The organism is Pseudomonas sp. CF161, assembly GCF_000416215.1.
Classification (GTDB): Bacteria; Pseudomonadota; Gammaproteobacteria; order Pseudomonadales; family Pseudomonadaceae; genus Aquipseudomonas.
Genome location: NZ_ATLP01000125.1, coordinates 113,112 through 228,454 on the forward strand (window position 1 = coordinate 113,112; position 115,343 = coordinate 228,454).

Genomic DNA, 115,343 nt, shown 5'->3' on the forward strand with positions numbered 1-115,343 from the left:
TGGCGGCGGAGCGCATGACCAGCGAGGAGATCGACGAACTGCGCCGGGTGCTCGACACCCACGAGCGCGATGCGGCGTTCCAGGCCGGCGTCGGCTACTACCAGCAGGAAGGGGATTTCGACTTCCACTACCGGATCATCCAGGGCGCCGGCAACCGCACCCTCACGCAAATGCTCTGTGGCGAGCTGTATCAACTGGTGCGGATGTACCGCATCCAGTTTTCCGCCACGCCCAATCGGCCGCGCCAGGCGTTCGCCGAGCACCACCGGATTCTCGATGCCATCGCCGACCGCGACGGTGAATTGGCCGAGTTACTGATGCGCCGACACATCGGCGCCTCCAAACGCAACATTGCGCGTCACTTTCCAGAGTCCGCGCCCTAGAGAGGTGAGTCATGAGCTCCACTAACAAAAGCACTCCAGGCCAGCGTTTCCGTGAGGCGGTCGCCAGCGAGCACCCCTTGCAAGTGGTCGGCACCATCAACGCCAACCACGCCCTGCTGGCCCAGCGCGCCGGCTTCAAGGCCATCTACCTGTCGGGTGGCGGGGTGGCTGCCGGCTCCCTGGGCGTGCCGGACCTGGGCATCACCGGCCTGGATGATGTGCTGACCGACGTGCGCCGCATCACCGACGTCTGCGACCTGCCATTGCTGGTGGACGTGGACACCGGCTTCGGTTCCTCGGCGTTCAACGTGGCGCGCACCGTCAAGTCGATGATCAAGTTCGGCGCGGCGGCGATCCATATCGAAGACCAGGTTGGCGCCAAGCGCTGCGGCCATCGCCCCAACAAGGAAATTGTCTCGCAGCAGGAAATGGTCGACCGCATCAAGGCCGCCGTCGATGCACGCACCGATGACAGCTTCGTGATCATGGCGCGCACCGACGCCCTGGCGGTCGAAGGCCTCGAATCGGCCCTGGACCGCGCCGCCGCCTGCATCGAAGCCGGCGCCGACATGGTGTTTCCGGAAGCCATCACCGAACTCGAGATGTACCGGATCTTTGCCGACCGGGTGAAGGCGCCGATCCTGGCCAATATCACCGAATTCGGCGCGACCCCGCTCTACACCACCGAGCAGCTCGGCTCCGTGGGCGTGTCCCTGGTGCTGTACCCGCTGTCGGCGTTTCGCGCGATGAACAAGGCGGCGGAAAACGTCTTCACCGCGATCCGTCGCGACGGCACCCAGCAGAACGTGATCGACACCATGCAAACCCGTATGGAGCTGTACGACCGCATCGACTACCACGTCTTCGAGCAAAAACTCGATGCGCTGTTTGCACAGAAGAAAGGTTGATCAGCCAACCCCGAACACACCGTTGATGAAGTTGCCAAGTCCCTAACAAATTCAAGATTGGAGAGAGCAATGGCCGAAGCAAAAGTATTGAGTGGCGCGGGCCTGCGTGGCCAGGTTGCCGGGCAGACCGCACTGTCCACCGTGGGCCAGGCGGGTGCCGGCCTGACCTATCGCGGCTATGACGTGCGTGAACTGGCGGCGGATGCCCAGTTCGAAGAAGTGGCCTACCTGCTGTTGTACGGCGAACTGCCCACCCAGGCCCAACTGGCGGCGTACCAGGCCAAACTGGGCAAGCTGCGCGACCTGCCCCAGGCGCTGAAGGAAGTGCTGGAGCGGATCCCGGCCGACGCCCACCCGATGGACGTGATGCGCACCGGTTGCTCGTTCCTGGGCAATATCGAGCCCGAGAAGGACTTCAGCGCGCAGCACGATGTCACCGACCGCCTGCTGGCCGCATTCCCGGCGATCATGTGCTACTGGTACCGCTTCAGCCACGATGCAAAGCGCATCGATTGCGTGAGCGACGAGCCCTCCATCGGCGGCCACTTCCTGCACCTGCTGCATGGCAAGACGCCTAGCGAGTTGCACGTCAAGGTCATGAACGTGTCGCTGATCCTCTACGCCGAGCACGAATTCAACGCTTCGACCTTTACCGCGCGGGTCTGTGCCTCGACCCTGTCCGACCTGTATTCCTGCGTCACCGCGGCCATCGGCTCGCTGCGCGGCCCGCTGCATGGCGGCGCCAACGAAGCGGCGATGGAGATGATCGAACGCTTCAGCTCGCCGCAGGCCGCAGTCGAGGGCACCCTCGGCATGCTCGAGCGCAAGGACAAGATCATGGGCTTCGGTCACGCGATCTATAAGGACAACGATCCGCGCAACGAGGTGATCAAGGGCTGGTCGAAAAAACTCGCCGATGAAGTGGGCGACACGGTGCTGTTCCCGGTCTCCGAAGCCATCGACAAGACCATGTGGGAGCAGAAGAAGCTGTTTCCCAACGCCGACTTCTACCATGCCTCGGCGTACCACTTCATGGGCATCCCGACCAAGTTGTTCACGCCGATCTTTGTCTGCTCGCGCCTGACCGGCTGGGCCGCCCACGTGTTCGAGCAACGTGCCAACAACCGCATCATCCGTCCAAGCGCCGAATACATCGGCGTTGAACAGCGCAAGTTCGTGCCAATCGAGCGTCGCTGACCGGCAGCGTGTCGGCGCTGCTGTTGAATGAGCCGGGAGTCCCGTGGGGACAGGCTTCCATTCCACGCAGCGGCGCACGCTTCCTTTGAAACTACCGTGACCGAGTCCTGACGATGAACACTGAATTTCGCAAAACGCTGCCCGGCAGCCGCCTGGATTATTTCGACACCCGCGCGGCAGTCGACCAGATCGCCCCCGGCGCCTACGACAGCCTGCCGTACACCTCGCGGGTGCTGGCGGAAAACCTGGTCCGCCGCTGCGATCCGGCGACCTTGAACGCCTCGCTGCGCCAACTGATCGAACGCAAGAGCGACCTCGACTTCCCCTGGTACCCCGCACGGGTGGTGTGCCACGACATTCTGGGGCAGACCGCGCTGGTGGACCTGGCCGGCCTGCGTGACGCGATCGCCGACCAGGGCGGTGACCCGGCGCTGGTCAACCCGGTGGTGCCGACCCAGTTGATCGTCGACCACTCCCTGGCGGTCGAGCGCGGCGGCTTCGATCCCGAGGCGTTCGAGAAGAACCGCGCCATCGAAGACCGGCGCAACGAAGACCGTTTCCACTTCATCAACTGGACCAAAAAGGCGTTCAAGAACGTCGACGTGATCCCGCCGGGCAACGGCATCATGCACCAGATCAACCTGGAGAAAATGTCCCCGGTGATCCAGGTGCGCGATGGCGTGGCCTTCCCTGATACCTGCGTCGGTACCGACAGCCATACCCCGCACGTGGACGCCCTGGGGGTGATCGCGATTGGCGTTGGCGGCCTGGAAGCCGAGAGCGTGATGCTGGGTCGAGCGTCGTGGATGCGCCTGCCGGAAATCATCGGCGTCGAGCTGACCGGCAAGCTGCAACCAGGCATCACCGCCACCGACATGGTGCTGGCGCTGACCGAGTTCCTGCGCCAGCAGAAGGTGGTGGGCGCCTGGCTCGAATTCTTTGGTGAAGGCGCGTCGGCCCTGACCCTGGGCGACCGCGCGACCATCTCCAACATGGCCCCGGAATACGGCGCCACGGCGGCGATGTTCTACATCGACCAGCAAACCATCGACTACCTGAAACTCACCGGCCGCGAAGAGCAGCAGGTGCAGTTGGTGGAAAGCTACGCCAAGCACACCGGCCTCTGGGCCGAGAGCCTGAAGACCGCGCGCTACGAGCGTGGCCTGCAGTTCGACCTGTCTTCGGTGGTGCGCAACATGGCCGGGCCCAGCAACCCCCATGCGCGAGTGGCCACCAGCGACCTGGCGGCCAGGGGCATTGCCGGCCAGTGGGATGACGTGCCGGGGCAGATGCCCGATGGCGCAGTGATCATCGCTGCCATCACCAGTTGCACCAACACCAGCAACCCGCGCAACGTGATCGCCGCCGGCCTGATCGCGCGCAATGCCAACAAGCTGGGCCTGACCCGCAAGCCCTGGGTCAAGTCGTCCCTGGCGCCGGGCTCGAAAACCGTGGCCCTGTACCTGGACGAAGCCGGCCTGACCCAGGAACTGGAGCAGCTGGGGTTCGGCGTGGTGGCTTTTGCCTGCACCACCTGCAACGGCATGTCCGGGGCTCTGGACCCGGTGATCCAGCAAGAGATCATCGACCGCGACCTGTACGCCACGGCGGTGCTCTCGGGCAACCGCAACTTCGACGGGCGTATCCACCCGTACGCCAAGCAGGCATTCCTCGCCTCGCCGCCGCTGGTGGTGGCCTATGCGATTGCCGGCACCATCCGCTTCGATATCGAGAAGGACGTGCTGGGCCTGGACACCCAGGGCAACGAAGTGCGGCTCAAGGACATCTGGCCCAGCGATGAAGAGATCGACGCAGTGGTCAAGGCCTCGGTCAAGCCGGAGCAGTTCCGCCAGGTGTACATCCCGATGTTTGCCATTCACGAAGACACCGGGCCCAAGGTCGAGCCGCTGTACGCCTGGCGCGAGATGAGCACCTACATCCGCCGCCCGCCGTACTGGGAAGGGGCCCTGGCCGGCGCGCGCAGCCTGAGCGGCATGCGCCCGCTGGCGGTGCTGCCGGACAACATCACCACCGACCACCTGTCGCCTTCCAACGCCATCATGCTCGACAGCGCCGCGGGCGAGTACCTGGCGAAAATGGGCCTGCCGGAGGAGGACTTCAACTCCTACGCCACCCACCGTGGCGACCACCTGACCGCCCAGCGCGCGACCTTTGCCAACCCCAAGCTGTTCAATGAAATGGTCCAGGAAAACGGCAAGGTCAAGCAGGGCTCCCTGGCGCGGATCGAGCCTGAAGGCCAGGTCACGCGGATGTGGGAAGCCATCGAAACCTACATGCAGCGCAAGCAGCCGCTGATCATCATCGCCGGCGCCGACTACGGTCAGGGTTCGTCCCGCGACTGGGCGGCCAAGGGCGTGCGCCTGGCGGGGGTCGAGGCGATTGCCGCCGAAGGTTTCGAGCGCATCCACCGCACCAACCTGGTGGGCATGGGCGTGTTGCCGCTGGAGTTCCTGCCGGGCACCAACCGCAAGACCCTGGGCATCGACGGCACCGAGACCTTCGACGTGATCGGCGAGCGCACGCCGCGCGCGACCCTGACCCTGGTGATCAACCGACATGACGGCGAGCGACTGGAAGTTCCGGTCACCTGCCGCCTCGACACCGCAGAAGAAGTATCGATCTATGAGGCGGGCGGCGTGTTGCAGCGCTTTGCCCAGGACTTCCTCGAATCGGCTACGGCCTAAGTGGCGCGCCGGGGGCCGACTGCAAGGTCGTGCTCCCGGCCTTATCAGGACCAGATTTCCATGGCTTTCGTACCGCAAATCAAGATTCCCGCCACCTACATGCGCGGCGGCACCAGCAAAGGTGTGTTCTTCAACCTGCAGGACCTGCCCGAAGCGGCGCAACTGCCCGGCGCGGCCCGCGATGCGTTGCTGCTGCGGGTGATCGGCAGCCCCGACCCGTACGACAAGCAGATCGACGGCATGGGCGCGGCGACCTCCAGCACCAGCAAGACGGTGATCCTGTCGAAAAGCATCAAGGCCGATCACGACGTCGATTACCTGTTCGGCCAGGTCGCCATCGACAAGCCCTTCGTCGACTGGAGCGGCAACTGCGGCAACCTGTCGGCAGCGGTGGGTTCCTTCGCCATCAGCAGCGGGCTGGTGGACGCAGCCCGGGTGCCGCAAAACGGCGTGGCCGTGGTGCGTATCTGGCAGGCCAACATCGGCAAGACCATCATCGCCCACGTGCCGATCACCGACGGTGCGGTGCAGGAAACCGGTGATTTTGAACTCGACGGCGTGACCTTTCCCGCCGCCGAAGTGCAATTGGAGTTCATGGACCCGGCGGCCGAGGAAGAGGGCGCCGGCGGTTCGATGTTCCCCACCGGCAACCTGGTTGACGACCTCGAAGTGCCGGGTGTCGGCACGTTCAAGGCGACCATGATCAACGCCGGGATCCCGACCATCTTTATCAATGCCCAGGACCTGGGTTACCAGGGCACCGAACTGCAGGGCCAGATCAACGGCGATCCCAAGGCGCTGGCGATGTTCGAGACCATCCGCGCCCACGGTGCCCTGCGCATGGGCCTGATCCAGCACCTGGATCAAGCCGCCACGCGCCAGCACACACCTAAGGTGGCCTTTGTCGCACCGCCAGCCGACTACACCGCGTCCAGCGGCAAGGCGGTCAAGGTCGGTGATGTCGACCTGCTGGTGCGGGCGTTGTCCATGGGCAAGCTGCACCACGCAATGATGGGCACCGCGGCAGTGGCCATCGGCACGGCGGCAGCGATCCCCGGCACCCTGGTCAATCTTGCGGCCGGTGGCGGTGCGCGTAGCGCGGTGCGTTTCGGTCACCCCTCGGGCACCCTGCGGGTCGGCGCCGAAGCCAGCCAGGCCAATGGCGAGTGGACGGTGGTCAAGGCCATCATGAGCCGCAGCGCCCGGGTGCTGATGGAAGGCTGGGTGCGTGTGCCGGGCGACAGTTTCTAAGTGCAAAAAAGTTTGCCTGGAGGGAGCTTGCCGTGGCGAGGGAGCTTGCTCCCGCTCGACCGCGCAGCGGTCGCAAAACCTGAGCGCGGGATGTACCTGCTGTAACGCATGGGCCGCCTTTTGGGCGGCTACGCCACCTAGCGCGAGCAAGCTCCCTCGCCACGATTGCTGGTAGTGATGTTGTTATCGAGTAGCTGAGCAGGCGCAGACCTGCGATGCCGTTATTGACCTGACCTGTGCCTGAGGAATCGACCCTACCTTCGACCCTGTAACTGGAGTGAATCGCTCATGAGCGCCAACGTTGACCTCAACAACCGTCCCGACTACGACCAGGTCCTGCAGGACATTGCCGACTACGTCCTGACCTACCGCGTCGACTCGCCCGAAGCCCTCGACACCGCCCGCAATTGCCTGATGGACACCCTGGGCTGCGGCCTGCTGGCCCTGCGTTTTCCGGAGTGCACCAAGCACCTGGGGCCGATCGTCGAAGGCACCGTGGTGCCCTTCGGCGCACGGGTGCCAGGCACCAGTTATCGCCTGGACCCGGTCAAGGCGGCCTGGGACATCGGCTGCATCGTGCGCTGGCTCGACTACAACGACACCTGGCTGGCGGCGGAGTGGGGGCATCCGTCGGACAACCTCGGCGGCATCCTCGCCGTGGCCGATCACCTGTCGCAAAAGCGCGTGGCCAATGGCGAGGCACCGCTGACCGTGCGGGCGGTGCTGGAGGCGATGATCATGGCCCATGAAATCCAGGGCGTGATGGCTTTGGAAAACTCCTTCAACCGGGTCGGCCTGGACCATGTGCTGCTGGTCAAAGTGGCCTCCACTGCGGTCAGTGCCAAGTTGATGGGCGCCAATCGCGAGCAGGTGCTGGCGGCCTTGTCCCACGCCTTCGTCGACGGCCAGGCACTGCGCACTTACCGTCATGCGCCGAATGCCGGCTCGCGCAAATCCTGGGCGGCGGGGGATGCTTCCAGCCGTGGCGTGCGCCTGGCGGACATCGCCCTGCGTGGCGAGATGGGGATTCCCGGGGTGCTGAGCGCGCCGCAGTGGGGCTTCTATGACGTGCTGTTCAGCCATACCAACAAGGACCTGGCGCTCAAGCCCGAGGACCAGCGCCGGTTCAGCCTGTCGCAGAAGTACGCCAGCTATGTGATGGAAAACGTGCTGTTCAAGATCAGCTTCCCGGCCGAGTTCCATGCGCAAACCGCCTGTGAAGCGGCGGTGACCCTGCACCCGCTGGTGCGCAATCGTCTGCATGAAATCGAGCGCATTGTGATCACCACCCACGAATCGGCCATCCGCATCATTTCCAAGGTCGGGCCGCTGGCCAATGCCGCCGATCGCGACCACTGCATCCAGTACATGACCGCCGTACCCCTGGCGTTTGGCAACCTGGTGGCCGAGCAGTACGAAGATGAATTCCACGCCGCGCACCCGATCATCGATCAACTGCGCGAGAAAATGCAGGTGGTCGAAGAGCCGCGCTACACCCGCGAATACCTGGAGGCCGACAAGCGCTCGATTGCCAATGCCTTGCAGGTGTTTTTCAGGGACGGCTCCAGCACCGAACAGGTGGTGGTGGAATACCCGATCGGCCATCGTCGGCGCCGCGCCGAAGGCATCCCGCTGCTGGAAGACAAGTTCAAGGCCAACCTCGCCACCCGCTTCACCGCCCAGCGCTCGGCGCAGATCTTCGCCCTGTGCAAGGACCAGGCACAGCTCGAAGCCACACCGGTGCAGCGCTTCGTCGACCTGTTCGTGATCTGACCCGCCCCTGTAGCCGCTGCCCAGCCTGGCGGCAGCGGCTACACAGGCGCTTTGGCCTTAAACAACCACTTCTCTACCGGCAATTTGGTGATGGCAAACCCGGTCAATAACACCGCCGAATACATCAGCAATTCCCGCGACAGGCTTTGCCCTTCGTACCAGGCGCCGATCATCACCGCGAACACCGGGAAGATGATAAACACGAACGACAGAATGATCGGGCTCAGGCGCTTGAGCAGCAGGAAATACACGATAAACCCGCCCACCGACGCCACCAGCCCCAGGTACAGCAGCGCGCCCCAGGAGCGCGGGCTGATCGCGCTGAAACTCGGGCTCTCGACACACAGCCCGGCCACAAACAGCATCAGCCCGGCAATGCCGATCGGCAGGGTGTTGTAGGTGATAACGCTGATGGCGCTGCCTTGCTGCTTGGTGATGACGTAGCACAAGGCGTGCAGCACCGCTGCGGCCAGAATCGCCACCACGCCAAACAGCTCGGCGTGGTCCAGGTGCAGGCCCTGACTGCGGATGATCATGTACAGGCTGGCAAAGCCGATGGCGATCCCGACCACTTGCGAGGTGTAGATTTTCTCCCGCAGGAAGATCGCGGAAAAAATCAGGATAAACACCGGCATGCAGCTGAACAGCAAGGCCGTGAGCCCGGAAGAAACGTGCATCTCGCCGTAGTTCAGCAGGTAGTAGGGCAGGCTGAAGTAGCACAGGGTGACGAACACAAAGAACCAGCGCTTGGAACGGGGAAACAGGATCGGCTCGCGGCGCACCAGGGCAAAGCCGAGAAACAGCGGAAAGGCGATCAGAAACCGCAGGCCGGCGGCGGTCAGGGGCGGCACGCTTTCCACGGCGATCTTGATACCGAGCCAGGTGGTGCCCCAGCTCAGGCAGACGATCAGAAACAGCACGCTGGTGATCAGACCGGCCAGCCAGGGCTTCGAGACACGCGGGGTGCTGTGTATAGCCGTTGAGGTAGTCAACCTGGGATTCCTTTCGTGAAGCGGAATTGACCTCTATATTGCGCGGGTCTGTTCCGGTAATTGAACCTGTAAAGCACGCTATTAGGGAAAATGATGGCTGTCAAAGTAAGTATTGACATGGTGTCAATGATCCGATCCGCACTCGAATCCGAGGTCGGCCCCAAGTACCAGCGCCTGGCAGGTGCTATCGATAACGGCATCACTCAGGGGACCATTGCCCCGGGCAGCAAATTGCCGCCCCATCGCCTGCTGGCGGACAGCCTGGGGGTGACCATTGGCACTATCAGCCGCGCCTATGGCGAGCTGGAGCGCCTGGGGCGGGTGGTGGCGCGGGTCGGCGATGGCACCTACGTGCGCCAGCAGGGCATGGAGCGCCAGCGTGATGCGGGCTTTCGCAACGTCAGCGATGAACCGCCGGCCAGCTTCGACATGAGCCGCAACACCCATATTCCCGGGCCGGAAATTGCCCTCATGGCGCAAGGGCTGCACGCCTTGGCCCAGGACCTCGCGACCTTGCATGACCTCAGCCGCTACAGCGCCGAGGCCGGCCTGGCGCGACATCGTGCGGCGGGCGCGCGCTGGCTGTCGCAGGAGGATTTCACTGCGCAGGCCGAGCAGGTCATTTGCGTCAATGGCGCCCAGCACGGGCTGCACATCACCTTGATGGCACTGCTCAAGCCCGGGGACACCCTGGTCACCGAGCAATTGACCTACCCGGGCCTGATCAGCACCGCGCGCATGCTCGGGATCAAACTGATCGGCCTGGAAATGGACGCGCAGGGCCTGCTCCCGCAAGCCCTGGATGAGGCCTGCCGCAACCATCGGGTGGTGGCCCTGTATTGCACCCCGAGCTTGCAGAACCCGACCACCGCGGTGCAATCGCCCGCCCGGCGCCAGGCCATCGCCGAACTGGGGCGCCAGCACAATCTGCTGCTGATCGAAGATGAAGCCCATGCGGTGCTGATGGACCAGCGCCCGGCGCCCCTGAGCCATTTCGCCCCTGAGCGCACGGTATTGATCGGCAGCCTGAGCAAAGCGCTGGCGGCCGGGCTGCGGGTGGGGTTCGTGCATGCGCCGCTGGCGCTGGTGGACCGTTTGGCTGCGGCGGTGCGCGCGACTTGCTGGATGGCCACGCCGCTGACCCTTGAACTGGCCTGTGCCTGGATCGAAAGCCCGGTGGCCGAGGCCCTGCGGCAACAGCAGATCGCGGAAATCCGCCGGCGCAAGGCTTTGGTCGAAGGCCTGTTGGCGGGGCTGGAATGGCGCAGCCCGCCCGGTAGCCCGCATTTCTGGATCAAGGTTCCCGAGCCATGGCGCGCCTCGGAAATCGAGGCTGAGCTCAAGCGCAACCATTACCTGATCGCCACCGCCGAAGCCTTTGCCGTGGGGCAGGCAGCCGTGCCGCAATACATTCGCGCCAGTGTCTGCAACACCTCGGACGATGATCGGTTGTTGGTGGCGGGGTTTGGCGCCTTGGCCCGGGCCCTGGGGCAGGGCGACACGTCGAGCGCCTGGTAATTCGCCGTGGCTAAGGCGCAAGCGCCGTCGCCACGGGGGGGGGGCTTACTTGAAGCGGCGTTCCACGCCTTTTTCGACGAGGATTTTTGCCGAAATCTCCTCCACCGAAAAGTGCGTGGAGTTGATGTGGGGGATGTTTTCGCGACGGAACAGGTTTTCCACCTCGCGCACCTCGAACTCGCACTGGGCGTAGCTCGAATAGCGGCTGTTGGGTTTGCGCTCGTTGCGGATCGCGGTCAGGCGGTCGGGGTCGATGGTCAGGCCGAACAGCTTGTGCTGGTGCGCGCGCAGGGCGTTTGGCAGTTGCAGGCGCTCCATGTCGTCCTCGGTCAGCGGGTAGTTGGCCGCGCGAATACCGAATTGCATGGCCATGTACAGGCAGGTTGGGGTTTTGCCGCAACGCGACACGCCCACCAGGATCAGGTCGGCCTTGTCGTAGTAGTGGGTGCGGGCGCCGTCATCGTTGTCGAGGGCGAAGTTCACCGCCTCGATGCGCTCCATGTAATTGGAGTTGTGGCCAATGGAATGGGACTTGCCGACCGAATACGACGAGTGCTCGCTCAACTCCTGCTCCAGCGGGGCGAGGAAGGTCGAGAAAATGTCGATCATGAAACCATTGGAGGTGGCGAGGATCTCACGAATGTCCTGATTGACGATGGTGTCGAAGATGATCGGGCGAAATCCGTCCTTTTCGGCGGCGATGTTGATTTGTTGTACCATGGCCCGCGCTTTTTCCACGCTGTCGATGTACGGTCGCGTGAATTTGCTGAAGGTGATGTTTTCGAACTGCGCCAACAGGCTTTGGCCGAGGGTTTCGGCCGTAATGCCGGTGCCGTCGGAAATAAAGAAAGCAGATCGTTTCATTTGCACCTTGGGCCTTAAGCTAGTGACGAATCTTGGATATGATAGGCGCGATTTGCCGGCCTGGAATGGCCCGCATTCTCACTTATTTTCCAGGTCCAGGCCATATAGCGGGCAATAGCTCCTTCGAGCAGCCGGCTTCTGAGCTTTTCCAACACAGTTAGTGGAGAGATCACCTTGGTAGAGTACGTAGTTTCCCTCGATAAGCTCGGCGTCCATGATGTAGAGCATGTGGGGGGCAAGAACGCATCCCTGGGCGAGATGATCAGCAACCTCGCGGGCGCCGGTGTATCGGTCCCTGGCGGCTTCGCCACGACGGCTCAGGCCTACCGTGATTTTCTTGAACTCAGCGGTCTCAACGACCAGATCCATGCGGCACTCGATGCCCTGGACGTCGATGATGTCAACGCCCTGGCCAAGACCGGCGCGCAGATCCGTCAATGGATCATGGAAGCCGAATTCCCCGAGAAACTTAACGCCGAGATCCGCACCGCCTTCGCCGCGCTGTCGGCCGGCAACCCCGATATTGCCGTAGCCGTACGCTCCTCTGCGACGGCCGAAGACTTGCCGGACGCCTCCTTCGCCGGCCAGCAGGAAACCTTCCTCAACATCCGTGGCGTCGAGAACGTGATTCGCGCCGCCAAGGAAGTATTTGCCTCGTTGTTCAACGACCGCGCCATTTCCTACCGCGTGCACCAGGGCTTTGACCACAAACTGGTCGCCCTGTCTGCCGGCGTGCAGCGCATGGTGCGTTCGGAAACCGGCACTGCCGGTGTGATGTTCACCCTCGACACCGAATCGGGCTTCCGTGACGTGGTGTTTATCACCGGCGCCTACGGCCTGGGCGAAACCGTGGTCCAGGGTGCGGTCAACCCCGACGAATTTTACGTCCACAAAAACACCCTTGAAGCCGGTCGCCCGGCCATCCTGCGCCGCAACCTGGGCAGCAAGGCCATCAAGATGATCTACGGCGACGAAGCCAAGGCCGGCCGTTCGGTGAAAACCGTCGATGTCGACAAGGCCGAACGCGCCCGTTTCTGCCTCAGCGATGCAGAAGTCAGCGAGCTGGCCAAGCAGGCGATGATCATCGAGAAGCACTACAAGTGCCCGATGGACATCGAATGGGCCAAAGATGGCGACGACGGCAAGCTGTACATCGTTCAGGCCCGTCCTGAAACCGTGAAAAGCCGTACCCAGGCCAACGTCATGGAGCGTTACCTGCTCAAGGAAACCGGCACCGTGCTGGTGGAAGGCCGTGCTATCGGCCAGCGCATCGGCGCCGGCAAGGTGCGGATCATCAAAGACGTTTCCGAGATGGACAAAGTCCAGCCCGGCGACGTCCTGGTGTCCGACATGACCGACCCGGACTGGGAGCCGGTGATGAAGCGCGCCAGCGCCATCGTCACCAACCGTGGCGGCCGTACCTGCCACGCGGCGATCATCGCTCGCGAGCTGGGGATCCCGGCGGTCGTGGGTTGCGGCAACGCCACCCAACTGCTGAAGGAAGGCCAGGGCGTCACCGTTTCCTGCGCCGAAGGCGACACCGGCTACATCTTTGAAGGCGAACTGGGCTTCGACGTCAAGAAGAACTCGGTCGACGCCATGCCTGACCTGCCATTCAAAATCATGATGAACGTCGGCAACCCGGATCGCGCCTTCGACTTCGCCCAGTTGCCCAACGCCGGTGTCGGCCTGGCCCGCCTGGAATTCATCATCAACCGCATGATCGGCGTGCACCCCAAGGCGCTGCTGAACTACGCCGGCCTGCCGCAGGAAATCAAGGACAGCGTCGACAAACGTATTGCTGGCTATGACGATCCGGTCGGCTTCTACGTCGAGAAACTGGTAGAAGGCATCAGCACCCTGGCCGCTGCGTTCACGCCGAAAAAGGTCATCGTGCGCCTGTCGGACTTCAAGTCCAACGAATACGCCAACCTGATCGGCGGCAAGCTGTACGAGCCGGAAGAAGAAAACCCGATGCTGGGCTTCCGTGGTGCTTCGCGCTACATCAGCGAATCCTTCCGTGACTGCTTCGAACTCGAGTGCCGTGCCCTCAAGCGCGTGCGCAACGAGATGGGCCTGACCAACGTCGAGATCATGGTGCCGTTTGTCCGCACCCTGGGCGAAGCCAGCCAAGTGATCGACCTGCTGGCTGAAAATGGCCTGAAGCGGGGCGAGAACGGCCTGCGCATCATCATGATGTGCGAGCTGCCGTCCAACGCGATCCTGGCGGAAGAGTTCCTTGAGTTCTTCGACGGTTTCTCCATCGGCTCCAACGACCTGACCCAGCTGACCCTGGGCCTGGACCGTGACTCCGGGATCATCGCGCACCTGTTCGATGAGCGTAATCCAGCGGTTAAAAAGCTTCTGGCCAACGCCATTGCCGCCTGCAACAAGGCTGGCAAGTACATCGGCATCTGCGGCCAGGGCCCTTCGGACCACCCAGACCTGGCCAAATGGCTGATGGAGCAGGGCATCGAGAGCGTCTCGCTGAACCCCGACTCCGTACTGGAAACCTGGTTCTTCCTGGCTGAAGGTCAGGCTGCGGTCTGATCGGTGAATGAAGGCCCGGCCGGCCACGTGTCGGCCGGGCCTTTGAGATTCAAGTAGGGCGGGCTCCATCTGGATGCCGCCCTTTTTTGTGCAAGAGCATTATGCAAAGCAGCAGCAACCTATTTCCCGTCGCCTTGATCAGTGCTGAACGTCGAGGCGACCTGAGTGAAGACGTGTACCGCCTGAAGCCGGGCAACAGCCCGGACAGTACGGTGGAGATCGCCGTTACCCGTTTGGGCCTGGCGGATGAGCCCGAGGCCCGTGGTGTTCCGGTGATCTTGCTTCACGGCAGTTTTTCCAATCGGCGCTTCTGGTTTTCCCCCAAGGGTCTGGGGCTGGGCGCATACCTGGCCCGTGCCGGTTTTGATGTGTGGATCCCTGAGATGCGTGGCCATGGCCTGTCGCAGCGCAACGCCGGCTATCGCAAGAATCGTGTCGCCGACTATGCGCGTTACGACCTGCCGGCCATTGGCGCCTTCGTGCGCGAGCAGAGTGGGCAGGTCCCGCACTGGATCGGCCATTCCCTGGGGGGGATCACCCTGGCCGCGGCCTTGGGCGGACAGTACCTGGGCGAGCCGGCGGTGGCCTCGGCGGCCTTTTTCGGCAGCCAGGTCAGCCGCACGTACTGGCCATTGAAGATTCCACCGGTGGAGTGGGGCGGTCGTTTTGTTCTCAAGCGCTTTGCCCAACTCTCGGGTTCGCGGCTCAAGCGTGGTCCGGAAGACGAACCCATCGGCCTGGCGTTGGAAAGCATGCGCTGGTACGGCCTGTTCGGACGTTTCGGCGATAAGGACAAGGATTGGTGGGCCGGCCTGGCCGAGGTCCAGATGCCGGTGCTGGCCGTCAGCGCCGCGGGCGATCATCAGGACCCGACCTGGGCCTGTCGCAAGCTTTATGAGCAGTTGGGCTCCGAGCACAAACAATTTGTCTGCCTGGGGCGCGAGCAGGGTTTCAGCGGTAATTTCGGGCATGTCGAAATGCTCGTGAGCAAAGCGGCGCAGGCTGAAGTCTGGCCGTTGGTTGCCCGCTGGTTGACCGATCAGCAGGCGCCGCTGCTGACGCCGGCACCTGATCTGGCCGCCGTAGTTTGATGGCGGGGCGCTGACAAGAGCATTTCGCTCGGCCCGGGTTGCGGCTAAGATATGACGCATTGAGCTTTTTTGGTCATATTCAGTTACGAAGTGGGAATTGTGTTCGTGTTGCTTGTTCGGGCGCCGGCCGCTGATGGCCGAGTCTGATGTCGCATGATTCCCACCGCAGCATTAAACCTGCGCGGTCTGGGCTCGTTTCATCAATACAGTGCCCGGGTTTGCGGCATCTTCAATCGTGGTCTTTCTGTTACAGGAGTTTCTCGATGAATCATTACCTCACTCCCGACCTGTGCGACGCCTATCCGGACCTGGTGCAGGTGGTTGAACCGATGTTCAGCAATTTTGGTGGCCGAGATTCCTTCGGCGGCGAAATCGTGACCATCAAATGCTTCGAAGACAACTCGCTGGTCAAAGAGCAGGTCGATCTCAAGGGCGATGGCAAAGTACTGGTGGTCGACGGCGGCGGTTCGCTGCGCCGGGCCCTGCTGGGCGACATGCTGGCCGAGAAAGCGGCGAAAAACGGTTGGGAAGGCCTGGTGATCTACGGCTGCATTCGCGATGTCGACGTCATTGCGCAAACCGACCTCGGCGTCCAGGCCCTGGCCAGCCATCCGATGAAGACCGACAAGCGCGGCATCGGCGATCTCAACGTGGCCGTGACCTTTGCCGGCGTGACATTCCGTCCGGGTGAATATGTCTATGCCGACAACAATGGCGTGATCGTTTCGCCCAGCCCGCTGAAAATGCCTGAATAAACAGTCGACCTAGCAAGGGATGAGGATGTTCGAGGAAGAAAACGCGCAGTGGGGCCTGGTACATGCCCTGATTCTGGATGGTAAAGGCGGTGCGCGTTCGATTGCCCGGACTGAGCTCGACGAGTTGCAACTGCAGCCCCATGAAAGCCTTTGGCTGCATTGGGATCGCAGTCATCCACAGACTCAGACCTGGCTGCGCCGCTCCAGCGGCCTGAGCGAGTTCAGCTGTGACCTGCTGCTCGAGGAGAACACCCGGCCGCGCCTGCTGGCATTGCCGGACTCCGAACTGCTGCTGTTTTTGCGCGGTATCAACCTCAATCCCGGGGCCGAGCCGGAAGACATGGTCTCGGTGCGTATCTTTGCCTCGGCCCAGCGGGTGATTTCCCTGCGTTTGCGTCCGCTGCGCGCCACTGACGAGTTGCTGGTGCAACTGGCCGATGGCAAGGGCCCGAAAACCGCCTCGGAACTCATCCTTTATATGGCGCAATACCTGACCCACAAGGTTCAGGATCTGGTCAGCGATCTCTCCGAAGTGGTCGATGGCGAAGAAGAAAAACTGGACGCCGACGAACGGTATACGCCGGAACATGGCAGCATTTTGCAGATACGTCGGCGAGCGGCCGGGCTCAAGCGTTTTCTCGCGCCGCAGCGGGATATTTTTGGCCAGCTCAGCCGCATCAAACTGCCCTGGTTTGCCAACGATGACGGCGACTACTGGAACGAATTGAACAACAGTCTGACCCGTTACCTGGAAGAGCTGGAATTGACCCGGGAGCGCGTGGGGCTTGTGCTGGAGGCCGAAGACCGGCGCTTGAGCGTGCGAATGAATCGCACCATGTACCGCTTCGGGATCATCACCGGGATTTTCCTGCCGATGAGTTTTCTCACCGGTTTGCTGGGCATCAACGTCGGCGGCATTCCGCTTTCCGCCAGCCCCTACGGCTTCCTTGTGGCGTGCCTGCTGCTGGCCAGCGTGGCGCTGGGGCAGTGGTGGTTATTCCGACGTTTGCGCTGGGTCTGACGGATGAACCATGTGACCCGAAGAAATTTGATCGCGTCTTTCACAGACATCACGAGAGGTGCGTATGCACGATCCGTTTGAACAGTCTTTGCGTGACATGCTGAAAGCAACGCCGTCCAGCCGTGACGACGACGCTTGCCTGGGCCGCGTACTGAAAACCGCCAACCGCCAGGTCGGTGCCGGTGATCTGTTCAGCCTGCTGGGCCGTTGGCTGCCAGCGTTGATGATCGCCTTGAATAACGGATCGGCCCACGTCGCGCCGGTGTCCCGTCGTAAACCTACTGCTCGCACTGCTGATAAGGCTGATTGAATATGGAACTTGATCTCTGGACTCAGAGCCTCGTCACCGCGATGACTGCGTTGTGGACCAAGGTAGCGAATTTCATTCCTAACCTGTTCGGCGCCCTGGTGGTGCTGTTGCTGGGTTTTGTCGTGGCCAAGTTGCTGGACACGCTGCTCTCCAAATTACTGGCCAAGCTGGGCCTGGATCGCCTGATGGGCGGCACCGGCTTGACCAAGCTGCTGTCCCGCGCCGGGTTGCAGGTGCCGATCTCGACCTTGATCGGCAAGATCGTGTATTGGTTCGTGTTGTTGATATTCCTGGTTTCTGCTGCCGAATCCCTTGGCCTTGAGCGAGTTTCAGCTACGCTCGACATGCTGGCGCTGTATTTGCCCAAGGTCTTTGGTGCTGCGCTGGTACTGCTGGTGGGGGTTTTGCTGGCGCAACTGGCCAACGGCCTGGTGCGCGGCGCTGCAGAAGGCGTGGGTCTGGATTACGCCAGTGGCCTGGGGCGGATTGCTCAGGGCCTGGTGATTATCATCAGTATTTCGGTCGCGATCAGCCAGTTGGAGGTCAAAACCGACCTGCTCAACCATGTGATCGTGATTGTGTTGATTACCGTTGGTCTGGCAGTTGCCTTGGCCATGGGGTTGGGAAGCCGGGAAATTGCCGGTCAGATTCTTGCGGGAATCTATGTGCGTGAGCTGTATCAGGTTGGGCAACAAGTACGCGTGGGCGAGGTCGAAGGTCAGATCGAAGAGATCGGCACGGTTAAAACGACACTGCTGACCGAGGAGGGTGAGCTAGTCTCTCTTTCCAATCGGATCCTGTTGGAGCAGCACGTAAGTAGCCGCTAACCCGGCAAACCCTGCTAATGTATGCCGCCGCAAAATGCCCTGTCCGGGATGCGGCGGACATTGACCTGACTGTCGGCCCGACTCGTTTTGAATAAAGCCCAATCGTTATCCATGCGCTACGATCCCCGCGAGCTCTCCGATGAGGAGTTGGTTGCGCGTTCGCATGCGGAGCTGTTTCACGTAACGCGCGCCTATGAAGAGTTGATGCGGCGCTACCAGCGAACCTTATTTAATGTCTGTGCACGTTATTTAGGGAACGATCGCGACGCGGACGATGTCTGTCAGGAGGTGATGCTGAAGGTGCTGTATGGCCTGAAGAACTTCGAGGGCAAATCAAAGTTCAAGACATGGCTTTATAGCATTACGTACAACGAGTGCATCACACAGTATCGAAAGGAGCGGAGAAAGCGTCGTTTGATGGACGCTTTGAGTCTTGACCCCCTCGAGGAAGCGTCTGAAGAGAAGGCGCCGAAACCTGAGGAAAAGGCCGGACTTGACCGCTGGTTGGTGCATGTGAATCCGATTGACCGAGAAATTCTGGTGCTACGATTTGTCGCAGAACTGGAGTTTCAGGAGATCGCGGATATCATGCATATGGGTTTGAGTGCTACAAAAATGCGGTACAAACGTGCTCTTGATAAATTGCGTGAGAAATTTGCAGGCATTGCTGAAACTTAGTTCGGCGCAAATATCTCTTACGTCTAGGTGAGTTCTGATAGACTTACCGCCGAGTTGTCCCCCGGTATGTGGGACTGCTTTACAATCACCAGATGGGGATTTAACGGATGAAACTGAAAAACACCTTGGGCATTGCCATTGGTTCTATTGTTGCCGTGACTTCGTTCGGCGTTCTGGCGCAAGGCCAAGGCGCGGTCGAGGGTGAACTGTTTTACAAAAAACAGTACAACGACAGCGTTAATCACGTTGAAGACGGCTTCAACCCAGGCGCATCGATCGGTTACTTCCTGACCGACGACCTGTCGTTGAACGCTACCTACGACAAGACCAACCACACCCGTTCTAACGACGGCACTGGTAACCAGAAAATCAAGGGCGACAACTTCGGCCTGAACGCTCAGTACCACTTTGGTACCGTGGGTGACGCTCTGCGTCCATACGTTTCCGGCGGTGTTGCTCACAAGAGCATGACCAACGTTGAGGCCGATGGCCACAACGGTCGCGACCAGTCGACTTTCCTGACTGCAGGCGCTGGTGTTAAGTACTACTTCACCGACAACCTGTTTGCACGTGCCGGCGTTGAAGCCGACTACAAACTGGACAACGGCAAGTGGGACTACGCTCCTACCGTTGGTCTGGGCGTGAACTTCGGTGGCAGCGGCGGCAAAGTTGCTCCAGCACCTGCTCCAGCACCAGCTCCAGTAGCTGAGCCAGAGCCAGAAGCTCCGGTTGCTGAAGTTGTTCGTGTTGAGCTGGACGTGAAATTTGACTTCGACAAGGCTGTGGTTAAAACCAACAGCTACGGCGACATCAAAAACCTCGCTGACTTCATGAAGCAGTACCCACAAACCACCACCGTTGTTGAAGGTCACACTGACTCCGTCGGTCCTGACGCTTACAACCAGAAACTGTCTGAGCGTCGTGCAAACGCCGTTAAGCAAGTTCTGACCAACCAGTACGGTGTTGAGTCGAACCGCGTTCAATCCGTTGGTTACGGTGAGTCCCGCCCAGTTGCTGACAACGCAACTGAAGCTGGCCGCGCTGTTAACCGTCGCGTAGAAGCGTCGGTAGAAGCACAAGCTAAGTAATTAGCTCTGTAGCTCAGAAAAACCCGGCCTAGGCCGGGTTTTTCTTTGCCTGGGATTTAAGCCCCGGTCCCTTGGACCACCAGCCCTTCGCCAGGCGCTACGCAAGCTGGACAAGTAGGTTTTCGGGCGCGTCCTCGATGTTTGCAGCGGCTGCAACCTTGCCGATCACCAGAATTGCCGGGCTCTGCAGCTGGAAATGCAGTGCCGCGTCGTGCATTGCCTCCAGGGTGCAGCGGCATTCCCGCTGTTCTGGCAGCGAGGCGTTTTCAATCATTGCCACCGGGGTCTTTGCAGCAAGCCCCCCTTTGAGCAGTTGCTCACGAATGTCCGCGAGTTTCGCCACCCCCATGTAGATCACCAGCGTTGTGCCACTTTGCGCCAGGGCTTGCCAATTCAGGCTGCTGTCATCCTGGGTATGGGCCGTCACCAGGGTGACGCCACGGGCGACCCCGCGCAGGGTCAGAGGGATATCGCAGCGCGTCGCTCCGGCAAGGCCGGCGGTGATGCCATTGACCAATTCCACTGCCACGCCGCGAGCCCTCAGCCACTGCGCCTCTTCGCCGCCGCGTCCGAAAATGCACGGGTCGCCACCCTTGAGGCGCACCACGCATTTGCCCTGGCGGCTGTAGCGCAGCATCAGGCGGTGAATGAAGTCCTGGGGGGTGGAGCGACAGCCACCGCGTTTGCCGACATGGACCACCCGGGCTCGGGGGCAGTGCTCCAGTAGCGCGTGGTTGACCAGGTCGTCGATCAGCACCACCTCGGCTTCGCCCAGGGCGCGGACGGCCTTGAGGGTCAACAGTTCGGGGTCGCCGGGGCCGGCGCCTACCAGCCAGACTTTTGCGCTCATGTTTTTTTCCTCACAAGGTGATGGCCATTGGCTGCGCCGAGGTGGCCAGCAGACGTTTGATTTCCGGGATGCAAGACCCGCATTGGGTGCCGCAACCCAGTTGCTGTTTCAGGCCGTCGAGGTCCAGGCCACGTTCAATACCGGCACAAACCGCGTTGAGGCTGACGTTCTTGCAGTTGCACAAGGTCTTGTTGCTGGGCGAGGACAGGCCGGCGGCCCCAGGTGGGGTGCTCATGGGCGCCAACAGCCAGCGGCGCAGTTGTTCATCGGCGCGGCCTTCCAACCACAGGTTGTGCAACCAGTGCTGGGCCAGCGTTTCGCCGGCCAGGCGGATGGCGATGATTCGCCCTTGTTCGATTCGAACCCGTTTGCCGATGGCGCGTCGCGGATCGTCGTAGGCCAGGACCGGGCCGTGGCTGAGGCCCAGCAGATGATCGATGTCCTTGAGCAGTAACGGGTCCGGTGCCTGGGCGTGCGCCCCGCGAATCAACAGGGCAGGCCGTTCACGGCCGGTGAGGCTCAGGCTCAGGTAGGCAAAGCTGTCGCACAGTGGCCGCAGCGCCTCGAAATGTTGCTGCACATTGCCCTCGATCAGGGCGAACAGATGCCATGGCAGGTGCACCGGCTCCAGGCGCACACCGCTGTGCTTGAGTTCCGGCTGCTTGGACAATGGGTCAAACGCCGGTTGGGTGACGGCATTGATGCCGCCCTTGAGGAAGCGATCGCCCCAGTGCATGGGCAAAAAAGCCTGGCCTGGGCGTACGCCTTCGTCGCTGTCCACGGCGACGATCACGCTGCCGCGGCGGCTTTTGAGGCTGACCAGGTCGCCATTTTGCAGACGATGTCGCCGCAGCTCGTCCGGGTGCAGGCTCAGTACCGCTTCGCTGACATGGCCGAAAAGCTGCGCGGCGGTGCCGGTGCGGCTCATGCCGTGCCACTGGTCGCGCAGGCGACCGGTAATCAGGGTCAGCGGGAACCGCGCATCACGTTGTTCCTTTGCCGCCTGGTAGGGGTCGCAGACAAACTGGGCGTGGCCATTGGCAGTCGGGAACACGCCATCGCCATAAAGGCGCGCGGTGCCGTGTTCGACACCCGATGGAAACGGCCATTGCTGCGGCCCGAGGCGGTCGAGCAGGGCATGGCTGATTCCGCATAGATCCAAGTCGCGGCCGCGGGTCAGTTGTTTGTATTCGTCGAATACCTGGGCCGGCTCGGTGAAGGTGAACAAGCTTGGCTTTCCGGGGCGCAGTTGCTGTTCCAGGCGCTGGGCGAAGTCCACGGTGATGGCCCAATCCGGGCGTGCTTCGCCCGGCGCCGTGATCGCCCGGCGGACGTGGGAAATGCGGCGTTCGGAGTTGGTCACCGTGCCGTCTTTTTCACCCCAGCTGGCGGCGGGCAGCAGCAGGTCGGCGAACGGCACGGTTTCGGTGGTGCGAAACGCTTCCTGCAACACCACGAATGGGCAGGCCTCGAGGGCTGCACGAACTGATTGCTGGTCGGGCAGTGATTGCGCCGGGTTGGTACAGGCGATCCACAGTGCCTTGATGCGGCCGCTTTTCACCTGTTCGAACAGCTCGATGGCGGTAAGCCCGGTGCGCTCGGGCAACTGCTCGACCCCCCAGTATTGGGCGACTTGCGCGCGATGCTCGGGGTTGTCCGCTTCGCGGTGCCCGGGTAGCAGGTTGGACAGGCTGCCGGTTTCGCGACCGCCCATGGCGTTCGGCTGACCGGTCAGCGAGAAGGGTCCGGCACCGGGCCGGCCGATCTGTCCGGTGGCCAGGTGCAGATTGATCAGTGCACTGTTTTTCGCGCTGCCCGAGGTGGACTGGTTCAGCCCCATGCACCACAGGGAAAGGAAGCTCGGCGCAGTCCCGATCCACTGTGCGCACGCCTGTAGCTGCTCGATACTGATCCCGCAGAGCTGGGCCACCATGTGCGGGGTGTAGTCGCGCACCAGGGTTTTCAACGGCGCCAGGCCTTCGGTGTGGGCCTCGATAAAGGCGCGGTCCACCCAGCCTTCCCACAGCAGCAGGTGCAAGATGCCATGGAACAATGCGACATCGGTGCCCGGCAGGATGGCCAGGTGCAGGTCGGCGAGGTCGCAGGTATCGGTACGACGCGGGTCGATGACGATGACTTTCATCTCTGGTCGCAGGCGCTTGGCGTCTTCCAGGCGGCGAAAAAGTACTGGGTGGGCGTAGGCCATGTTGCTGCCGACTATCATCACGCAGTCGCTCTGTTCCAGGTCTTCGTAGCTGCAGGGTGGGGCGTCGGCGCCCAGGCTGCGTTTGTAGCCGACCACTGCCGACGACATGCACAGCCTTGAGTTGCTGTCGATATTGTTGGTGCCGACCAGCGCTCGGGCCAGCTTGTTGAAGACGTAGTAGTCCTCGGTCAGCAATTGCCCGGACAGGTAGAACGCCACGCTGTCCGGGCCGTGTTCGGCGATGGTGGCGGCAAACACGTTGGCCGCATGCTGCAACGCGCTGTCCCAGTCGGTGCGGCTGCGGGGCAGGCGTTTGCCCAGGCGCAATTGCGGGTACAGCGCACGTGCCGCGAGGTCGCCGGTCAGGTGCAGGCTGGCGCCCTTGCTGCACAGTTTGCCGAAGTTGGCCGGGTGCGTCGGGTCGCCGCTGACGCCCAGGATCTGCTGGCCGTCATGCTCGATCAGCACGCCGCAGCCGACCCCGCAGTAACAACAGGTCGAAGCGGTCGTCTGGCGGCTCATCAGCCTGCATCCCGCAGCGCCAGCAGGACCCGGCCATTTTCCACCCGGGCAGCATGCTGGTGTGCACAGCCTGTATCGGGGGCCTGGGCTTGGCCGGATTCGAGGTCGATCTGCCAGTTATGCAACGGGCAGGCGACTTTCTTGCCGTAGATCAGCCCCTGGGACAATGGGCCGCCCTTGTGCGGGCAGCGGTCATCGAGGGCAAAGACCTGGTCGTCACTGGTGCGAAAAACGGCGATGGCGCCCTTGGGCCCGTCGACGATGCGCGAGCCGAGGGCGTTGATGTCTTCCAGGGCGCAGATATCCTGCCAGTTCATGCCGGCACCTCCAGGTTGTTCAGGGGGATCAGGTCGAATTCTTTCTTCAGCAACGGCTGCTGCAGGCGCTCTTTCCACGGGTCCTGCTCGAACGACAGGGAGAATTGCAGGCGTTCGTTGAGGGCCTTGCGCCGCTGCGGGTCTTCCACCACCGCGCGTTTGATGTGGTCCATGCCGACCCGTTGCAGGTAGTGCACGGTGCGCTCCAGGTAGAAGGCTTCTTCGCGGTACAGCTGCAGGAAGGCACCGTTGTACTCGCGGACTTCCTCGGCGGTCTTGAGCTTGATCAAGAACTGCGCGACCTCGGTCTTGATCCCGCCGTTGCCGCCGATGTACAGCTCCCAGCCGGAGTCGACGCCGATAATCCCCACGTCCTTGATCCCGGCCTCCGAGCAGTTGCGCGGGCAGCCTGAGACGGCGAGCTTGACCTTGTGCGGGGACCACATATTGAACAGGTCGTGTTCCAGCTCGATCCCCAGTTGGGTCGAGTTTTGCGTGCCGAAGCGGCAAAACTCGCTGCCGACGCAGGTTTTCACGGTGCGGATGGACTTGCCATAGGCGTGGCCCGAGGGCATGTCGAGGTCTTTCCACACGCCAGGGAGGTCCTGCTTCTTGATCCCCAGGAGGTCGATGCGCTGGCCGCCGGTGACTTTCACCATGGGCACCTGGTACTTGTCCGCGACATCGGCAATGCGCCGCAGCTCAGACGGGTTGGTCACGCCCCCCCACATTCGAGGCACCACCGAATAGGTGCCGTCTTTCTGGATATTGGCGTGGGCCCGTTCGTTGATCAGGCGCGACTGTGGATCGTCCCTGGCCTCACCCGGCCAGGTGGAAATCAGGTAGTAGTTCAGCGCCGGGCGGCAGGTGGCGCAGCCATTGGGCGTACGCCAGTTGAGGTAGCCCATGGTCTCGGCGATGGTCAGCAGGTGCTGTTCGCGGATGGCCTGGCGGATCTGCCCGTGGTTGAGGTCGCTGCAGCCGCAGATGGCTTTTTCGCTTTTCGGCTTGACGTCCGCTGCGCCGCCGACGGTGTTGATCAGGATCTGCTCCACCAGGCCGGCGCAGGAACCGCAGGAGCTGGCGGCCTTGGTGTGTTTCTTGACCTCGTCGACGCTGAACAGCCCGTGCTCCTGGATCGCCTTGACGATGGTGCCCTTGCACACGCCGTTGCAGCCGCAGACTTCGGCGTTGTCGGCCATGCCCATGGCTTTGTCCTGACCTTGATGGCCGACATCGCCCAGCGCGTTTTCGCCGAACATCAGGTGGTCGCGGATCTCGCCAATCCCATGGTTCTCGCGGATTTGCCGGAAGTACCAGCCGCCGTCCGCGGTGTCTCCATACAGGCAGGCGCCGACCAGCACGTCATCCTTGATCACCAGCTTTTTGTACACGCCGCCGATGGGGTCGGAGAGCGTGATGGTCTCGGTCCCTTCTGCGCCCATGAAGTCGCCGGCGGAAAACAGGTCGATGCCAGTGACTTTCAATTTGGTGGAGGTCACCGAGCCCTGGTAGCGCGCGAAGCCCAGTTGTGCCAGATGGTTGGCGCAGACCTTGGCCTGTTCGAACAGCGGCGCCACCAGGCCGTAGGCGATGCCGCGATGGCTGGCGCATTCGCCGATGGCGTAGATACGCGGGTCGTAGGTCTGCAGGGTGTCGTTGACCAGGATCCCGCGATGGCACGGGATCCCGGCTTGTTCCGCCAGCTCGGTGTTGGGGCGGATACCGGCGGCCATCACCACCAGGTCGGCGGGGATGATGTCGCCGTTCTTGAACTGCACCGAACCCACCCGGCCATTGCCGGCATCATGCAGGGCCTGGGTTTGCTCGCTCAGGCGAAAGTGCAGGCCGCGGGCTTCGAGGGCGGTTTGCAGCAGTTGGCCACTGGTCTGGTCCAGTTGCCGCTCCAGCAACCATTCGCCGATGTGCACCACGGTGACGTGCATGCCACGCAGCATCAGGCCGTTGGCCGCTTCCAGGCCGAGCAGGCCGCCGCCGATCACCACCGCGTGTTTGTGGGTCTTGGCGGTGTCGATCATCGTTTGCGTATCGGCGATGTCGCGGTAACCGATGACCCCCTGCAGGCTGTTGCCGGGGATGGGTAGGATAAACGGCGTCGAGCCGGTCGCGATCAGCAGGCGATCGTACTCGGCCTCGGTGCCATCCTCGGCTATCACGCGGCGCCTGGCCCGGTCGATCTGCACCACCTTGCGGTTGAGCAGCAACTTGATCTGGTTATCCAGGTACCAGTCCAGGTCGTTGAGCACGATCTCGTCGAACGTCTGCTCGCCGGCCAGGACCGGCGAGAGCAGGATGCGGTTGTAGTTGGTGTGGGGCTCGGCGCCGAAGACCGTGATGTCGTACAGCTCGTTGCTCAGCTTGAGCAGTTCTTCCAGGGTACGGACCCCGGCCATGCCGTTGCCGATCATCACCAGTTTGAGTTTTTTCATCAGGTTCTCCGGGAGCTCAGGCGGTGGGTGGGGCCTGGCTCGACAAAAATCGCACAACAAAAAAGGCGTCCCGCTAGTTGCCTAGCGAGGACGCCTTTGTCCGGTCCCGTTCTCTCGGGAAGCCTGCCCTTCGTCGTTGAAGGTGGGGCTGTATGTCTGTTGCGTAGAACTAATGCAGTGCTTGTGCCAAGTCGCCACAGGCTTGGTTTTACCGGGGTTGGTCCGCGCGCTGGCGCCGATTCCTGCACCGAATCAAGGCGCGGCGCCCTCTTTCAGCGCGGCCGCGGCTGCGGGAGGATTTGGGGTTTCAGTGCAGCAGTAGAAAAAGCAGCACCAGGTTGAGCAGCAGGGCGGCCAGGGCCACGCTGCGCCAGACTTTCAGCGGCTCGCGTTCGAGCAGAGGGCGCGGGCGTGCGCTCAGGCTGCCGCGCTCACCCTGTTCCAGGGCCAGTAGCCATTCCTCGGCGGTCTCGAAGCGTTGGCCGGGGTCGGCATTTACCCCGCGCTCCAGGTTGTGCGCCAACCAGTCCGGCAGGTCCGGGCGATAGCGGCAGGCGCTGGTCGGGAGGCCGAAGCGCGGGCGCTGGAAGGCTTCGATCTCGCCATGGGGGTAGTGCCCGGTCAGCAGCACGTACAAGGTCACGCCCACGGCATACAGGTCCTGCTGCGCGTTCGGCGCAGCACCGCTGAAGGCCTCCGGGGCGATGTAGCTGGGGGTGCCCGGCAGCAGGTTGGCCGGGTCCTCGCACAGGCCGGGGCAGTAGGCCAGGCCGAAGTCCAGCAGGCGCAACTCGCCGTCATCGCTGAGCAACAGGTTCTCGGGCTTGATGTCGCGATGCAGGATCTGTCGCCGGTGCAGCAAGCCCACCGCCCGCAGCAGGCGCTGGGCCAGGGTCTGCCATTGCGCCAGGGGCAGCGGGCCGTTTTTGGCGAGCAGTTCGGCCAGGGTGCTACCCGGGTATTCGCGCATGACGTAGTACAGGTGCTGGCGTGAGGTGCTGGCGTGGACCTCGGGAAAATAGCGCCCGGCTACCCGACGCAGCAGCCATTCCTCGGCCAACAGGGCTTGTCCGGCCTGGTGATCGTTGTCCAGTTGGGGCGGCAGGGTTTTCAACAGCCAGGGCTGCAACTGGGCATCGCGTACCCGATAGCGCAATGACTGCTGGCTTTGCCCGAGCACGGCTTCGACCTGCCAGCCCTCGAACGCCTGGCCGGGCTTGAGTGGCGGCGGTAGAGGCCATTGCTGCAGGTGCATCAGGGCATCGCCGATCGAGTGTTCACCCAGGGTGTCGACCCGTATCAGCAGTGCGCTGGCATTGTCCTGGCTGCCCGCCAGATGCGCGGCAGCGACCAGGGTCTGCACGGCGCTGTCGAGGTCGGGCTGATCATGCAGAATCGTGGCAATGGCCGTGTCGCCGAGGGTCGCCCACACCCCGTCGCTGAGCATGAGCAGACATTCACCCTGGCGCAGCTCATCGTCGAGGAAGTCCACCACCAGGTGCTGATCCAGGCCCAGCGCGCGCTTGAGCACATGCTGCATACCGGGTTGCTCCCAGACGTGGTCCTCGCTGATGCGCTGCAGATGCCCGGCGTGCCAGCGATAAACCCGGCAGTCGCCAACGTGGGCCAGGGTGAATCGCCGACCCCGCAGCACCAGCGCGCTGACGGTGGTCAGCAACGGCTGGCCACCCCCGTTGGCTTGCAGCCAGCGATTCTGCGCCAGCAACAGACGCTCCAGCGCCTGGGCCACGGGCCAGGTTTGCGGGGTGGCGTAGTAGTCCAGTGCCAGCGCCTGCAAGGTCGAACGCGCCGCCAGGCCTCCATCGGCGCATTGGCTGACGCCGTCGGCGATGGCGAACAGCAGCCCTTTGCTGGCCGCCAGCGCCGGGGCCGGGGTCACCAGGCGCAGGGCATCCTGGTTTTCAGGCCGAGGACCGATGGCGCTGGCCTGGGCGTGGCTCAGTTGCAGGCTCATGGGCTGCTCAGACCCGCGCCGCGGTGACGGCGGCGGAGCCCCAGGTGGTGCGCCAGCGACGTTTCACCCCATGCAGGCCGAACCAGGCCAGGATGCCCAGGCCGGCAAACAGCCACAGTGCCAGTTGATAGCTGCCGGTGCTTTGCTTGATCGCGCCCATGCCCGCCGCCAGGGCAAAGCCGCCGATGCCGCCGGCCATGCCGATCAGCCCGGTCATTACGCCGATCTCGCGACGAAAGCGTTGTGGCACCAGTTGGAACACCGCACCGTTGCCGGCACCCAGGCCGAGCATGGTGCAGACAAACAGCGCCAGCGCCGCGTAGGAACTGGGCAGGTTGAAGCCGACTGCGGCAATGCACAGCACCGCTACGCCGTACATGCCGAGCAAGGTCCGGATGCCGCCGAAGCGATCCGCCAGGGCACCGCCCAGGGGGCGCATCAGGCTGCCGCCGAAGACACAGGCTGCGGTGTAATAGCCGGCGGTGACCGGACTCAGGCCGTACTGGTCGTTGAAGTAGCCGGGCAGGGCGCTGGCCAGGCCGATAAAGCCGCCAAAGGTCACGCTGTAGAAAAACATGAACCACCAGCTGTCACGGTCGCCCAGGGCTTTGAAATAGTCCGCCATGGACTTGGCCTTGGGCCGCTCCGGGGCGTTCTTGGCCAGCCAGGCGAAAATCACCAGGGTCAGGATCAGCGGGATCAAGGCGAAGCCGAACACATTGCTCCAGCCAAAAGCCGCCGCCAGCACTGGCGCGAGCAGGGCCGCAAACACCGTCCCCGAGTTGCCGGCACCGGCAATGCCCATGGCCTTGCCCTGGTGTTGCGGCGGATACCACTGCGAAGCCAGGGGTAGCGCCACGGCGAACGAAGCCCCGGCCATGCCCAGAAAAACCCCCAGCAGCAGGGCCTGTTCATAACTGTGGATACCCAGTTTCCAGGCGCCGAACAGGGCACAGATCACGATCACCTGGCCGATCAGCCCGGCGGTTTTTGGCGACAGGCGATCAGCCAGCAGGCCCATGGCAAAGCGCAGCAGGGCTCCGGCCAGGATCGGTGTGGCGACCATCAGGCCGCGCTGCTGGGTGGTCAAGTGCAGGTCGGCGGCTATCTGCACTGCCAGGGGGCCGAGCAGGTACCAGACCATGAAGCTCAGGTCGAAATAGAGAAAGGCCGCGAACAGGGTCGGGGCATGGCCGGATTTCCAGAAGCTTGAATTCATCGCGCACCTCAGCTGAAAAGAGTCTCGAAAGGAGTCATGAGCCTTCAGGTGGTGCACCGTCACGGCCGCACCACCGGCCCCGGGCTGTGGGGCCAAAACGAAAAAACGCCGCAACCCTGTCTGCCTGAGCGAAGGGTGTGCGACGTCTTTGTCGTAGGTGGGGCAACCGCCGTTGGTTACCTGTGGAGTTTCCATAGCAAGAGCTGAGCCAACCCGGCTGAGGCGTGGGGCGGGGCTCAGCCGAGCAGTTCGCTCATGGCGATAATCTGCTCGGCGACCTGGATCAGTTTCTGCTGACGGCTCATGGCTTGGCGGCGCATCAGGGTGTAGGCCTCTTCCTCCTGGCAGTGCTTCATTTTCATCAGCAAGCCCTTGGCTAATTCGATGCGCTTGCGCTCGGCCAACTGCTGGTCCCGCGCATGCAGCTGGGCACGCAGCGCCTGGTCGCTTTCAAAGCGCGCCATGGCCACATCGAGGATCGGTTGCAGGCGTTGGGTCTGGATGCCCTCGACTATGTAGGCGCTGACACCGGACTTGATCGCCTGGCGCATCACCCCCGGGTCGTGCTCGTCGGTGAACATCACGATCGGCCGCGGCTGATCGCGGCTGACCAGTACCACTTGTTCCAGTACATCGCGGCTGGGTGACTCGGTATCGATCAGGATCACGTCCGGACGCACCGTTTCGACCCTGGCCGGCAGGTCGATGGTCAAGCCGGATTCGTCGATCACTTCGAAGCCGGCTTCGATCAGTGCCGCCTTGAGCCGGCCGACTTTTTTGGCGGTGTCGTTGATCAACAGGATTCGCAACATGCTCCAAGGCTCCTGTCAGCGGCTGGCAAGAAGGGGTGAGCTGTCGCTCATGGCGTGCAATTTGAAGCTGCGTGCATAGCCGCCCGGGTCCGTGCCGTCCCAGATTTTGCCGTCGATCAGTTGGCTGCTGCGCATGTCCTGGCCCCAGGACGCCACGCCCACCGCCGTGGCCGCCTCGCGGTACAACCCAAGCTGCTGCACCTGGCGGGCGACGCCGAGGTAGTCCGGGTCTTCGCGCAGCAGGCCCCAGCGGCGGAACTGGGTCATGAACCACATGCCATCGGACAGGTACGGCAGGTTGACCGCACCGGCATTGTGAAAGCGCAGGGCATGGGGGTCTTGCCACTGGTTGCCGAGGCCGTCGGCATAGTCCCCCAGCAGCCGCGGCTGGATGCAGTCGAGCGGGGCGTCGAGGTAGGCGCTGGCGCTGAGCAACTGCGCGGTACTTTCACGGTTTTCACGGCTTTGTTCGATAAAGCGGCTGGCTTCGAGGATCGCCATCACCAGTGCCCGGGCGGTGTTGGGGTATTGCTCGACGAAGGCGCGGGTGCAGCCCAGGACTTTTTCCGGGTGGTCGGGCCAGATGGCCTGGGTGGTGGCCAGGGTAAAACCTTGGTCCTGGCGCACCGCGCTGGCGCTCCAGGGCTCGCCGACGCAAAAGCCGTCGATGCGCCCTGCGTGCAGGTGCGCCACCATTTGCGGCGGCGGTACCACCACGCTGTCGACATCCTGCAACGGGTGGATGCCCTGGCTGGCGAGCCAGTAGTACAGCCACATGGCGTGGGTGCCGGTGGGAAAGGTCTGGGCAAAGGTCAGCTTTGCACGACGTTGGTGCACGTGCTGGTAAAGCGCTTCAGGACTGGTCACCTGCAGCCCTTGCAGCTCTCGCGACAGGTTGATGCTCTGGCCGTTCTGGTTCAGCCCCATCAACACGGCCATGTCGCTGGCATTCACGCCGCCGATGCCCAGGTGCACGGCATAAATCAGGCCGTACAGGCTGTGGGCGGCATCCAGTTCGCCGCTGACCAGTTTGTCCCGCAGGCTGGCCCAGGAAGCCTGGCGCTTGAGGTTCAGGGTCAAGCCATAGGGCTGGGCGAAGCCCTGGGTTGCAGCCACCACCACCGAGGCGCAGTCGGTCAGTGCCATGAATCCCAGGTCAATGGCGCTCTTTTCCGGGGCGTCGCTGCCGTTGACCCAGGCCAGCGGGCCGATTGCGAGTTCATTCATGAGCCTGACCACCTTGCAATGAAAAAGCGCCGTACCCGAGCGCCTGGCAGAGCCGGGACGGGTGACGACGCCTTTGTCCGTATCGATAGAGGGCACCCCTGCCGCCGTTGGCAGAAGTACTGATGTACACCTTGGTGCAAGGCATATGCCATTCACCGATGATTTCACTGTGCGCCTCGCGTGCAGGCCTCGGGCCCGGCTATAATCGCCGCCTTATTCGCCGCCACCGAGTCAAGCCCGCCCATGTATACCCTGGCCCGCCAGCTGTTGTTCAAACTCTCCCCGGAAACCTCCCATGATCTGTCCCTGGACCTGATCGGCGCGGGTGGGCGTTTGGGCCTCAATGGGCTGTTGTGCAAGGCGCCGGCGCAGATGCCGGTGCGGGTCATGGGCCTGGACTTTCCGAACCCGGTCGGCCTGGCTGCCGGTCTGGACAAGAACGGCGCGGCCATCGATGGTTTTGCCCAACTGGGGTTCGGTTTTGTCGAGATCGGCACCATCACCCCCCGGCCGCAGCCCGGCAACCCCAAGCCACGGATCTTCCGCCTGCCGCAAGCTGAAGCGATCATCAACCGCATGGGCTTCAACAACCTGGGCGTCGATCACTTGCTGGCGCGGGTGGCCGCAGCCAAATACCAGGGTGTATTGGGGATCAACATCGGCAAGAACTTCGACACCCCGGTCGAGCGCGCGGTGGATGACTACCTGATCTGCCTCGACAAGGTGTATGCCCACGCCAGTTACGTCACGGTCAACGTCAGCTCGCCCAACACCCCGGGCCTGCGCAGCCTGCAGTTCGGCGAGTCGCTCAAGCAATTGCTCGGCGCCTTGAGCGAGCGGCAGAAGGAATTGGCGCTGCGTCACGGCAAGCATGTGCCATTGGCGATCAAGATCGCTCCAGATATGACCGATGAAGAAACCGTGGACGTGGCCCAGGCCTTGATCGAAACCGGCATGGACGCGGTGATTGCCACCAACACCACCCTGAGTCGCGCAGGCGTCGAAGGGCTGGAGCACGGTGAAGAGGCGGGCGGCCTGTCCGGTGCCCCGGTGCGCGACAAGAGCACGCACACGGTCAAGGTGCTGGCGGCCGAATTGGCCGGGCGCCTGCCGATCATTGCGGTGGGTGGTATTACCGAAGGCCAGCACGCGGCTGAAAAAATCGCTGCCGGTGCCAGCCTGGTGCAGTTGTATTCGGGGTTCATCTACAAGGGGCCGGCGTTGATTCGCCAGTCGGTGGACGCCATCGCGGCATTGGCTGCCCGGCAGTCGTAACCCTCAGGCTTAAGAGAGTGGCGCCCAGGCCTGTTTGGCCTGGTGGCGAGGAGCCGTCTTTGGCCATGAATCGCGGCCAATAAAAAGGGCTCCTTCAAGGAGCCCCTGGGCCGAAGCCCGCCGTCCGGATGGGACGTGCGTGGTTAAGTCACAAGCTATTCAAGTTTTAGTGTCGGAATGGTGCCCTTATTTAGCCGACAGCGTGAAGTTCGTTGAGTCTGTGGATGCCCGCAGTGCCTGTCATACCGTCCCAATTGTCGCCGCGTCCTTCGCGCCAGCCGTTAATCCAGGCTTGGCGTACCGACGGTAGAGTAAATGGGCAAAGCTCACGGGATTTGCCGTTAACGCCATAGTGATATCCGCGTACAAATGCTTTTTCCAACGGATCACGCTTAAGTCTTCTCATAGGGTGTTTCCCTCACTTGTTGACTGTACTTATGTCCTATCGACCTCTACCTGAGGTCGGGCAGAATGCCTCTGCCGTTGGTGCTCGCTGCCGGCGTGGCGAGCTTGATTGTTGACGTCATTGCGGCGTCAACCTGTGTTGAGTTCTAACCAATAGGTCACACGGTGGGAATGATCGTTTTGTCATAAGGACGTAACGATAATGAGGGTAAGGCCATAAGAACGGCTGGATGCGAACCGTTTTTATTGGGCAAAGCCTGCTGTGATCAGCCTTTGGTTAGATGACGGTGTTAATGCTTTAGTAAGAATGTCGACCTGTTGCAGTCAGGTATTATTCGACGAAGGGTCGACTTATGACATTTTGTTGCTCGACTTTTTATCTGCCTCTGCCATCTAAGCTCTTTCTACCCTTGTGGTGAGCGGGTTGGCAGGGGTGGGACGGCACACTTTCGTGCCACGCGAGCGCTCTTCAAGAAAAGCGCTTGATTGAAAACCGGGCGGACAATGCGTTGTCCGTTCACTTATGCCAAAGGCCCTGGAACTCCCATGTCGGATCGTTACGAACTCTTCCTCACTTGCCCTAAAGGCCTCGAAGGCCTGCTGATCGAGGAAGCCGTCGGGCTTGGCCTTGAGGAAGCGCGCGAGCACACCTCTGCCGTGCGCGGCATGGCCGACATGGAGACCGCTTATCGGCTGTGTCTCTGGTCGCGTCTGGCCAACCGGGTGCTGCTGGTGCTCAAGCGCTTCCCGATGAAGGACGCCGAAGACCTCTACCACGGTGTGCTGGACATCGACTGGCAAGACCACATGCTGGCTGACGGCACCCTGGCGGTGGAGTTCAGTGGCCACGGTTCGGGCATCGACAACACTCACTTCGGCGCCCTGAAGGTCAAGGACGCCATCGTCGACAAACTGCGCACCCCGACCGGCGAGCGCCCTTCGATCGACAAGCTGAACCCGGACCTGCGCATTCACCTGCGCCTGGACCGTGGCGAAGCCATCCTCTCCCTCGACCTGTCCGGCCACAGCCTGCACCAGCGCGGTTATCGCCTGCAGCAAGGCGCCGCGCCGCTGAAGGAAAACCTGGCCGCCGCGATCCTGATCCGTGCCGGCTGGCCACGCATTGCCGCCGATGGCGGGGCGCTGGCTGACCCGATGTGCGGCGTGGGGACCTTCCTGGTGGAGGCGGCGATGATCGCTGCCGACATCGCCCCCAACCTCAAGCGCGAGCTGTGGGGTTTCACTGCCTGGCTGGGCCACGTCCCGGCGCTGTGGCGCAAGCTGCATGACGAAGCCCAGGCTCGGGCCCAGGCCGGCCTGGCCAAGCCGCCGTTGTGGATCCGCGGATACGAGGCCGACCCACGGCTGATCCAGCCCGGACGCAATAACGTCGAGCGCGCCGGCTTGAGCGAGTGGATCAAAATCTACCAGGGCGAGGTGGCCACCTTCGAGCCGCGCCCGGACCAGAATCAGAAAGGCCTGGTGATCTGCAACCCTCCCTACGGCGAGCGCCTGGGTGACGAAGCCAGCCTGTTGTACCTCTACCAGAACCTCGGCGAACGCCTGCGCCAGGCCTGCCTGAACTGGGAAGCGGCGGTGTTCACCGGCGCCCCGGACCTGGGCAAGCGCATGGGCATTCGCAGCCACAAACAGTACTCGTTCTGGAACGGCGCTTTGCCGTGCAAGCTGCTGCTGATCAAGGTCCTGCCGGACCAGTTCGTCACCGGCGAGCGCCGCACCCCGGAGCAGCGCCTGGCGGAACGCGAGCAGGCCGAGGCCGACAAGGCCCCGCTCGAGCCGCAAGAACGCCAGTACAACAAGAATGGCAATCCGATCAAGCCTGTACCGGCCCCGGCCCCAGTGGTCGAGCAGGCACGTTTGAGCGAGGGTGGGCAGATGTTCGCCAATCGCCTGCAAAAGAACCTCAAGCTGCTGGGCAAATGGGCCAAACGTGAGGGCATCGAGTGCTACCGGGTCTACGATGCGGACATGCCGGAGTACTCCCTGGCCATCGACCTGTATCACGACTGGGTCCACGTCCAGGAATACGCCGCGCCGAAATCCATCGACCCGGAAAAGGCCCAGGCCCGTCTGTTCGACGCCCTGGCCGCAATCCCCCAAGCGTTGAATGTCGACAAGAGTCGGGTGGTGATCAAGCGTCGCGAGCGCCAGAGCGGCACCAAGCAGTACGAGCGCCAGAGCACCCAGGGCAAGTTCACTGAAGTCACCGAAGGCGGGGTCAAGCTGCTGGTCAACCTGACCGATTACCTCGACACCGGGTTGTTCCTCGATCACCGGCCGATGCGCATGCGGATCCAGAAAGAGGCCGCTGGCAAGCGCTTCCTCAACCTGTATTGCTACACCGCGACCGCCAGTGTGCACGCGGCCAAGGGTGGCGCGCGCAGCACCACCAGCGTCGACCTGTCCAAGACGTACCTGGACTGGGCGCGTCGCAACTTCTCGCTCAACGGTTTCTCCGACAAGAACCGCCTCGAGCAGGGCGACGTGATGAGCTGGCTGGACGCCTGCCGCGATGAGTTCGACCTGATCTTCATTGATCCGCCGACCTTCTCCAACTCCAAGCGCATGGAAGGGGTGTTCGACGTACAGCGCGATCACGTGCAGTTGCTCGACCTGGCCATGGCCCGCCTGGCACCGGGTGGCGTGCTGTATTTCTCCAACAACTTCCGCAAGTTCCAGCTCGATGAACACCTTGAGTCGCGCTATGCGGTCGAGGAAATCAGCGCCAAGACCATCGATCCGGACTTCGCCCGCAACGGCAAGATCCACCGCGCCTGGAAAATCACCGCGCGCTGATCGGTAATTGGATGCACGGAGCCTTGGTATCCAAGGCTCTTGGCTGTTTTTGCACTGGTCAAATTAATGGCCAATAGCTATAAGTGACTCGCAGCCAGCTTGGTCCCCAAGCCCCCTCCGGCGTTGTGAGTCTGCTTATGCGGTTACGCGTTGTACGCCCCAGAATTCTCGGTTTCATCAGCGAAGACGTTTCGGCCTGGTTGGTCGCGGGCGTGGCATTGCTGGCGGGAGGTGTATTGACCGGTCTATTGGCCTGGTCGACGCTCAACCTGTACCAGCAACAGTTGCGCCAGCGCTTCCACTTGCTGGCTGGGGAACGTTTCAGCCGGATTGAAGAGCGCTTTCAGGATCAGGAACAGCGGCTCGAGGGATTGCGCCGCTTCTTCTCCAATTCCGACGCGGTCACCCGTCAGGACTTCGATGGCTACGCCGCGCCGTTGTTGCTCCGCACTCAAGCCTATGCCTGGGCTCCCAGGGTCAGTCGTGCCGAGCGTCCGTTGCTGGAGCGCAGTGCGCGCGAGCAGGGCATCAGCGATTTTTCCATTCGCCAGTTGAACGCCGCCGGCGAGCTGGAGCCTGCCGCCGAGCGCGATGAATATGTGCCGGTGCTCTACAGCCAGACCCAAAGCTGGCTTGGCTCGCCATTGGGCTATGACCTGCTGGCCCAGCCCCTGCGTCGCGCCACCCTGGAACGTGCCCGGAGCCAAGGCGGGATGGCGGTGTCCCAACCCTTGCACCTGGTCAGCGTCGACCCGGCCTATGCCAACGGCATATTGCTGGTAGCGCCGGTCAACCGGTTTTCCGCCAGCGGCAGGCCGACCACCGAGCCTTACGGCTACGTCCTGGCGATCATCAGCATGCGGCAGTTGGTGGCCGACGGCTTGCCGCAGCCTGCCAGTGACAACCTGGCCGTGCGCATACTTGACCTGTCCACCGAGGGCCGGCATGAGGTCCTGTACGAGTCGAGCAATGCCCCTGCCGACAGCTCGCTGCTGGCAACCCGGCTGCTGCGCCTGGCTGATCACTATTACCAGGTGGATATCCGGCCCAGTGCCGCGTTTCTGGTGGCCAATCACTCAGCGGCGGGCAGCCTGATGGTCCTTGGCGGGTTGCTCAGTGTGCTGCTCAGTGCCTTGCTCTATGTGCTGGTCAGCCAGCGCCAGCGTGCGTTGCGCCTGGTCGAGCAGCGCACCGAGGAGCTGCGCACGCGGGAGCGTGAGTTGCGTGGCACCCACGGCCAATTGCGCAGCGTGCTGGATGCGGCGACCCAGGTGGCGATCATCGCCACCGACCTGCATGGCACCATCAGCACCTTCAATGCCGGCGCCGAGCAGATGCTCGGTTACAGCAGCGCCGAGGTGCTGGGCAAGCTGACCCTGGAAAGCCTGCACCTGCCCACGGAGCTTGCGGACCGCGCGCGCCAGTTCAGCCGGCATTACGGCAAGCACATCTCACTGGCCCAGGCGATGCTGGCCGGGGCCGAGGAGGAGGGTATCCACGCCGCCCGCGAGTGGACCCTGGTGCGGCGTGACGGCAGCCAGCTGGCGGTGAACATGCTCGCGACCCCGGTGCTCGACGAGCATGGACTGTGGGTCGGTCACCTGGCGATCTGTATTGATATCACTGAACGCAAACGGGTCCACGAGGCGCTGGCCGCCCGTGATCAGTTGTTGAAAAAGCTCACGGCCCACGTCCCGGGCGGGATCTACCAATTCAAGATGGAAGTCGCAGGGCACGCCAGCTTCAGCTACGCCAGCGACGGTATCCGTGAGATCTACGAGATCGAGCCCCATTTGCTGCACCAGGATGCAGCCGTGGTGTTCGATCGGATCCACCCCGAGGACCTGGCGCGGGTGCGGGCCTCGATCCGGGCTTCGGCCACGGACCTCAGCCCCTGGCAGGAGGAATACCGCGTACTCCTGCCCCGACGCGGCCTGCGCTGGGTGCGCGGCGCAGCGACCCCGGAGAACCTGCCCGGCGGCGGTGTGGTATGGCACGGCTACATCTCGGACATTTCCGATCTCAAGCGCGTGGAGGAGGAGTTGCGGGCGCTGTCAGTCACCGACTCGCTGACCGGTATCCACAATCGGCGGTACTTTCACGAGCGCCTGCAGGCCGAAATGGAGCGAGTGACCCGGGGGGCGGGCGATCTGGCGGTGATCATGCTGGATATCGACCACTTCAAGCGGATCAACGATCAGTTTGGGCACGGGGCCGGTGACCGGGTACTCAAGTGCGTCTGCGAGCGCATTCGCTATCGCCTGCGGCGCAGTGACGTGTTCTGCCGCCTGGGCGGCGAAGAGTTCATGGTGCTGTGCCCCGGCACCGATGGGGGCAGGGCATATGCCCTGGCTCAGGAGTTATGGCAGAGCCTGCGCAGCTCGCCGATCGATAGTGTGGGTGTGGTTACCGCCAGTTTCGGCATTGCCAGCTGGCGTGAAGGCGAGGGCGCCGATGCCTTGCTGCTGCGGGCCGACGCGGGTGTGTATGCGGCCAAGCAGGCCGGGCGCGACAGGGTCGAGCGCGAGATGCCCTGAACCTGATGGGCGGAGTACTGGCCTCGGCCCATCAGGTGCGGCGGCTTACAGGTCCGAAGCGGCGGACGCCAGTTTTGGCTGGCGATACAGGTCCAGCAGCACCTGGTCCAGCACCGACGAGGCGCCGAAAGGTTTCGGATCGTTGAGAATCGCCACCACCGCCCAGGTATTGCCGTTGCTGTCGCGGCTGTAGCCGGCGATGGCACGCACGGTGTTCAGGGTGCCGGTCTTGATGTGCGCTTCGCCGGACATGGCGGTGCGTTTCAGGCGCTTGCGCATGGTGCCGTCCATGCCGGCAATCGGCATCGAACTGATGAACTCGGCGGCGTACGGGCTTCTCCAGGCGGCTTGCAGCATGCCGGCCATTTCCCGTGCGCTGACCCGCTCGGCCCGGGACAGGCCGGAGCCGTTTTCCATCACCAGGTGCGGCGCGGTGATGCCTTTTTTCGCCAGCCACTGGCGCACCACGCGCTGCGCGGCCTTGGCATCGTCGCCATCGGCGTCGTTGCGGTACTGCGCGCCCAGGCTCAGGAACAGCTGCTGGGCCATGGTGTTGTTACTGTATTTATTGATGTCGCGGATGATCTCCGCCAGGTCTGGGGAGAAGGCTCGGGCCAGGACCTTGGCGTCTTTGGGCACCGCGGCCAGGCGGTCCTTGCCCTGGATGCTGCCGCCCAGTTCCTGCCAGATCGCCCGTACGGCGCCGGCGGTGTAGGTGGCATGGTCGAGCAGCGACAAGTAGGTCTGGGAGCTGCAGCCATCGCCCAACTGGCCGTTGACGGTGACCGTGACACTGCCGTCCGCCTGGGTCACCGGGTTGTAGCGCACGTCGCCGGTGCATTGCTTGCCGGGCGCGGCCTTGACCTGGTTGTCGATGCGGATCTTGGCGATCGGCGGTTCAACCGACACCAGCACCCTGCCCGAGTCGTTGCGCGCGACAAAACGCAGGGCCTTGAGGTTGACCATCAGCGAGTCGGGCTTGACCAGGAACGGCTTGTTTTCGTCATTGCCGTCGTCATTGAATTCCGGCAGTTGCGGTTGCACGAAGAAGTTGCGGTCCAGCACCAGGTCGCCGGTGACTTGCTGCACGCCGTTGGCCCGCAGGTCACGCATCAGCAGCCAGAGTTTCTCCATGTTCAGCTTCGGGTCGCCACCGCCCTTGAGGTACAGGTTGCCGTTGAGGATGCCGCCGCTGAGGGTGCCATCGGTGTAGAACTCGGTCTTCCACTGATGGTTGGGGCCGAGCATTTCCAGGGCGGCGTAGGTGGTGACCAGCTTCATGGTCGAGGCCGGATTGACCGAGACGTCGGCGTTGAAAACCGTCGGGGTGCCGGGGCCGTTGAGCGGGATCATCACCAGCGACAGGGCGTTGTCCTGCAGCTTGCTGGCTTTGAGGGCTTGTTGAACCTTGGGGGACAGGGTGGTGTTGACGGGAGCTGCGGAGACGGTGAAGGCCAGGGGCAAGATAAAACTGGCGAGAAGCAATGGACGCAAAGATTTGATCATCTGAAATAAAACCCTGCAGGCGAGGGGGGAAAAGAAGAGGGCATGAAGATAACTTCCCTCGGTGGTCATGAAAGTGTCGGCATTATGCCCCAAGGTATAGCGCCTTGTGCCGTGCGGCGGGCGGCTAATCCGCTATTTTTTTCCCAATGGCCTGCTCGCGCGTCTATAGAGTCAGGCAATCACTTGCTTAAACTGCTAAAGTGCCGCCCGTTATTACTTAAGAGGATTGTTCCATGGCTACTAACCGTTCCCAGCGTCTGCGCAAAAAGCTGTGCGTCGATGAATTTCAAGAGCTGGGTTTCGAACTGAACCTGGATTTCAAAGAAGATCTGGGTGAAGAGGCTATCGACGCTTTCCTCGAAGCCTTCCTGAAAGAAGCGATGGAAGCCAACGGCCTCGGCTACGTTGGTGGTGATGACTTCGGCCTGGTTTGCCTGAGCAAACGCGGTTCGGTCAGCGAAGAGCAACGTGCCAAGGTTGAAGCCTGGCTCAAGGCCCGCACCGAGCTGACCAGCGTTGAAGTCAGCCCGCTGTTGGACGTCTGGTACCCGGAAAAGCCAATCAATCCGGTAGCCTGATGTCATGAGTCGGCGGCCCGTCCGGGCCGCTGACTCGTTGCTGCCCCTGGGCAGCGTCTCGATTTCCCCACTGATCCTGTCAATGCCTCGGGCCTGTATCCCGGGATGTGCCGTGGGCGTTGATCAGGGCCATGGCGGCCCGCTTGGACCGCCGTGTGCGCCAGTGCCTCAGGCCTTGCGCCAGTTGAGGATCGCCAGGGTCAGGACCCCGGCGACGATTCCCCAGAAGGCCGAACCGATAGAGAACAGCGTCAGCCCCGAAGCCGTGACCATAAAGGTGATCAGCGCGGCTTCGCGTTCCTTGACCTCACTCATGGCGATGCTCAGGCCGTTGATGATCGAGCCGAACAGCGCCAGGGCGGCAATCGACAGCACCAGCTCCTTGGGCAGGGCGGCGAACAAGGCCGCGAGGGTGGCGCCGAAGACCCCGGCGATGCCGTAGAAAATCCCGCACCAGACCGCTGCGGTGTAGCGCTTGTTGCGGTCTTCGTGGGCGTGGGGGCCGGTGCAGATGGCAGCGCTGATGGCGGCCAGGTTGATGCCGTGGGAGCCGAATGGCGCCAGCAGCAATGAGGCGATGCCGGTGGCGGTAATCAGCGGCGAGGCCGGTACGTTGTAGCCGTCGGCGCGCAGGACGGCGATGCCCGGCATGTTCTGCGAGGTCATGGCCACCACGAACAGCGGGATGCCGATGCTGATGGTCGCCGCCAGGGAGAAGTGCGGGGTGGTCCAGACTGGGGTCGCCACTTCCAGGTGGAAGCCGCTGAAGTCCAGCAGGCCCATCAGGCCCGAGAGCAGGGTGCCGAGCAGCAGCGCCGCGAGCACGGCATAACGTGGCGACAGGCGCTTGACCACCAGGTAGGTGAAGAACATCCCCAGCACCAGGCCGGTCCGGTGCTGGGCGGCGACAAAGATCTCGCTGCCGATCTTGAACAGGATCCCCGCCAGCAACGCCGCCGCCAGGGACGCCGGAATGCGCTTGACCAGGCGCTCGAAGCTGCCGGTCAGTCCGCAGAGGGTCACCAGTACTGCGCAGGTGATGTAGGCGCCGATGGCCTCGCCGTAGGTCACCCCGGACAAGCTGGTGATCAGCAACGCCGCACCCGGGGTCGACCAGGCGATGGTGACGGGCGTGCGATAGCGCAACGACAGGCCAATGCTGCACACCGCCATGCCGATGGAGATGGCCCAGATCCACGAGGAAATCTGCCCGCTGCTCAGGCCGGCGGCCTGGCCGGCCTGGAACATCAGCACCAGGGAGCTGGTATAGCCGGTCATCATGGCGATGAAGCCGGCGACGATGGCCGAAGGCGAAGTGTCGGCCAGCGGGCGCAAGGGCGCGGTGGAGGCGTCGGACATGGGGGTGCAATTCCTTGTTCTTGATAAGAGCAGAAGCAGACAACGGGCCGTTGCAGCCAGGGTGCCGGAAGTACCAACAACACTGTTCCGGTACCCGAAGTTCAAGCCTAAACTTAAAAGTAACCGGACATTGCAATACAGCCGCGACCGTAAACAGCCGTACAGTCAGGCCCTGGCGGTCGGCTTTCAACTCTTATTGCGAATGATCCCCATGGGTTGTGTACAATGTGCCATTGTTTTAACGCGATACTTGCCAGCGACCCACTGTGCCGTATTACAGTCACCGTCAAATCGCCGCAGTCCTTCCGACCCGAGTGCCCATGAACGAACAGTTGCAACCCCTCAAGAAACAACCGCGAGCCGGCAAGGCCGGTCGCAGCGGAACCCAGGACGATATTGTCTACGCACATATCTTCGAGGCCATCCTCGAACAGCGCCTGGCGCCCGGTACCAAGTTGAGCGAAGAAGCGCTGGGGGAAATTTTCGGAGTCAGTCGGACCATTATTCGTCGCGCCTTATCGCGCCTGGCCCATGAGGGCGTGGTACTGCTGCGTCCCAACCGTGGCGCAGTGGTGGCGAGCCCCAGTGTCGAGGAAGCGCGGCAGGTGTTTCTTGCACGGCGCCTGGTGGAGCGGGCGATTACCGAGTTGGCGGTGGAGCATGCCACGGCCGAGCAGTTGGCCGAGCTGCGGCAGATGGTCAACGACGAGCGTGACAGCTTCTCGCGCGGTGATCGCGGCGCGGGTATTCGTCTTTCCGGCGAGTTCCACCTGAAGTTGGCGGAAGCGGCCAAAAATGCACCGCTCATCAGCTTCCAGCGCAGCCTGGTGTCCCAGACTTCGCTGATCATCGCCCAGTATGAAAGTGGCAACCGCTCCCACTGTTCCTACGATGAGCACACCCAGTTGATCGATGCCATCGAAGCCCGTGACGGCGAGTTGGCGGTGAACCTGATGATGCATCACATGGATCACATCGACAGCAAGCTCAACCTCGACGAAGAAAGCGCTTCGGACGATCTGCACGCAGTGTTCTCGCACCTGCTGCAAACCAAAAAGCCGGGTCGAGCTGCCGCCAAGCTCTGATTGACCTGAGATAAACATCCCCCGCCCGGGTTGACCGGGGCGGGGGATTTTTTTGGCCGGGTGAAAAGCGCTGTGCACGTTTTTGCCGCAGCGACGGCTGCGTGCAACGCCTTGTTTTAATTACCCTCAGTCGCGGATCTCAACGCTGCTGGCAAACTATTTGAAATGTTGTGATCAATTGTTTGTGCAATTTTGTAGCTGTTTGTATACAGTTTTTGCGTCGAGTCCCGATCAGGCAGTAGCGGCAGGGGCCAAGGTGCCGCGCCTCTATTTCCTGGTGGTTCAGGGCTCGATAGGCACTGCCCGGCAGCCGGCCGGGCCTGTATCAGGCACAGGACATAATAAAAATGAGAAAGGCACTTCAAGGCGCAACCCTGCTGATGAGCATCATTGGCGCCGGGGAAGCGGTGGCGGTGGAATGGATGAACAACAGCGTCGGGTTTCGTTACGGCAAAGAGTTCACCAACCCCAACAACCCGCACTACATCAGCAAGCGCATCTACAGCTTCACCCACGCCAGTGGCTACCAGTACGGCAGCAACTACCTGCACCTGGACGTGCTGCTTTCCGACAATGACGACCCACGCAAGGGCACTCGCGAAGGCAGCAGTGAAGTCTATGGCGTCTATCGCCACCAACTCTTCGCTTCACGGGTCTTCGACACGCCACTGGGCACTGGCGCGATCAAGGATTACGCGCTGACCCTGGGTTTTGATGCCAGCCGCAACAACAACCTGGGCTCGGCGAAAAAACGCGCCTTGGTGTTCGGCCCGACCCTGAAGTTCAACACCGTCGGCGTGCTTGACCTGAGCCTCTTGTACTACAAGGAAAACAACCATTCCGGGATCCCCGGGGCCAAGGATCCGGATCACACCTTTGATGACACCTACCTGCTGAACCTGGCCTGGATGCGCCCGTTCGAGGTGGGCAGCCACGGCGCCAAGTTCCAGGGTTTCATCAACTACACCGGGGAGAAGGGCCACGATTACAACTACCGCGACACCGCGCCGGAAACTCTGGTCCGCACGGCGCTGATGGTGGCGGTGCTGCCGGGTAAAAACGTCAAGCCCAACCTCTACCTGGGCGTGGGCTACGAGTACTGGCACAACAAGTTTGGTGTCGACGGCGGACGCGGAACCCGCACCTCGACCCCGACCCTGAATCTGGAAGTGACCTTCTGACCCGCTGCGCGCACAGGGCGCCCTGTGCATCTGAGCAGCCATGAAAAATCCCCCGCCCGGTTGATCCCGGACGGGGGATTTTGCCTTGGCCCCTAGCGCTGGTGGACCAGCTGGCCGGCGGCGTAGGTCTGGGACACGGTGCGGTCATCGCCCAGGGTCATCAGCACGAACAGGGTTTCGGCGATGCTCCTGGCCTGCGTCAGGCGATAGCTGAGCAGCGGTGTGGCGTGGTAGTCGAGCACCAGGAAGTCGGCATCGGTGCCCGGTTGCAAGGTGCCGATCCGCTCTTCCAGGCGCAACGCCCGGGCGCCGCCGAGGGTGGCCAGGTACAGCGACTTGAAAGGGCTCAGACGTGCGCCTTGCAGTTGCATGACCTTGTAGGCTTCGTTGAGGGTTTGCAGAAGCGAAAAGCTGGTGCCGCCACCGACGTCGGTGCCCAGGCCGACGTTGAGGTTGTGCTTTTCCGCCATCGGCAGGTTGAACAGGCCGCTGCCGAGGAAGAAGTTCGAGGTCGGGCAAAAGGCCACGGCCGAGCCGGTTTCAGCCAGGCGCGCGCATTCGTCGTCGCACAGGTGCACGCCGTGGGCGAACACCGAGCGCTCGCCGAGCAACTGGTAATGGTCGTACACGTCCAGGTAGCCCTTGCGCTCCGGAAACAGCTCCTTGACCCACTCGATCTCCTGCAGGTTTTCACTGATGTGGGTCTGCATGTAGAGGTCGGGGTACTCGGTGAGCAACTGGCCGGCCAGGGTCAGTTGTTCCGGGGTGCTGGTGGGGGCGAAGCGCGGGGTCACCGCATAGTGCAGGCGGCCCTTGCCGTGCCAGCGTTCGATCAGCGTCTTGCTTTCCTGGTAACCGGATTCGGCGGTGTCGGTCAGGTAGTCCGGGGCGTTGCGGTCCATCATCACTTTGCCGGCGATCATCCGCAGGTCGAGCTTGTGCGCCGCCTCAAAGAAAGCATTCACCGACTGCGGGTGCACGCTGCCGAATACCAGGGCCGTGGTGGTGCCGTTGCGCAGCAGTTCCTTGATGAAAATATCGGCGACTTCATCGGCGTGGGCCTGGTCGGCGAACTGGCTTTCGCAGGGGAAGGTGTAGGTGTTGAGCCAGTCCAGCAGCTGCTCGCCGTACGCACCGACCATGCCGGTTTGCGGCAGGTGGATGTGGGTGTCGATAAAACCCGGGGTGATCAGGGCATCCTGATAGTGGTTGATTTCGATATCGGCAGGCAGGTGGGCGAGCAGTTCGCTGGCGTGGCCCAGGGCGCTGATCTGGCCGTTTTCGACCACCAGCAGGCCGTCTTCGAAGTACTCGTACGAGGCTTCGATACCGACCACGGCGGGGTCGGCAATGCTGTGCAGGATGGCGGCCCGGTAGGCTTTGCGTGTCAGAGGCATGGAGATTCTCAATCAGTGGTTTTTCAGTTTGAAGCCTGGCTGCGGCGCGAAGCCGGCAGCAGTTTGGCAATGGGTTCGGCGCTGGCGCTGTGCTGGCCGAAATTGGCGTTATAGGTGGCGATGATTTCGCCGGCGATGGAGATGGCGATTTCCACCGGCAACTTGCCTTTGACCTCACCCAGGCCCATTGGGCAGCGCATGCGTTGCAGCACGCCGCTGTCGAAACCGCGGTCGCGCAGGCGGTGTTCGAACTTGACGCGTTTGGTCTTCGAACCGATCAGGCCGAAGTAGGCAAAGTCGTTGCGCTTGAGGATCGCGGCGGTCAGTTCCAGGTCGAGCTGGTGATTATGAGTCATGACAATGCAATAGCTGCCCACCGGTAGCTCGGCAATTTCATCGACGGGCTCTTCGCTGACGATTTTGCGCACGCCGTGGGGGATCTGTTGCGGGAACTCCTGCTCCCTTGAGTCGATCCAGCGCACCCGGCATGGCAGGCTCGCCAGCAGCGGCACCAGGGCGCGGCCGACGTGGCCGGCGCCGAATACCGCGATCTGCGCCTGCACCTGGCCCATGGGTTCGAACAGCAGCACGGTAACCCCGCCGCAGCACTGGCCAAGGCTGGCGCCGAGGCTGAAGCGCTCCAGGTGAGTGTTCTGCTGGCCGCGCAGGAGCATGTCCCGGGCGATCTGCATGGCTTTGTATTCCAGGTGGCCGCCGCCGATGGTGTCGAAGCTGTGCGCCGCGCTGATGACCATCTTCGAACCGGCATTGCGCGGCGTGGAGCCGAGCTCTTCGATGATGGTCACCAGCACGCAGGGTTCCCCCTGGTGCTGCAGGTCGGCGAGGGCGCTGATCCAGTTGTTCATGGTCACCTCAGAGCGAAGCCAGTTCGGTTTCGGGTTGCACCGCTTTTGCAGCGTTCAGCTGGCGCATCTGCTCGCAGCCCCACAACACCCGCTCCGGGGTCGCCGGGGCGTCGATCTTCGGCTGCTGGCGATAGTCGCCGAGGCTGGCCACGGCATCCTTGATCGCACACCAGGCGGCGATGCCCAGCATGAACGGCGGCTCGCCCACGGCCTTGGAATGGAACACCGTGTCTTCCGGGTTCTTGCGGTTTTCCACCAGCTTGACCCGCAGGTCCAGGGGCATGTCGGCCACGGCTGGGATCTTGTAGCTGGCAGGGCCATTGGTCATCAGTTTGCCCTTGGCGTTCCACACCAGCTCCTCCATGGTCAGCCAGCCCATGCCCTGGATAAACCCTCCCTCGACCTGGCCGATATCGATGGCCGGGTTCAGGGAGGCGCCGACGTCGTGCAGGATATCGGTGCGCAGCATTTTGTATTCGCCGGTCAGGGTGTCGACGATCACCTCGGCGCAGGCCGCGCCGAAGGCAAAGTAATAGAACGGCCGGCCGCGGGCCTGGCTGCGGTCGTAATAGATTTTCGGGGTCTTGTAGAAGCCCGTGCTCGACAGCGAGACCTGATTGAAATACGCCTGCTGGATCAGGGCTTCAAAGGTCAGGATGTGGTCGCGCACCCGCACGTGGCCATTGTGGAACTCCACGTCTTCTTCGCTGACCTTGTACTGCCGCGCGGCAAACTCCACCAGGCGCTGCTTGATGATCTCGGCCGCGTTCTGCGCCGCCTTGCCGTTCAGGTCGGCACCGCTGGAGGCAGCGGTCGGCGAGGTGTTGGGCACCTTGTCAGTGTTGGTCGCGGTGATCTGCACCCGGTCCATTTCCACCTGGAACACTTCTGCCACCACCTGCGCGACCTTGGTGTTCAGGCCCTGGCCCATTTCGGTGCCGCCGTGGTTCAGGTGAATGCTGCCGTCGGTGTAGATGTGGATCAGCGCGCCGGCCTGGTTGAGGAAGCTGGCGGTAAAGGAAATACCGAATTTGACCGGGGTCAGCGCCAGGCCTTTTTTCAGGATCGGGCTGTTGGCGTTGTAGCGGCGGATCGCTTCACGGCGCTCGGCATACTGGCTGCTGGCTTCCAGTTCGGCGGTCATTTCCTCGAGCATGTTGTGCTCGACGGTCTGGTAGTAGTGGGTGACGTTGCGCTCGGTCTTGCCGTAGTAGTTGGCCTTGCGCACCGCCAGCGGGTCCAGCGCCAGGTGGCGGGCGATGGCATCCATGACTTCTTCGATGGCGACCATGCCTTGCGGGCCGCCGAAGCCCCGGTAGGCGGTGTTGGACGCGGTGTTGGTCTTGCAGCGATGGCCGTTGATGGTGGCATCGCCCAGGTAGTACGAGTTGTCGGCATGGAACATGGCTCGGTCGACAATCGATGCCGAGAGGTCCGGCGAGCAGCCGCAGTTGCCCGCCAGTTCCAGCTGGATCCCGTGCAGCCGGCCGTTGCTGTCGAAGCCGACGTCGTACTCGATGTAGAACGGGTGACGCTTGCCGGTCATCAGCATGTCTTCGACCCGCGGCAGGCGCATCTTGGTCGGCTGGCCGGTGAGGTGCGCAATCACCGCGCACAGGCACGCCGGGCTGGCGGCCTGGGTTTCCTTGCCGCCAAAACCGCCGCCCATGCGCCGCATGTCGACCACGATCTTGTTCATCGACACGTCCAGCACTTCGGCCACCAGCTTCTGCACTTCGGTGGGGTTTTGCGTGGAGCAGTAGACGATCATGCCGCCGTCTTCGGTGGGCATCACCGAAGAAATCTGGGTCTCGAGGTAGAAGTGCTCCTGGCCGCCGATGTGCAGCGAACCCTGGATCCGGTGTTCGGCGGTCGCCAGCGCATGGGCCGAGTCGCCGCGCTGGTGGGTGTGGCTGTCGAGCACGAAGTGGCGCTTGCGCAGGGCCTCGACCACGTCCAGCACCGGCTCCAGGTCCTGGTATTCGATGATCGCGGCCATGGCGGCCTGGCGTGCGGTGTCCAGGTCCCTGGCGGCGACGGCCAGCACCGGCTGCCCGACGAACTGCACATCATCGATGGCCAGCAGCGGATCGCCCGGGAGCAACGGGCCGATGTCCTTGAGCCCGGGAATGTCCTGATGGGTGATGACAATGCGTACACCGGCAAAGGCGTAGCAGGGCGTGGTGTCGATGCTGAGGATTTTCGCGTGGGCGCGGTCCGAGAGCCGGGCGTACACGTGCAACTGGTTGGGAAACTCCAGCCGGTCGTCGATGTACTGCGCTTCGCCGGACACGTGCTTGTCGGCGCTGTCGTGCTTGACGCTGCGCCCGACGCCGGTGGTGAGGTCCTGCTGGAACAGGGCGGCGAGTTCGGCTTGGGTCTTCTCGACCTTGTGATGATTAGACATAAGCGGTCACCCGAGTCTCGATGTGCGGTGTTTGCAGCTCGATAAAGTATTTGCGCAGCAGGTTCTGGGCGCTGAGCAGGCGGTATTCCTTGCTCGCGCGAAAGTCCGAGAGCGGAGTGAAGTCTTCGGCCAGGGCGGCGCAGGCGCGTTCCACGGTGTGAGTGTTCCAGGGCGCGCCGCGCAGCACGGCTTCGCAGTGCTTGGCGCGCTTGGGGATGGCGGCCATACCGCCGAAGGCCACGCGGGCGTCGACCACCGTGCCGTTTTCCAGGCGCAGGTTGAAGGCGGCGCAGACTGCGGAAATATCATCATCCAGGCGCTTGGAGACCTTGTACGCGCGAAACAGCTGCTCGGCGCTGGCGCGGGGCACGATGATCTTCTCGATGAACTCGCTTTCCTGGCGCGCGGTCACCCGGTAATCGATGAAATAGTCTTCCAGGGCCAGGGTGCGGCGGGTGTTGCCTTTGCACAGCACGATCTGCGCACCGAGGGCGATCAGCAGCGGCGGCGAGTCACCAATGGGCGAGGCGTTGCCAATGTTGCCGCCCAGGGTGCCCTGGTTGCGGATCTGCAGGGATGCGAAGCGCTGCAGCAGTTCGCCGAAGTCCGGGTACTCGGCGTTCAGCGCCTCGTAGCAGTCGGTGAGGGCGGTGGCGGCGCCGATTTCCAGGCGGTCGTCGAAGTGTTCGATGCGCTTCATTTCTGCAACGTTGCCGACGTAGATCATCACTGGCAAGGTGCGGTGGAACTGGGTGACCTCCAGCGCCAGGTCGGTGCCACCGGCCAGCAACCGGGCCTGGGGGTAGGCGTCATAGAGGTCGGCCAGGTCGGCGACGGTCAGCGGCACCAGGCAGCGTTTGTCGCCACTGTTGAGTTCGCCGGTGTCACGGGGGGCAATGGCCTTGAGGCGGGCGATGGTGTCGCTTTCGCCAGCGTCGAACTGGTCCGGCTGCTCGCCGTCGCAGGCTTGCGCGGCAGCGGCCAGGATCGGTCGATAGCCGGTGCAGCGGCACAGGTTGCCGGCCAGGGCTTCGTGGGCCTTGTGCGCGTCTGGCTGGTCGCTGTTCTTTTGCAGGGCGAACAGCGACATGACAAAGCCCGGGGTGCAGAAGCCGCATTGCGAGCCATGGCACTCGACCATGGCCTTCTGCACGCTGTGCAACTGGCCTTGATGCTTGAGGTCTTCGACGCTGATCAATTGTTTGCCATGCAGCGACGAGACAAAGGTCAGGCACGAGTTGAGGCTGCGATAGCGGATTCGCTCGACGCCTGTGGCGTCCGTCTGCAATTCGCCGACCACCACCGTGCAGGCGCCGCAGTCGCCACTGGCGCAGCCTTCTTTGGTGCCGGGTTTGCCCAAGTGTTCGCGCAGGTAATTGAGCACGGTCAGGTTCGGGTCCAGGACGTGCTCACTGCACAGCTTCTGGTTAAGTAAAAACTGGATCACGGAAGGCCTCGCAGACTCATTATTGTTGTTAATCGCTGTGGGCCGAATTTAGTCAGATCTGACTTTTCGGTCAATGAATTTCTGACCTATGGGTCAGGAATTTTTGGCGATCAACAATTCAAGTATGGCCAAGATCCCCGAGGCCGCCTTGCAAGGCCGTCAGCGCTGCTCAAAGGCGCGCTGTGCGTGCGCTTGCCATCGATCCTTGGCAGTGGCTCGCGGCATCGGGCAATCGCCCCGATCGGGGTGGCTTGAATGAGTAAATGTGCTTATTTCATGCCAATTGTGCTGTTTGGGCACTCCGCCATGACGTGTCAATTGCGCTACACTGCGCCGCCTGTACTGATCGAAGATTTTTGAAGGAAAACCATGACGTTCAAGGCGCCGGACAGCCTCGCCGAGCAAATTGCTCACCACCTCGCCGAACGTATCATTCGCGGCGATCTCAAGCCTGGGGAGCGCATTCAGGAGCAGAAGGTCACGCTGGCACTCAATGTCAGTCGCGGTTCGGTCCGCGAAGCCTTGCTGATCCTCGAACGTCGCCACCTGATCGCGATCCTGCCGCGACGTGGGGCCCATGTCACCGAACTCACCGCGCACAAGGTGCAGAGCCTGTGCACCCTGATGAGCGAGCTGTACATCCTGCTCGGCAACTCGGTGGCCAGCGGCTGGAAGGTTCAGGTCGACATGGCGCCGTTTCTGCAGATCCAGCAGCGCCTGATCGCCGCCTACGAGCGCCAGGACATCCGCTCCTTCGTTGAAGACAGCTTCAATGTGATGCGCGCGGCCTATCCCTTTGCCAACAACCCATACCTGCAGGAAACCGTCGAGAACCTGCAGCCGGCCATGAGCCGTGCCTACTTCCTGGCGCTGGAGCAGCGCAAGGCGGAGATGAGCGAGTTCCTGGCGTTGTTCGAGCAGTTGCTGGCGGCGGTGATGGCCCGTGACCTGCCGCAAATCCGCCTGGTGCTGACGGCCTACGCCCAGCGCAGTTGCGACCTGGTGGTTTCTGCGTTGACGGTCGCCTAAACGTGCGGCTCAAGTGCATCAAGCTTGCCGGGTTCAAGTCTTTCGTCGACCCGACGACCGTCAACTTCCCCAGTAACATGGCGGCGGTGGTCGGGCCCAATGGCTGCGGCAAGTCGAACATCATCGACGCCGTACGCTGGGTGATGGGCGAAAGCTCGGCCAAGAATTTGCGCGGCGAGTCGATGACCGACGTCATCTTCAACGGCTCCACCAGCCGTAAACCGGTGAGTCAGGCGAGTATCGAGCTGGTGTTCGACAACTCCGACGGCACCCTGGTCGGCGAGTACGCGGCCTATGCGGAAATTTCCATTCGGCGCAAAGTGACCCGCGACAGCCAGAACAGTTATTTCCTCAACGGCACCAAATGCCGGCGGCGGGACATTACCGACATTTTCCTCGGCACCGGCCTGGGGCCACGCAGCTACTCGATCATCGAGCAGGGCATGATCTCCAAGCTGATCGAAGCCAAGCCCGAGGATCTGCGCAACTTTATCGAAGAAGCGGCCGGCATCTCCAAGTACAAGGAGCGCCGGCGCGAGACCGAGAATCGCATCCGCCGCACCCACGAAAACCTGGCGCGCCTGACTGACTTGCGCGAAGAACTCGAACGCCAGCTCGAGCGCTTGCATCGCCAGGCCCAGGCGGCGGAAAAGTACCAGGAATACAAGGGCGAGGAGCGTCAGCTCAAGGCCCAGCTCTCGGCGCTGCGCTGGCAGGCCTTGCATGAGCAGGTGGCCCAGCGCGAGTCGATCATCGGCAACCAGGAAATCAGCTTCGAAGCCCTGGTGGCGGAACAGCGCAATGCCGATGCGGCCATCGAGCGCCTGCGTGACGGGCACCACGATCTGTCCGAGCGCTTCAATCTGGTGCAGGGGCGCTTCTATTCGGTCGGCGGCGATATCGCCCGGGTCGAGCAGAGCATCCAGCATGGTCAGCAGCGGCTGCGCCAGTTGCAGGATGATTTGCGCGAGGCCGAGCGCGCGCGCCTGGAAACCGAATCGCACCTGGGCCATGACCGCACCTTGCTCGCGACATTGGGCGAAGAGCTGGAAATGCTCGAGCCCGAGCAGGAAGTCACCAGCGCCGCCGCCGAAGAAGCCGCCGCGGCCCTGGAAGACGCCGAAACCACCATGCACGGCTGGCAAGAACAGTGGGACAACTTCAACCTGAGCTCTGCCGAGCCGCAGCGCCAGGCCGAGGTTCAGCAATCGCGTATCCAGCAGCTCGAAGGCAGCATGGAGCGCCTGGCTGAACGGCAGCGGCGCCTGGTCGAGGAGCGGGCGTTGCTCGCCGCCGACCCGGAAGACGCTGCGATCCTCGAATTGAATGAAGAACTCGCCGCCAGCGAGGCGACCCTGGAAGACCTGCAGGCCAGCGAAGAGTCCCAGGTCGAGCGCCTGGAGCAGTTGCGCCAGGAGTTGCAGCAAGCGACCCAGGCCCAGCAGCAGGCCCAGGGTGAATTGCAGCGTCTCAACGGTCGTCTGGCTTCCCTGGAGGCGCTGCAACAGGCCGCCCTCGATCCAGGCACCGGCACCGCGCAATGGCTGCGCGAGCAGAACTTGGCCGAGCGCCCGCGTTTGGCCGAGGGCCTGAAGGTCGACCCGGGTTGGGAGCTGGCGGTGGAAACCGTGCTGGGCGCCGACCTGCAAGCGGTGCTGGTGGATGACTTTGCCGGCTTCGATCTGGCGGGCTTTCATCAGGGCGACCTGCGCCTGCTGCAACTGGCGGGCGATGGTTTGCGGATTGCCGGCAGCCTGCTGGACAAGGTGGAGGCACAGGTCGATCTGTCGCCCTGGTTGGGGCAGGTCAAGCCGGTGGAAAGCCTGGAGCAGGCCCTGGCCCTGCGTGGCCAGCTGGCGGCCGGCGAAAGCCTGATCAGCCGCGATGGCTTCTGGGTTGGGCGGCACTTTTTACGGGGGCGCCGGGCCAGCGAAGCGGAAAGCGGGATGCTCGCGCGCAACCAGGAAATCCAGCAGCTGGGCCTTGAGCGCGATGAGCGTGAAGCCACGGTCGAGGCCCTGGAAAGCCAGTTATTGAACCTGCGGGCCCAGCAACGCCAGCAGGAAAACGGCCGCGAGCACCTGCGCCGTTTGCTGCAGGACGAAGCGCGCCAGCAGGGCGAATTGAAAGCCAAGCTCTCCGCCGGCAAGGCCAAGGTCGAACAGCTGGCCCTGCGCCGCACCCGCCTCGACGAGGAGGTGAGCGAGCTGGGCGAACAGCGTGCCCTGGAGCACGAACAAGTGGGCGAAGCCCGCCTGCAATTGCAGGAAGCCCTCGACAGCATGGCCCTGGATACCGAGCAGCGTGAACTGCTGCTGGCCCAGCGTGACAACTTGCGCGAGCGCCTCGATCGGGTGCGCCAGGAGGCCCGTCAACACAAGGATCACGCCCATCAACTGGCAGTGCGCCTGGGCTCGCTCAAGGCCCAGCACGACTCCACGCGCCAGGCGTTGGAGCGTCTGGAGCTGCAATCCGAGCGCCTCACCGAAAAGCGCGAGCAACTGAGCCTCAACCTGGAGGAGGGCGAAGCGCCACTGGAAGAGCTGCGCCTGAAGCTCGAAGAGTTGCTGGAAAAGCGCATGACGGTGGACGTCGAGCTCAAGACCGCGCAGATCGCTCTGGAAGACGCCGACCGCGAGCTGCGCGACGCCGAGAAGCGCCGCACCCAGGCCGAACAGCAATCCCAGTTGATCCGCGGCCAACTCGAACAGCAGCGCATGGAATGGCAAGCCCTGACCGTGCGCCGCAAGACGCTGCAGGACCAGTTGCTGGAAGATGGCTACGACCTGCAAGGCGTGTTGGCCACCCTGACCGGTGAGGCCAACGAGAAAGACGCCGAAGAAGAACTTGAACGCATTGCCGCGCGGATCCAGCGCCTGGGCGCCATCAACCTCGCGGCCATTGATGAATACCAGCAGCAGTCCGAACGTAAACGTTATCTGGATGCCCAGAACGCCGATCTGGTGGAAGCGCTCGACACTCTGGAAAACGTGATTCGCAAGATCGACAAAGAAACCCGTAACCGCTTCAAAGATACCTTTGATCAGATTAACGCGGGTTTACAGGCACTCTTTCCAAAAGTTTTCGGCGGTGGCAGCGCATATTTGGAACTGACGGGCGAAGATCTACTCGATACAGGGGTAACGATCATGGCGCGTCCGCCGGGCAAGAAGAACAGCACCATTCATTTGCTCTCCGGTGGTGAAAAGGCGTTGACCGCATTGGCCCTCGTATTTGCCATCTTCAAGTTGAATCCGGCGCCGTTCTGCATGCTCGATGAAGTTGACGCGCCGCTGGATGACGCTAACGTTGGACGCTATGCACGCTTGGTCAAGGAGATGTCGCAGACGGTGCAGTTCATCTATATCACCCACAATAAGATCGCCATGGAAATGGCCGATCAGTTAATGGGGGTAACGATGCACGAGCCCGGATGTTCGCGCCTGGTAGCAGTGGATGTCGAGGAGGCGATGGCGATGGTGGACGCCTGAGTCGTGATTGATCCGGGCAGTTGGGGCGGCAAGTAACAGCGTTTTAGCCACTCATACTGCTGGCCAATCAACATAATGGCGCTAGCCATTGCGACAGACGGTGTAAAGTTATCTTTGGTCGTGCTAGTTTAATGTCAATTTTTCGTATGCGTGGGCAAAACGCCATTCAGAACATAGAGTTGGCGCCACGTTTTAAAGCGGTTTGCAGTTTGCTAAACCCCTTATTTTTCAGCATTTTTTATAGAGGCACGGGATTACATGGAAATCGGTCTGCGCGAGTGGCTGATCGTCATCGGCATTATTGTCATTGCCGGTATTCTTTTCGATGGCTGGCGCCGTATGCGCGGCGGCAAGGGAAAGTTGAAGTTCCGTCTGGATCGAAGCCTGTCCAACCTGCCGGACGAGGACACCAGTGCCGAACTGTTGGGCCCGCCACGGGTACTGGATACCCATAAGGAACCGCAACTCGACGAGCATGATTTGCCGTCGGTGAGCATGCCTGCCCGTGAGCCCCGCGAGTCGGGTTCCAAGCGTGGCAAGCGTGGCAACGAGCCGCATCAGGGTGACCTCAACCTGGACCTGGACAGCGGTCCGAGCTTCAGCAGCCGCGACGATGATTTCCCGGACGAAAACAAAGTTTCCAGCCACGTCGACAAGGACCAGCCACAGGCCGAAGAAGTGCTGGTGATCAGCGTGATCTGCCGCGACTCCGTGGGCTTCAAGGGGCCGGCCCTGTTGCAGAACATTCTGGAAAGCGGCCTGCGCTTTGGCGAGATGGATATTTTCCACCGCCACGAAAGCATGGCCGGTAACGGCGAAGTGCTGTTCTCCATGGCCAACGCGGTCAAGCCGGGTGTGTTCGATCTCGACGATATCGACCACTTCAGCACGCCGGCCGTGAGTTTCTTCCTCGGTTTGCCAGGCCCGCGTCACCCGAAGCAAGCCTTCGACGTGATGGTGGCGGCGGCGCGCAAGCTGTCCCAGGAACTCAATGGCGAACTCAAGGACGACCAGCGCAGCGTGCTGACCGCCCAGACCATCGAACACTACCGTCAACGCATCGTCGAATTCGAACGTCGCGCCCTGACTCAAAAGCGCTAAGCGCTTGCTCGCCGGCCCGCCGGTTGCCGCCGATCGATCAGGATCGCGCAGGCACCGGTTGGCCGGCGATGCTTCTGAAACCATCTTCAGATCGAGCAGCCTAGGCTGCTCTTTTGCTTTGTGAGAGAACATCATGACCGCCGCCGAAACCCGCATTCTTGAGCTGCGCGCTGAGTTGGATCAGCACAACTACCGCTACCACGTACTCGACGAGCCGAGCATCCCGGACGCTGAGTACGATCGGCTGTTCCACGAGCTCAAGGCCCTGGAAGCCGAGCATCCTGAACTGGTGACCAGCGATTCACCGACCCAGCGTGTCGGCAGCGCGGCACTCTCGGCGTTCACCCAGGTGCGCCATGAAATTCCCATGCTCAGCCTCGGCAACGCCTTCGAAGAAGTCGATATGCGCGAGTTCGATCGTCGGGTCACCGAAGGCCTGGATCTGCCGGCCGGCGATCTGTTCGGCGCCGGGGTGGCGGTTGAGTACAGCTGTGAGCCCAAGCTCGATGGCCTGGCGGTCAGCCTGCTGTATCAGGACGGCGTGCTGGTGCGCGGCGCGACACGCGGCGACGGCACCACCGGCGAAGACATCAGCGTCAATGTGCGCACGGTGCGCAACATCCCGCTCAAGTTGCAGGGCAGTGGCTGGCCGCCGACCCTGGAGGTGCGTGGTGAGGTGTTTATGTCCAAGGCCGGCTTCGAGCGCCTGAATGCCACGCAGCTGGAAATAGGCGGCAAGACCTTCGCCAACCCGCGTAATGCGGCGGCAGGCAGCTTGCGTCAGCTGGATTCGAAAATCACCGCCAGCCGCCCGCTGGAGTTCTGCTGCTACGGTATCGGCCAGGTCACGGCCGACATTGCCGACAGCCATATCGGCAACCTGCAGCAACTGAAGCAGTGGGGCATGCCGATCAACCGCGAGCTGAAACTGGCCAAGGGCATCGACGAGTGCCTGGACTACTACCGCGATATCGGTGAGCGCCGCAACGCGTTGCCCTATGAGATCGATGGCGTGGTGTTCAAGGTCAATAGCATTGCCGCGCAGCGCGAGTTGGGTTTCCGTGCCCGCGAGCCGCGCTGGGCGATTGCCCATAAATTCCCGGCCATGGAAGAGCTCACCGAGCTGCTCGACGTGGAATTCCAGGTCGGCCGTACCGGGGCCGTCACCCCGGTGGCGCGCTTGAAGCCGGTCAAGGTTGCCGGAGTCACTGTGTCCAACGCCACCTTGCACAACATGGATGAAGTGGCGCGCCTGGGGCTGATGATCGGCGATACCGTGATCATTCGTCGGGCAGGCGATGTGATTCCGCAGGTGGTGCAAGTGGTCACCGAGCGTCGGCCGGAAAACGCCCGGCCGGTGCAGATTCCCGAGAACTGCCCGGTGTGCGGCTCCCATGTCGAGCGCACCCAGTTGGTCAAGCGCAGCAAGGGCCGCGAGACCGTCAGCGAAGGAGCGGTGTACCGCTGTGTCGGGCGCCTGGCCTGTGGTGCCCAGTTGAAGCAGGCGATCATTCACTTTGTGTCGCGGCGTGCCATGGACATCGAGGGCCTGGGGGACAAGACCATCGAGCAACTGGTGGACGAGAAACTCATCGGCTCGCCGGCTGACCTGTACAGGCTCAAGTACGACCAGATCATCGACCTTGAAGGCTTTGCCGAGGTGTCCAGCAACAAGCTGCTCAAGGCCATCGAAGACAGCAAGACCCCAACCCTGGCGCGTTTTATCTATGCCTTGGGGATCCCGGACGTGGGCGAGGAGACGGCCAAGGTCCTGGCGCGGTCCCTGGCGTCCCTGGAGCGGGTCCAGCAGGCCTTGCCCGAAGTCTTGACCTACCTGCCGGACGTCGGCCTGGAAGTGGCTCACGAGATTCACAGCTTCTTTGAAGACAGCCACAACCAGGAGGTGATCGGCGCCTTGCTGGACCCGGACCAGTGTGGGCTGGTGCTGCAGGATCAGGGCGAGCTGGGCGCCGACTTTGCCGCCAGCACCACCCTGGAAGGCATGCTCGACAAGCTGCATATCCCCTCGGTGGGGCCGGGCGCGGCGCAGAAGCTGGCCGACAAGTTCGGCACCTTGCAGGCGGTGGTGGCCGCTGACTGGCTCGATATGCGCCAGGCCCTGCCGGAGAAACAGGCCAAGGCGGTGCGCGACTTCTTCGATATCGAGGGCAATGCCCAGCGGGCGCTGGCCATCGAGGCGCAGTTGAAGGCGTTCGGCATGCACTGGCAGAGCGAGAAAAGGGTCGTCGAAGGCTTGCCGTTGGCGGGCCAGACCTGGGTGCTCACCGGCTCCCTGGAGTTGATGAGCCGCGACGTGGCCAAGGACAAGCTGGAAAGCCTGGGCGCCAAGGTGGCCGGATCCGTGTCGGCGAAAACCTACTGTGTGGTGGCGGGCCCCGGCGCCGGTTCAAAACTGGCCAAGGCCAATGAGTTGGGGCTGAAAGTGTTGGACGAAGAAGCGTTCGTCGGCTTTCTTTCCGGGCACGGCATCACGGTCTGATCGGCGGCGGGCAATCGCGACCACCTGCCGATTAATCGAGCGAATCTTGGAACCCCTGAAGCTTGCCCGTGATCTAGTCTTGGCAAGCCTCAGGGAGGGATCGTCATGTACCGTTTTTTCGAGCAGCTCAGTTCTCGCATCGCCGCGCCATTCATGGCCGAGCAGAGTCGCAACAGCAAAGTCTGGCAGTGCCGCTGCGGGCAATCGCTGTTCTTTCGCAACAGCCAGTGCCTGGCCTGTTCCGCCGCCCTGGGTTACCAGCCGGAGCAGAGCCGCCTGACCTCCTTGCAGCCTGGTTTTGAGGTCGATACCTGGACGCTCGATGCCGACCCGCCGGCGGGGCTGTTTCGTCGTTGCGCCAACCTTGATACCTCGGCGGCCTGCAACTGGCTGCTGCCGGCCTATGGCGCGGGCACCCTGTGCATTGCCTGCAGCCTCAATCGGACCATTCCTGACCTGTCGGTGGCCGAGAACCCTGAGCGGTGGCGCAAGGTGGAGATCGCCAAGCGGCGTCTGGTGGCGCAGTTGGTCAGCCTGGGCCTGCAGGTCATCCCCAAAACCCAGGACGAGGACAGCGGCCTGGCGTTCGATTTCGTCGGTGTCGACCTTGAAGGCAAGGCCCCCACCACCGGCCATGCCAACGGCCTGATCACCCTGGACATCAAAGAGGCCGACGATGCGCACCGGGAAAAGGTCCGAGTGCAGATGCATGAGCCGTACCGGACCTTGCTCGGGCATTTTCGCCACGAGGTGGGGCATTACTACTGGGACCGCCTGATCGCCAACAGCCATTGGCTGGAGCCGTTTCGCGGCCTGTTTGGCGACGAGCGGGCCAGTTATGCCGAGGCGCTGGAGCGTCACTATCAACAAGGTGCGCCGCTGGACTGGCAGCAGAACAGCGTCAGTGCCTACGCCACCATGCACCCTTGGGAGGATTGGGCGGAAACCTGGGCCCATTACCTGCACATGATGGACGCGGTCGACACCGCCCTGGGTTTTGGCATGAGCGCGCGGGAGATGGATTTCGATTACCAGCCGTTTCCCTTGAGCACCTTGTACGACCCCGAACACCCGGGCGGGCCGGCCTTCCTCTCGTTCGTCAACGCCTGGATCGAGTTGGCCGGGATGCTCAACGAGTTGTCGCGCAGCATGGGCCAGCCGGACTTCTACCCCTTCGTCCTGCCGCCGGCGGTGATTGCCAAGCTGCACTTCATTCACCTGGTCATCCAGCAGGAAGGCGGCAAGGCTGACGACGTCCTGGCCCTGGATTAACACCGTCGCTGAAGGCTGGGTGGGGCAGCCCGGCCTTCCAGGCTCCCCGACCAGCCTCATGCCTTATCAGCAACCCGTCCCCGGGAGTCGGTGCAACACTCCGCCACAACGACTGCCCACAGCGTGCCTGCTCCTGCGACAAGTGCTTGAAGCCCATCATATTTTTTAATCTGCATGCAGCGGTTGTAACTTCGACTCAGATAGGTACAATGGCGCGGCTCGCCGTCAGGTGAGCGTCGTTATGGTGACCCCATCGGTCCCCCCGCAACGATTACCCGTGAACCTGGTCAGAGCCGGAAGGCAGCAGCCACAGCGGGAACATTGTGTGCCGGGGTGTGGCTGGTGGGGTTGCCTCCATAACGCTTACTCGTTGATGTTCTTCAACGAGTCTTTTCTCGAATCACTCCCCATTTTTTGAATTCAATGCTTCAGGCTTATCGTGCTTGCGGTTGAATTTCGCCTGCCCTGGATGCAGGGGAAACGGCAGTCGCATGCGGCGCTGATGACGGGCGTGGAGTACAAGGACGTTGTCGCCATGGCTTATAGCAGGCGCATTGAAAATGTCCGAAGCAGTAAGGCGTTTATCCGCCCGGGGATTGGGGCAGGCATCGCCCCCGCAGCACGGGGGCGATTTTTGGCTCAGGATTTCTTCTTGAACAGTTGGCGGATCAGCACGCCGAGGCCGACCAGGCCAAGCACGATGAATTTCTTGCCCGCCAGGAGCAGTACGCCGAGTTTGGCGAACAGCCCGGCCTTGCTCGCGATACCGCCGGCAACCAGGGCTGCCAGGCCGTAGGAGGCCAGCTTGTCGGTGCTCGGGTTGTAGTCGGCGTAGCGGTTGCCTTCAGTGAAGTTGGTGGAGGCCAGCACCTTCGGCATCTCACGCTTGATGGTCGGCAAGTCGGCCATGGCCGCCACCGCGTTGAGCTCCAGCACGCCCTCGCGGCCCAGCACGCGGATGCTGTAGTTCAGGGTGCTGTCCTTGGCTTCTTCGGCCTTGAGTTCGCGGGCCCAGTACATCTTGTGCGATTGCGCGTCATAGCGCGGCTGTTCGGCCCAACCCAGCAGGTAGAGAGCGCCGTAGCCCTGTTCCTTGCGTTGTTTGTTGTCTTCTTCGTCTTCGGCCTGCATTTGCTTGAGCAGGTCGTTGTAGTCGATTTTTGCCGCGTCTTCGTCGGAGATGTGCCCGTCGTCGTTGTAGCTGATGATCACGCCCCAGCCTTCGGCTGCCAGGGGGCTGACGTTGCTCGGGACGATCATGCCCAGGTTGCTGAAACCGGGCGGGTTGCCCCAGCCTTCGGTGAGGAGTTTTTCAGTGTCGGTGGGGTTGAGGTAGTAGAACTCTTTGCTCAGGTCGAGGCGGGCAATGTCGCCAGGCAGTTTGATGCTGCCGTGCTGCGGCGAGAGTGATGCCAGGAATTGCTCCGGGGTCGCCTGGTCGGCGTCGTTGCTGTCGGCAGGTGCGGCGGCGCTGGCGCTGAATGGCGCGGCATAGAGGGTCAGTGCGGCCAGGAGGAGGCGCAGGTATTTCATCGTATTCCCTTACATCTTGTGACAAAAAGGTGCGCAGGATACCGGCAGCGTTGGGGGCAACTCAATCAGAACTTTCTGCTTCTCGCCAGTGTGGCGGGGCGGTGCGGCGGTTTTGAATCAGCCTTGGAGCTGCTCCTGCAGCAATTGGGCAAAGGCGTCACGTGCCGTGTGGCGCTGGATTTCCTGGTGCCAGACGAAGCGATTTTCCACCGGCTGCAATTCGGCAAAGCGATGGATCTGCAAGCCTGCGGACTGGGCGTACCGCTCCAGCACGCCCTCCGGCACCAGGGCCATGCCTGCACCCGCACTGACGCAGCCGATGATGGTGCCCCAACTGGCGTAGCCGGTGATCGACGCCTGGACCCCGTTGGCGCCCAGCCAGTCTTCCAGGGCGCGGCGATAGGGGCAGCCGCTGGGCCACATGAACAGGGTCTGGCCGTGTAGGTCGCCGGCACTGAGGATCGGTGCGGCGCAGGCATGGGTGATCAGCACCAATGGCTCGCGGTAGAGCGTGGTGCGCTGCAATTTGGCGGGTAGCACGTCGGTGGCGACCAGGGCGCCGTCGAGCCGATGGTGCTGCAGTTCGTCAAACAGCTGGGACCAGGTGCCGGTGACCAGCTCCAGGGTGACGTGGGGATAACGGCGATGGTATTCGGCGAGCAGCGGCGGCAGGCGGCCTCCGGCGCAGGATTCGATTGCGCCGATGCGCAGGCTGCCACGGGGGCTGGCGTTGTGGTCGACGGCACGCTTGGCTTCGTCCACCAGCGCCAGGATGCGTTCGCTGTAACCGAGGAATATTTCCCCGGCCGGGCTGATTTTCAAGCCGCGACCGGCACGGATAAACAGTGCGGTGCCCAGTTCGCTCTCCAGCTGCTTGATCCGGGTGGTGATGTTGGAGGGTACGCAATGCAATTGCAGGGCGGCACGGGCGATGCTGCCGGTGCGCGCTACCGCTCTCACCATGTTCAGTTGGGCCAGTTCCATCGTTCACTTCCAGTGAGGTCTGGGCTCAGTATCCATCAATTGTGGTGAGGTGTGCAGGGCGCGAGACTGGGGTTCTTCCCTCGGCTACCCGGACTTCATCCCTTGAACATTTCCCCCGTATTGAAAACGGTCCTGGCCGGCGCCTTCGTCATTCTGTGCTGGGCCTATTCCCCGGTGGGCATCCACATCGGGCTCGAGGGTTATGGGCCGGGGCACCTGGCGCTGCTGCGCTTTGTCATCGCTTCGGTGTTCATGGCCGGGGTGGCCCTGGTGATGAAGATCTCCCTGCCGCGCTGGCGCGATCTGCCGTGGCTGCTGGTGCTGGGATTCTTCGCGATCGCCTTGCATCACGTCAGCCTCAATTACGGCCAGCAAGGGGTCAGTGCCGGTGTGGCGAGTGTGTTGGCGCAGTCGGCGCCGATCTTCAGCACGCTGATCGCGTTTTTCTGGTTGAAGGAGCCCGTCAGCGGCTGGCGCTGGTTTTGCGTGGGGCTCGGGCTGTTCGGGGCGCTGCTGGTGATGAGCGCCGATCGTGGGTTGGCCGGGATTGAGCCCAGGGGGCTGCTGATTTTGCTGGCGGCGTTTTCCTGGGGGTTGTACTTCGTGTTGCAGCGTCGCTACTCGGGGCATTACGGGGTGCTGACCACGGTGTGCTACATGGTCTGGTCCGGCACCCTGTTGCTGACTGTGTATGCACCGGGCCTGGCCCAGGCGGTGGCGCAGGCAACGTGGCGGGTGAACCTGGCGGTGCTGGTGCTGGGGCTGTTTCCCAGTGCATTGGCTTACCTGGCGTGGGCCTATGTGCTGGCGCGCACCGAAGTCAGTCGGGCGGCGATTGCGATGTACCTGATCCCGCCGCTGGCGATGCTGCTGGCGTCGCTGGTGTTGCACGAACCGTTGCGACCCGAAGTGCTGCTCGGTGCCTGCGTAGTGCTGGGCAGTGTACTGGCGATGCAGTTGGAGGGCCGTTGGCGCAAGGGCAGGGGCGCGCCAGCAGCGGGGCAGATCAGTCGAGGGTCAGCGCAAAGACCCTGAGCCGGTGCCCGTCCGGATCGACCGCGACAAAGGTGTAGCCAAAATCCAGGGCGATGGGGGCGAGGAGGATGGGCTGGCCCAGTTCGCTCCAGCGTTGATGCAGGCGGTCGACCTCGGCCGGGTTGTCCACCGCAAGGCCCAATTCGGCCGCGCCCGGCAGTGCCTGGGGCGAAGGTTCTACGGTGTGCCTGGACCACAGCCCGAGCTTGAGACCCGAATCCAGGGTGAACAGGGCGAACGTCGGCGACAGCTCAACGGGCGGCTTGTCCAGCAGGCGGCTGTAGAAGTGGGCGCTGGTGGCCGGGCTGTCGACGTAAAGCAGAAGGTAGGTGTGGGTCATCATGCGACTCCGATTTCCTTGCTGGATGGCTGAACAGAGGCCACCAGCTTAAGTGGCGCAGCTGTCAGTTCCTGTCAGGAGTCGTGGTTGAAAAAAACCAGGCAGTTTATCGCGGGCGATAGCCTGCCTTGTTCGTGCATGACTGGGCTCTAAGGCTTGGACAAGGCCTGGTCAACCGCTGCTATCAGCTTTCCCAGATCCTTCGGGGGGGCGTTGTGAATGACACCGAACAAATAAGCTCGCTGTTCGTCTTCCTCGCCCATATCGGCAAAAAAGGCTTTCAGCTTCACTCCCAGAACATCGGCAAACAGAAACAGAGCTTCAACGCTGGGGGTGTAGGTGCCGGTTTCGAAGCGGCTGATGGTTTTAGGGTCAAAACCGGTTTTTTCACCTAGTTCAGCCTGAGTAAGCCCCGCTACCTTGCGATAACGTCTTATGGCTGGACCCAAACTTGAAATTTGCATCGCTCAATTCCCATTTAGAATCAAGAACTTAACGATAAATCTTCGCATTAGACAACACCATGATTCATCACCTTGCTTTGCAAAATGTGATGTATTTCGTAGAATCGACGCTTCGGACAGGTATTTGGTGATCTGGTTTCAGAAGGCGGAGTTTGCGAAACAGGAACTCATTGCATTTGCCCTGTCCGCCCGGACCCGAGGATATGGCGCACGCAGAACGTCTCGTTAACCTGCGCCAACACTCCGTCGCCACCGTGCCCGGTGCCCTGTTTGATCCTAGTTGATCTTCGTCGACCCGAAGCTCGACCGTCGCGCAAACCGCTGTACGGCTGCAACCCCGGCATCAGTGCCGGTGGAGCCTTGCCGCCCCGAAGTACATTGCGAACAGCCCGCCGCCGGCCACCCCGGCATGGGTTTGGAATGCTCTCCATGGAGTTCTAACGTGCGTCTCAAATTGCCGGTTACCTGTGTTGAACGGATCTTTCCGGGGCAGCAGCGGCTCGATGTCCGGTGCCCCGGTGGTCCGGATCCAAAACGAATCTCTTCCGGGCCCCAGGCCCTGGTCGAGCGGTTCAACCGCTAGCGACAGTGAGCCTGACTCATGGATGAGAAATACCGCAGGGCCGTAGACGCAGCCGCCATTTTTTCCGAGACCGACCTGGACGGGCGTATCACCTACGTCAACGACCTGTTCTGTAAAGTCTCGGGTTACAGCCGCGAAGAGTTGGTGGGCGCCGATCACAAGATCCTCAGCTCCGGCCTGCACCCGCCCGAATTCTTCACCTCGTTGTGGCGCACCATTGCCCTGGGCCAGGTGTGGAAGGGTGAAATCTGCAACCGGGCCAAAGACGGCACCCTGTATTGGGTCGACAGCACCATGGTGCCGCTGCTCGACGATTCCACCGGGCGCGTGATGCGCTATGTGTCGATCCGCTTCGATGTCAGCGAAAATCGCCAACTCCTGCATTCATTGCAATGGCGGGTAGGGCATGACGTGCTCACGGGCTTGCCCAATCGTGCGTTTCTTTCCGATCTGCTGAACCAGGCGCTGGCGTTTTCCCGCCAGGAAGACATCCCCCTGGCGGTGTGCATGCTCGATCTCGACGGCTTCAAGGCGGTCAATGATGGGTATGGGCATGCCTGCGGTGACCTGCTGCTGGTCGAAGTGGCCAGCCGTCTGCGCAGTATTGTGCGGGGCGAGGATGTGGTGGCGCGGCTGGCCGGTGACGAGTTCGTGCTGATCCTGCGCTATGTGCGCGACGTTCAGGAGTTGCGGGCGGCCCTGCACCGAGTGCTGAGTGCGATTTCCACGCCCTATTCGATTCAGGGCAAGGACATCAATGTCTTCGCCAGCATCGGTGTGACCCTGTTTCCGGCGGACAACGACGACGCCGATACCTTGCTGCGCCATGCCGACCAAGCGATGTACGTGGCCAAGCAGGGTGGGCGCAATCGCTTCCATCTGTTCGATGTGTCCCGCGATCGCGAGGTCAAGGCCACGCACCAGACGGTCGAATTGGTGCGCCATGCCTTGAACGCCGGCGAGTTATGCCTGTATTTCCAGCCCAAGGTGAATATGCGCACCGGTACGGTGGTCGGTTTTGAAGCCTTGCTGCGCTGGCAGCACCCCCAGCGCGGGCTGGTGGGGCCTAATGAGTTTCTGCCGCTGGTGGAAGAAACCGACCTGATCGTGGACATCGGCGAGTGGGTCATGAATCAGGTCATGATCCAGTTGCAGCAATGGCAAGTGAGCGGTCAGGGCTGGCCGATCAGCGTCAATATTGCCGCGCGGCACTTCCAGCGCGCCGATTTCGTCGAACGTCTCAAAGCGCTGCTGGCACATTATCCGCAGGTGGCGCCGCAGTTGCTGGACCTGGAGATTGTCGAATCGGTGGCGATCGAGAATATCGAGCACGTCAGCGATTGCCTGCAGGCCTGTCAGGCCCTGGGCGTGCAGTTTTCCCTGGGGGATTTCGGCACCGGCCATGCCTCCCTGAGTTACCTCAAGCGCCTGTGCACCCAGACGATCAAGATCGACCGGGTATTTGTCGCCGATATCCTGCAAGACCAGAACGACCTGGCCCTGGCCCAGGCGCTGATCGGCCTGGCCCGTGCGTTCGGGCGCAAGGTGGTGGCCGAGGGCCTGGAAACCCGCGAGCACGGGGAGGTGTTGATGGCCCTGGGCTGTGACGTGGCCCAGGGCTACTTCATTGCCCAGCCGATGCCGGCGCAGGAGATTCTGCGCTGGGTGGCGAGTTTCAGCGCCCCGCTGGAATGGCAGGCCCGGGAAGTCGCGTTGTGAGGCTCAGGGCTGGTTGGCGACCGGCGCGGGCTCCACTGGCTCGCGAATGCCGGTGTAGAGCTGGATGATGTCGTCGATTTCGCCGGAGATTTTCATCCGCAGCAGGGTGCGTAATATGGTTTGCACCGGCACCTGCGGGTCATTGCGCACATAGCAGCCGATGGCCTGTTCCTGCAGGATCGCCACGCTGTGCAATTGTTTGTCGGGCATCAGCCGCTGGTTGAACCAGTTCAGCGTCCATTGATTGCTGACCGCATAGTGGTAGCGGCCGGCGCCGAGTTTCTCCAGCACCTGCTCCTGATTGCGCGCATCGTCGCGTACCAGTTGGCCGCGTTCGAACAGCGGCTGCAGGGACGGGTAGGTGTAGCTGAGCACCGTGCCGATGTTTTGTGGCGGCAGGTCTGCGGCCGTGATCGCCTGTGGGTCTTGCCCGGTACTGACCAGCAGGTCGCGCTGCACGAACAGCGGGACGCTCCAGATGTAGTCGCCCGACTGATTGGGCAGCCAGGACTGCGCGACATAGCAGCGCACGTCGATTTCACCGTGTTCCATGGCGGCCTGTACCCTCGCCCGCGCCAGGACATGAAATTCGGCGGGGCGACCGACCTGGGTGGCGAGGCTGGCCATCATGTCGTGGAGGATGCCCTGGGTCGGTTTGCCCGCGTCAATCTGCACCAGGGGCATGGCCCAGCTGTCGGCGATCGCAAAACGCAGCGCCGGCTCGCTGGCTGAGGTACTGGCGCTGATCAGTAGCAGGGCGCCCCAGGTTAAGCGCATACGATCTCCGTCCGTGATTAGGCCGCTTGCAGCCCCGCAAAATGCAGCTTAGCCAGATTAGACGAGCACACCGGATGCAATTTCGCCCTTGCTCCGCTAGCATTACCGGCTTCCGCTTCCCAGTTGCGACGGTTTTCGATGAGTTATCAGGTTCTTGCACGTAAATGGCGTCCGCGCTCGTTCCGCGAAATGGTCGGCCAGACCCATGTGCTCAAGGCTCTGATCAATGCCTTGGACAGCCAGCGGCTGCACCACGCCTATCTGTTTACCGGCACCCGCGGGGTGGGCAAAACCACCATCGCGCGGATCATTGCCAAATGCCTGAACTGTGAAACAGGTATCACTTCCACGCCCTGCGGCACCTGCTCGGTCTGCCGCGAGATCGACGAAGGGCGCTTCGTCGACCTGATCGAGATCGACGCCGCGAGCCGGACCAAGGTCGAAGATACCCGCGAACTGCTGGATAACGTGCAGTACGCGCCGAGCCGCGGGCGCTTCAAGGTCTACCTGATCGACGAAGTGCACATGCTTTCCAGTCACTCGTTCAACGCCCTGTTGAAAACCCTGGAAGAGCCGCCGCCCTACGTCAAATTCATCTTGGCCACCACCGATCCGCAGAAACTTCCTGCAACCATTCTGTCGCGCTGCCTGCAGTTCTCCCTGAAGAACATGACGCCGGAGCGTGTGGTCGAGCATTTGACCCACGTGCTGGGCGTCGAGAACGTGCCGTTCGAAGACGACGCCCTGTGGTTGCTGGGGCGCGCCGCCGATGGCTCGATGCGCGATGCCATGAGCCTGACCGACCAGGCCATCGCCTTTGGTGAAGGCAAGGTCATGGCGGCCGACGTGCGGGCGATGCTCGGGACCCTGGACCACGGCCAGGTATTCGATGTCCTGCATTCACTGATCGAAGGCGATGCCAAGGCATTGCTTGAGGCGGTGCGCCACCTGGCCGAGCAGGGCCCGGACTGGAATGGCGTACTTTCGGAAATTCTCAACGTGCTGCACCGCGTCGCCATTGCTCAGGCATTGCCCGAGGGGGTCGACAACGGCCATGGCGACCGCGACCGGGTGCTGGCCCTGGCCCAGGCCCTGCCGGCCGAGGATGTGCAGTTCTATTACCAGATGGGCCTGATCGGCCGGCGCGACCTGCCGCTGGCACCGGATCCGCGAGGCGGCTTCGAAATGGTGCTGCTGCGGATGCTGGCCTTCCGTCCGGCAGACACTGCGGACGCGCCGAGGCAGGCGCTAAAGCCAGTGGGGATCAGCCAAGCCACAGTTGATTCCGCTCAATCCGTGGCGCGCACCGTACCTGCTGCACCCGTAGCGGCAGCGGTGGCGCCAGTCGCTGCTGCCGAGCCGGTCGCTCCTGTTGTTCCACAAGCTGCCCCACAGGCCGCGCCTGAGCCGGTAGTGGCGGCCGTTGTGCCCCCAACGCTTGAAGTCGCCCCCGAGCCGACGCCCGAACCGCCGGTTGCCGAAGCGGTGGTCGACCTGCCGTGGAATGACCCGGTTGAGCCGAGCATCGAGCAACAGCCCGCTGTCGAGCCGGTGCTGGAAACCGCCGCCGAGCAGCCAGAGCTGACGCCGATGCCGACCCCCACGCCTGACAGCGTGGTGCCGGACGCGCCGGAGTGGGTCAGCGCGCCGGTGCCGGAGCCGACGGTGGCCGAGGTGGACGCCGCGACACCAGGTATCGACCTGGACGACGAGCCGCCGTTGGACGAGGACTATATTGAGCCGGACATCGATTCGGCCTACAGCTACCTGGACGAACTGGCCAGTGAGCACGCCGCTGAACCGGCCCCCGAGCCGGAACCGGAACCTGCGGCGATGCCGGCCACCGGCTTGGCCTTGGAGTGGCTGGAGCTATTCCCGAAACTGCCGATTTCCGGCATGACCGGCAGCATCGCCGCCAACTGCACCCTGATGGCGGTGGACGGCGACAACTGGTTGCTGCACCTGGACCCGGCGCACAGCGCGCTGTTCAACGCAACCCAGCAGCGCCGGCTCAACGATGCGCTGAATCAGCATTTCCAGCGCACCTTGAGTATCAGCATCGAGCTGATCAAGCCCGAGCAGGAAACCCCGGCCCAGGCCGCATCGCGGCGGCGGGTCAATCGCCAGCGCGAGGCCGAGGAGTCGATTCACGGCGATCCGTTCATCCAGCAGATGGTGCAACAGTTCGGCGCGGTGGTTCGGCACGATACTATTGAACCTGTCGAAGCTCTGGTCACTCAGGGCTAATAACTGAAGGGCGCCGGGTCCTGTTGGCCGGGCGCGATGTTTATCCAAGTACTTTGAGGTGATTCCCATGATGAAAGGTGGCATGGCCGGCCTGATGAAGCAGGCGCAGCAGATGCAGGAAAAAATGGCCAAGATGCAGGAAGAGCTGGCCAACGCCGAAGTCACCGGCAAGGCGGGTGGCGATATGGTCACCGTGGTCATGACCGGCCGTCACGACGTCAAGCGTGTCAGCATCGACCCAACCCTGCTTGAAGGCGTCAGCGAGGATGACCGCGAAGTACTGGAAGATCTGTTCGCAGCGGCGGTCAACGACGCCGTGCGCAAGATCGAAGCCAACAGCCAGGACAAAATGTCCGGCATGACTGCAGGCATGCAATTGCCTCCAGGCATGAAACTGCCGTTCTGATTCGCGCGAGCGCATCGGATGTCATACAAAAAAAGCCAGGCTTCGAGCCTGGCTTTTTTTGCTTCAGCGAACCCGCCCGGCGCCCGCGATGCCTGGCATGAACAGGTAGAAACATCGAACGCCCCCGGCGTGTCGCGGTCTGCACCCTGTATGACCCATTCAATCCTTGATAAGGAGCGCCTCTGATGTCGCAAGCATTGACCCTCAACCAGCGCGTGGTTCTGGTTTCCCGGCCGAACGGAGCGCCTGTGCCGGAAAACTTTCGCCTGGAGCGCGTGGCGTTGCCGGACCTGGCGGATGGCCAGGTACTGCTGAAGACCTTGTACCTGTCGCTGGACCCCTACATGCGCGGACGCATGAGTGATGCACCGTCCTATGCCGCGCCCGTCGAGATCAATGACGTCATGACCGGCGGCGCGGTCAGCCAGGTCGAGCGCTCGCGCAACCCGAAATTCCAGGAAGGTGACCTGGTGGTGGGCGCCACCGGTTGGCAGAGCCACAGCATCTCCGACGGACGCAATCTGGTGCCGGTGCCGGTGGGGCTGCCCAGCCCGTCCATGGCCCTGGGGGTGCTGGGCATGCCGGGCATGACCGCCTACATGGGCTTGATGGACATCGGCCAGCCAAAGTCCGGGGAGACCCTGGTGGTGGCTGCGGCCTCCGGCGCCGTGGGTTCGGTGGTGGGGCAGGTGGCCAAGCTCAAGGGGCTGCGGGTGGTCGGGGTGGCCGGCGGTGCCGAGAAATGCCGGTATGTGGTCGAGGAGTTGGGTTTTGATGCCTGTATCGATCACCACAGCCCGGATTTTGCCGACGAGTTGGCCCAGGCCTGCTTCAAGGGTGTGGACATCTATTTCGAGAACGTCGGCGGCAAAGTGTTCGAGGCGGTGTTGCCGCTGCTCAATCCCAAGGCGCGGATCCCCCTGTGCGGGCTGATCGCTCAGTACAACGCTAAAGAGGCGCCACCCGGACCGGATCGCCTGCCGCTGCTGCAACGTGCATTGCTGACCAAGCGCGTGCGCATCCAGGGTTTCATCGTGTTTGATGACTACGCTGATCGCCAGCCGGAGTTTGTCAGCGCCATGACGCCCTGGGTGCGTGAAGGCAAGGTCAAGTTCAAGGAGGACGTGGTCGAGGGCCTGGAACAGGCCCCTGAAGCCTTTATCGGCCTGCTCGAAGGGCGCAACTTCGGCAAGCTGGTGGTGCGCGTCGCACAAGCTTGAGCATTTGACGCTAATCGGAGGCGCGGGTATAAACCGCGTCTCGTTGTTTTGTCGGACCTTTGCCCATGAGCTTCAGCCCCCTTATTCGCCAACTGATCGACGCCCTGCGCACCTTGCCCGGCGTCGGTCAGAAAACCGCCCAGCGCATGGCCCTGCAATTGCTCGAACGCGACCGCAGCGGTGGCTCGCGGTTGGCCCTGGCCCTGAGCCAGGCCATGGAGGGCGTAAGTCATTGCCGGTTGTGCCGGACCCTCACCGAAGACGATCTGTGCCCGCAATGCTCGGATAATCGCCGCGACGACACTTTACTGTGTGTGGTCGAGGGGCCGATGGATGTGTACGCGGTGGAGCAGACTGGTTATCGCGGTCGCTATTTTGTGCTCAAGGGGCATTTGTCGCCGCTGGATGGCCTCGGCCCTGAAGCCATCGGTATTCCACAGTTGGTGGCGCGCATCGAGGAGCAGGGCAGTTTCACCGAAGTGATTCTGGCGACCAACCCTACGGTCGAAGGCGAGGCTACGGCGCACTACATCGCTCAACTGCTGAGCAACAAGGGCCTGGTGACCTCGCGTATTGCCCACGGCGTGCCGCTGGGTGGCGAGCTGGAGCTGGTGGACGGCGGGACCCTGGCCCACTCGTTCGCCGGGCGCAAACCTATCGCCTTGTAAGGACTCATGGCGCGCCGAGCGCGGCGCCGCCTTGAAAACCAAGCAAGCGCTTGGTAAGTTCCTTCGACCTTCAGAGGAGCTTGCCGATGTCTGCCTGCCAGGAATACTTCGACCCTAGCCACCAATTGATCCGCGATAGCGTGCGACGTTTCGTCGAGCGCGAGATCCTTCCCGATATCGACCAGTGGGAGGAGGCCGAGACCTTTCCCCGCGAGTTGTACCTCAAGGCCGGCGCTGCCGGGATCCTCGGCATCGGCTATCCGGAGGCACTGGGTGGCAGCCATGAAGGTGACGTGTTCGCCAAGATTGCCGCCAGCGAAGAGCTGATGCGCAGCGGCTCCGGCGGCCTGGTGGCGGCGTTGGGGTCCCTGGATATCGGCTTGCCGCCGATCGTCAAATGGGCCCGGGCCGAGGTTCGCGATCGGGTGGTGCCCCAGGTCCTGTCCGGGGAGAAAATCAGCGCCCTGGCGGTGACTGAGCCCGGCGGCGGCTCGGATGTGGCCAATCTGCAAACGCGGGCCGTGCGCGAGGGCGATTATTACCGGGTCAGCGGCAGCAAGACCTTTATCACCAGCGGCGTGCGCGCGGACTTCTACACCGTGGCGGTGCGCACCGGGGCGCCGGGGTTTGGCGGTATCAGCCTGCTATTGATCGAAAAGGGCACCCCGGGCTTCAGCGTCGGCCGTCAGTTGAAGAAAATGGGCTGGTGGGCCTCCGATACCGCCGAGCTGTTCTTCGATGATTGCCGGGTGCCTGTGGAGCATCTGATCGGCGCCGAAAATATGGGGTTTGCCTGCATCATGGGCAACTTTCAGAGCGAGCGGCTCGCCTTGGCGCTGATGGCCAACATGACCGCGCAACTGGCTCTGGAAGAGAGCCTGAAGTGGGCGCGTGAGCGTGAAGCGTTCGGCAAACCCATCGGCAAGTTCCAGGTGCTCAAGCATCGCCTGGCGGAGATGGCCACGGCGCTGGAAGTCTCACGGGAGTTCACTTATCGGCAGGCCGCGAAAATGGCCGTCGGCAAGAGTGTGATCAAGGAGATTTCCATGGCCAAGAACGTGGCCACCGACACCGCCGACCGCATCACTTATGACGCGGTGCAGATCCTCGGCGGGCTCGGCTATATTCGGGAAAGCCTGGTGGAGCGGCTGTACCGCGACAATCGCATCCTTTCCATCGGCGGTGGCACCCGGGAAGTGATGAACGAAATCATCAGCAAGCAGATGGGGTTGTAGCGCGACTTGCCGACAAGGCCGCTGCCGCATCGCAGGGGGCGGTAGCGGCGGGCGTGCCGGCGAGAGGGATAATCAGTGCTCGGTCAGGGAAAACCGGGTCAGGCAAAAGGTCGGGATGCCCATGTCTTCCAGTTTCTGCGAGCCACCCAGTTCCGGCAGGTCGATGATGGCGGCGGCTTCGAAGATCTTCGCTCCCATGCGCCGTACCAGGTTGGCCGCGGCGATGAGGGTGCCGCCGGTCGCGATCAGGTCATCGAACATCAGCACCGAGTCGCCTTCGCACAGGCTGTCGGCGTGCACTTCGAGGAAGGCTTCGCCGTACTCGGTCTGATACCCCTCGGCCAGCACATCCGCAGGCAGCTTGCCCTGCTTGCGGAACAGGATCAGCGGTTTGTTCAGTTGGTAGGCGATGATCGAGCCGATCAGAAACCCACGGGCATCCATGGCGCCAATGTGGCTGAAGTCTTCTTCGACGTAGCGCTGGGCAAAGCTGTCGGCTACCAGGCGCAGGGCCTTGGGCGACTGGAAGAGCGGGGTGATGTCGCGAAAGATGACGCCCGGTTTCGGAAAGTCGATGACGGGGCGGATCAGGGATTTGATGTCGAAGCTGTCGAAGACCATCGTGAGGGTGTCCTGGCGGGCAAATGGGCCGCGCCAGTATACCCGCGCCCGCGCCGCTTGGCTCGGCGTGGGCGGGTGGGGTCAGACTTCCAGTGCGCCGCCGGCGAGGGCGCAGAGCTGGATCGGATCGAGGATGTGCACTTCCTTGCCTTCGGCCGCGATCAGTTCGTTCTGCTGGAAGCGCGTGAACACCCGGGACACGGTTTCCACCGCCAGGCCCAGGTAATTGCCGATTTCGTTGCGCGACATGCTCAGGCGGAACTGATTGGCCGAGAACCCGCGAGCCCGGAAACGCGCGGAGAGGTTGACCAGGAAGGTCGCAATGCGTTCGTCGGCGGTTTTTTTCGACAGCAGCAGCATCATTTGCTGGTCGTCACGAATCTCCCGACTCATGACGCGCATCAACTGGCGGCGCAACTGTGGCAGTTGCAAGGCCAGTTCATCGAGGCGTTCGAAAGGAATTTCGCAGACTGAGGTGGTTTCCAGCGCCTGGGCGGAAACCGGATGGCTTTCGGTGTCCATCCCGGACAGCCCTACCAGCTCGCTGGGCAGGTGGAAGCCGGTGATCTGCTCTTCACCGCTGTCGCTCAGGCTGAAGGTCTTGAGCGCACCGGAGCGTACCGCGTAGACGGAGTCGAATACATCGCCCTGGCGAAACAGGAATTCGCCTTTCTTCAGCGGCCGACCACGTTTGACAATTTCGTCCAGCGCATCCATGTCTTCCAGATTCAGAGAAAGTGGCAGGCAGAGGGGGGCCAGGCTGCAATCCTTGCAATGGGCCTGGTTGTGAGCGCGCAGTTTAACTGGCTCGGACATTACTAAAATCCTTGTGGGGAAACACACATAAGCCGTAAGGGTAACTCACAGCACAAGGTTCAAGCCAGTCCGCGCCGCAGTGACGTTCAGTCGTAAAGCATTCCTTTTAGGGGTCGATAACCTGTCATCGCCAATCGCGCAGGGAACCGAAATCATGTCTTCCGTTGGCAGCATTTCCAGTGGCAACAACAACTTGCAACCACTGATCGAGCCTTCGCCGATAGCTGGCGATGACCCCTTTCAGGCGGCTAATGGGGCCGTTGCACCCGGCGCCGAGGGCGTCAAAGTGTCGCTGTCCGGTGCCGGGCAAAGTAAATCCTCCGCTGCCCAGGGTGCCAACAGCGATATTGAAGAAAGCGGCCTGCCCGAGAACATCCAGCAACTGTTGAAGATGATTCGCAAGTTGCAGCAGCAGATCGCCGAAAAAATGGCCGAAATGCAGGCGGTCCTGGCCGACAAACATCTCACGCCGGAACAGACCAAGGCCCGACTCGGCAGCTTGCAAGCCGCCTTGGCGGGGCTCAATGCCGGTTTGCTGACCGCCAACAACGCGTTGGCCAAAGCCATGAAAACGTCCGGCCTGTCTCCCGAGCAAGTGCTCAAGGCCGCCTCCTTGTTGATGAAGCCCTAGATCACCCGGGAAAACCGCTGGCGATTCTGTTGTTCCAGGTAGGCGTCGAACACCATGCACACCGAGCGCACCAGCAGGCGCCCGGCGGGCAGTACGGTGATGCCGGTGCCGTCCAGCTCAATCAGGCCGTCATTGGCCATGGCCCGCAGTTGTGGCCACAGGTCTTTGAAGTAGCCGTGAAAGTCGATATTGAACGCCTGTTCGATGGCGTCGAATTGCAGGCTGAAATTGCAGATCAGTTGCTGAATCACCTCGCGCCGCAGCCGATCGTCCGGGTTGCACACCAGGCCACGGCTGGTGGCCAGTTGGGCGCCGGCCAGGGCGTTCTGGTAGTGATTGAGGTCGCTGCTGTTCTGGCAGTACAGGTCGCCGATCTGGCTGATGGCCGAGACGCCGAGACCGATCAGGTCGCAATGCCCGTGGGTGGTGTAGCCCTGGAAGTTGCGCTGCAGGGTCGAGTCTTCCTGGGCAATGGCCAGCTCGTCGTCGGGCAGGGCGAAATGGTCCATGCCGATATAGCGATAGCCCGCCGCTGTCAGTTGCTCGATGGTGCGCTGGAGCATCTGCAGTTTGTCGGCCGGGGCCGGTAGTTCATTGCCGTTGATCCGCCGCTGGGGCATGAAGCGCTCGGGCAGGTGGGCGTAGTTGAACACCGAGAGCCGGTCCGGCTGCAGGTTGATCACCTCGTCCACGGTGCGGGCGAAGTTGTCCGGGGTCTGCTTGGGCAGGCCGTAGATCAGGTCGATGTTGATCGAGCGAAACTGCAGGGTGCGCGCGGCTTCGATGACGGCGCGGGTTTCTTCCAGGCTCTGCAGGCGGTTGACCGCACGTTGCACGGCCGGGTCGAGGTCCTGCAGGCCGATGCTGACCCGGTTGAAGCCCAGTTCGCGCAGCAGGCCCATGGTCGACCAGTCGGCCTCACGGGGGTCGATCTCGATGCCGTAGTCGCCGGAATCGTCGTCCAGCAGGTTGAAGTGCTTGCGCAGCTGGGCCATCAGTTGCCGCAGTTCGTCATGGCTGAGAAAGGTCGGGGTGCCGCCGCCGAAGTGCAGCTGCTCGACTTTCTGGTTGGGGTCCAGGTGGCAGGCGATCAGCTGGATTTCCTGCTCCAGGCGCTGCAGGTAGGGCTGGGCGCGGCCGCGGTCCTTGGTGATGACTTTGTTGCAGGCGCAGTAATAGCAAATGTTGGCGCAGAACGGCACATGCACATACAGCGACAGCGGGCGCAGGGCCTTGCGACTGTCGCGAAGGGCGTGCAGCAGGTCGAACGTACCGACCTGACTATTGAATTGCACGGCGGTCGGATAAGAGGTGTAGCGAGGCCCCGCCAGGTCGTAACGGCGGATCAGATCAGTGTCCCAACGAATGGCGTCGAGCATGCGGGAATTCCCCCGGATAGGCTGGCAGTGTTCGCGAGTCTAGGGGGTCGATGCGCCGCCCATCTTGATTTGCATCAAGGGTGGTCGGCGGCTCGCGGGTCGATGCGACCAGCGTAGAGCGTGATGCTAGACGCCTGTCGGGCGTGGCTCAGTGGCCCATCAGCCAGTGCTGGTGGGGGCCGGGCAGGGTCCAGATACCAAACAGGATCACCAGCAGGCCACCGGTCATGCGGATGCTGCGCTTGCGCAACAGGGCCGTGACCCGCTCGGCGGCCAGCCCGGTGGCCAGGAGCACCGGCCAGGTGCCCAGGCCGAAAGCCAGCATCAACAGTGCACTGTCCACGGCATTCCCCTGGCTGGCCGACCACAGCAGGGTGCTGTAGACCAGCCCGCACGGCAGCCAGCCCCAGAGCGCGCCCAGGAGCAGGGCGCGGGGCAGGCTCGACACCGGCAGCAAGCGATTGGCAAATGGCTGTACATGGCGCCACAGGCCGCGTCCGAGGCTTTCGATCCGGGTCAGGCCGCTCCACCAGCCGGCCAGGTACAGGCCCATGACAATTAGCAGCAACCCGGCGAGCACCCGCATAAACAGCGCCGCCGGGCTGTTGGCCACCGCCCAGCCGGCGAGACCGAGCAGCAGGCCGGCCGTGGCGTAACTGAGAATCCGCCCCAGGTTGTAGGCCAGCAACAGGCGAAAGCGTCGGCTGCGCTGCTCCTTGGGGATCGCCAGGGTCAGCGCGCCCATCAGGCCACCACACATGCCCAGGCAGTGCCCGCCGCCGAGCAGGCCGAGAATGACGGCAGAAACCAGCAGCGGCGCCAGTTCAAGCATGGGGCGGTGCCTGGTCTTTGCCGGGCGCCGGCGCCGGATCGGGCTGGCCCTTGGCTTCGTCGACGGCGGCCTGGTGCTTCGGGTCCTGGTCGTCGAACAGAATGCTGTGGGCCGGGCCGTCGAGGTCGTCGTACTGACCGCTGTCGACCGCCCAGAAGAAGATGTAGATGGCGATGCCCACGATCAGCAGGGCCGCCGGGATCATCACATAAAGAGCTGGCATCTGGACTCCATGCTCGCGCGGCTCAAGCCGGCAACGGGCGGGTTTCAGGCGTGGCGCTGGCTGCCTGCACGGCTGGCATGCGGGTCAGGCGCAGGGCGTTGAGCACCACGGTCAGGGAACTGATGGACATGCCGACCGCCGCCCAGACGGGAGTGATCCAGCCGAGGGCGGCGAACGGCAGCATGAGGCCATTGTACAGCCCGGCCCACAGCAGGTTTTCGATGATCACCCGCCGCGTACGCCGGGCCAGGCTGAAGGCCTGGACCAGGGCCTCCAGGCGGTTGGACAGGAGCACAGCGTCGGCACTGGTTTTCGCCAGATCGGTGGCCGAGCCCATGGCCACGCTGATATCGGCCGCGGCCAATACCGGCACATCATTGACCCCGTCGCCGAGCATCAGCACCTTGCGCCCCTGTTGATGCAACTGTTGCAGGACTTGCAACTTGTCATCCGGGCGCAAGCCGCCGTGGAGTTCGGCGGCGACGCTGGCGACCATCGGCGAACTGTCGCCGGACAGCAGCAAGGTGCGCCAGCCCCGTGCCTTGCAGGCGGCGAGCAGGGCCGGGGCGTCGGCGCGCAGCCGATCATCCAGGACAAACCAGGCCAACGGGCCCTGGCGGTTGCCCAGCAGCAGCCACTGTCCGGCCTCATCAGGCAGGGCCGGCAGTGCCGCGCCGCTCAGGGCGCAGACAAAGGCCGGCTGACCGATGCGCAGGTGCTGTTCGCCGACTCGGCCCTCAAGGCCCAGGCCCGGGGTGCTGAGCACTTCTTCGGCCGCCACCGGGGCGCGCCCGAATGCGCGGGCGATCGGGTGCTCCGAGCGGTTTTCCAGCGCGGCAGCAAGGCCCAGGCACTGCTCGCTGTCGAGGTGGCTCAGCGGCCGGATCGCGCGCAGGGCCAGGCGCCCCTCGGTGAGGGTGCCGGTCTTGTCGAAAATGACCGTGTCGATCTGGTTCAGGCCCTCCAGCACATGGCCGCGAGTCAGCAGCAGGCCCAGTTTGTGCAGGGTGCCGGTGGCCGCGGTGAGTGCGGTCGGGGTGGCCAGGGACAGCGCGCACGGGCAGGTGGCAACCAGCATCGCGAGGACGATCCAGAACGCCCGGGAGGCATCCAGTTGCCACCACAGCAGGCCGATGGCGGCGGCGGCGATCAATGACAGCAGGAGGAACCACTGGGCGGCGCGGTCGGCGATTTCCGCCAGGCGCGGCTTCTCCGCCTGGGCCCGGTCCAGCAGGCGCACGATGGCCGAGAGGCGGGTGTCCTGGCCCAGGGCCAGGACCTCGACGGTCAGTGCGCCCTCGACATTGAGGGTGCCGGCGGTGACCGCATCCCCGGTGGTGCGCGGTTGCGGCAGGTACTCTCCGGTCAGCAGCGATTCATCGACGCTCGATTGGCCGTCAAGGATCTTGCCGTCGGCCGGCAGGATGGCGCCGGGGTGCACCAGCACCCGGTCGCCCAGGGCCAGTTCGCTGAGCAGGATGCGCTCGCTCTGGCCGTCCGCGCCCAGGCGCAGGCATGAGGCGGGCAGCAGGTTCACCAGTTGCGCGGTGGCGGCAGCCGTGCGTTCCCGGGCCCGGCGCTCGAGGTAACGCCCGGCCAGCAGGAACAGGGCGAACATGCCCACCGCATCGAAGTACAACTCGCCGACCCCGCTGATGGCGGTCCAGATCCCGGCAATGTAGGCGCCGCCAATGGCCAGCGACACCGAGACGTCCATGGTCAGGTGGCGGGTGCGCAGGTCGCGCATGGCGCCCTTGAAGAACGGTGCGCAGCTGTAGAACACGATCGGGGTGGTCAGGAACAGCGCGACCCAGCGCAGGATGGTGTGCAGTTCGGGGCTGAGGTCGATGTTGAATTCCGGCCAGGTGGCCATGGTGGCCATCATCGCCTGGAACCACAGCAAGCCGGCCACCCCCAATTGGCGCAGGGCCAGGCGATTTTCGCTGGCCAACTGTTCAGAGGCGCGGTCGGCCTGGTAGGGGTGGGCTGCATAGCCGATATGCCGTAGTTCACTGAGCAGTTGGCTCAGCGGCAGCTGGCTGTCGACCCAGCTCACGTGCAGGCGATGGTTGGACAGGTTCAGGCGCGCCTCAGCCACGGCGGGCAGACTGCGCAGGTGTTTCTCGATCAGCCAGCCACAGGCGGCGCAACTGATGCCTTCCATCAGGAGCGTGGTTTCTGCCAGGTCGCCCTGGTGCCGGACAAAGGGTTTTTGCACATCGGCGCGGTCGTAGAGCGCCAGTTCATCCACCAGTTGCACTGGCAGTGCCTCGGGGTTGGCCGAGGCTTCGCTGCGGTGCTGGTAGTAGCTTTCCAGGCCGCCGGCGACGATCGCCTCGGCAACCGCCTGGCAGCCGGGGCAGCAAAATTCCCGGGCCTGGCCCAGGACGACGGCGGTGAAGCGGCTGCCGGACGGAACCGGCAATGCGCAGTGGTAGCAGGGGAGGGGCGTGGTCATGTGCGTAGCCATTAAAACCGTTGTGGCCAGGAAGCGGGCGCGTGCCCGGCAGTCAGGTCGATGCGCTGTCGCGCAAGCGCAGGAGCTGAACGATCGGCGTCGCACACCATGCTGCCGCGTTGCGGCCTGGCGGGAGCACGCTCCCTAGCCACAGGGGAGCGCATTACTTCTTCAGGTCTTCGGCGCCTTGCAGAGGCTCGTCGCCCAGCAGCAGGTCCTTGTCATGGCTGACTTGTTCCTCTTCGAACATGCGCCAGGTCTTGTCGCCCTCCACGCCCAGCAGTTCGACAAAACGACGACCCTCGACCTTGTCGGTCAGTTGGCCGATATAGCGGCCTTGCTCGGTTTCACTGCGGGCCAGGGTGATCTTGCGGTCTTTTTCCGGCTGGGTCGGCGAGATCAGGTTCAGCTCCAGGGTCGAGGGCTGGCTGTTGCCGCTCAGGCGCAGGTCGACTTCACCGGTCATCTCGTCGAGGTGCACGTTGGCGCGCATTTTCAGGGTCTGGGCCAGCAGCTCGCGGTCCAGCGAGCGATTGATACCCTTGCCGGCCTCGTAGTAGTTGTCGTTGACCAGATTGTCCGGGTTGTTGACGGCGATGGTTACCATGGACAGGGTCAAGGTCACCGAACAGGCCAGGATGCCGATGATGATCCAGGGCCAGAGGTGCTTGTACCAAGGGCTTGCGGCGGTTGCTGCGGGCATGATGACTTCTCTCAACGAATTTGTGGGCCGATGAACCGGCTCTTGGCTTCAACGTGGACGCTTTCATCGTCGGCGTCCTTGAGGATGAACTTCACCTCGTTGGTGCTCGACGGCAGTTGTTCCGGGGCGCTCGACAGCTCGACCGGCATGCTGACGATATCGCCGGCCGCCACCTTGATCTCGCGTTTGCCCTGCAGTTTCAGGTCCGGCAGGCCGGCTGCGTCGAGGACGTAGGTGTGGTCGCGCTGGTCCTTGTTCATGATCTTCAGGCTGTAGACGTTTTCGATCCGGCCCTCGGCGTTTTCACGATAGAGCACGCGGTCTTTGCTGACGTCGAACCCCACCAGCGAACGCATGAAGAACGCGGTGACCAACAGACTGATCATGGCCAGCAGCACCAGCGCATAACCGATCAGGCGCGGGCGCAGTTTATGGGTTTTCTGCCCGGAAAGGTTGTGCTCCGTGGTGTAGCTGATCAGCCCCCGCGGGTACTCCATCTTGTCCATGATGCTGTCGCAGGCGTCGATGCAGGCGGCGCAACCGATGCACTCGATCTGCAGGCCGTCGCGGATATCGATGCCGGTCGGGCAGACCTGAACGCACATGGTGCAGTCGATGCAATCGCCCAGGCCCATGGCCTTGTAGTCGGCGCCTTTCTTGCGCGGACCACGGGCTTCACCCCGGCGCGGGTCGTAGGAGACGATCAGGGTGTCCTTGTCGAACATCACGCTCTGGAAGCGCGCATACGGGCACATGTAGATGCACACCTGCTCGCGCAGCCAGCCAGCGTTGCCGTAGGTGGCGAGGGTGAAGAAGCCGACCCAGAAGTACGACCAGCCATCTGCCTCGCCGGTGAAAAAGTCGATCACCAGTTCGCGGATCGGTGAGAAGTAACCGACGAAGGTCATGCCGGTGACGAAACCGATCAGCAGCCACAGGCTGTGTTTACTGAATTTGCGCACGAACTTGTTGGCGCTCATTGGCGCCTTGTCGAGCTTGATGCGCTGGTTGCGGTCGCCTTCGGTGACCTTTTCGCACCACATGAAGATCCAGGTCCAGACGCTTTGCGGGCAGGTGTAGCCGCACCAGACGCGCCCGGCATAGACGGTGATGAAGAACAGGCCGAAGGCAGCGATGATCAGCAGCCCGGACAGCAGAATGAAGTCCTGGGGCCAGAAGGTGGCGCCGAAGATAAAGAATTTGCGCTCCGGCAGGTTCCACCAGACGGCCTGGTGGCCACCCCAGTTGAGCCAGACGGTGCCGAAATACAGCAGGAACAATCCGGCCCCCCCGAGCATCCGCAGGTTGCGGAACAATCCGGTGAAGGCGCGGGTGTAGATTTTTTCTCGGGAGGCGTAAAGGTCGACGCTGTTGTTCGCGTTCTTGGCAGGCGGGGTAACGTTTTGTACCGGAATCTGATTGCTCATCATTGCATCCCACGGCAGTGGAAAAATGCCTCGGTCAGTACGTGCCGACCGCGGTCAAGAAGGGTAGTGCAGTGGCGCAATGATACGCCTGTCGCTCTGGCCCGAGGGTGCGACCTTTGGTCGCGTTGGGGGAAATCAATTGATGGTGTAATGACTTGAATCAATTGACTTGTGAATTATGGACCGCTTTGCCGGGGCGGCGAGGGCCTGAAAACAAAAAGGCCCCGCTCATTCACATGGGCGGGGCCTTTTTGGGTTTCAGGCGTTTGCCTTACTGGGCGTCTGCCTCTGGCGCCTTGTCGCTGTGCGACAGGCTGTAGACGTAAGCGGCCAGCAGGTGAACCTTGTCGTTGCCTTGCAGTTGTTCCTGGGCAGGCATCTGGCCCTGGCGGCCGTAACGGATGGTCTGCTGCAGTTGGGCAAAGCTCGAGCCATAGATGAACGCGGCCGGGTGGGTCAGGTTAGGTGCGCCCATTGCTGGCGTGCCCTTGCCTTCCGGACCGTGGCAGACCGCGCAGTTGGTGGCGAACAGCTTCTGCCCCGCCGCCACGTCGGCCTTGGCGCCTTCCGGCAGCTTGCGCCCATCGAGGTTGGTCAGGACGTAAGCCGCTACATCGCTGACGCCTTGCTCGCCAATGACTTCGGCCCAGGCCGGCATCACTGCGTGGCGACCGCCCATGATGGTGGTCTTGATGGTTTCCGGCTCGCCGCCCCAGCGCCAGTCGGCGTCGGTCAGGTTCGGGAAGCCGTAGGCGCCCTTGGCGTCGGAACCGTGGCACACCGAGCAGTTGGAGGCGAACAGGCGGCCACCCATCTTCAGTGCTTGCGGGTCCTTGGCTACTTCTTCAATGGGCATCGACGCGAATTTGGCGAAGATCGGCCCAAACTTGGCGTCCGACTTGGCCATTTCCTTTTCCCATTCGTGCACGCCGGTCCAGCCGGACTGGCCGTTGGCGAACTCGGTTTTCTTGTCGTTATCCAGGTAGGCATAACCCGGCAACAGGCCTTTCCAATTTCCCAGGCCCGGGTACAGCACCAGGTAACCCAGGGCGAAGATGATGGTGCCGACAAACAGCATGAACCACCATTTCGGCAGCGGGTTGTCGTACTCCTCGATCCCGTCGAAGGAGTGGCCAACCGTCTCGTCGGTCTGCTCGGCGCGCTGGCCCTTGCGGGTCGACAGCAGCAGCCAGGTCAGGGCGAAGATGGTACCCAGACTGAGGACTGTGACGTACAGACTCCAGAACGTAGTCATTCTTTGTTACTCCTAGAAGCTTGCTCGACGTGCTTGATGGCTTCGGGATCATCCGCGAAGGGCAGCAAGGTCGCGTCTTCAAACTCGGACTTGCGCTTGGGGCTGAACACCCATAGCGCCAAGCCGATGAAGGCCACCATCACGACAACGGTGCCCAGGCCTCGAATCATCCCGATATCCATCTAGATCACCGTTTGCTTTTGATGATGGTGCCCAGGCCTTGCAGATAGGCCACCAGCGCGTCCATTTCGGTTTTGCCCTTCACAGCATCCTTGGCGCCGGCGATGTCTTCGTCGGTGTAAGGGACGCCGAGCGTGCGCAAGACTTCCATTTTTTTGGCAGTGTCCTTGCCGTCGAGCTTGTTTTCCACGAGGAACGGATAAGCCGGCATTTTCGACTCGGGCACTACGTTGCGCGGGTTGTACAAGTGCGCGCGCTGCCAGTCATCGGAGTAACGACCGCCGACTCGGGCCAGGTCCGGACCGGTACGCTTGGAACCCCACAGGAACGGGTGGTCCCAGACGCTTTCCCCGGCGACCGAGTAGTGGCCGTAACGTTCGGTTTCAGCGCGGAACGGACGGATCATCTGCGAGTGGCAGCCGACACAGCCGTTGGCGATATAAACGTCGCGGCCTTCCAGTTCCAGGGCGGTGCGCGGCTTCATGCCTTCCACCGGCTTGTTGGTCACGTCCTGGAAGAACAGAGGGACGATCTGGGTCAGGCCGCCGATGCTGACGGCGATGACCATGAAGAAGGCCAGCAGGCCGATATTCTTCTCGACTACTTCGTGCTTCATCAGTGAGCTCCAACTACAGCGATCTGAGCAGCGGCTTCAGCTTCCGCCGGGTTCGAGGCGCGAACGGTGCGGTACACGTTGTAGGCCATGAACAGCATGCCGCTGGCAAAGAACGCACCGCCCAGGGCACGAACGATGAAACCAGGGTGGCTGGCTTGCAGGGCTTCGACGAAGGAGTAGGTGAGGGTGCCGTCATCGTTGATTGCACGCCACATCAGACCCTGGGTGATGCCGTTGACCCACATCGAGGCGATGTAGAGCACGGTGCCGATGGTCGCGAGCCAGAAGTGGGTGTTGATCAGGCCGATGCTGTGCATCTGCGGGCGCCCGAAGACTTTCGGGATCATGTGGTAGAGCGCGCCGATCGAGATCATCGCCACCCAGCCCAAGGCACCGGCGTGTACGTGGCCGATGGTCCAGTCGGTGTAGTGCGACAGCGAGTTGACGGTCTTGATCGCCATCATCGGACCTTCGAAGGTCGACATGCCGTAGAACGCCAGGGACACCACCAAAAAGCGCAGGATCGGGTCGGTGCGCAGCTTATGCCAGGCACCCGACAGGGTCATCATGCCGTTGATCATGCCGCCCCAGCTTGGCGCCAGCAGGATGATCGACATCGCCATGCCCAGGGACTGTGCCCAATCCGGCAGTGCGGTGTAGTGCAGGTGGTGCGGGCCAGCCCAGATGTACAGGGTGATCAGGGCCCAGAAGTGCACGATCGATAGGCGATAGGAGTAGATCGGACGTTCGGCCTGTTTCGGCACGAAGTAGTACATCATCCCCAGGAAGCCGGTGGTCAGGAAGAAACCTACCGCGTTGTGGCCGTACCACCACTGGATCATGGCGTCGGTCGCACCGGCGTAAGCCGAGTAGGACTTGAAGAAGCTGACCGGCAGCGAGGCGTGGTTGACGATGTGCAGCATCGCCGTCACGACGATGAAGGCACCGTAGAACCAGTTGCCGACGTAGATGTGCTTGGTCTTGCGCTTGGTGATGGTGCCAAAGAACACCAGACCGTAGACGACCCAGACAATGGCCAGCAGGATGGCCAGGGGCCATTCCAGTTCCGCGTATTCCTTGGTGGTGGTGTAACCCAGCGGCAAGGTAACGATCGCGCCGACGATCACGGCTTGCCATCCCCAGAAGGTGAAGGCGGCCAGCGAGTCGGAAATCAGTCGCGTTTGGCAGGTTCGCTGCACGACGTAATAGGAAGTGGCAAACAATGCACATCCACCGAAGGCGAAAATCACCAGGTTGGTGTGCAGTGGGCGTAGGCGTCCGAACGTCGTCCAGGGAAGACCGAAGTTCAATTCAGGCCACACAAGTTGTGAGGCAATGAAGACACCAAGCCCCATGCCAAGGATCCCCCAGACCACCGTCATGATGGCGAACTGGCGGACTACCTTATAGTTATAAGCAGTCGGACTGATTGCTGTGCTCATTCTAAGGTTCCACGGTTTGGGTGTTTTATTAGGAGTAAAAAGCGGTCGCAAGTATGGAGAAACCGGGGTGCCATTGCAACGCAACCTGATCTGCGTCAATGCTTGCCAAACCAGATTCTGCGCCCTTTCCATGTTCCGCGTAGGGACAAAATCAGGTGGCAAAAATTGTCGCCTCGGACAAAAAATCCATGGCCGTCAGGTGAGATGTAACTGACTGTGTATGAACACGTTATTCAGGTGACGGACGGCGAGTGACGCGACAGCCGGTATAAACCAGCCTCTGCGCCTGACATCACGCAGAAATGTCTGAGTCGTCGGTTGTCGTCAGCCGCTGAATGGCGGTTCCAGGCCCACTGTCGAAACAAGCGTAGACCCGAATGGGAAGAGGGGAAAGCGAGGTCGGCGAAGGGTGCGACACTTGGTCGCGCAGTGGCGGGGAGCTGCCGCATCTTGAGCCGATGCGGCAGCCGGGTCGATCAGCCGGGGTTTATTCGGCTTTGCTTTCTGGCGTTGCGCCATCAGCAGGGTGGGACAGGCTGTATACGTAGGCGGCCAGCAAATGCACTTTATCGTTGCCTTGCAGGGCTTCCTGGGCCGGCATCTGACCCTGGCGACCATGGCGAATGGTCTGTTGCAGCTGGGTCAGGCTGGTGCCGTAGATGAACGCGGCCGGTTGCGTCAGGTTCGGCGCCCCCATGGCTTCGACGCCGTGGCCTTCAGGGCCATGGCACGCGACGCAGGTGGTGCTGAACGCTTGCTGTCCTGCAGCCAGGTTGGCGCTGCTGTCGGCGGGCAAGGGCAGCTTGGCCAGTTCGTGACGGACATAGGCCGCGACGTTTTTGACCCCGTCTTCACCCAGCACTTCACCCCAGGCCGGCATTGCCGCATGGCGACCATTCATGATGGTGGCCTTGATGGTGTCTGCCGAACCACCCCAGCGCCAGCTGTTGTCAGCCAGGTTGGGGAAGCCGAACGCGCCCTTGGCATCCGAGCCGTGGCACACCGCGCAGTTGGAGGCGAACAGACGGCCGCCCATTTTCAGCGCTTGTGGGTCCTTGGCTACTTCTTCCACGGGCATGGCTGCGAATTTGGCGAAGATCGGCCCGAACTTGGCGTCGGCCTTGGCCATTTCCTTGTCCCATTCCTTGGTTTGGGTCCAGCCGTCCTGATAGCCCGGCAGCACGCCTTTCCAGTTACCCAGGCCTGGGTAAAGGATCAGGTAGCCCACGGAAAATACCAGGGTGCCGGCGAACAGCAGGAACCACCATTGCGGCAACGGGTTGTCGTACTCCTCGATGCCGTCGAAGCTGTGGCCCATGGTCTGGTCGACGCTGCCCTTGGTTTCGCCCTTGCGCGTGCCGATCAGCAGCCAGGTCAGACCGATCAGGCTGCCAATGGTCAGTACGCAGATCCACGTACTCCAGAAGGTGGTCATGGCCGAATGCTCCTTGTTGCAGGCTCTTCAGGTTGAGCGTCAGGTTGGGTAACGGCGTCCGGCAGCGGCTCGTCGGCAAACGGCAGCAGGCTCGCCTGGGCGAACTCCGGGTTGCGCTTGGAGTTGAATACCCAGAGCGAGAGGCCGATGAAGGCAATCGCCACCACCAGCGTGCCGAGGCCGCGGATCATTCCAGTATCGAATTCAAGACCCATGGCTCACCTCTTGCTCTTGATGGCAGTGCCGAGCACTTGCAGGTAGGAGACCAGCGCGTCCATTTCGGTCTTGCCCTTGAGGCTGGCGACTGCGCCACTGATGTCTTCATCGGTGTACGGCACGCCGAAGCCGCGCATGACCTTGAGCTTGGTTTCGGTGTGGCTGCTGTCCACCGGTGCGGTGACCAGCCATGGGTAGGCCGGCATCTTCGACTCAGGCACCACGTTGCGCGGGTTGTACAAGTGCGCGCGGTGCCAGTCATCGGAGTAGCGTGCGCCAACCCGGGCCAGGTCCGGACCGGTACGCTTGGAACCCCACAGGAACGGGTGGTCCCAGACGCTTTCACCGGCGACCGAGTAGTGGCCGTAACGTTCGGTTTCAGCGCGGAACGGCCGGATCATCTGCGAGTGGCACTGGACGCAGCCTTCGCGGATGTAGATGTCGCGGCCTTCCAGTTGCAGCGCGGTGTAGGGCTTCATGCCTTCCACCGGCTTGTTGGTGACGTCCTGGAAGAACAGCGGGACGATCTGGGTCAGGCCGCCGATGCTGACGGCGAACACCATCAGCAACATCAGCAGGCCGACGTTCTTTTCAATCGTTTCGTGTTTCATGGCTAACTCCTCAGGCCATCTGCGCAGCGGCGGCAACTTCAGCGGGTTGTGCATCCCGCACGGTGCGCCAGGTGTTGTAAGCCATCAGGAACATGCCGCTGAGGAAGATTGCACCGCCCACCAGTCGCACGATGAAGCCTGGGTGGCTGGCCACCAGGGTTTCGACGAAGGAGTAAGTCAGCGTGCCGTCTTCGTTGACTGCGCGCCACATCAGGCCCTGAGCGATACCGTTGACCCACATCGAGGCGATGTAGAGCACGGTGCCGATGGTGGCGAGCCAGAAGTGCGCGTTGATCAGACCCAGGCTGTACATCTGCTGGCGACCAAAGACTTTCGGGATCATGTGGTAGAGCGCGCCGATCGAGATCATCGCCACCCAGCCCAGGGCACCTGCGTGCACGTGGCCGATGGTCCAGTCGGTGTAGTGGGAGAGGGCGTTCACGGTCTTGATCGCCATCATCGGACCTTCGAAGGTCGACATGCCGTAGAACGCCAGGGACACCACCAGGAAGCGCAGGATCGGGTCGCTGCGCAACTTATGCCAGGCGCCCGAGAGCGTCATCATGCCGTTGATCATGCCGCCCCAGCTTGGCGCCAGCAGGATCAGCGACATCACCATGCCCAGGGATTGCGCCCAGTCCGGCAGCGCGGTGTAGTGCAGGTGGTGCGGACCAGCCCAGATGTACAGGGTGATCAGGGCCCAGAAGTGCACGATCGACAGGCGATAGGAGTACACCGGACGCTCGGCCTGTTTCGGCACGAAGTAGTACATCATCCCGAGGAAGCCGGCGGTCAGGAAGAAACCTACGGCGTTATGGCCGTACCACCACTGAACCATGGCATCCGTCGCGCCGGAGTACAGCGAGTAGGACTTGGTCAGGCTGACCGGCACTTCCAGGTTGTTGACGATATGCAGGATCGCCACGGTGATGATGAACGCACCGAAGAACCAGTTACCGACATAGATGTGCTTGGTGTTGCGCTTGACCAGAGTGCCGAAGAACACGATGGCGTAGGCGACCCAGACGATGGTGATCAGGATATCGATCGGCCATTCCAGCTCGGCGTATTCCTTGGAACTGGTGTAGCCCAGTGGCAGGCTGATGGCCGCCAGGACGATCACCAGTTGCCAGCCCCAGAAGCAGAACGCGGCGATTTTCGGCGCGAACAGCTGGGTCTGGCAGGTGCGTTGCACCGAGTAGAAGGAGCTGGCGAACAGTGCGCAGCCACCGAAGGCGAAGATCACCGCGTTAGTGTGCAACGGGCGCAGGCGGCCGAAGCTGGTCCACGGCAGGTTGAAGTTGAGTTCGGGCCAGACCAACTGGGCAGCGAGAAAAACCCCGAGCCCCATGCCGACGATGCCCCACACCACCGTCATAATGGCGAATTGGCGGACCACCTTGTAGTTGTAGGCCGGTTCGATTGTTGCTGTGCTCATGGTCAATTCTTCCACGGTTGCAAAGTCTTGCCAGGCCACCCGGTCTGGCATGCCGCAAACTGTAGAAAGCATGGGCGAAACAAAACAGGCTCAGAAAAACTGCATTAATACGGATCAGATTTATCGCCTGCCTGCGGCCATCGGCCGCGCCCTGATATGGTTTTTTAGTATTTACCTGAATCTGTAACGTGCTGAGCTGTTGCGCCATAGTCTTCATCACACAAGAACCCTGTCCGCCCCCCCGAGGTGCAAACCCCGATCCTGTAGCCGCGGCCAAGGCACGAGGCTGCGCTGGCCGCTTGCTACGCCGACACTCCCCGATTGTCCGGCCAGGCCAGCGTCCGAGCGCGGCCCGAGCCTGCGGCAGCGGCGACAGGCGAGGTGGGGGCGGGAGGGAAGCGGCGCAGTACTGATGAGGCAATGACATGTATCTGTATGACGATTACGACCGGGCCCTGGTCTTTGAACGGGTGGCGCAGTTTCGCGATCAGGTCGAGCGGTTCCTGGCCGGCGAACTGAGCGAGGAAGAGTTCCTGCCGCTGCGCCTGCAGAACGGCCTGTACATGCAAAAGCACGCCTACATGCTGCGGGTGGCGATTCCCTACGGCACCCTCAGTGCGCGGCAGATGCGCACCCTGGCCAGCATCGCCCGGGACTACGACCGCGGCTACGGCCACATCACCACCCGGCAGAACATGCAGTTCAACTGGATCGAGCTGGCCGAGGTCCCGGACATCCTCGAACGCCTGGCCGAGGTCGAGATGCATGCGATCCAGACCTCCGGCAACTGCGTGCGCAACATCACCACCGAAGCCTTTGCCGGGGTGGCCGCCGACGAGATCCTCGACCCTCGGCCGCTGGCGGAAATCCTGCGCCAGTGGTCGACCATCAACCCGGAATTCCTGTACTTGCCGCGCAAGTTCAAGATCGCCATCTGCTCGGCCAGGGAGGATCGGGCGGCGATCATGATGCACGACATCGGCCTGTACCTGTACCGCACCCGGTCCGGGGAAATGCTGCTGCGGGTGATCGTCGGTGGTGGTCTGGGACGCACGCCGATCCTCGGTTTGCAGATTCGCGAAGGCTTGCCCTGGCAGCACCTGCTGTCCTACGTCGAGGCCGTGCTGCGGGTCTACAACCGCCACGGGCGGCGCGACAACAAGTACAAGGCGCGGATCAAGATCCTGGTCAAGGCCCTGGGCATCGAAGCCTTCGCCAAGGAAGTGGAGGAGGAGTGGCAGCACCTCAAGGACGGCCCGGCGCAATTGACCGAAGCCGAGTACCAGCGGGTCGCCAGCGCCTTTGTCGCCCCCGATTACCCGCCACGCAGCGAGATCGACCTCGACCACGGCGTGCGCCTGGCCGAGAACCCGGGGTTTGCCCGCTGGGTGTCGCGCAACGTGCAGCCGCACAAAGTGCCGGGCTACACCTGTGTGGTGCTCTCGACCAAGCCGGGCATGGCGTCGCCGCCGGGGGATGTGCGCGCCGAGCAGATGAACGCGGTGGCCGACTGGTCCGAGCAGTTCGGCTTTGGTGAAATCCGCATGGCCCACGAGCAGAACATCGTCCTGCCGGACGTGCCCAAGTCGCTGTTGTTCGCCCTCTGGCAGCAAGCCTGCGAGCAGGGCCTGGGCTGCGCCAACGTCGGCCTGCTGACTGACATCATTGCCTGCCCCGGCGGCGATTTCTGCGCCCTGGCCAACGCCAAGTCGATCCCCATCGCCCAGGGCATCCAGCAGCGTTTCGAAGACCTGGATTACCTGCACGACCTGGGGGATATCAGCCTCAATATCTCCGGCTGCATCAACGCCTGCGGCCATCACCATATCGGCAACATCGGCATTCTCGGGGTCGATAAAAACGGCAGCGAGTGGTACCAGGTCACCCTCGGCGGCGCCCAGGGCCGCGACAGCACCCTGGGCAAGGTGATCGGGCCGTCGTTCAGCGCCGCCGAAATCCCCCAGGTGATCGAGTGGATCATCGCCACCTTCGTGCGCTACCGCGAAAGCGAAGAGCTGTTTATCGACACCCTCAACCGCATCGGCCTGGAGCCGTTCAAGGAGCGGGTCTACCCCAAGGCCCAGGAGGCACTGGCATGAATAACCTGTTGCAACTGCAGGACGGCGAAGCGCGGCTGGTGGAAGACGATGCCTGGACCCTGGTTCGCGAGGTCGATGGCCCGTTGCCCGACGGGCCCCTGGTCTTGCCTCTGGCGCGCTGGCTGATCCGGCGCATCGAGCACCACCCGACGCGGGACGCGGTGTGGCTGGGCCCGGACGACGAGGTGGAAAGCCTCAAGCCCTGGCTCAAGCTGCTGCCGATGATCGCCCTGGACTTCCCGAGCTTTCGCGACGGCCGCGCCTACAGCCAGGCCTATCTGCTGCGCACCCGCCTGGGTTGGCTCGGCGAGTTGCGCGCCATCGGCGATGTGTTGCGCGATCAGCTCAGCCATATGCGCCAGTGCGGCTTCGACAGCTTTGCCGTGCGCGAAGACAAATCCGCCACCGACGCCCTCAAGGGCCTGGTCGGCATGAGCGTGCAATATGGGCGCTCGGTGATCGAACCACGGCCGCTGTTTCGCCGGCGCTAGCCCCGGCGCGTCTGTAGCGTCCGGGGCGGGCTTTGGTCAAATGCGGGCGTGCGAAATGGCTGGCAACTGCGGGTAAAAAAGCTCCGCAGTGCCAGCAAAGTGCCGTGTTTTGGCTATACCTATAACTCCTCCAAGCCAGCATCGCTTGGCCACTGATAGGAGTTGCCCATGAAACGTGCACTGATCATAAGCATGCTTTGCATCGCCTCGCTCGGGGTCACCGGCTGTTCCAGCAAGCTCACCCAGCCCGACGAGTATTCCGGCTTTCTCAAGGACTACAGTCGGCTCAAGGAAGCCAAGTCGCCCTCGGGGGTGGAGGTGATGCGCTGGATCGATCCCAAGCTCGACGTGAAGCAATACCGCAGCGTGTATATCGAACCGACCCAGTTCTACCCTCAGCCCCAGCCCACCGCAAAAATCCCCCAGAGCACCTTGTCTGGCCTGACCCGTTATTACGACCAGGCGTTGCAGCGCGAGTTGAGCAAGTCCCTGCCGTTGGCCAACGGCCCCGGCCCGGGTGTGATCGTGGTGCGGGCGGCGATCACCGCGGTCAGCAGCAAGACCGAGGGCCTCAAACCTTATGAAATCATCCCGGTGGCCCTGGTGGCTGCGGCAGTGAGCACCGCCAGTGGCATCCGCGACCAGGAAACCACCCTCGCCACCGAAGCGGTATTTCTTGATGGCAGGAACGACGCGGTCTTGGCCCAAGTGGTCCGCAAGGGCACCGGCAAACCTCTGGAAAACGAGACCCAGGTGATGCAACCGGGCGACGTAAAAAGCGTGATTGATGGCTGGGCGTCGGACCTGTATCAGTCCTACCTCAAACTCAAGGGTCGCTGATCTGGCGACGTTAGATAGGCTGTGCCGCGTGTTGAATGCGGCCGTTGCGAGGCGCTGTGCTGTCTCTGTTGGTTGTGTGTACAGCGTCACGAAACTGAAAGAATGACCTGAATCTTGTCAAATCAACTCGTTAATACACTTGGCTGAAGCTCTTTCTTGGCCGGCGGTGGTGGTTTTTCTCAACACGGGGAGTTGTTCATTCATGGCGGTCTTGTTACGCAGCACCTTCATTCCCGGGCGCAGCCCGGCGCAAGTTCTCGACTTTTGTCTGGAGGGCAGCAACTTTCCGAAGATTTTTCCGGAGCGGGTGACGCCCCTGGGGGAGATCGACATCAACGACCTGCGGATCGCCGAAGGGCGCGAGTTCAGGTTTCGCCACTGGATGTTCGGCGTCATCCCGGCGAACTGGAAGGTGGTGATACGCGAGGTGGGGCACAGCCATTTTGTCGACGAGATGCTCAAGGGGCCGATGCGTGCCTTTCGCCATGAGCATCGGGTGGAGGCGGCCGAAGGCGGGACCCTCTACACCGATCGCGTGACCTACAAGGCCCTGGGCGGCGCGCCGCTGGAGTGGCTGCTGGTGAATGCCTATATGCGGCGCATTTTCCAGGCCCGGCATCGCAATATGCTCAAGCTGTTGGGTTAACCCCAAACCCCTGTAGCCGCTGCCGCAGGCTCGGGCCGCGTTCGGACGCCGGCCCTGGTTGGTGCTGAGGGATTATCTGGAGCAGGTGCGGCGATCGTGAGGGCCCGCGCAGCCTCGTGCCTCGGCCGCGGCGACGGGCGCGGGGAATGTGGCGGGATTCTGGGGGATAAATTGTGGGCAGGGCATAGGTCGTGGGCGTGTTTCGTGGTTAACTTCGGCCTTTGGAAAAAACCTTACCGCTGTTCAATCACCTTCGTGCAAAAGGACTCCGTTCATGGCTCAAGTCACTCTTAAAGGCAACCCGGTGCAAGTCAACGGCCAACTGCCGCAAGCCGGTTCCAAGGCCCCTGCGTTTTCCCTGGTGGGTGCAGGCCTGGCTGACGTCACCCTGAGCAGCTTTGCCGGCAAGCGCAAAGTGCTGAATATTTTCCCAAGCGTCGACACCCCGACCTGCGCCACCTCGGTGCGCAAGTTCAACGCCCAGGCCAACGAACTGGCCAACACCGTGGTGCTGTGCATCTCGGCTGACCTGCCGTTCGCCCAAGCCCGTTTCTGCGGCGCCGAAGGCCTGGAAAACGTCCAGAACCTGTCCACCCTGCGTGGCCGTGAGTTCATCGAAAACTACGGCGTGGCCATTGCCGACGGCCCGCTGGCCGGCCTGACCGCACGCGCGGTGGTGGTGCTGGACGAGAACGACAACGTGCTGCACAGCGAGCTGGTCAAGGAAATCGCTGAAGAGCCGAACTACGACGCTGCGTTGGCCGTTCTCAAGTAAGCCGCCGTTCTCGCTCTAGGGCGCTTGGCTCAGGCGGTGTTGAACATGGCCTTGAAAGGCGGATTCAGATCCCTGAACTGCACGTTCTCAGCCATTTTTGCCTGACCTGGGCGTCGTTAGATCGCGAACCGGCTGCAACAGGTTTTACAATTATTAACGGCCTGGCCCTGTCCAGGCCGTTTTTATTTGTGCTTCAGTGGCTTAACGGGCGTTGTAAAACGTAAGCCAAAGGTAAATTGCCGGTAAAGGCGCTTTGCTAATCCCCCGCCAGTGCTTATCTTTCAGCCTTCTCAAGAAGACCTCCTCGCGCCCAATGGTTGATCACTCCATGCAATCCTCTGCTTCCCGCAACCCCCGTCGCTGGCTGTTCGGCCTGCTCGTCCTGCTGGTCATTGCCGTCCTGTGCTGGAAATTCTGGCCCGCTGCGAGTACCTCGAAGGACGCCGCAGCACCCAAGGCCGCCGCCGGGCATGCAGGCAGAAGCGGGGCGATGCGTCCGGGGTTCGGCGGGGCGACCGGGCCGATCCCGGTGCGCGTGGCGCCGGCGACCGAGGGCGACTTCCCGGTGTATTACAAGGCGCTGGGCACCGTTACGGCGTTGAACACCATCAATGTGCGCAGCCGGGTCGCCGGTGAGCTGGTCAAGGTGGCGTTCGAGGAAGGGCAGATGGTCAAGGCCGGTGACCTGCTGGCGGAAATCGACCCGCGGCCTTACCAGAATGCCTTGCTCCAGGCCGAAGGCACGCTGTTGCAGAACCAGGCCCAGTTGAAGAACGCCCAGGTCGACCTGGAGCGCTACCGCGGCCTGTATGCCCAGGACAGTATCGCCAAGCAGACCCTGGACACCGCCGCCGCGCTGGTGGGCCAGTACCAGGGCACGGTCAAGACCAACCAGGCGGCGGTCAACGACGCCAAACTCAACCTGGAATTCACCAAGATTCGCGCACCAATCGCCGGTCGCCTCGGCCTGCGCCAGCTGGACGTCGGCAACCTGGTGGCGGCCAACGACACCACCGCGCTGGTGATCATCACCCAGACCCAGCCCATCAGCGTCGCCTTCACCTTGCCGGAAAACAGCCTCGACACCGTGCTCGGCCGTTACCACAGCGGTGCCAAGCTGCCGGTCGAAGCCTGGAATCGCGGCGACACCCAGCTGCAGGCCACCGGCGTGCTGCAAAGCCTGGACAACCAGATCGACACCACCACCGGCACCCTGAAGTTCAAGGCGCGTTTCGATAACCGCGACCAAAGCCTGTTTCCCAACCAGTTCGTCAATGTGCGGCTGCTGGCCGACACCTTGAAAAAAGTGATCCTGGCCCCGTCGGCGGCGATCCAGTTCGGCACCAACGGCACCTTCGTCTACGCCCTGGATGGCGACAACAAGGTGCAGATCCGCTCGCTCAAGGTGGGCGACAGCAACGGCGAATCGACGGTGATCAAGGAAGGCCTGGCCGCCGGTGACCGCGTCGTGCTCGAAGGCACCGACCGCCTGAAGGACGGCAGCGCGGTGGAGGTGGTCAACGACAGTGTCGACGTGCCGACCACCCCGACTGAACACCTGCAAGGCAAACCGACCACCTCCACCGGAACCCCGGCCGCCGAGACCAAGGCGCAAAAGGGCGGCGCATGAATCTCTCGCGGCTGTTCATCCTTCGCCCGGTAGCCACCACCCTGAGCATGCTGGCCATTGTCCTGGCCGGCCTGATCGCCTATCGGCTGTTGCCGGTGTCGGCCTTGCCCCAGGTCGATTACCCGACCATCCGCGTCATGACCCTGTACCCAGGGGCCAGCCCGGACGTGATGACCAGCGCGGTCACCGCGCCCCTGGAGCGCCAGTTCGGGCAGATGCCCGGCCTGACCCAGATGGCGTCCACCAGCTCCGGCGGCGCCTCGGTGCTGACCCTGCGCTTCAACCTCGACATCAATATGGATGTCGCCGAGCAACAGGTGCAGGCCGCGATCAACGCCGCCACCAACCTGCTGCCCAAGGATTTGCCGGCGCCGCCGGTGTACAACAAGGTCAACCCGGCGGACACCCCGGTGCTGACCCTGGCCATCACTTCCAAGACCATGCTGCTGCCCAAGCTCAATGACCTGGTCGACACGCGCATGGCGCAGAAAATCGCCCAGATCAGCGGCGTGGGCATGGTCAGCATTGCCGGCGGCCAGCGCCAGGCGGTGCGGATCAAGGTCAACCCCGAGGCCCTGGCGGCCAACGGCCTGAACCTGTCGGACGTGCGCACCCTGATCGCCGCGTCCAACGTCAACCAGCCCAAGGGCAACTTCGACGGCCCGACCCGGGTCTCGATGCTCGACGCCAACGACCAGCTGACCTCGCCCAAGGACTACGCCGAACTGATCCTGGCCTACAACAATGGCGCGCCGCTGCGGCTCAAGGATGTGGCGCAGATCGTCGATGGCGCGGAAAACGAGCGCCTGGCCGCCTGGGCCAATGAGAACCAGGCCGTGCTGCTCAATATCCAGCGCCAGCCCGGGGCCAACGTGATCGAGGTGGTGGACCGGATCAAGGCCTTGCTGCCGAGCATCACCGATAACCTGCCGGCCGGCCTGGACGTCATGGTGCTGACCGACCGCACCCAGACCATCCGTGCCTCGGTCACCGACGTGATGCACGAGTTGCTGATCGCCGTGGCCCTGGTGGTGATGGTCACCTTCCTCTTTCTGCGTCGCGCCAGTGCCACCCTCATTCCGTCGATTGCCGTGCCGTTGTCGCTGGTCGGCACCTTCGGCGTGATGTACCTGGCCGGGTTCTCGGTGAACAACCTGACTCTGATGGCCCTGACCATCGCCACCGGGTTTGTGGTGGACGATGCGATCGTGATGCTGGAAAACATCTCGCGCTATATCGAGGAAGGCGACAGCCCGATGCAGGCGGCGCTCAAGGGCGCCAAGCAGATCGGCTTCACCCTGATCTCCCTGACCCTGTCGCTGATCGCGGTGTTGATTCCGCTGTTGTTCATGGCCGATGTGGTGGGGCGCCTGTTCCGTGAGTTCGCCATCACCCTGGCGGTGGCGATCCTGATTTCCCTGGTGGTGTCCCTGACCCTGACCCCGATGATGTGCGCACGGCTGCTCAAGCGTGAGCCCAAGGAACAAGAGCAGGGCCGCTTCTACCGCGCCAGTGGCGCCTGGATCGACTGGCTGATCGAAAGCTACGGGCGCAAATTGCAATGGGTGCTCAAGCACCAGTTCCTGACCCTGCTGGTGGCCATCGGCACCCTGGGCCTGACGGTACTGTTGTACCTGGTGGTGCCCAAGGGCTTCTTCCCGGTGCAGGACACCGGGGTCATCCAGGGTATTTCCGAGGCGCCGCAGTCGGTGTCCTTCGCCGCCATGAGCCAGCGCCAGCAGGAGCTGGCCAAGATCATCCTCGAAGACCCTGCGGTGCAGAGCCTGTCGTCCTACATCGGGGTCGATGGCGACAACGCCACCCTCAACAGCGGCCGCCTGCTGATCAACCTCAAGCCCCACAGCGAGCGGGACCTGAGCGCCAGTGAAGTGATCGCGCGGATCCAGCCCCAGGTCGACAAGCTGATCGGCATCCGCCTGTTCATGCAGCCGGTGCAGGACCTGACCATCGAAGACCGGGTCAGCCGCACCCAGTATCAATTCAGTATGTCGTCGCCGGACGCGGAGCTGCTCAGCCTCTGGAGCCAGCGCCTGGTGGAAGCCCTGGCCCAGCGCCCGGAACTCACCGATGTCGCCAGCGACCTGCAGGACAAGGGCTTGCAGGTGTTCCTGGTGATCGATCGCGACGCTGCCTCGCGGGTCGGGGTCTCGGTGTCGAACATCACCGACGCGCTGTATGACGCCTTCGGCCAGCGCCAGATCTCCACCATCTACACCCAGGCCAGCCAGTATCGCGTGGTGCTTCAGGCCCAGGCCGGGGAGAGCATCGGGCCCCAGGCCCTGGAGCAGATCCACGTCAAGACCACCGACGGCGGCCAGGTCCGGCTGTCGAGCCTGGCCCACGTCGAAGAGCGCCAGGCGCAGTTGGCGATTGCCCACATCGGCCAGTTCCCGGCGGTGATGATGTCGTTCAACCTGGCACCGGGCGTGGCCCTGGGCCAGGCGGTCGACATCATCGAGCAGGTCCAGAAGGACATCGGCATGCCGGTGGGGGTGCAGACCCAGTTCCAGGGCGCGGCCGAAGCGTTCCAGGCCTCGCTGTCGAGCACCTTGCTGCTGATCCTGGCGGCGGTGGTGACCATGTACATCGTGCTCGGCGTGCTCTACGAGAGCTACATCCACCCGATCACCATCCTCTCGACCCTGCCTTCGGCGGCGGTCGGCGCCTTGCTCGCGCTGATCCTCAGCGGCAATGACCTGGGGATGATCGCCATCATCGGCATCATCCTGCTGATCGGTATCGTCAAGAAGAACGCGATCATGATGATCGACTTCGCCCTCGACGCCGAACGCCACCAGGGCATGGCGCCGGAGCAGGCCATCTACCAGGCGGCGCTGCTGCGTTTCCGGCCGATCCTGATGACCACCCTGGCGGCCCTGTTCGGTGCCGTGCCGCTGATGCTGGCCACCGGTTCCGGCGCCGAACTGCGCCAGCCCCTGGGCCTGGTGATGGTCGGCGGGTTGTTGGTCAGTCAGGTGCTGACGCTGTTCACGACGCCGGTTATCTACCTGTACTTCGATCGGTTGGGGCGCCGCTTCGGCAAGCGCGAAGTCGTCCAGGAGCAGGGCGTATGAAGCGGCGCAGCGGCCAGTTGCAAGCCGCAAGCCGCACGTTGAATCAAAAGCAGCAGCAACAGCGTGCGCCGATCGCGCTTGTCTCTTGCAGCTTGCCGCTTGAAGCTCGGAGCTGCCGCCCATGAACCTCTCCGGACCGTTCATCAAACGTCCCGTGGCAACCATGCTCCTGAGTTTGGCGATCATGTTGCTGGGCGGCGTTTCTTTCGGCCTGCTGCCGGTGGCGCCGTTGCCGCAGATGGATTTCCCGGTGATTGTGGTGCAGGCCAGCCTGCCCGGGGCCAGCCCCGAGGTGATGGCGTCCACCGTGGCCACGCCCCTGGAGCGCTCGTTCGGGGCGATTGCCGGGGTCAATACCATGAGCAGCCGTTCGAGCCAGGGGTCGACCCGGGTGATTTTGCAGTTCGACCTGGACCGCGACATCAACGGCGCCGCGCGGGAAGTGCAGGCGGCGATCAACGCCTCGCGCAACCTGCTGCCCAGCGGCATGCGCAGCATGCCCACCTATAAGAAGGTCAACCCGTCCCAGGCGCCGATCATGGTGCTGTCGCTGACCTCCGACGTGTTGCAGAAGGGCCAGCTCTACGACCTGGCCTCGACCATCCTTTCGCAAAGCCTGTCCCAGGTGCCGGGTGTGGGGGAGGTGCAGATCGGTGGCAGCTCGCTGCCGGCGGTGCGGATCGAGCTCGAACCGCAGTTGCTCAACCAGTACGGCGTGGCCCTGGACGATGTGCGCAATGCCATCGCCAATGCCAACCAGCGCCGGCCCAAGGGTTCGGTGGAAGACGATCAGCGGCTGTGGCAGATCCAGGCCAACGACCAGCTGGAAAAGGCCAAGGACTACGAACCGCTGATCATCCACTACAAGGACGGCGCGGCCCTGCGCCTCAAGGACGTGGCCAAGGTCAGCGATGGCGTCGAGGACCGCTACAACAGCGGCTTCTTCAATGACGACGCGGCGGTGCTGCTGGTGATCAACCGCCAGGCCGGGGCCAACATCATCGAGACGGTGAACGAGATCAAGGCCCAGTTGCCGGCGTTGCAGGCGGTGCTGCCGGCCAGCGTCAAGCTCAACCTGGCCATGGACCGCTCGCCGGTGATCAAGGCCACCCTGCACGAGGCGGAGATGACCCTGCTGATCGCCGTGGCCCTGGTGATCCTGGTGGTGTTCCTGTTCCTCGGCAATTTCCGCGCCTCGCTGATCCCGACCCTGGCGGTGCCAGTGTCGCTGGTGGGCACCTTCGCCATCATGTACCTGTACGGGTTTTCCCTGAACAACCTGTCGCTGATGGCGCTGATCCTCGCCACCGGGCTGGTGGTGGACGATGCCATCGTGGTCCTGGAGAACATTTCCCGGCATATCGACGAGGGCATCGCGCCGATGAAGGCGGCGTACCTGGGGGCCAAGGAAGTGGGTTTCACCTTGCTCTCGATGAACGTGTCGCTGGTGGCGGTGTTCCTGTCGATCCTGTTTATGGGCGGGATCATCGAGAGCCTGTTCCGCGAATTCTCTATCACCCTGGCGGCCTCCATTGTGGTGTCGCTGGTGGTGTCCCTGACCCTGACCCCGATGCTGTGCGCGCGCTGGCTCAAACCCCATGTCCCGGGCCAGGAAAACCGCCTGCAACGCTGGAGCCAGCGCAGCAACGAGTGGATGACCGAGAAGTACGCCACCAGCCTGGACTGGGTACTGCGCCACCGGCGCCTGACCCTGCTCAGCCTGCTGCTGACCATCGGTGTCAATGTGGCGCTGTATGTGGTGGTGCCCAAGACCTTCCTGCCGCAGCAGGACACCGGGCAACTGATCGGTTTTGTGCGCGGCGACGACGGCCTGTCGTTCAGCGTGATGCAACCGAAGATGGAAATCTTCCGCCGCGCGGTGCTCAAGGACCCGGCGGTGGAAAGCGTGGCCGGCTTTATCGGCGGCAGCAACGGCACCAACAACGCCTTTATGCTGGTGCGCCTGAAACCGATCAAGGAACGCAATATTTCCGCGCAGAAGGTCATCGAGCGCATGCGCAAGGAAATGCCCAAGGTCGCCGGTGCCCAGCTGATGCTGATGGCCGACCAGGACCTGCAGTTCGGCGGTGGCCGCGAGCAGACCACCTCGCAGTACTCGTACATCCTGCAAAGCGGCGACCTGGGATCGCTGCGCGAGTGGTACCCGAAGGTGGTGACCGCGCTCAAGGCCCTGCCGGAGCTGACCGCCATCGATGCCCGCGAAGGCCGTGGCGCGCAACAGGTGACCCTGGTGGTCGACCGCGACCAGGCCAAGCGCCTGGGGGTGGACATGGACATGGTCACCTCGGTGCTGAACAACGCCTACAGCCAGCGGCAGATCTCCACCATCTATGACAGCCTGAACCAGTACCAGGTGGTGATGGAGGTCAACCCGAAATACGCCCAGGACCCGATCACCCTGAACCAGGTGCAGGTCATCACCAGCGCTGGCGCGCGGATTCCGCTGTCGACCATCGCCCATTATGAAAACAGCCTGGAAGACGACCGCGTCAGCCACGAGGGCCAGTTCGCCTCGGAAAGCATTTCCTTCGACATGGCCGAAGGGGTGACGGTGGAGCAGGGCACGGCGGCCATCGAACGGGCCATCGCCAAGCTCGGCATGCCGGAAGACGTGATCGTCAAGATGGCCGGCACCGCCGACGCCTTCGCCGCGACCCAGAAGAGTCAGCCGTTCATGATCCTCGGCGCGCTGCTGGCGGTGTACCTGGTGTTGGGCGTGTTGTATGAAAGCTACATCCACCCGCTGACCATTCTCTCGACCTTGCCCTCGGCCGGGGTCGGGGCCTTGCTCTCGATCTACCTGCTGGGGGGCGAGTTCAGCCTGATCTCGCTGCTGGGCCTGTTCCTGCTGATCGGGGTGGTGAAAAAGAACGCGATCCTGATGATCGACCTGGCGCTGCAACTGGAGCGCCACCAGGGCCTGGCGCCACTGGAGTCGATCCGCAGTGCCTGCCTGCTGCGCCTGCGACCGATCCTGATGACCACCCTGGCCGCGATCCTCGGTGCCGTGCCGTTGCTGCTGAGCACCGCCGAAGGCGCGGAAATGCGCCAACCCCTGGGCCTGACCATTATTGGCGGGCTGATCTTCAGCCAGGTGCTGACCCTTTACACCACCCCGGTGGTTTACCTGTATCTCGATAAACTGCGCCATAAATTCAACCACTGGCGTGGAATACGTACCGATGCCGCTCTGGAAACGCCGCTATGACTGATTGTTCGCCTCGCAACTCTCTTGTGCGCTCCGCCCAGCGCCTGGCCCTGGCTCGTGGCTCGCGCCTGTTGAGCCTGAGCCTGAGTCTGGCGCTGCTCAGTGCCTGCGCCATCGGCCCGGATTATCAGCGCCCGCCAGTGGCTGAGCCGGCGCAGTACAAGCAGGCCGAGGGCTGGCGCCAGGCCAACCCCAGCGATGCCCTGGCCCGTGGCGCCTGGTGGGAGCTGTATGGCGACGCGCAACTCAATGGGCTGGTGGAATCGCTGAACAGCGCCAACCAGACCGTGGCCCAGTCCGAAGCCCAGTACCGCCAGGCCCAGGCCCTGGTGCGCAGCGCACGGGGTTCGTTGTTCCCGTCGGTGGACCTGAGCGCTGGCAAGACCCGCGCCAGCCAGGGCACCGGCAGCAGCAGTTCGGGGTTAAGCAGTTCCTCCAGCGGCATCCGCGATACCTACAACAGCCAGTTGGGCGTGAGTTGGGAAGCGGATGTGTGGGGCAAACTGCGCCGTGGCCTGGAAGCCAACGAAGCCAGCGCCGAGGCCAGCTTTGCCGATCTGGCGGCCATGCGCCTGAGCCAGCAGTCGGAACTGGTGCAGAACTACCTGCAACTGCGGGTGATCGACGAGCAGAAGCGTTTGCTCGACGCCACGGTGGCGGCGTACCAGCGTTCCCTGACCATGACCGAGAACCAGTACCGCGCCGGGGTGTCCGGCAAGGACGCGGTGGCCCAGGCCCAGACCCAGCTTAAAAGCACCCAGGCCGACCTGATCGACCTGATCTGGCAGCGCGCCCAGCTGGAAAACGCGATTGCGGTGTTGATCGGCCAACCTCCGGCCGGGTTCAGCCTGGCTGAGACCCAGAGCATTCCGGCCTTGCCCCAGGTGCCCCTGAGCCTGCCGTCGCAGTTGCTGGAGCGGCGCCCGGACATTGCTTCGGCCGAGCGCTCGGTGATCGCGGCCAACGCCAATATCGGCGTGGCCAAGGCGGCGTATTACCCGGACCTGACCCTGAGCCTGGCGGGCGGCTACAGCAGCAGCACCTATGCCGACTGGATCAGCCTGCCCAACCGCTTCTGGTCGGTGGGGCCCAAGCTGGCGATGACCCTGTTCGACGGTGGCCAGCGCTCGGCGGAAGTCGACCGCACCGAGGCGGTGTACGACCAGACCGTGGCCAAGTACCGGCAAACCGTGCTCGACGGGTTCCGCGAGGTGGAAAACTACCTGGTGCAGCTCAAGGTTCTGGAAGACGAGAGCGCCGTGCGCCAGCAAGCCCTCGACGCGGCCCGGGAATCCCAGCGCCTGACCGAAAACCAATACAAGGCCGGGTTGATCGCCTACCTCGACGTGGTCTCGGTCCAGGCCACGGCCCTGAGCAACGAACGCAACGTGCTGAACCTGCTGCAAAGCCGCCTGGTGGCCAGCGTCCAACTGATCGCCGCCCTGGGCGGCGGCTGGGACGGCCAGTTGCAAGCCAGCGAGCCAAAGCCCTGAAACCCCACGGCGCCCCTGTAGTCGCTGCCGCAGGCTGCGCTGTCCCTAAAATCCAAAAAAACTCCTCCTGACACTCCCCAGCGCCCATCCGGCCCAGCGTCCGAACGCAGCCCGAGCCTGGCGGCAGCGGCTACAGCTGTACTCGGTGGTTTTCGCGGGCGCAACGGCCGATTTCGCGGCATGCCCACAGGGCGCGTAAGGGCATGCCGGGCCTGAATAAAGTCTTCCGTCTGACTAATGGCGTTCTGCTCACTTTGTGAGTGCGTTCTGCCGTGCAATCAGTACAATCTGCCGCTTTGCCCACCGAGCCTGGCCCCAGGCTTAACGGCTGCGAGACCCTTGATGCTCATTGGTTCCTACTCTCCCGCGCTGGTCGTCATTTCGCTGTTTGTGGCGATTCTTGCGTCCTATACCGCCCTGGATCTCACAGGGCGTATTGCCACTACCCGTGGCCTGGCGGCGCAGTTGTGGATGGCCGGCGGCGCGTTGGCCATGGGCGTGGGCGTGTGGTCGATGCACTTTATCGGCATGTTGGCCTTTGAGTTGCCGATCGAGCTGGGCTACGACCTGTCGATCACCGGCTTGTCGCTGCTGATTTCCATCCTGTCCTGCGGTTTTGCCCTGTGGCTGGTGAGCCAGGCGCGCCTGCCGTTCTGGCAGTTGGGTTTTGGTGCGCTGGTGATGGGGGCCGGGATCAGCGGCATGCACTACACCGGGATGGCGGCGATGCGCATGCAGCCGGGCATCGACTACGATCCGACGCTGTTCAGTGCTTCCCTGCTGATTGCCGTGGGCGCATCGGCCGCGGCCTTGTGGATCGCCTTCCGCCTGCGCCGCAATACCCCCCACGTGCGCCTGGTACGGGCCGGCGCGGCGGTGATCATGGGCATTGCGATTGTCGGCATGCACTACACCGGCATGGCCGCCGCGCAGTTTGCCGATGGCAGTTTCTGCGGCGCCCTGGGCAACGGCCTGAACGGCAAGGGCCTGGATAACCTGGTGCTGATCACCACCCTGGCGGTGCTGATCATTGCCTTGCTGACCTCGGTGCTCGATGCGCGCCTGGAAGCACGCACGGCGATCCTGGCCGAATCGCTGACCGAGGCCAACCGCGAACTGACTCAACTGGCCCTGCACGACACCCTGACCAGCCTGCCAAACCGGATCCTGCTGGCCGACCGGATCGACCAGGCCATGCACCGGGTGACGCGCCAGGGCGGCTGCTTCGCCCTGATGTTTATCGACCTGGACGGCTTCAAGCCGGTCAACGATGCCTTCGGCCACCATATGGGCGACCAGCTGCTGCGGGAGGTGGCCCAGCGTTTGCGCGAGGACTTGCGCAACGAAGACACCCTGGCGCGGATCGGTGGCGATGAGTTCGTGCTGCTGGTGCAACTGGCCGAGCCCGATGACGCCATGCGCGTGGCTGCACGCCAGGTCGGGCTGATTTCCCGGGTGTTCCGGGTGGCCGACCACGACCTGCAGATCTCCGCCAGCATCGGCATTGCGGTGTACCCGGGTAACGGCCAGAACGCCCAGGAACTGCTGATGAACGCCGACGCCGCGATGTACCACGCCAAAGGCGCCGGTAAAAATGGCTACAGCTTCTTCGATGCCTCGATGAACACCAACGCGCGCCGACAACTGCAACTGTTGCAGGATTTGCGCAACGCCCTGGATCAACAGCAGTTCAGCCTGCACTACCAGCCCAAATTCGACGCCGTGAACGGCTTGCCGGTCGGTGCCGAGGCGCTGTTGCGCTGGAACCACCCGCAACAGGGGCTGCTGTTGCCGGACAAGTTCATCGAGTTGGCGGAAAAGACCGGGCTGATCATTCCCATTGGCGACTGGGTGCTCAATGAAGCGTGCCGGCAGATGCGCGAGTGGTATGTGCAGGGCTACACCGGCTGGCGTATCGCGGTGAACCTGTCGGCGTTGCAGTTCTGTCATGCCGGGTTGGTCAAGAGTGTCGCCGGTGCCTTGGCCCGCTATGAGCTGCCGGCCAACAGCCTGACCCTGGAAATCACCGAAACCACGGCCATGAGCGATGCCGATGCGAGCATGACGGTGCTGCAGCAGCTGTCGGACATGGGGGTGGACCTGTCCATCGATGATTTCGGCACCGGTTACTCCAGCCTGATGTACCTCAAGCGGTTACCGGCCAACGAGCTTAAAATCGACCGCGGTTTCGTTCGCGACCTGGAGCACGACAGCGATGACGCGGCAATTGTCTCGGCCATCGTCGCCCTGGGCCAGGCCCTGGGATTGCGCATCGTCGCCGAGGGCGTGGAAACCGGTGTCCAGCAGAGCTTCCTGACCCAATTGGGCTGTGATTCGCTGCAAGGGTATTTCCTGGGCCACCCACTGCCCGCCGAACGTTTTATGCAAGACATCCAGCTCGCCGAGCAAACACAGAACCCGTAGCCGCTGCCGAGGCGCGAGGCTGCGCCGGCCGGGTTGGGCGCCGGGGTATGTCTGGGAGGATTGCGGTGTAGCGCCGGGCCAGCGCAGCCTGCGGCAGCGGCTACAGGTGGCGCCGAGGTGTCGGGAAGGATTGCAGGGTTGGAGAGGACCAGGCATGCACTGGGCAAAGCAGTTTTCATCGCTGCGCGCAGGGTGTTTAATTGCCCGGGTTTAAAGGATCAGCAAGGGGATTGGCAGTATGGATAAAGTCATCGTCATCACGGGCGGCGGACGCGGGATTGGCGCTGCCACGGCGGTGCTCGCCGCGCAGCAGGGCTATCGGATCTGCATCAATTACCAGGCCGACGAACAAGCGGCGCTCGCGGTGCTGGAGCAAGTGCGCGCGCTGGGGGCCCAGGCCATTGCGGTCCGCGCCGATGTGAGCATCGAGGACGAGGTGATCAGCCTGTTCAACCGGGTCGACGCCGAACTGGGACGGGTGACCGCCCTGGTCAACAATGCCGGGACCGTGGGCCACAAATCCCGTCTCGACGAGATGTCCGAGTTCCGCATTCTCAAAGTCCTCAAGACCAATGTCCTGGCGCCCATGCTGTGCGCCAAGCAGGCGGTGCTGCGCATGTCGCCACGCCATGGCGGGCAGGGCGGCAGTATCGTCAATGTGTCGTCGGCAGCGGCGCGCCTGGGTTCGCCCAACGAATACATCGACTACGCCTCGTCCAAGGGTGCGCTGGACACCTTCACCCTGGGCCTGTCCAAGGAAGTGGCCGGGGAGGGGATCCGGGTCAACGCGGTGCGTCCGGGTTATATCTTCACCGACTTCCACGCCCTGAGCGGCGACGCCGACCGTGTCAGCAAGCTCGAAAGCGCGATCCCCATGGGCCGCGGCGGGCGCCCCGATGAAGTGGCCGAGGCGATTATCTGGCTGCTGTCGGACAAGGCCTCGTACTCCACCGGCAGCATCATCGACCTGGCTGGCGGCCGTTGATTCGCGCTTGAGCCTGGCTGGCGACGGGCGCGCCTGGCGCCGCTGCACAGCGCAGCGGGTGCCCGCTCCCTCGCCACCGGCAGGTCGCTTCAGCCCTGGCGCGGCCTGCGGCTGCGGTGGCTCAGCAGCAAGGCCAGGAGCAGGCCCAGCAGGCTGACGCCGTACATCATGTGCAGGCTCAGGAAGTAGTCCAGGGTTTCACCAGGGCGCACGCAGCTGTAGCTGAAGCCCTGGCCCTCCTGGGTCACGCCCGGCGCGGCGCTCAGGTCTACCGCCACCTGGGGCGGCGCCACGGCATCAGGGTTGCCAATGTCGGTCCAGGTCTGGTTCGCCAGCTGGTCGATCGCCGCCACTTGCGCGCCGCTGCAGCGGTTGAGTGCATAACCACCGATGACCAGCAGCGCGAATATCAGGATCAGCATCGGTATCACGGAGTAGCGCTGCGCAGGCAACACGCGCACCACCACCAGCCCTGTAATAAAGCCCGAGACCAGCAGGTTGCTCTCGAACATCCAGCTGCCGCTCCAACTGTCGGGGATCAGCAGCATCAATGCGTAGGGCACGACCAGGCTCATCAGTAGTTTGCACAGGGCAGCCGCCAATGCGGCGACCAGCAAGGGTTTGATCAAGGATTTCATGGGCAATTCATAACCTGATGAGGACGATGGGGGTCAGTCGTGGTCCGCGGGCGAGGGGATCGGCGGCGGGCTGAAACGCCGTGCGTATTGCACCAGGTCCCGTGGGTAAATCAGGTGCCTGACCCGGCTGTCGTCCAGGTCATAGAGGTAGGCGATGGCGGCCGCCTCGAAGGCCCAGTAACCGACATATTCGCTGTCATCGACCTGCTGATGGCTGTCGAACCAGGGCGCTTGGGTGAAGGCGGGGTACCACTGGTTGCAGTATTCCTCCAGCAGTTCGGCGGCTTCGGCGCGGTCCTCGGCATAGATGGCCTTGATCAGCGGCGTATACAGTTCGTGGTACCACTCGTCCAGGTCCAGGCGCTCGGCCAGGAACGGCTTGAGCAGGTCTTCCACCAGGGTGTCTTCGCCGTGATAGCCGGCGCGGTCGAACAGCGCGACGAAACGCGGCAGCAGGTCGCTGCGCTGGAGCAGGATGCACAGGCTGATGACTTGCACATATTCCTCGAACTCGTGCACCACGGACTCGATGTCCAGGGGCGCGATGTCCGGTGCCTGCAGCCAGTCGCCGAGGGCCTGCTGATGGCGCTCGTAATCAAGGATCAAGCGGTCCAGGCGCCCGGCCAGGGAGGCGATATCGGCCCCGGCGGTGTACTCGAGAATCAGCGCGTTCAGGGTTGCGCTCTGAATTTCCAGGGCGTCCAGCTGTGGGCCCTGTTTGCCCGTATCCGCCGGCATCGGGTGCGCCAGCAGCATCTGCTCGGTGCCTGCCAGGCTGTGGCGCAGGTCGTGGTACTGCTGTTGGCTGAGAAAAACCTGTCGTCTGTTCATGGGCGCTCCAGGCTCATTCAAAGATCAGCGGGGTAAAGGGGGCCCGGCGGCCTGAGGTTTCTTCGAACAGCTGCGCCAGGTCCGTTTCGTCGAGGTCCAGGCCCAACTCGTCGAGTTCGTCTCGCAACTGTTCGACATCGCCTTCCACGATCTGCAACGGCAGGCGGTGATAGGGCCGCGGGTCTTCGCCGTAATACACCTTGGCCGGGCCGAAGGGCACGTCTTCGAGGCGGGCGAAGCCTTCGTCGTCGAGGCTGCCCTGGCGCTCCGAGCCATCGCTGAAAATCACCCGGTACGCCGCGCCGGACACCGGTTCCAGGTTGCCGTAGTGCAGGTTCAGTTCCAGCCAATGGCCGCTGCCCTGGCTGCCTTGATGGAGGCTCTGGGTGGTCTTGGCGCCATCGTTGGCCCCGGCCCCCGGCAGGCCGCCGGGGTGTTGTCGCGACTGGGGCTTGAGGAATCGCGCCGGCTCCTGGCTGCCGGTATCGGCCCCCGAGCTGTTGCGCTGCATGGCGACCCAGGGGTCGATGCGCTCCTGCAGGGTCTGGATCAGAAACCCGCTGTGGCCCGTGGCTTCATTGAGGTTATGGCGGACCAGGGCCTGTTGCTGCGGGGTCAGCCCGAGGAAGTGCCGGGACTGTTCCACCACCTGCTGCACCAGCAGCATGTCGTCCCTCAGGCGTTGCGCGTCGAGGGTCTTCTCCAGCAACTGCTCCGGGCTGGTCTTGATGCGGCAGGCTTCGAGGCTATAGCGGATCAGGTCGAACAGGCTGCGGGCATGGCGTTGCGGCGCGCGGTTGATGGCACGCAGGATCAGCTTGAGGTCCTGGCCCGGGCCGGGGATCCAGCCCACCAGGGACAAGGCCAGGTCGAAGAACGCGTCTTCCTCGTCGTCGGCAAAACGCACCGCTTCCAGCTCAAGGATCGCCTGCACCGTGTCGTAGGCGTTGAGCTCCTGGGTCAGCAGCGGCAGCCGCCCACGGTAGATGGCCTTGATCAACTGGTCCTTGGCGTCCTGATAGTCGATCAGCGACTCATCGTCGAGGTCTTCGCCCATGGCGCGGCCCATCCCTGGAAAAATTCGAGGGCGGATGCTGCCGCAATTGCCCCCGGGCTGCAAGGCCCGATTCAGAACGAACGGACAATCCGCCCCAGGGTTTCCATGGCCCGTTCCATGGCTTCGTCCCATGGGCTGCCGTAGTTCAGGCGGATGCAGTTCCTGAAGCGCTGGGTCGGCGAAAAGATCGGCCCCGGGGCGATGCTGATGCCTTGGGCCAGGGCCATCTGGAACAGTTTCAGCGAGTCCATTTGCGGCGGCAGCTCCAGCCACAGGAAGTAGCCACCGGCCGGCTGGCTGACCCGGGTCTGGGCCGGGAAGTAGCGGGCAATGGCCGCGAGCATGGCGCTTTGCTGTTCTTCCAGGGCGTAGCGCAGTTTGCGCAGGTGCCGGTCATAACCTCCGTGTTGCAGGTAGTCGGCGATGGCGGCCTGGGCCGGCATCGAGGCGCACAGCGAGGTCATGAGTTTCAGCCGTTCGATCTTCTGCGCGTAGCGCCCGGCGGCGACCCAGCCGATGCGGTAGCCGGGGGCCAGGCTTTTGGCGAAGGAGCCGCAGTGCATCACCAGGCCTTCGGTGTCGAAGGCCTTGGCCGGTTTCGGCGCCTGCTGGCCGTAATACAGTTCGGCGTAGACGTCGTCCTCGATCAGCGGCACCTGGTGCACGCGCAGCAACTCCACCAGTTCCTGTTTCTTGGCCTCGGGCATGGTCGCGCCCATGGGGTTCTGGAAGCTGGTCATGCACCAGCAGGCCTTGATCGGATGACGCTCCAGGGTCTGGGCCAGCACCCCGAGGTCGATCCCGTCCCGTGGGTGCACGGGGATTTCCACGGCCTTGAGCTTGAGCCGCTCCAGCACCTGCAGGCTGGCATAGAAGGCCGGGGCCTCGATCGCCACCAGGTCGCCGGGTTCGGTCACGGCCTGCAGGCACAGGTTCAGGGCCTCCAGGGCGCCGTTGGTGATCAGCAGTTCTTCCATGGGCAGCATCAGCCCGCCGACCATGTAGCGCAGGGCGATCTGGCGCCGCAGTTGCGGGTTGCCCGGGGACATGTCGGTGACCACCATGCGCGGGTCCATCTCGCGGCTGGCGCTGGCCAGGGAGCGGGCCAGGCGTTGCAGGGGGAACAGGGTCGGGCTGGGGAAGGCCGAGCCGAAGGGCACGGTGGTCGGGTCCTTGATCGAGTCCAGCACCGAGAACACCAGTTCACTGACGTCGACTTCGGTGGACTCGCTGACCTGGCTGCTGATCACCGGCTCCGAGAACGGGCTTGGCGCATGGGTGTTGACGAAGTAGCCGGAACGCGGCCGGGCGCGAATCAGCCCGCGGCGTTCAAGCAGGTAATAGGCCTGGAATACCGTGGACGGGCTGACCCCGTAGGTCTGGCTGGCGTAGCGCACCGATGGCACGCGCTGGCCGGGGCCCAGGACGCCGGAACGGATCAGTTCGGCGATGTCCTCGGCAAATTTTTCGTAGCGTTTCATCGGTATCCCGCGATGGACTGAATTCGGAGTGCAGGTGTGGCGAGGGAGCAGGCTCCCTCGCCACAGAGGATCGCTTGGTCAACAAAAGCACCGCATCTTAAGGCTCAGCGATTCAATGGCGCCACAAAACGGCTTTTGGCCACGCTGTAGACCTCGGGCTGGTCAGTGTCGCTGACTTTGAAACCGATGCTCTGCGAGCTGCTTTGCGGCTTGTCGCTGATCATGGCCACGGACACCGGGAAGTCGGTGATTTCCCCGGGCGCCAGGCTGAACTCGGTCTTGCCTTGCAGCTTGAAGCCGTCGCCGTCCACCAGCTCGACGCGGTAGTCCTGGCGCTGCTGGGTCTTGTTGATGACCTTGAGGCTGTAGATGTTCTCGATCTGGCCTTCGCTGTTCTCGCGGAACAGGCCACGGTCCTTGCTCACGTCCAGGGACACCATCGGCCGTTCCACCAGGGCCAGGGCCAGGGCGCCGATCATGATCAGCAACACCGCGCAGTAACCGATCAGGCGCGGTCGCAGCAGGTGGGTCTTGCCGCCCTGCAACTGATGCTCCGAGGTGTATTTGATCAGGCCGCGGGGGTAATTCATCTTGTCCATGATCGAGTCGCAGGCGTCGATACAGGCCGCGCAGCCGATGCATTCCATTTGCAGGCCGTCGCGGATGTCGATGCCGGTCGGGCACACCTGCACGCACAAGTGGCAGTCGATGCAGTCGCCGAGGCCAACGTCCGCCGGCTTGACGTCACGCTTGCGCGGACCACGGTTTTCGCCACGGGCCACGTCGTAGGAGATGGTCAGGGTGTCCTTGTCGAACATCACGCTCTGGAAGCGTGCATACGGGCACATGTGCATGCACACCGCTTCACGCAGCCAGCCGGCGTTGATGTAGGTGGCGCCAGTGAAGAACAGCACCCAGAACAGGCTGACGCCGCCGATCTGCAAGGTCAGCAGCTCTTGGGCCAGGGGCCGGATCGGGGTGAAGTAACCGACGAAGGTCAGCCCGGTCATCACGCTGATGCCCAGCCACAGGGTGTGCTTGGCCGCGCGCCGGGCCAGTTTGTTCGGCCCCCAGGGTGCTGCTTGCAGCTTGATCCGCTGGTTGCGCTCGCCTTCGGTGACCTTTTCGCACCACATGAACAGCCAGGTAAAGGAGCTCTGGGGGCAGGTGTAGCCGCACCAGACCCGCCCGGCGAACACGGTGATCGCGAACAGGCCGAAGGCGCAGATGATCAGCAACGCCGACAACAGGATGAAATCCTGGGGCCAGAAGGTCGCGCCGAAGATGTGGAACTTGCTTTCGGAAAGGTCCCAGAGCACCGCCTGGCGGCCGCCCCAGTTGAGCCAGACCGTGCCGAAAAACGCCAGGAACAGAAAGCCGGCGCCGGTCACGCGCAAGGTTCGGAACAAGCCGCTGAAGCTGCGGGTGTGAATCTGGTTGTCGCTGGATTTGGCCTTCATCTTTGGGCGTGAAGGCTCGAATGTTTCTACTAATCGGACGGGGATTCTATCGCTCATGGTCTTTCGCTCATCAGCCTCCATCAGGCCGGTGCACTATGACCATCGATCTGTTTGCATAACAGACTCAGCTATTGCATTAAAAAGCGGATCAGATGCGCCTTGACGGGCTGCCTGCGACAACTTGCTGCACCCTGGCAAACTCCCGCTGGCGCGTGGCGCCGAGCCCTAACGCAGGCGTCGGCGCTTGTCCGTGATCCAGGTCAGTCAAATCACCGACTCACTGTCGCTGGCCTTCAGGTGCTTACGGCCGTCGGTAGCGCCTGCTACGGTCAATGCGTCGGCTTCTGCTTCGGTGATGTACACGCGCTGGCCTTGCAGCTCGACGGCGGACATGGATTTCTCACTGTCGGTGATGATGGTCACTTCGTTGGCGGGCCATTGGCCGCGGACTTCGTCGGTGTCGATGTAACAGATCTGGTTTTCGATACGCAGGCTCATGGCGCCGGTCCTTTTTCAGGGGTGATACAGGTTAGGGCGCGGCAACCGGGCATGGTTCTGTGCAACCGATTAATGGTCATGGCGGGGGCGGCTGGCGCTGCAACTGCACCGCACTTTTTGCCCCGGGCCGCTGTCCATCCTTGGTCGAGGGCTGCGTTGGCGTTCAGGTGCCGCAAGTCGCGGCTTTCCACATAAGCTCCCACACAAGTCCCCACACAAGGATCGAACCATGAACGCCTGGTGGCATGAAGTCTGGGTAACCTTGCAGGCCGAGTTCGCCGATATCGGCGATGCCAGGCAGCTGACACAAATCACCGTGCGCCTGCTGATCGCGGCGACCCTGGGCGGGATCCTCGGTTTCGAGCGCGAGCACAAGGGCAAGGCCGCCGGAGTACGCACCCATATGCTGGTGGCCCTGGGCGCTGCGCTGTTTGTGCTGGTGCCGCAGATGTCCGGGTCCCAGGCCGATGCCATGAGCCGGGTGGTGCAGGGGGTGATCGCCGGCATCGGTTTTCTCGGTGCCGGGACCATTCTCAAAGGCCGGGAAGACGGCGATGAACAGCACGTCAAGGGCCTGACCACCGCCGCCGGGCTGTGGATGACCGCAGCCATCGGGGTCGCTGCGGGCCTGGGGCGCGAGGCCACCGCCGTGCTCAGCACCTTGCTGGCCCTGGGGGTGTTCAGCCTGATGCCGCGCATCGTGCGCCTATTGGAAAAAGACTGAACCCGGAGCCGCTGCCCAGGCACGAGGCTGCGCTGGCCCTCAACACCGCCGCAGATATTCCAGATGTTTCGGTTCCAGAGTTCCTGCGGCGCCAATCAAGACCAGCGTCCGAACGCGGCCCGGGCCTTGCAGCATCTTCACCCCAGTTGTCTAAGCTTCACCCCCTGGGCTCGACAATCACCGGGGGCATGGTGCTGGGCGGATCGCCCTTGGGGGGTGGGGTGCTTTCGGGCGGCTCCTGTTCCGGCACCGGTTGCGGTTCGCTGGGGGGCAGGGTCGGTTGGTCGATGTTCGGATCGGGGGTTTCTGCCGGAATCGGGATATTCATCGCACTGGCCTCCTTTGTGCTTGGCTTTGCACAGGCTCATGAGGTGGACCCTGCGTGAGGCGAATTGATTCCCTGCCGTTGTCGACGTCCGTCCGGCCGAGTTCATCCGGCGGCGCCACATTCGGCTGAACTTTTAGCGCGCTGCCCGGTTCGGAACTTAAGTCTCTGAATTTAAGTGCGCCCGTCTGGGCCGCGTGTGGATACATCAGGTACAGGAGCGTCCACGGGGCGTTAAGGGGTGATGCTCGATGACTGCTGATAAACCGACTGAGCTGCATTACAACCCGCATTTACCGCTGTCACAGGCCTTGCTGCTGCCACGAATCGCCATCGAAAACACCGAGCCGGTGATCGATGGCGGGCAGTTTGCGGTCAAGGCGGTGGAGGGCGAGACCATCAACGTGCGCAGCAAGGTCTTCGCTGACGGTCACGACAAACTGGCGGTGCGCGTGCGCTGGCGGGCCGAGGGCGATGAGGTCTGGAACAGCCGGGCCCTGGACGACCTGGGCAACAACGGCTGGGGCGGCCAGTTCAGCGTGCCGACCCAGGGCCTGTATCGCTTTTGCATTGAAGCCTGGGTCGATCAGTTCGCCAGCTTCACCTACGAGCTGGAGAAGAAATTCCTCGCCGGGATCCCCGTCAGCCTGGAGTTACAGGAAGGCCGCAACCAGGTGCAACTGGCGTTCGAACGCAGCGACGGCGAGTTGCGCGAGCAATTGGTCGCGTTGCATCACCGGTTGTCCGGGCTGCTGGAAACCGAGCAGGTGCAGTTGTTCCTGGCCGCGGACAGCGCGGCGCTGATGGCCGAGGCCGATCACCGGCCCTACCTCAGCCTGAGCCCCGAGTACCCGCTGGACGTCGAGCGTTCCCTGGCCCAGTTCGCCAGCTGGTACGAGCTGTTTCCGCGCTCGATCACCGACGATCCCCGCCGCCATGGCACCTTTAACGACGTGCACTCGCGCTTGTCGATGATCCACGACATGGGGTTTGACGTGCTGTACTTCCCGCCGATCCACCCTATCGGCCGCAGTTTTCGCAAGGGGCGCAACAATTCCCTGAGCGCCGGCCCCGATGATCCGGGCAGCCCCTATGCCATTGGCAGCGAGGAGGGCGGGCATGACGCCATCCACGCCCAGCTCGGCACGCGCGAGGACTTCCGGCGCCTGGTGGCTGCGGCCGCCGAGCACGGCCTGGAAATCGCCCTGGATTTTGCCATCCAGTGTTCCCAGGACCACCCCTGGCTCAAGCAGCACCCGGGCTGGTTCAACTGGCGCCCGGACGGCACCATCAAATACGCCGAGAACCCGCCGAAGAAATACCAGGACATCGTCAACGTCGACTTCTACGCCGCCGAAGCGATCCCCAGCCTGTGGCTGGAGCTGC

At 62.8% G+C, this 115,343-nt stretch carries 92 protein-coding genes and 1 other RNA gene (2 of these 93 cut by a window edge); 48 read left to right on the top strand and 45 right to left on the bottom strand.

Annotated elements, in window-relative coordinates; genetic code table 11:
- The 6 genes from CF161_RS29725 to prpD all read left to right on the top strand — a co-directional run.
- Positions 1 to 383: the 3' portion of a GntR family transcriptional regulator gene (locus tag CF161_RS29725; protein ID WP_020300338.1), read on the top strand. 313 nt of this gene lie to the left of the window's left edge; 383 of the gene's 696 nt are visible here — the last part of the coding sequence; the start codon falls outside the window, past its left edge; it ends in the stop codon at positions 381 to 383.
- A gap of 11 nt (positions 384 to 394) precedes the next feature.
- Positions 395 to 1,291, top strand: a complete 897-nt coding sequence (prpB, locus tag CF161_RS29730; protein WP_020300339.1) for a methylisocitrate lyase — start codon at positions 395 to 397, stop codon at positions 1,289 to 1,291.
- A gap of 69 nt (positions 1,292 to 1,360) precedes the next feature.
- Positions 1,361 to 2,488 (top strand): 2-methylcitrate synthase, encoded by a 1,128-nt coding sequence (gene prpC / locus CF161_RS29735; RefSeq protein WP_020300340.1) that lies wholly within the window; start codon positions 1,361 to 1,363, stop codon positions 2,486 to 2,488.
- 113 nt (positions 2,489 to 2,601) lie between these two features.
- Positions 2,602 to 5,193, top strand: coding sequence for a Fe/S-dependent 2-methylisocitrate dehydratase AcnD (gene acnD / locus CF161_RS29740; protein ID WP_020300341.1), 2,592 nt, complete (start codon positions 2,602 to 2,604; stop codon positions 5,191 to 5,193).
- A gap of 60 nt (positions 5,194 to 5,253) precedes the next feature.
- Entirely contained in the window at positions 5,254 to 6,444 is a 1,191-nt protein-coding gene (gene prpF, locus CF161_RS29745; protein ID WP_020300342.1) for a 2-methylaconitate cis-trans isomerase PrpF, read from the top strand.
- Positions 6,445 to 6,732: 288 nt separating this feature from the next.
- Positions 6,733 to 8,217, top strand: a complete 1,485-nt coding sequence (prpD, locus tag CF161_RS29750) for a 2-methylcitrate dehydratase (protein ID WP_020300343.1) — start codon at positions 6,733 to 6,735, stop codon at positions 8,215 to 8,217.
- Between the two features lie 38 nt (positions 8,218 to 8,255).
- Here the strand turns inward: prpD and CF161_RS29755 are convergent, their stop codons facing one another.
- Positions 8,256 to 9,158, bottom strand: coding sequence for a DMT family transporter (locus CF161_RS29755; RefSeq protein ID WP_177326817.1), 903 nt, complete (start codon positions 9,156 to 9,158; stop codon positions 8,256 to 8,258).
- Positions 9,159 to 9,302: 144 nt separating this feature from the next.
- On the opposite strand from CF161_RS29755, the gene CF161_RS29760 reads away from it, so the two are divergent.
- Entirely contained in the window at positions 9,303 to 10,727 is a 1,425-nt protein-coding gene (locus CF161_RS29760) for a PLP-dependent aminotransferase family protein (RefSeq protein ID WP_043230922.1), read from the top strand.
- Between the two features lie 45 nt (positions 10,728 to 10,772).
- Here CF161_RS29760 and CF161_RS29765 read toward each other — a convergent pair whose 3' ends face one another.
- The gene (locus tag CF161_RS29765; protein ID WP_020300346.1) at positions 10,773 to 11,591 is read right to left on the bottom strand and encodes a pyruvate, water dikinase regulatory protein; all 819 of its coding nucleotides are present in this window, start codon (positions 11,589 to 11,591) and stop codon (positions 10,773 to 10,775) included.
- Between the two features lie 174 nt (positions 11,592 to 11,765).
- Here CF161_RS29765 and ppsA point away from each other — a divergent pair, with 174 nt between their 5' ends.
- The 8 genes from ppsA to CF161_RS29805 all read left to right on the top strand — a co-directional run bounded on the left by ppsA (position 11,766) and on the right by CF161_RS29805 (position 19,911).
- Positions 11,766 to 14,141 carry a phosphoenolpyruvate synthase gene (ppsA, locus tag CF161_RS29770; RefSeq protein WP_020300348.1) on the top strand — a complete coding sequence of 792 codons (2,376 nt, stop codon included), beginning with the start codon at positions 11,766 to 11,768 and terminating at the stop codon, positions 14,139 to 14,141.
- A gap of 101 nt (positions 14,142 to 14,242) precedes the next feature.
- Positions 14,243 to 15,232 (top strand): alpha/beta fold hydrolase, encoded by a 990-nt coding sequence (locus tag CF161_RS29775; protein WP_020300349.1) that lies wholly within the window; start codon positions 14,243 to 14,245, stop codon positions 15,230 to 15,232.
- A 263-nt stretch (positions 15,233 to 15,495) separates the two neighbouring features.
- A complete protein-coding gene (rraA, locus tag CF161_RS29780) occupies positions 15,496 to 15,987 on the top strand; it encodes a ribonuclease E activity regulator RraA (protein WP_020300350.1) in 492 nt (163 codons plus the stop codon).
- Positions 15,988 to 16,012: 25 nt separating this feature from the next.
- Positions 16,013 to 17,008: a zinc transporter ZntB gene (locus CF161_RS29785; protein WP_020300351.1), complete on the top strand. Its 996-nt coding sequence runs from the start codon at positions 16,013 to 16,015 to the stop codon at positions 17,006 to 17,008.
- Positions 17,009 to 17,072: 64 nt separating this feature from the next.
- Complete coding sequence (locus CF161_RS29790; RefSeq protein ID WP_020300352.1) at positions 17,073 to 17,318, top strand: hypothetical protein; 246 nt, start codon at positions 17,073 to 17,075, stop codon at positions 17,316 to 17,318.
- Between the two features lie 2 nt (positions 17,319 to 17,320).
- Positions 17,321 to 18,145: a mechanosensitive ion channel domain-containing protein gene (locus CF161_RS29795; RefSeq protein ID WP_016964357.1), complete on the top strand. Its 825-nt coding sequence runs from the start codon at positions 17,321 to 17,323 to the stop codon at positions 18,143 to 18,145.
- 87 nt (positions 18,146 to 18,232) lie between these two features.
- Positions 18,233 to 18,823 (top strand): RNA polymerase sigma factor SigX, encoded by a 591-nt coding sequence (gene sigX, locus CF161_RS29800; RefSeq protein WP_102047916.1) that lies wholly within the window; start codon positions 18,233 to 18,235, stop codon positions 18,821 to 18,823.
- A 107-nt stretch (positions 18,824 to 18,930) separates the two neighbouring features.
- Complete coding sequence (locus tag CF161_RS29805; protein ID WP_020300354.1) at positions 18,931 to 19,911, top strand: OmpA family protein; 981 nt, start codon at positions 18,931 to 18,933, stop codon at positions 19,909 to 19,911.
- Between the two features lie 97 nt (positions 19,912 to 20,008).
- Here the strand turns inward: CF161_RS29805 and cobA are convergent, their stop codons facing one another.
- The 8 genes from cobA to CF161_RS29845 all read right to left on the bottom strand — a co-directional run bounded on the left by cobA (position 20,009) and on the right by CF161_RS29845 (position 31,489).
- The gene (gene cobA / locus CF161_RS29810) at positions 20,009 to 20,761 is read right to left on the bottom strand and encodes a uroporphyrinogen-III C-methyltransferase (protein ID WP_020300355.1); all 753 of its coding nucleotides are present in this window, start codon (positions 20,759 to 20,761) and stop codon (positions 20,009 to 20,011) included.
- A 10-nt stretch (positions 20,762 to 20,771) separates the two neighbouring features.
- Positions 20,772 to 23,489, bottom strand: coding sequence for a nitrate reductase (locus CF161_RS29815; RefSeq protein ID WP_020300356.1), 2,718 nt, complete (start codon positions 23,487 to 23,489; stop codon positions 20,772 to 20,774).
- On the bottom strand, positions 23,489 to 23,806 hold the full coding sequence (gene nirD, locus CF161_RS29820) for a nitrite reductase small subunit NirD (RefSeq protein ID WP_020300357.1): 318 nt from the start codon (positions 23,804 to 23,806) through the stop codon (positions 23,489 to 23,491). Before nirD ends, CF161_RS29815 begins: the two co-directional genes overlap by 1 nt.
- Positions 23,803 to 26,256 carry a nitrite reductase large subunit NirB gene (gene nirB, locus CF161_RS29825; protein ID WP_020300358.1) on the bottom strand — a complete coding sequence of 818 codons (2,454 nt, stop codon included), beginning with the start codon at positions 26,254 to 26,256 and terminating at the stop codon, positions 23,803 to 23,805. Before nirB ends, nirD begins: the two co-directional genes overlap by 4 nt.
- A gap of 307 nt (positions 26,257 to 26,563) precedes the next feature.
- The gene (locus tag CF161_RS29830) at positions 26,564 to 28,231 is read right to left on the bottom strand and encodes a bifunctional protein-serine/threonine kinase/phosphatase (RefSeq protein WP_020300359.1); all 1,668 of its coding nucleotides are present in this window, start codon (positions 28,229 to 28,231) and stop codon (positions 26,564 to 26,566) included.
- A 7-nt stretch (positions 28,232 to 28,238) separates the two neighbouring features.
- Positions 28,239 to 29,450 (bottom strand): NarK/NasA family nitrate transporter, encoded by a 1,212-nt coding sequence (locus CF161_RS29835; RefSeq protein WP_020300360.1) that lies wholly within the window; start codon positions 29,448 to 29,450, stop codon positions 28,239 to 28,241.
- A gap of 236 nt (positions 29,451 to 29,686) precedes the next feature.
- On the bottom strand, positions 29,687 to 30,262 hold the full coding sequence (locus CF161_RS29840; RefSeq protein ID WP_020300361.1) for an ANTAR domain-containing response regulator: 576 nt from the start codon (positions 30,260 to 30,262) through the stop codon (positions 29,687 to 29,689).
- A 15-nt stretch (positions 30,263 to 30,277) separates the two neighbouring features.
- Positions 30,278 to 31,489 (bottom strand): CmpA/NrtA family ABC transporter substrate-binding protein, encoded by a 1,212-nt coding sequence (locus CF161_RS29845; protein WP_020300362.1) that lies wholly within the window; start codon positions 31,487 to 31,489, stop codon positions 30,278 to 30,280.
- A gap of 243 nt (positions 31,490 to 31,732) precedes the next feature.
- On the opposite strand from CF161_RS29845, the gene CF161_RS29850 reads away from it, so the two are divergent.
- On the top strand, positions 31,733 to 32,764 hold the full coding sequence (locus CF161_RS29850; RefSeq protein WP_020300363.1) for a quinone-dependent dihydroorotate dehydrogenase: 1,032 nt from the start codon (positions 31,733 to 31,735) through the stop codon (positions 32,762 to 32,764).
- A 190-nt stretch (positions 32,765 to 32,954) separates the two neighbouring features.
- Here the strand turns inward: CF161_RS29850 and rmf are convergent, their stop codons facing one another.
- Complete coding sequence (gene rmf, locus CF161_RS32615) at positions 32,955 to 33,170, bottom strand: ribosome modulation factor (RefSeq protein ID WP_020300364.1); 216 nt, start codon at positions 33,168 to 33,170, stop codon at positions 32,955 to 32,957.
- Positions 33,171 to 33,715: 545 nt separating this feature from the next.
- On the opposite strand from rmf, the gene rlmKL reads away from it, so the two are divergent.
- The gene (gene rlmKL, locus CF161_RS29855; RefSeq protein WP_020300365.1) at positions 33,716 to 35,986 is read left to right on the top strand and encodes a bifunctional 23S rRNA (guanine(2069)-N(7))-methyltransferase RlmK/23S rRNA (guanine(2445)-N(2))-methyltransferase RlmL; all 2,271 of its coding nucleotides are present in this window, start codon (positions 33,716 to 33,718) and stop codon (positions 35,984 to 35,986) included.
- 137 nt (positions 35,987 to 36,123) lie between these two features.
- On the top strand, positions 36,124 to 38,523 hold the full coding sequence (locus CF161_RS29860) for a diguanylate cyclase (RefSeq protein WP_043230884.1): 2,400 nt from the start codon (positions 36,124 to 36,126) through the stop codon (positions 38,521 to 38,523).
- A 45-nt stretch (positions 38,524 to 38,568) separates the two neighbouring features.
- Here the strand turns inward: CF161_RS29860 and dacB are convergent, their stop codons facing one another.
- Positions 38,569 to 40,029 carry a D-alanyl-D-alanine carboxypeptidase/D-alanyl-D-alanine-endopeptidase gene (gene dacB, locus CF161_RS29865; protein ID WP_020300367.1) on the bottom strand — a complete coding sequence of 487 codons (1,461 nt, stop codon included), beginning with the start codon at positions 40,027 to 40,029 and terminating at the stop codon, positions 38,569 to 38,571.
- Between the two features lie 233 nt (positions 40,030 to 40,262).
- Here dacB and CF161_RS29870 point away from each other — a divergent pair, with 233 nt between their 5' ends.
- A complete protein-coding gene (locus tag CF161_RS29870) occupies positions 40,263 to 40,607 on the top strand; it encodes a YggL family protein (RefSeq protein ID WP_020300368.1) in 345 nt (114 codons plus the stop codon).
- Between the two features lie 168 nt (positions 40,608 to 40,775).
- Here the strand turns inward: CF161_RS29870 and CF161_RS29875 are convergent, their stop codons facing one another.
- Complete coding sequence (locus CF161_RS29875; protein WP_020300369.1) at positions 40,776 to 41,966, bottom strand: benzoate/H(+) symporter BenE family transporter; 1,191 nt, start codon at positions 41,964 to 41,966, stop codon at positions 40,776 to 40,778.
- Positions 41,967 to 42,286: 320 nt separating this feature from the next.
- Between CF161_RS29875 and CF161_RS29880 the strand changes: the two genes are divergently transcribed.
- Together CF161_RS29880 and CF161_RS29885 are read left to right on the top strand one after the other, a co-directional pair.
- Positions 42,287 to 43,051, top strand: a complete 765-nt coding sequence (locus CF161_RS29880) for a GntR family transcriptional regulator (RefSeq protein WP_020300370.1) — start codon at positions 42,287 to 42,289, stop codon at positions 43,049 to 43,051.
- A gap of 347 nt (positions 43,052 to 43,398) precedes the next feature.
- Complete coding sequence (locus tag CF161_RS29885) at positions 43,399 to 44,232, top strand: hypothetical protein (protein ID WP_020300371.1); 834 nt, start codon at positions 43,399 to 43,401, stop codon at positions 44,230 to 44,232.
- 92 nt (positions 44,233 to 44,324) lie between these two features.
- Here the strand turns inward: CF161_RS29885 and guaD are convergent, their stop codons facing one another.
- From guaD to xdhA, 4 genes are read right to left on the bottom strand one after another with little or no spacing between them, the layout of a single operon-like run.
- Positions 44,325 to 45,629, bottom strand: coding sequence for a guanine deaminase (guaD, locus tag CF161_RS29890; protein ID WP_020300372.1), 1,305 nt, complete (start codon positions 45,627 to 45,629; stop codon positions 44,325 to 44,327).
- Between the two features lie 23 nt (positions 45,630 to 45,652).
- Positions 45,653 to 46,495 carry a xanthine dehydrogenase accessory protein XdhC gene (gene xdhC, locus CF161_RS29895; protein WP_020300373.1) on the bottom strand — a complete coding sequence of 281 codons (843 nt, stop codon included), beginning with the start codon at positions 46,493 to 46,495 and terminating at the stop codon, positions 45,653 to 45,655.
- Between the two features lie 7 nt (positions 46,496 to 46,502).
- Positions 46,503 to 48,902, bottom strand: coding sequence for a xanthine dehydrogenase molybdopterin binding subunit (xdhB, locus tag CF161_RS29900; protein ID WP_020300374.1), 2,400 nt, complete (start codon positions 48,900 to 48,902; stop codon positions 46,503 to 46,505).
- Positions 48,895 to 50,349: a xanthine dehydrogenase small subunit gene (gene xdhA / locus CF161_RS29905; RefSeq protein WP_020300375.1), complete on the bottom strand. Its 1,455-nt coding sequence runs from the start codon at positions 50,347 to 50,349 to the stop codon at positions 48,895 to 48,897. The genes xdhB and xdhA overlap by 8 nt, the downstream gene beginning before the upstream one ends.
- 369 nt (positions 50,350 to 50,718) lie before the next feature.
- Between xdhA and CF161_RS29910 the strand changes: the two genes are divergently transcribed.
- The 6 genes from CF161_RS29910 to ffs all read left to right on the top strand — a co-directional run bounded on the left by CF161_RS29910 (position 50,719) and on the right by ffs (position 60,090).
- Entirely contained in the window at positions 50,719 to 51,378 is a 660-nt protein-coding gene (locus CF161_RS29910; protein ID WP_020300376.1) for a GntR family transcriptional regulator, read from the top strand.
- Positions 51,379 to 51,380: 2 nt separating this feature from the next.
- Positions 51,381 to 54,869 carry a chromosome segregation protein SMC gene (gene smc, locus CF161_RS29915; RefSeq protein WP_020300377.1) on the top strand — a complete coding sequence of 1,163 codons (3,489 nt, stop codon included), beginning with the start codon at positions 51,381 to 51,383 and terminating at the stop codon, positions 54,867 to 54,869.
- 258 nt (positions 54,870 to 55,127) lie between these two features.
- Complete coding sequence (zipA, locus tag CF161_RS29920; protein WP_020300378.1) at positions 55,128 to 55,970, top strand: cell division protein ZipA; 843 nt, start codon at positions 55,128 to 55,130, stop codon at positions 55,968 to 55,970.
- 133 nt (positions 55,971 to 56,103) lie between these two features.
- Entirely contained in the window at positions 56,104 to 58,470 is a 2,367-nt protein-coding gene (ligA, locus tag CF161_RS29925; protein WP_020300379.1) for an NAD-dependent DNA ligase LigA, read from the top strand.
- 105 nt (positions 58,471 to 58,575) lie between these two features.
- Entirely contained in the window at positions 58,576 to 59,742 is a 1,167-nt protein-coding gene (locus tag CF161_RS29930) for a putative zinc-binding metallopeptidase (protein WP_020300380.1), read from the top strand.
- Positions 59,743 to 59,993: 251 nt separating this feature from the next.
- An RNA gene (gene ffs, locus CF161_RS32625) (signal recognition particle sRNA small type) lies at positions 59,994 to 60,090 on the top strand.
- Positions 60,091 to 60,381: 291 nt separating this feature from the next.
- On the opposite strand, the gene CF161_RS29935 is transcribed toward ffs, so the two are convergent.
- Together CF161_RS29935 and CF161_RS29940 are read right to left on the bottom strand one after the other, a co-directional pair.
- Entirely contained in the window at positions 60,382 to 61,275 is an 894-nt protein-coding gene (locus tag CF161_RS29935) for a DUF2167 domain-containing protein (protein WP_020300381.1), read from the bottom strand.
- A 117-nt stretch (positions 61,276 to 61,392) separates the two neighbouring features.
- Entirely contained in the window at positions 61,393 to 62,259 is an 867-nt protein-coding gene (locus CF161_RS29940; protein ID WP_020300382.1) for a LysR family transcriptional regulator, read from the bottom strand.
- Between the two features lie 102 nt (positions 62,260 to 62,361).
- On the opposite strand from CF161_RS29940, the gene CF161_RS29945 reads away from it, so the two are divergent.
- Positions 62,362 to 63,294: a DMT family transporter gene (locus CF161_RS29945; protein ID WP_052027234.1), complete on the top strand. Its 933-nt coding sequence runs from the start codon at positions 62,362 to 62,364 to the stop codon at positions 63,292 to 63,294.
- On the opposite strand, the gene CF161_RS29950 is transcribed toward CF161_RS29945, so the two are convergent.
- Together CF161_RS29950 and CF161_RS29955 are read right to left on the bottom strand one after the other, a co-directional pair.
- Positions 63,266 to 63,637, bottom strand: a complete 372-nt coding sequence (locus CF161_RS29950) for a VOC family protein (RefSeq protein ID WP_020300384.1) — start codon at positions 63,635 to 63,637, stop codon at positions 63,266 to 63,268. The genes CF161_RS29945 and CF161_RS29950 overlap by 29 nt on opposite strands.
- A gap of 146 nt (positions 63,638 to 63,783) precedes the next feature.
- Entirely contained in the window at positions 63,784 to 64,098 is a 315-nt protein-coding gene (locus CF161_RS29955; protein WP_020300385.1) for a helix-turn-helix domain-containing protein, read from the bottom strand.
- A 601-nt stretch (positions 64,099 to 64,699) separates the two neighbouring features.
- Between CF161_RS29955 and CF161_RS29960 the strand changes: the two genes are divergently transcribed.
- Positions 64,700 to 66,400, top strand: coding sequence for a bifunctional diguanylate cyclase/phosphodiesterase (locus CF161_RS29960; RefSeq protein ID WP_020300386.1), 1,701 nt, complete (start codon positions 64,700 to 64,702; stop codon positions 66,398 to 66,400).
- A gap of 3 nt (positions 66,401 to 66,403) precedes the next feature.
- On the opposite strand, the gene CF161_RS29965 is transcribed toward CF161_RS29960, so the two are convergent.
- Positions 66,404 to 67,177: an ABC transporter substrate-binding protein gene (locus tag CF161_RS29965; RefSeq protein WP_020300387.1), complete on the bottom strand. Its 774-nt coding sequence runs from the start codon at positions 67,175 to 67,177 to the stop codon at positions 66,404 to 66,406.
- Between the two features lie 138 nt (positions 67,178 to 67,315).
- On the opposite strand from CF161_RS29965, the gene dnaX reads away from it, so the two are divergent.
- From dnaX to CF161_RS29990, 5 genes are all read left to right on the top strand, one after another.
- Positions 67,316 to 69,424: a DNA polymerase III subunit gamma/tau gene (dnaX, locus tag CF161_RS29970; RefSeq protein WP_043230889.1), complete on the top strand. Its 2,109-nt coding sequence runs from the start codon at positions 67,316 to 67,318 to the stop codon at positions 69,422 to 69,424.
- A gap of 67 nt (positions 69,425 to 69,491) precedes the next feature.
- The gene (locus CF161_RS29975; RefSeq protein ID WP_020300389.1) at positions 69,492 to 69,830 is read left to right on the top strand and encodes a YbaB/EbfC family nucleoid-associated protein; all 339 of its coding nucleotides are present in this window, start codon (positions 69,492 to 69,494) and stop codon (positions 69,828 to 69,830) included.
- A 185-nt stretch (positions 69,831 to 70,015) separates the two neighbouring features.
- Complete coding sequence (locus tag CF161_RS29980) at positions 70,016 to 71,050, top strand: NADP-dependent oxidoreductase (protein WP_020300390.1); 1,035 nt, start codon at positions 70,016 to 70,018, stop codon at positions 71,048 to 71,050.
- A 65-nt stretch (positions 71,051 to 71,115) separates the two neighbouring features.
- A complete protein-coding gene (gene recR, locus CF161_RS29985) occupies positions 71,116 to 71,718 on the top strand; it encodes a recombination mediator RecR (RefSeq protein ID WP_020300391.1) in 603 nt (200 codons plus the stop codon).
- 86 nt (positions 71,719 to 71,804) lie between these two features.
- A complete protein-coding gene (locus CF161_RS29990; RefSeq protein WP_020300392.1) occupies positions 71,805 to 72,953 on the top strand; it encodes an acyl-CoA dehydrogenase family protein in 1,149 nt (382 codons plus the stop codon).
- 72 nt (positions 72,954 to 73,025) lie between these two features.
- On the opposite strand, the gene CF161_RS29995 is transcribed toward CF161_RS29990, so the two are convergent.
- Together CF161_RS29995 and fnrA are read right to left on the bottom strand one after the other, a co-directional pair.
- Positions 73,026 to 73,574: an adenine phosphoribosyltransferase gene (locus tag CF161_RS29995; protein WP_020300393.1), complete on the bottom strand. Its 549-nt coding sequence runs from the start codon at positions 73,572 to 73,574 to the stop codon at positions 73,026 to 73,028.
- A gap of 81 nt (positions 73,575 to 73,655) precedes the next feature.
- On the bottom strand, positions 73,656 to 74,390 hold the full coding sequence (gene fnrA / locus CF161_RS30000; RefSeq protein WP_020300394.1) for a Crp/Fnr family transcriptional regulator FnrA: 735 nt from the start codon (positions 74,388 to 74,390) through the stop codon (positions 73,656 to 73,658).
- Positions 74,391 to 74,469: 79 nt separating this feature from the next.
- Between fnrA and CF161_RS30005 the strand changes: the two genes are divergently transcribed.
- Positions 74,470 to 75,021 carry a hypothetical protein gene (locus CF161_RS30005; protein ID WP_371106561.1) on the top strand — a complete coding sequence of 184 codons (552 nt, stop codon included), beginning with the start codon at positions 74,470 to 74,472 and terminating at the stop codon, positions 75,019 to 75,021.
- On the opposite strand, the gene hemN is transcribed toward CF161_RS30005, so the two are convergent.
- From hemN to ccoN (CF161_RS30075), 14 genes are all read right to left on the bottom strand, one after another.
- On the bottom strand, positions 75,018 to 76,400 hold the full coding sequence (gene hemN, locus CF161_RS30010) for an oxygen-independent coproporphyrinogen III oxidase (protein WP_020300396.1): 1,383 nt from the start codon (positions 76,398 to 76,400) through the stop codon (positions 75,018 to 75,020). The two genes, CF161_RS30005 and hemN, sit on opposite strands and share 4 nt — an antisense overlap.
- A gap of 148 nt (positions 76,401 to 76,548) precedes the next feature.
- Entirely contained in the window at positions 76,549 to 77,232 is a 684-nt protein-coding gene (locus tag CF161_RS30015; RefSeq protein WP_020300397.1) for a sulfite exporter TauE/SafE family protein, read from the bottom strand.
- Complete coding sequence (gene ccoS, locus CF161_RS30020; protein WP_020300398.1) at positions 77,225 to 77,455, bottom strand: cbb3-type cytochrome oxidase assembly protein CcoS; 231 nt, start codon at positions 77,453 to 77,455, stop codon at positions 77,225 to 77,227. The genes CF161_RS30015 and ccoS overlap by 8 nt, the downstream gene beginning before the upstream one ends.
- Positions 77,456 to 77,477: 22 nt before the next feature.
- Entirely contained in the window at positions 77,478 to 79,913 is a 2,436-nt protein-coding gene (locus tag CF161_RS30025) for a heavy metal translocating P-type ATPase (RefSeq protein WP_020300399.1), read from the bottom strand.
- Between the two features lie 163 nt (positions 79,914 to 80,076).
- Positions 80,077 to 80,616 (bottom strand): FixH family protein, encoded by a 540-nt coding sequence (locus CF161_RS30030; protein WP_020300400.1) that lies wholly within the window; start codon positions 80,614 to 80,616, stop codon positions 80,077 to 80,079.
- 11 nt (positions 80,617 to 80,627) lie between these two features.
- Positions 80,628 to 82,043: a cytochrome c oxidase accessory protein CcoG gene (ccoG, locus tag CF161_RS30035; protein ID WP_020300401.1), complete on the bottom strand. Its 1,416-nt coding sequence runs from the start codon at positions 82,041 to 82,043 to the stop codon at positions 80,628 to 80,630.
- Positions 82,044 to 82,314: 271 nt separating this feature from the next.
- Complete coding sequence (ccoP, locus tag CF161_RS30040) at positions 82,315 to 83,298, bottom strand: cytochrome-c oxidase, cbb3-type subunit III (RefSeq protein WP_020300402.1); 984 nt, start codon at positions 83,296 to 83,298, stop codon at positions 82,315 to 82,317.
- Positions 83,295 to 83,480: a CcoQ/FixQ family Cbb3-type cytochrome c oxidase assembly chaperone gene (locus tag CF161_RS30045; protein WP_003175465.1), complete on the bottom strand. Its 186-nt coding sequence runs from the start codon at positions 83,478 to 83,480 to the stop codon at positions 83,295 to 83,297. The genes ccoP (CF161_RS30040) and CF161_RS30045 overlap by 4 nt, the downstream gene beginning before the upstream one ends.
- A 5-nt stretch (positions 83,481 to 83,485) precedes the next feature.
- On the bottom strand, positions 83,486 to 84,094 hold the full coding sequence (gene ccoO / locus CF161_RS30050) for a cytochrome-c oxidase, cbb3-type subunit II (RefSeq protein WP_011060240.1): 609 nt from the start codon (positions 84,092 to 84,094) through the stop codon (positions 83,486 to 83,488).
- Positions 84,094 to 85,536, bottom strand: coding sequence for a cytochrome-c oxidase, cbb3-type subunit I (gene ccoN, locus CF161_RS30055; protein WP_043230894.1), 1,443 nt, complete (start codon positions 85,534 to 85,536; stop codon positions 84,094 to 84,096). The genes ccoO (CF161_RS30050) and ccoN (CF161_RS30055) overlap by 1 nt, the downstream gene beginning before the upstream one ends.
- Before the next feature lie 487 nt (positions 85,537 to 86,023).
- Entirely contained in the window at positions 86,024 to 86,971 is a 948-nt protein-coding gene (gene ccoP / locus CF161_RS30060; RefSeq protein WP_020300404.1) for a cytochrome-c oxidase, cbb3-type subunit III, read from the bottom strand.
- Positions 86,968 to 87,186 carry a cbb3-type cytochrome c oxidase subunit 3 gene (locus tag CF161_RS30065; RefSeq protein ID WP_020300405.1) on the bottom strand — a complete coding sequence of 73 codons (219 nt, stop codon included), beginning with the start codon at positions 87,184 to 87,186 and terminating at the stop codon, positions 86,968 to 86,970. The genes ccoP (CF161_RS30060) and CF161_RS30065 overlap by 4 nt, the downstream gene beginning before the upstream one ends.
- 3 nt (positions 87,187 to 87,189) lie before the next feature.
- The gene (gene ccoO / locus CF161_RS30070) at positions 87,190 to 87,798 is read right to left on the bottom strand and encodes a cytochrome-c oxidase, cbb3-type subunit II (RefSeq protein ID WP_020300406.1); all 609 of its coding nucleotides are present in this window, start codon (positions 87,796 to 87,798) and stop codon (positions 87,190 to 87,192) included.
- A gap of 10 nt (positions 87,799 to 87,808) precedes the next feature.
- Positions 87,809 to 89,236 (bottom strand): cytochrome-c oxidase, cbb3-type subunit I, encoded by a 1,428-nt coding sequence (gene ccoN, locus CF161_RS30075; protein ID WP_043230928.1) that lies wholly within the window; start codon positions 89,234 to 89,236, stop codon positions 87,809 to 87,811.
- A gap of 425 nt (positions 89,237 to 89,661) precedes the next feature.
- Between ccoN (CF161_RS30075) and CF161_RS30080 the strand changes: the two genes are divergently transcribed.
- From CF161_RS30080 to CF161_RS30130, 11 genes are all read left to right on the top strand, one after another.
- Positions 89,662 to 91,335 (top strand): nitrite/sulfite reductase, encoded by a 1,674-nt coding sequence (locus CF161_RS30080; RefSeq protein WP_020300408.1) that lies wholly within the window; start codon positions 89,662 to 89,664, stop codon positions 91,333 to 91,335.
- Entirely contained in the window at positions 91,332 to 91,826 is a 495-nt protein-coding gene (locus tag CF161_RS30085) for a DUF934 domain-containing protein (protein ID WP_020300409.1), read from the top strand. The genes CF161_RS30080 and CF161_RS30085 overlap by 4 nt, the downstream gene beginning before the upstream one ends.
- A 168-nt stretch (positions 91,827 to 91,994) precedes the next feature.
- Positions 91,995 to 92,666 (top strand): DUF3313 domain-containing protein, encoded by a 672-nt coding sequence (locus tag CF161_RS30090; protein ID WP_020300410.1) that lies wholly within the window; start codon positions 91,995 to 91,997, stop codon positions 92,664 to 92,666.
- Between the two features lie 202 nt (positions 92,667 to 92,868).
- Positions 92,869 to 93,312, top strand: coding sequence for an SRPBCC family protein (locus CF161_RS30095; RefSeq protein WP_020300411.1), 444 nt, complete (start codon positions 92,869 to 92,871; stop codon positions 93,310 to 93,312).
- Between the two features lie 274 nt (positions 93,313 to 93,586).
- Entirely contained in the window at positions 93,587 to 94,087 is a 501-nt protein-coding gene (gene tpx, locus CF161_RS30100) for a thiol peroxidase (protein WP_020300412.1), read from the top strand.
- 313 nt (positions 94,088 to 94,400) lie between these two features.
- Positions 94,401 to 95,717, top strand: a complete 1,317-nt coding sequence (locus CF161_RS30105; RefSeq protein ID WP_020300413.1) for an MdtA/MuxA family multidrug efflux RND transporter periplasmic adaptor subunit — start codon at positions 94,401 to 94,403, stop codon at positions 95,715 to 95,717.
- Positions 95,714 to 98,812, top strand: a complete 3,099-nt coding sequence (locus CF161_RS30110) for an MdtB/MuxB family multidrug efflux RND transporter permease subunit (RefSeq protein ID WP_020300414.1) — start codon at positions 95,714 to 95,716, stop codon at positions 98,810 to 98,812. Before CF161_RS30105 ends, CF161_RS30110 begins: the two co-directional genes overlap by 4 nt.
- Positions 98,813 to 98,933: 121 nt before the next feature.
- A complete protein-coding gene (locus CF161_RS30115; protein ID WP_020300415.1) occupies positions 98,934 to 102,041 on the top strand; it encodes an efflux RND transporter permease subunit in 3,108 nt (1,035 codons plus the stop codon).
- A complete protein-coding gene (locus CF161_RS30120) occupies positions 102,038 to 103,534 on the top strand; it encodes an efflux transporter outer membrane subunit (RefSeq protein ID WP_020300416.1) in 1,497 nt (498 codons plus the stop codon). The genes CF161_RS30115 and CF161_RS30120 overlap by 4 nt, the downstream gene beginning before the upstream one ends.
- 342 nt (positions 103,535 to 103,876) lie before the next feature.
- Positions 103,877 to 105,958 (top strand): bifunctional diguanylate cyclase/phosphodiesterase, encoded by a 2,082-nt coding sequence (locus tag CF161_RS30125; RefSeq protein ID WP_020300417.1) that lies wholly within the window; start codon positions 103,877 to 103,879, stop codon positions 105,956 to 105,958.
- 238 nt (positions 105,959 to 106,196) lie between these two features.
- Complete coding sequence (locus CF161_RS30130) at positions 106,197 to 106,943, top strand: SDR family oxidoreductase (RefSeq protein WP_020300418.1); 747 nt, start codon at positions 106,197 to 106,199, stop codon at positions 106,941 to 106,943.
- Positions 106,944 to 107,032: 89 nt separating this feature from the next.
- Here CF161_RS30130 and CF161_RS30135 read toward each other — a convergent pair whose 3' ends face one another.
- The 6 genes from CF161_RS30135 to CF161_RS30160 all read right to left on the bottom strand — a co-directional run bounded on the left by CF161_RS30135 (position 107,033) and on the right by CF161_RS30160 (position 112,908).
- On the bottom strand, positions 107,033 to 107,581 hold the full coding sequence (locus CF161_RS30135) for a hypothetical protein (protein ID WP_020300419.1): 549 nt from the start codon (positions 107,579 to 107,581) through the stop codon (positions 107,033 to 107,035).
- Between the two features lie 33 nt (positions 107,582 to 107,614).
- Positions 107,615 to 108,412: a PoNe immunity protein domain-containing protein gene (locus CF161_RS30140; protein WP_020300420.1), complete on the bottom strand. Its 798-nt coding sequence runs from the start codon at positions 108,410 to 108,412 to the stop codon at positions 107,615 to 107,617.
- A gap of 13 nt (positions 108,413 to 108,425) precedes the next feature.
- Entirely contained in the window at positions 108,426 to 109,469 is a 1,044-nt protein-coding gene (locus CF161_RS30145) for a hypothetical protein (RefSeq protein WP_020300421.1), read from the bottom strand.
- Between the two features lie 71 nt (positions 109,470 to 109,540).
- Positions 109,541 to 110,950, bottom strand: a complete 1,410-nt coding sequence (gene mapR, locus CF161_RS30150; RefSeq protein WP_020300422.1) for a GntR family transcriptional regulator MpaR — start codon at positions 110,948 to 110,950, stop codon at positions 109,541 to 109,543.
- 104 nt (positions 110,951 to 111,054) lie between these two features.
- Positions 111,055 to 112,467: a cytochrome c oxidase accessory protein CcoG gene (ccoG, locus tag CF161_RS30155; protein ID WP_043230899.1), complete on the bottom strand. Its 1,413-nt coding sequence runs from the start codon at positions 112,465 to 112,467 to the stop codon at positions 111,055 to 111,057.
- 207 nt (positions 112,468 to 112,674) lie between these two features.
- Positions 112,675 to 112,908, bottom strand: a complete 234-nt coding sequence (locus CF161_RS30160) for a DUF3203 family protein (protein WP_020300424.1) — start codon at positions 112,906 to 112,908, stop codon at positions 112,675 to 112,677.
- 229 nt (positions 112,909 to 113,137) lie between these two features.
- Here CF161_RS30160 and CF161_RS30165 point away from each other — a divergent pair, with 229 nt between their 5' ends.
- Positions 113,138 to 113,632 (top strand): MgtC/SapB family protein, encoded by a 495-nt coding sequence (locus CF161_RS30165; RefSeq protein WP_020300425.1) that lies wholly within the window; start codon positions 113,138 to 113,140, stop codon positions 113,630 to 113,632.
- Positions 113,633 to 113,789: 157 nt separating this feature from the next.
- On the opposite strand, the gene CF161_RS33250 is transcribed toward CF161_RS30165, so the two are convergent.
- The gene (locus CF161_RS33250) at positions 113,790 to 113,960 is read right to left on the bottom strand and encodes a hypothetical protein (protein ID WP_020300426.1); all 171 of its coding nucleotides are present in this window, start codon (positions 113,958 to 113,960) and stop codon (positions 113,790 to 113,792) included.
- A 248-nt stretch (positions 113,961 to 114,208) separates the two neighbouring features.
- Between CF161_RS33250 and CF161_RS30170 the strand changes: the two genes are divergently transcribed.
- Positions 114,209 to 115,343, top strand: the 5' portion of a protein-coding gene (locus CF161_RS30170; RefSeq protein ID WP_020300427.1) for an alpha-1,4-glucan--maltose-1-phosphate maltosyltransferase. It continues 860 nt past the right edge of the window; the window shows 1,135 of its 1,995 coding nt (coding positions 1-1,135); it begins with the start codon at positions 114,209 to 114,211; its stop codon lies beyond the right edge, outside the window.

Coding starts and splice junctions, on each gene's coding strand:
- prpB (WP_020300339.1), top strand. CDS start 395: ATGAGCTCCACTAACAAAAGCACTCCAGGCCAGCGTTTCCGTGAGGCG.
- prpC (WP_020300340.1), top strand. CDS start 1,361: ATGGCCGAAGCAAAAGTATTGAGTGGCGCGGGCCTGCGTGGCCAGGTT.
- acnD (WP_020300341.1), top strand. CDS start 2,602: ATGAACACTGAATTTCGCAAAACGCTGCCCGGCAGCCGCCTGGATTAT.
- prpF (WP_020300342.1), top strand. CDS start 5,254: ATGGCTTTCGTACCGCAAATCAAGATTCCCGCCACCTACATGCGCGGC.
- prpD (WP_020300343.1), top strand. CDS start 6,733: ATGAGCGCCAACGTTGACCTCAACAACCGTCCCGACTACGACCAGGTC.
- CF161_RS29760 (WP_043230922.1), top strand. CDS start 9,303: ATGGCTGTCAAAGTAAGTATTGACATGGTGTCAATGATCCGATCCGCA.
- CF161_RS29765 (WP_020300346.1), bottom strand. CDS start 11,591: ATGAAACGATCTGCTTTCTTTATTTCCGACGGCACCGGCATTACGGCC.
- CF161_RS29775 (WP_020300349.1), top strand. CDS start 14,243: ATGCAAAGCAGCAGCAACCTATTTCCCGTCGCCTTGATCAGTGCTGAA.
- rraA (WP_020300350.1), top strand. CDS start 15,496: ATGAATCATTACCTCACTCCCGACCTGTGCGACGCCTATCCGGACCTG.
- CF161_RS29785 (WP_020300351.1), top strand. CDS start 16,013: ATGTTCGAGGAAGAAAACGCGCAGTGGGGCCTGGTACATGCCCTGATT.
- CF161_RS29790 (WP_020300352.1), top strand. CDS start 17,073: ATGCACGATCCGTTTGAACAGTCTTTGCGTGACATGCTGAAAGCAACG.
- CF161_RS29795 (WP_016964357.1), top strand. CDS start 17,321: ATGGAACTTGATCTCTGGACTCAGAGCCTCGTCACCGCGATGACTGCG.
- CF161_RS29805 (WP_020300354.1), top strand. CDS start 18,931: ATGAAACTGAAAAACACCTTGGGCATTGCCATTGGTTCTATTGTTGCC.
- cobA (WP_020300355.1), bottom strand. CDS start 20,761: ATGAGCGCAAAAGTCTGGCTGGTAGGCGCCGGCCCCGGCGACCCCGAA.
- CF161_RS29815 (WP_020300356.1), bottom strand. CDS start 23,489: ATGAGCCGCCAGACGACCGCTTCGACCTGTTGTTACTGCGGGGTCGGC.
- nirD (WP_020300357.1), bottom strand. CDS start 23,806: ATGAACTGGCAGGATATCTGCGCCCTGGAAGACATCAACGCCCTCGGC.
- nirB (WP_020300358.1), bottom strand. CDS start 26,256: ATGAAAAAACTCAAACTGGTGATGATCGGCAACGGCATGGCCGGGGTC.
- CF161_RS29830 (WP_020300359.1), bottom strand. CDS start 28,231: ATGAGCCTGCAACTGAGCCACGCCCAGGCCAGCGCCATCGGTCCTCGG.
- CF161_RS29835 (WP_020300360.1), bottom strand. CDS start 29,450: ATGAATTCAAGCTTCTGGAAATCCGGCCATGCCCCGACCCTGTTCGCG.
- CF161_RS29840 (WP_020300361.1), bottom strand. CDS start 30,262: ATGTTGCGAATCCTGTTGATCAACGACACCGCCAAAAAAGTCGGCCGG.
- CF161_RS29845 (WP_020300362.1), bottom strand. CDS start 31,489: ATGAATGAACTCGCAATCGGCCCGCTGGCCTGGGTCAACGGCAGCGAC.
- CF161_RS29850 (WP_020300363.1), top strand. CDS start 31,733: ATGTATACCCTGGCCCGCCAGCTGTTGTTCAAACTCTCCCCGGAAACC.
- rmf (WP_020300364.1), bottom strand. CDS start 33,170: ATGAGAAGACTTAAGCGTGATCCGTTGGAAAAAGCATTTGTACGCGGA.
- rlmKL (WP_020300365.1), top strand. CDS start 33,716: ATGTCGGATCGTTACGAACTCTTCCTCACTTGCCCTAAAGGCCTCGAA.
- CF161_RS29860 (WP_043230884.1), top strand. CDS start 36,124: ATGCGGTTACGCGTTGTACGCCCCAGAATTCTCGGTTTCATCAGCGAA.
- dacB (WP_020300367.1), bottom strand. CDS start 40,029: ATGATCAAATCTTTGCGTCCATTGCTTCTCGCCAGTTTTATCTTGCCC.
- CF161_RS29870 (WP_020300368.1), top strand. CDS start 40,263: ATGGCTACTAACCGTTCCCAGCGTCTGCGCAAAAAGCTGTGCGTCGAT.
- CF161_RS29875 (WP_020300369.1), bottom strand. CDS start 41,966: ATGTCCGACGCCTCCACCGCGCCCTTGCGCCCGCTGGCCGACACTTCG.
- CF161_RS29880 (WP_020300370.1), top strand. CDS start 42,287: ATGAACGAACAGTTGCAACCCCTCAAGAAACAACCGCGAGCCGGCAAG.
- CF161_RS29885 (WP_020300371.1), top strand. CDS start 43,399: ATGAGAAAGGCACTTCAAGGCGCAACCCTGCTGATGAGCATCATTGGC.
- guaD (WP_020300372.1), bottom strand. CDS start 45,629: ATGCCTCTGACACGCAAAGCCTACCGGGCCGCCATCCTGCACAGCATT.
- xdhC (WP_020300373.1), bottom strand. CDS start 46,495: ATGAACAACTGGATCAGCGCCCTCGCCGACCTGCAGCACCAGGGGGAA.
- xdhB (WP_020300374.1), bottom strand. CDS start 48,902: ATGTCTAATCATCACAAGGTCGAGAAGACCCAAGCCGAACTCGCCGCC.
- CF161_RS29910 (WP_020300376.1), top strand. CDS start 50,719: ATGACGTTCAAGGCGCCGGACAGCCTCGCCGAGCAAATTGCTCACCAC.
- zipA (WP_020300378.1), top strand. CDS start 55,128: ATGGAAATCGGTCTGCGCGAGTGGCTGATCGTCATCGGCATTATTGTC.
- ligA (WP_020300379.1), top strand. CDS start 56,104: ATGACCGCCGCCGAAACCCGCATTCTTGAGCTGCGCGCTGAGTTGGAT.
- CF161_RS29930 (WP_020300380.1), top strand. CDS start 58,576: ATGTACCGTTTTTTCGAGCAGCTCAGTTCTCGCATCGCCGCGCCATTC.
- CF161_RS29935 (WP_020300381.1), bottom strand. CDS start 61,275: ATGAAATACCTGCGCCTCCTCCTGGCCGCACTGACCCTCTATGCCGCG.
- CF161_RS29940 (WP_020300382.1), bottom strand. CDS start 62,259: ATGGAACTGGCCCAACTGAACATGGTGAGAGCGGTAGCGCGCACCGGC.
- CF161_RS29950 (WP_020300384.1), bottom strand. CDS start 63,637: ATGATGACCCACACCTACCTTCTGCTTTACGTCGACAGCCCGGCCACC.
- CF161_RS29955 (WP_020300385.1), bottom strand. CDS start 64,098: ATGCAAATTTCAAGTTTGGGTCCAGCCATAAGACGTTATCGCAAGGTA.
- CF161_RS29960 (WP_020300386.1), top strand. CDS start 64,700: ATGGATGAGAAATACCGCAGGGCCGTAGACGCAGCCGCCATTTTTTCC.
- CF161_RS29965 (WP_020300387.1), bottom strand. CDS start 67,177: ATGCGCTTAACCTGGGGCGCCCTGCTACTGATCAGCGCCAGTACCTCA.
- dnaX (WP_043230889.1), top strand. CDS start 67,316: ATGAGTTATCAGGTTCTTGCACGTAAATGGCGTCCGCGCTCGTTCCGC.
- CF161_RS29975 (WP_020300389.1), top strand. CDS start 69,492: ATGATGAAAGGTGGCATGGCCGGCCTGATGAAGCAGGCGCAGCAGATG.
- CF161_RS29980 (WP_020300390.1), top strand. CDS start 70,016: ATGTCGCAAGCATTGACCCTCAACCAGCGCGTGGTTCTGGTTTCCCGG.
- recR (WP_020300391.1), top strand. CDS start 71,116: ATGAGCTTCAGCCCCCTTATTCGCCAACTGATCGACGCCCTGCGCACC.
- CF161_RS29990 (WP_020300392.1), top strand. CDS start 71,805: ATGTCTGCCTGCCAGGAATACTTCGACCCTAGCCACCAATTGATCCGC.
- CF161_RS29995 (WP_020300393.1), bottom strand. CDS start 73,574: ATGGTCTTCGACAGCTTCGACATCAAATCCCTGATCCGCCCCGTCATC.
- fnrA (WP_020300394.1), bottom strand. CDS start 74,390: ATGTCCGAGCCAGTTAAACTGCGCGCTCACAACCAGGCCCATTGCAAG.
- hemN (WP_020300396.1), bottom strand. CDS start 76,400: ATGCTCGACGCCATTCGTTGGGACACTGATCTGATCCGCCGTTACGAC.
- CF161_RS30015 (WP_020300397.1), bottom strand. CDS start 77,232: ATGCTTGAACTGGCGCCGCTGCTGGTTTCTGCCGTCATTCTCGGCCTG.
- ccoS (WP_020300398.1), bottom strand. CDS start 77,455: ATGCCAGCTCTTTATGTGATGATCCCGGCGGCCCTGCTGATCGTGGGC.
- CF161_RS30025 (WP_020300399.1), bottom strand. CDS start 79,913: ATGACCACGCCCCTCCCCTGCTACCACTGCGCATTGCCGGTTCCGTCC.
- CF161_RS30030 (WP_020300400.1), bottom strand. CDS start 80,616: ATGCCCGCAGCAACCGCCGCAAGCCCTTGGTACAAGCACCTCTGGCCC.
- ccoG (WP_020300401.1), bottom strand. CDS start 82,043: ATGAGCAATCAGATTCCGGTACAAAACGTTACCCCGCCTGCCAAGAAC.
- ccoP (WP_020300402.1), bottom strand. CDS start 83,298: ATGACTACGTTCTGGAGTCTGTACGTCACAGTCCTCAGTCTGGGTACC.
- CF161_RS30045 (WP_003175465.1), bottom strand. CDS start 83,480: ATGGATATCGGGATGATTCGAGGCCTGGGCACCGTTGTCGTGATGGTG.
- ccoO (WP_011060240.1), bottom strand. CDS start 84,094: ATGAAGCACGAAGTAGTCGAGAAGAATATCGGCCTGCTGGCCTTCTTC.
- ccoN (WP_043230894.1), bottom strand. CDS start 85,536: ATGAGCACAGCAATCAGTCCGACTGCTTATAACTATAAGGTAGTCCGC.
- ccoP (WP_020300404.1), bottom strand. CDS start 86,971: ATGACCACCTTCTGGAGTACGTGGATCTGCGTACTGACCATTGGCAGC.
- CF161_RS30065 (WP_020300405.1), bottom strand. CDS start 87,186: ATGGGTCTTGAATTCGATACTGGAATGATCCGCGGCCTCGGCACGCTG.
- ccoO (WP_020300406.1), bottom strand. CDS start 87,798: ATGAAACACGAAACGATTGAAAAGAACGTCGGCCTGCTGATGTTGCTG.
- ccoN (WP_043230928.1), bottom strand. CDS start 89,236: ATGAGCACAGCAACAATCGAACCGGCCTACAACTACAAGGTGGTCCGC.
- CF161_RS30080 (WP_020300408.1), top strand. CDS start 89,662: ATGTATCTGTATGACGATTACGACCGGGCCCTGGTCTTTGAACGGGTG.
- CF161_RS30085 (WP_020300409.1), top strand. CDS start 91,332: ATGAATAACCTGTTGCAACTGCAGGACGGCGAAGCGCGGCTGGTGGAA.
- CF161_RS30090 (WP_020300410.1), top strand. CDS start 91,995: ATGAAACGTGCACTGATCATAAGCATGCTTTGCATCGCCTCGCTCGGG.
- CF161_RS30095 (WP_020300411.1), top strand. CDS start 92,869: ATGGCGGTCTTGTTACGCAGCACCTTCATTCCCGGGCGCAGCCCGGCG.
- tpx (WP_020300412.1), top strand. CDS start 93,587: ATGGCTCAAGTCACTCTTAAAGGCAACCCGGTGCAAGTCAACGGCCAA.
- CF161_RS30105 (WP_020300413.1), top strand. CDS start 94,401: ATGGTTGATCACTCCATGCAATCCTCTGCTTCCCGCAACCCCCGTCGC.
- CF161_RS30110 (WP_020300414.1), top strand. CDS start 95,714: ATGAATCTCTCGCGGCTGTTCATCCTTCGCCCGGTAGCCACCACCCTG.
- CF161_RS30115 (WP_020300415.1), top strand. CDS start 98,934: ATGAACCTCTCCGGACCGTTCATCAAACGTCCCGTGGCAACCATGCTC.
- CF161_RS30120 (WP_020300416.1), top strand. CDS start 102,038: ATGACTGATTGTTCGCCTCGCAACTCTCTTGTGCGCTCCGCCCAGCGC.
- CF161_RS30125 (WP_020300417.1), top strand. CDS start 103,877: ATGCTCATTGGTTCCTACTCTCCCGCGCTGGTCGTCATTTCGCTGTTT.
- CF161_RS30130 (WP_020300418.1), top strand. CDS start 106,197: ATGGATAAAGTCATCGTCATCACGGGCGGCGGACGCGGGATTGGCGCT.
- CF161_RS30135 (WP_020300419.1), bottom strand. CDS start 107,581: ATGAAATCCTTGATCAAACCCTTGCTGGTCGCCGCATTGGCGGCTGCC.
- CF161_RS30140 (WP_020300420.1), bottom strand. CDS start 108,412: ATGAACAGACGACAGGTTTTTCTCAGCCAACAGCAGTACCACGACCTG.
- CF161_RS30145 (WP_020300421.1), bottom strand. CDS start 109,469: ATGGGCGAAGACCTCGACGATGAGTCGCTGATCGACTATCAGGACGCC.
- mapR (WP_020300422.1), bottom strand. CDS start 110,950: ATGAAACGCTACGAAAAATTTGCCGAGGACATCGCCGAACTGATCCGT.
- ccoG (WP_043230899.1), bottom strand. CDS start 112,467: ATGAGCGATAGAATCCCCGTCCGATTAGTAGAAACATTCGAGCCTTCA.
- CF161_RS30160 (WP_020300424.1), bottom strand. CDS start 112,908: ATGAGCCTGCGTATCGAAAACCAGATCTGTTACATCGACACCGACGAA.
- CF161_RS30165 (WP_020300425.1), top strand. CDS start 113,138: ATGAACGCCTGGTGGCATGAAGTCTGGGTAACCTTGCAGGCCGAGTTC.
- CF161_RS33250 (WP_020300426.1), bottom strand. CDS start 113,960: ATGAATATCCCGATTCCGGCAGAAACCCCCGATCCGAACATCGACCAA.